At 70.7% G+C, this 110,882-nt stretch carries 105 protein-coding genes, 1 rRNA gene and 3 pseudogenes; 39 read left to right on the top strand and 70 right to left on the bottom strand.

Features of this window, described 5'->3' with window-relative positions:
• Window positions 1-132 precede the first annotated feature (132 nt).
• Window positions 133-516, bottom strand: coding sequence for a winged helix-turn-helix transcriptional regulator (locus ACX6XY_RS09845; RefSeq protein ID WP_460328258.1), 384 nt, complete (start codon window positions 514-516; stop codon window positions 133-135).
• Between the two features lie 103 nt (window positions 517-619).
• Between ACX6XY_RS09845 and ACX6XY_RS09840 the strand changes: the two genes are divergently transcribed.
• Both ACX6XY_RS09840 and rarD read left to right on the top strand, forming a co-directional pair.
• Window positions 620-1,480 (top strand): SDR family oxidoreductase, encoded by an 861-nt coding sequence (locus ACX6XY_RS09840; RefSeq protein WP_460328257.1) that lies wholly within the window; start codon window positions 620-622, stop codon window positions 1,478-1,480.
• 167 nt (window positions 1,481-1,647) lie between these two features.
• Window positions 1,648-2,595: an EamA family transporter RarD gene (gene rarD, locus ACX6XY_RS09835; protein WP_460328267.1), complete on the top strand. Its 948-nt coding sequence runs from the start codon at window positions 1,648-1,650 to the stop codon at window positions 2,593-2,595.
• Between the two features lie 13 nt (window positions 2,596-2,608).
• On the opposite strand, the gene ACX6XY_RS09830 is transcribed toward rarD, so the two are convergent.
• Window positions 2,609-3,979 (bottom strand): condensation domain-containing protein, encoded by a 1,371-nt coding sequence (locus tag ACX6XY_RS09830; protein WP_460328256.1) that lies wholly within the window; start codon window positions 3,977-3,979, stop codon window positions 2,609-2,611.
• 322 nt (window positions 3,980-4,301) lie between these two features.
• Here ACX6XY_RS09830 and ACX6XY_RS09825 point away from each other — a divergent pair, with 322 nt between their 5' ends.
• Entirely contained in the window at window positions 4,302-5,630 is a 1,329-nt protein-coding gene (locus ACX6XY_RS09825; protein WP_460328255.1) for a M28 family metallopeptidase, read from the top strand.
• A gap of 20 nt (window positions 5,631-5,650) precedes the next feature.
• Here ACX6XY_RS09825 and ACX6XY_RS09820 read toward each other — a convergent pair whose 3' ends face one another.
• The 5 genes from ACX6XY_RS09820 to ACX6XY_RS09800 all read right to left on the bottom strand — a co-directional run bounded on the left by ACX6XY_RS09820 (window position 5,651) and on the right by ACX6XY_RS09800 (window position 11,318).
• Window positions 5,651-6,610 (bottom strand): ABC transporter permease, encoded by a 960-nt coding sequence (locus ACX6XY_RS09820; protein ID WP_460328254.1) that lies wholly within the window; start codon window positions 6,608-6,610, stop codon window positions 5,651-5,653.
• Window positions 6,597-7,541: an ABC transporter ATP-binding protein gene (locus tag ACX6XY_RS09815; RefSeq protein ID WP_460328253.1), complete on the bottom strand. Its 945-nt coding sequence runs from the start codon at window positions 7,539-7,541 to the stop codon at window positions 6,597-6,599. The genes ACX6XY_RS09820 and ACX6XY_RS09815 overlap by 14 nt, the downstream gene beginning before the upstream one ends.
• A gap of 134 nt (window positions 7,542-7,675) precedes the next feature.
• Complete coding sequence (locus ACX6XY_RS09810; RefSeq protein ID WP_460328252.1) at window positions 7,676-8,962, bottom strand: LolA family protein; 1,287 nt, start codon at window positions 8,960-8,962, stop codon at window positions 7,676-7,678.
• A gap of 262 nt (window positions 8,963-9,224) precedes the next feature.
• On the bottom strand, window positions 9,225-10,235 hold the full coding sequence (locus ACX6XY_RS09805) for a polyprenyl synthetase family protein (protein WP_460328251.1): 1,011 nt from the start codon (window positions 10,233-10,235) through the stop codon (window positions 9,225-9,227).
• A 276-nt stretch (window positions 10,236-10,511) separates the two neighbouring features.
• Window positions 10,512-11,318, bottom strand: a complete 807-nt coding sequence (locus ACX6XY_RS09800; RefSeq protein WP_460328250.1) for an HAD family hydrolase — start codon at window positions 11,316-11,318, stop codon at window positions 10,512-10,514.
• 199 nt (window positions 11,319-11,517) lie between these two features.
• Between ACX6XY_RS09800 and fahA the strand changes: the two genes are divergently transcribed.
• Window positions 11,518-12,759, top strand: coding sequence for a fumarylacetoacetase (gene fahA, locus ACX6XY_RS09795; RefSeq protein WP_460328249.1), 1,242 nt, complete (start codon window positions 11,518-11,520; stop codon window positions 12,757-12,759).
• Window positions 12,760-12,868: 109 nt separating this feature from the next.
• Here fahA and recQ read toward each other — a convergent pair whose 3' ends face one another.
• The 15 genes from recQ to ACX6XY_RS09720 form a co-directional block, all read right to left on the bottom strand.
• Window positions 12,869-14,842 (bottom strand): DNA helicase RecQ, encoded by a 1,974-nt coding sequence (gene recQ, locus ACX6XY_RS09790; protein ID WP_460328248.1) that lies wholly within the window; start codon window positions 14,840-14,842, stop codon window positions 12,869-12,871.
• Between the two features lie 178 nt (window positions 14,843-15,020).
• Window positions 15,021-16,670 carry an NADH-quinone oxidoreductase subunit NuoN gene (gene nuoN, locus ACX6XY_RS09785; protein ID WP_460328247.1) on the bottom strand — a complete coding sequence of 550 codons (1,650 nt, stop codon included), beginning with the start codon at window positions 16,668-16,670 and terminating at the stop codon, window positions 15,021-15,023.
• A complete protein-coding gene (locus ACX6XY_RS09780; protein ID WP_460328246.1) occupies window positions 16,667-18,238 on the bottom strand; it encodes an NADH-quinone oxidoreductase subunit M in 1,572 nt (523 codons plus the stop codon). Before ACX6XY_RS09780 ends, nuoN begins: the two co-directional genes overlap by 4 nt.
• Before the next feature lie 4 nt (window positions 18,239-18,242).
• Window positions 18,243-20,129 (bottom strand): NADH-quinone oxidoreductase subunit L, encoded by a 1,887-nt coding sequence (gene nuoL / locus ACX6XY_RS09775; RefSeq protein ID WP_460328245.1) that lies wholly within the window; start codon window positions 20,127-20,129, stop codon window positions 18,243-18,245.
• Window positions 20,130-20,158: 29 nt separating this feature from the next.
• A complete protein-coding gene (gene nuoK, locus ACX6XY_RS09770; RefSeq protein ID WP_460328244.1) occupies window positions 20,159-20,458 on the bottom strand; it encodes an NADH-quinone oxidoreductase subunit NuoK in 300 nt (99 codons plus the stop codon).
• Complete coding sequence (locus ACX6XY_RS09765; protein ID WP_460328242.1) at window positions 20,455-21,270, bottom strand: NADH-quinone oxidoreductase subunit J; 816 nt, start codon at window positions 21,268-21,270, stop codon at window positions 20,455-20,457. The genes nuoK and ACX6XY_RS09765 overlap by 4 nt, the downstream gene beginning before the upstream one ends.
• Window positions 21,267-21,935 (bottom strand): NADH-quinone oxidoreductase subunit NuoI, encoded by a 669-nt coding sequence (gene nuoI, locus ACX6XY_RS09760; RefSeq protein WP_460328240.1) that lies wholly within the window; start codon window positions 21,933-21,935, stop codon window positions 21,267-21,269. Before nuoI ends, ACX6XY_RS09765 begins: the two co-directional genes overlap by 4 nt.
• On the bottom strand, window positions 21,928-23,280 hold the full coding sequence (gene nuoH, locus ACX6XY_RS09755; RefSeq protein WP_460328239.1) for an NADH-quinone oxidoreductase subunit NuoH: 1,353 nt from the start codon (window positions 23,278-23,280) through the stop codon (window positions 21,928-21,930). The genes nuoI and nuoH overlap by 8 nt, the downstream gene beginning before the upstream one ends.
• On the bottom strand, window positions 23,277-25,790 hold the full coding sequence (locus ACX6XY_RS09750; protein ID WP_460328238.1) for an NADH-quinone oxidoreductase subunit G: 2,514 nt from the start codon (window positions 25,788-25,790) through the stop codon (window positions 23,277-23,279). The genes nuoH and ACX6XY_RS09750 overlap by 4 nt, the downstream gene beginning before the upstream one ends.
• Window positions 25,787-27,184, bottom strand: a complete 1,398-nt coding sequence (nuoF, locus tag ACX6XY_RS09745; RefSeq protein WP_460328237.1) for an NADH-quinone oxidoreductase subunit NuoF — start codon at window positions 27,182-27,184, stop codon at window positions 25,787-25,789. Before nuoF ends, ACX6XY_RS09750 begins: the two co-directional genes overlap by 4 nt.
• A complete protein-coding gene (gene nuoE / locus ACX6XY_RS09740; protein ID WP_460328236.1) occupies window positions 27,181-27,915 on the bottom strand; it encodes an NADH-quinone oxidoreductase subunit NuoE in 735 nt (244 codons plus the stop codon). The genes nuoF and nuoE overlap by 4 nt, the downstream gene beginning before the upstream one ends.
• A 17-nt stretch (window positions 27,916-27,932) precedes the next feature.
• Window positions 27,933-29,264, bottom strand: coding sequence for an NADH-quinone oxidoreductase subunit D (locus ACX6XY_RS09735; RefSeq protein ID WP_460328234.1), 1,332 nt, complete (start codon window positions 29,262-29,264; stop codon window positions 27,933-27,935).
• Window positions 29,261-30,022: an NADH-quinone oxidoreductase subunit C gene (locus ACX6XY_RS09730; protein WP_460328233.1), complete on the bottom strand. Its 762-nt coding sequence runs from the start codon at window positions 30,020-30,022 to the stop codon at window positions 29,261-29,263. The genes ACX6XY_RS09735 and ACX6XY_RS09730 overlap by 4 nt, the downstream gene beginning before the upstream one ends.
• Complete coding sequence (locus ACX6XY_RS09725; RefSeq protein ID WP_460328232.1) at window positions 30,019-30,573, bottom strand: NuoB/complex I 20 kDa subunit family protein; 555 nt, start codon at window positions 30,571-30,573, stop codon at window positions 30,019-30,021. Before ACX6XY_RS09725 ends, ACX6XY_RS09730 begins: the two co-directional genes overlap by 4 nt.
• Window positions 30,574-30,591: 18 nt before the next feature.
• Window positions 30,592-30,951 (bottom strand): NADH-quinone oxidoreductase subunit A, encoded by a 360-nt coding sequence (locus ACX6XY_RS09720; RefSeq protein ID WP_411056787.1) that lies wholly within the window; start codon window positions 30,949-30,951, stop codon window positions 30,592-30,594.
• A 766-nt stretch (window positions 30,952-31,717) separates the two neighbouring features.
• Between ACX6XY_RS09720 and ACX6XY_RS09715 the strand changes: the two genes are divergently transcribed.
• Window positions 31,718-32,623: a C40 family peptidase gene (locus tag ACX6XY_RS09715; protein ID WP_460328231.1), complete on the top strand. Its 906-nt coding sequence runs from the start codon at window positions 31,718-31,720 to the stop codon at window positions 32,621-32,623.
• A gap of 90 nt (window positions 32,624-32,713) precedes the next feature.
• On the opposite strand, the gene ACX6XY_RS09710 is transcribed toward ACX6XY_RS09715, so the two are convergent.
• Window positions 32,714-33,997, bottom strand: coding sequence for a geranylgeranyl reductase family protein (locus tag ACX6XY_RS09710; protein ID WP_460328229.1), 1,284 nt, complete (start codon window positions 33,995-33,997; stop codon window positions 32,714-32,716).
• Window positions 33,998-34,095: 98 nt separating this feature from the next.
• Here ACX6XY_RS09710 and ACX6XY_RS09705 point away from each other — a divergent pair, with 98 nt between their 5' ends.
• Window positions 34,096-34,608: a GNAT family N-acetyltransferase gene (locus ACX6XY_RS09705; RefSeq protein WP_460328228.1), complete on the top strand. Its 513-nt coding sequence runs from the start codon at window positions 34,096-34,098 to the stop codon at window positions 34,606-34,608.
• A gap of 121 nt (window positions 34,609-34,729) precedes the next feature.
• Window positions 34,730-35,116: a PASTA domain-containing protein gene (locus tag ACX6XY_RS09700; RefSeq protein ID WP_460328227.1), complete on the top strand. Its 387-nt coding sequence runs from the start codon at window positions 34,730-34,732 to the stop codon at window positions 35,114-35,116.
• Here ACX6XY_RS09700 and ACX6XY_RS09695 read toward each other — a convergent pair.
• The 5 genes from ACX6XY_RS09695 to ACX6XY_RS09675 all read right to left on the bottom strand — a co-directional run bounded on the left by ACX6XY_RS09695 (window position 35,094) and on the right by ACX6XY_RS09675 (window position 39,659).
• A complete protein-coding gene (locus ACX6XY_RS09695; RefSeq protein WP_460328226.1) occupies window positions 35,094-36,005 on the bottom strand; it encodes a glutaminase in 912 nt (303 codons plus the stop codon). The two genes, ACX6XY_RS09700 and ACX6XY_RS09695, sit on opposite strands and share 23 nt — an antisense overlap.
• A gap of 9 nt (window positions 36,006-36,014) precedes the next feature.
• A complete protein-coding gene (locus ACX6XY_RS09690) occupies window positions 36,015-36,707 on the bottom strand; it encodes a demethylmenaquinone methyltransferase (RefSeq protein WP_460328225.1) in 693 nt (230 codons plus the stop codon).
• Between the two features lie 47 nt (window positions 36,708-36,754).
• Window positions 36,755-37,411 (bottom strand): imidazolonepropionase-like domain-containing protein, encoded by a 657-nt coding sequence (locus ACX6XY_RS09685; protein ID WP_460328224.1) that lies wholly within the window; start codon window positions 37,409-37,411, stop codon window positions 36,755-36,757.
• A 7-nt stretch (window positions 37,412-37,418) separates the two neighbouring features.
• The gene (gene mqnC / locus ACX6XY_RS09680) at window positions 37,419-38,618 is read right to left on the bottom strand and encodes a cyclic dehypoxanthinyl futalosine synthase (RefSeq protein WP_460328266.1); all 1,200 of its coding nucleotides are present in this window, start codon (window positions 38,616-38,618) and stop codon (window positions 37,419-37,421) included.
• 174 nt (window positions 38,619-38,792) lie between these two features.
• Window positions 38,793-39,659 carry a menaquinone biosynthetic enzyme MqnA/MqnD family protein gene (locus ACX6XY_RS09675; protein WP_460328222.1) on the bottom strand — a complete coding sequence of 289 codons (867 nt, stop codon included), beginning with the start codon at window positions 39,657-39,659 and terminating at the stop codon, window positions 38,793-38,795.
• A 322-nt stretch (window positions 39,660-39,981) separates the two neighbouring features.
• Here ACX6XY_RS09675 and ACX6XY_RS09670 point away from each other — a divergent pair, with 322 nt between their 5' ends.
• Window positions 39,982-40,185 carry a cold-shock protein gene (locus ACX6XY_RS09670; protein ID WP_460328221.1) on the top strand — a complete coding sequence of 68 codons (204 nt, stop codon included), beginning with the start codon at window positions 39,982-39,984 and terminating at the stop codon, window positions 40,183-40,185.
• Window positions 40,186-40,304: 119 nt separating this feature from the next.
• On the opposite strand, the gene ACX6XY_RS09665 is transcribed toward ACX6XY_RS09670, so the two are convergent.
• Entirely contained in the window at window positions 40,305-42,128 is a 1,824-nt protein-coding gene (locus tag ACX6XY_RS09665; protein ID WP_460328220.1) for an AMP-dependent synthetase/ligase, read from the bottom strand.
• 94 nt (window positions 42,129-42,222) lie between these two features.
• Between ACX6XY_RS09665 and ACX6XY_RS09660 the strand changes: the two genes are divergently transcribed.
• Window positions 42,223-43,266: an AraC family transcriptional regulator gene (locus ACX6XY_RS09660; RefSeq protein WP_460328219.1), complete on the top strand. Its 1,044-nt coding sequence runs from the start codon at window positions 42,223-42,225 to the stop codon at window positions 43,264-43,266.
• Between the two features lie 133 nt (window positions 43,267-43,399).
• Complete coding sequence (locus ACX6XY_RS09655) at window positions 43,400-44,617, top strand: lipase family protein (RefSeq protein ID WP_460328265.1); 1,218 nt, start codon at window positions 43,400-43,402, stop codon at window positions 44,615-44,617.
• Window positions 44,618-44,670: 53 nt separating this feature from the next.
• Here ACX6XY_RS09655 and ACX6XY_RS09650 read toward each other — a convergent pair whose 3' ends face one another.
• Window positions 44,671-45,288, bottom strand: coding sequence for a TetR/AcrR family transcriptional regulator (locus tag ACX6XY_RS09650; protein WP_460328218.1), 618 nt, complete (start codon window positions 45,286-45,288; stop codon window positions 44,671-44,673).
• Window positions 45,289-45,435: 147 nt separating this feature from the next.
• Window positions 45,436-45,918 (bottom strand): PLD nuclease N-terminal domain-containing protein, encoded by a 483-nt coding sequence (locus ACX6XY_RS09645; RefSeq protein ID WP_460328217.1) that lies wholly within the window; start codon window positions 45,916-45,918, stop codon window positions 45,436-45,438.
• 88 nt (window positions 45,919-46,006) lie between these two features.
• On the opposite strand from ACX6XY_RS09645, the gene ACX6XY_RS09640 reads away from it, so the two are divergent.
• Together ACX6XY_RS09640 and mqnP are read left to right on the top strand one after the other, a co-directional pair.
• Window positions 46,007-47,464 (top strand): menaquinone biosynthesis decarboxylase, encoded by a 1,458-nt coding sequence (locus ACX6XY_RS09640; RefSeq protein ID WP_460328216.1) that lies wholly within the window; start codon window positions 46,007-46,009, stop codon window positions 47,462-47,464.
• Window positions 47,461-48,363, top strand: coding sequence for a menaquinone biosynthesis prenyltransferase MqnP (gene mqnP, locus ACX6XY_RS09635; RefSeq protein WP_460328214.1), 903 nt, complete (start codon window positions 47,461-47,463; stop codon window positions 48,361-48,363). The genes ACX6XY_RS09640 and mqnP overlap by 4 nt, the downstream gene beginning before the upstream one ends.
• An 82-nt stretch (window positions 48,364-48,445) precedes the next feature.
• On the opposite strand, the gene ACX6XY_RS09630 is transcribed toward mqnP, so the two are convergent.
• Window positions 48,446-48,967, bottom strand: coding sequence for a rhomboid family intramembrane serine protease (locus ACX6XY_RS09630; protein ID WP_460328264.1), 522 nt, complete (start codon window positions 48,965-48,967; stop codon window positions 48,446-48,448).
• A gap of 290 nt (window positions 48,968-49,257) precedes the next feature.
• Between ACX6XY_RS09630 and ACX6XY_RS09625 the strand changes: the two genes are divergently transcribed.
• The 7 genes from ACX6XY_RS09625 to ACX6XY_RS09595 all read left to right on the top strand — a co-directional run bounded on the left by ACX6XY_RS09625 (window position 49,258) and on the right by ACX6XY_RS09595 (window position 55,171).
• Window positions 49,258-49,947 carry a UbiX family flavin prenyltransferase gene (locus ACX6XY_RS09625; RefSeq protein WP_460328213.1) on the top strand — a complete coding sequence of 230 codons (690 nt, stop codon included), beginning with the start codon at window positions 49,258-49,260 and terminating at the stop codon, window positions 49,945-49,947.
• A gap of 168 nt (window positions 49,948-50,115) precedes the next feature.
• Window positions 50,116-50,571 (top strand): Lrp/AsnC family transcriptional regulator, encoded by a 456-nt coding sequence (locus tag ACX6XY_RS09620; RefSeq protein ID WP_460328212.1) that lies wholly within the window; start codon window positions 50,116-50,118, stop codon window positions 50,569-50,571.
• A 78-nt stretch (window positions 50,572-50,649) separates the two neighbouring features.
• Window positions 50,650-51,813, top strand: coding sequence for an aminofutalosine synthase MqnE (gene mqnE / locus ACX6XY_RS09615; protein ID WP_460328210.1), 1,164 nt, complete (start codon window positions 50,650-50,652; stop codon window positions 51,811-51,813).
• Window positions 51,814-51,828: 15 nt separating this feature from the next.
• On the top strand, window positions 51,829-52,383 hold the full coding sequence (locus ACX6XY_RS09610) for a GNAT family N-acetyltransferase (protein WP_460328209.1): 555 nt from the start codon (window positions 51,829-51,831) through the stop codon (window positions 52,381-52,383).
• Between the two features lie 134 nt (window positions 52,384-52,517).
• On the top strand, window positions 52,518-52,847 hold the full coding sequence (locus ACX6XY_RS09605) for a DUF4229 domain-containing protein (RefSeq protein WP_460328208.1): 330 nt from the start codon (window positions 52,518-52,520) through the stop codon (window positions 52,845-52,847).
• Window positions 52,848-53,189: 342 nt separating this feature from the next.
• Window positions 53,190-54,593: a dicarboxylate/amino acid:cation symporter gene (locus ACX6XY_RS09600; RefSeq protein WP_460328206.1), complete on the top strand. Its 1,404-nt coding sequence runs from the start codon at window positions 53,190-53,192 to the stop codon at window positions 54,591-54,593.
• Window positions 54,594-54,682: 89 nt separating this feature from the next.
• A complete protein-coding gene (locus tag ACX6XY_RS09595) occupies window positions 54,683-55,171 on the top strand; it encodes a nucleoside deaminase (RefSeq protein ID WP_460328205.1) in 489 nt (162 codons plus the stop codon).
• Window position 55,172: 1 nt separating this feature from the next.
• Here the strand turns inward: ACX6XY_RS09595 and ACX6XY_RS09590 are convergent, their stop codons facing one another.
• The 8 genes from ACX6XY_RS09590 to hemL all read right to left on the bottom strand — a co-directional run bounded on the left by ACX6XY_RS09590 (window position 55,173) and on the right by hemL (window position 63,730).
• On the bottom strand, window positions 55,173-55,700 hold the full coding sequence (locus ACX6XY_RS09590) for an SRPBCC domain-containing protein (RefSeq protein ID WP_460328204.1): 528 nt from the start codon (window positions 55,698-55,700) through the stop codon (window positions 55,173-55,175).
• Window positions 55,701-55,748: 48 nt separating this feature from the next.
• Entirely contained in the window at window positions 55,749-56,855 is a 1,107-nt protein-coding gene (gene ccsB, locus ACX6XY_RS09585) for a c-type cytochrome biogenesis protein CcsB (RefSeq protein WP_460328203.1), read from the bottom strand.
• Window positions 56,852-58,642, bottom strand: a complete 1,791-nt coding sequence (gene resB / locus ACX6XY_RS09580; protein WP_460328202.1) for a cytochrome c biogenesis protein ResB — start codon at window positions 58,640-58,642, stop codon at window positions 56,852-56,854. Before resB ends, ccsB begins: the two co-directional genes overlap by 4 nt.
• Window positions 58,643-58,688: 46 nt before the next feature.
• Entirely contained in the window at window positions 58,689-59,450 is a 762-nt protein-coding gene (locus tag ACX6XY_RS09575; protein WP_460328201.1) for a cytochrome c biogenesis CcdA family protein, read from the bottom strand.
• 19 nt (window positions 59,451-59,469) lie between these two features.
• Window positions 59,470-60,075, bottom strand: a complete 606-nt coding sequence (locus ACX6XY_RS09570; RefSeq protein ID WP_460328200.1) for a TlpA family protein disulfide reductase — start codon at window positions 60,073-60,075, stop codon at window positions 59,470-59,472.
• An 86-nt stretch (window positions 60,076-60,161) separates the two neighbouring features.
• Entirely contained in the window at window positions 60,162-61,421 is a 1,260-nt protein-coding gene (locus ACX6XY_RS09565; RefSeq protein WP_460328199.1) for a polysaccharide deacetylase family protein, read from the bottom strand.
• Between the two features lie 261 nt (window positions 61,422-61,682).
• The gene (locus ACX6XY_RS09560; RefSeq protein ID WP_460328263.1) at window positions 61,683-62,375 is read right to left on the bottom strand and encodes a histidine phosphatase family protein; all 693 of its coding nucleotides are present in this window, start codon (window positions 62,373-62,375) and stop codon (window positions 61,683-61,685) included.
• A gap of 32 nt (window positions 62,376-62,407) precedes the next feature.
• Entirely contained in the window at window positions 62,408-63,730 is a 1,323-nt protein-coding gene (gene hemL, locus ACX6XY_RS09555; RefSeq protein WP_460328198.1) for a glutamate-1-semialdehyde 2,1-aminomutase, read from the bottom strand.
• A 449-nt stretch (window positions 63,731-64,179) separates the two neighbouring features.
• Between hemL and ACX6XY_RS09550 the strand changes: the two genes are divergently transcribed.
• Window positions 64,180-64,617: a hypothetical protein gene (locus tag ACX6XY_RS09550; protein ID WP_460328262.1), complete on the top strand. Its 438-nt coding sequence runs from the start codon at window positions 64,180-64,182 to the stop codon at window positions 64,615-64,617.
• Between the two features lie 67 nt (window positions 64,618-64,684).
• On the opposite strand, the pseudogene ACX6XY_RS09545 reads toward ACX6XY_RS09550, so the two are convergent.
• Window positions 64,685-65,059, bottom strand: a pseudogene (locus ACX6XY_RS09545) (tyrosine-type recombinase/integrase); the annotation flags it as partial.
• 36 nt (window positions 65,060-65,095) lie between these two features.
• Here ACX6XY_RS09545 and ACX6XY_RS09540 point away from each other — a divergent pair.
• The 3 genes from ACX6XY_RS09540 to ACX6XY_RS09530 all read left to right on the top strand — a co-directional run bounded on the left by ACX6XY_RS09540 (window position 65,096) and on the right by ACX6XY_RS09530 (window position 67,082).
• On the top strand, window positions 65,096-65,749 hold the full coding sequence (locus tag ACX6XY_RS09540) for a helix-turn-helix domain-containing protein (RefSeq protein WP_460328196.1): 654 nt from the start codon (window positions 65,096-65,098) through the stop codon (window positions 65,747-65,749).
• A 60-nt stretch (window positions 65,750-65,809) separates the two neighbouring features.
• A complete protein-coding gene (locus tag ACX6XY_RS09535) occupies window positions 65,810-66,367 on the top strand; it encodes a peptide deformylase (protein ID WP_460328195.1) in 558 nt (185 codons plus the stop codon).
• Between the two features lie 340 nt (window positions 66,368-66,707).
• Window positions 66,708-67,082 carry a YybH family protein gene (locus ACX6XY_RS09530; protein WP_460328194.1) on the top strand — a complete coding sequence of 125 codons (375 nt, stop codon included), beginning with the start codon at window positions 66,708-66,710 and terminating at the stop codon, window positions 67,080-67,082.
• Between the two features lie 137 nt (window positions 67,083-67,219).
• Here ACX6XY_RS09530 and ACX6XY_RS09525 read toward each other — a convergent pair whose 3' ends face one another.
• The 3 genes from ACX6XY_RS09525 to ACX6XY_RS09515 all read right to left on the bottom strand — a co-directional run bounded on the left by ACX6XY_RS09525 (window position 67,220) and on the right by ACX6XY_RS09515 (window position 69,820).
• Window positions 67,220-67,813 carry a hypothetical protein gene (locus tag ACX6XY_RS09525; RefSeq protein WP_460328193.1) on the bottom strand — a complete coding sequence of 198 codons (594 nt, stop codon included), beginning with the start codon at window positions 67,811-67,813 and terminating at the stop codon, window positions 67,220-67,222.
• 577 nt (window positions 67,814-68,390) lie between these two features.
• A complete protein-coding gene (locus ACX6XY_RS09520; protein WP_460328192.1) occupies window positions 68,391-68,645 on the bottom strand; it encodes a hypothetical protein in 255 nt (84 codons plus the stop codon).
• 293 nt (window positions 68,646-68,938) lie between these two features.
• Window positions 68,939-69,820: a LysR family transcriptional regulator gene (locus ACX6XY_RS09515; protein WP_460328191.1), complete on the bottom strand. Its 882-nt coding sequence runs from the start codon at window positions 69,818-69,820 to the stop codon at window positions 68,939-68,941.
• Between the two features lie 60 nt (window positions 69,821-69,880).
• On the opposite strand from ACX6XY_RS09515, the gene ACX6XY_RS09510 reads away from it, so the two are divergent.
• Window positions 69,881-70,246 (top strand): DoxX family protein, encoded by a 366-nt coding sequence (locus tag ACX6XY_RS09510; protein ID WP_460328190.1) that lies wholly within the window; start codon window positions 69,881-69,883, stop codon window positions 70,244-70,246.
• A 59-nt stretch (window positions 70,247-70,305) separates the two neighbouring features.
• Here ACX6XY_RS09510 and ACX6XY_RS09505 read toward each other — a convergent pair whose 3' ends face one another.
• A complete protein-coding gene (locus ACX6XY_RS09505) occupies window positions 70,306-70,755 on the bottom strand; it encodes a hypothetical protein (RefSeq protein ID WP_460328189.1) in 450 nt (149 codons plus the stop codon).
• Window positions 70,756-70,888: 133 nt separating this feature from the next.
• Window positions 70,889-71,449 (bottom strand): annotated as a pseudogene (locus tag ACX6XY_RS09500) (nitronate monooxygenase); the annotation flags it as partial.
• Window positions 71,450-71,610: 161 nt separating this feature from the next.
• Between ACX6XY_RS09500 and ACX6XY_RS09495 the strand changes: the two are divergent.
• Both ACX6XY_RS09495 and ACX6XY_RS09490 read left to right on the top strand, forming a co-directional pair.
• A complete protein-coding gene (locus ACX6XY_RS09495; RefSeq protein WP_460328188.1) occupies window positions 71,611-71,940 on the top strand; it encodes a hypothetical protein in 330 nt (109 codons plus the stop codon).
• A 228-nt stretch (window positions 71,941-72,168) separates the two neighbouring features.
• Window positions 72,169-72,381, top strand: a pseudogene (locus ACX6XY_RS09490) (DUF4287 domain-containing protein).
• Between the two features lie 28 nt (window positions 72,382-72,409).
• Here the strand turns inward: ACX6XY_RS09490 and ACX6XY_RS09485 are convergent.
• The 7 genes from ACX6XY_RS09485 to ACX6XY_RS09455 all read right to left on the bottom strand — a co-directional run bounded on the left by ACX6XY_RS09485 (window position 72,410) and on the right by ACX6XY_RS09455 (window position 77,809).
• Complete coding sequence (locus ACX6XY_RS09485; protein ID WP_460328187.1) at window positions 72,410-73,183, bottom strand: cytochrome c biogenesis CcdA family protein; 774 nt, start codon at window positions 73,181-73,183, stop codon at window positions 72,410-72,412.
• Window positions 73,184-73,305: 122 nt separating this feature from the next.
• Window positions 73,306-73,956, bottom strand: a complete 651-nt coding sequence (locus ACX6XY_RS09480) for a DUF305 domain-containing protein (RefSeq protein WP_460328186.1) — start codon at window positions 73,954-73,956, stop codon at window positions 73,306-73,308.
• Window positions 73,953-74,585, bottom strand: coding sequence for a DUF3105 domain-containing protein (locus ACX6XY_RS09475; protein ID WP_460328185.1), 633 nt, complete (start codon window positions 74,583-74,585; stop codon window positions 73,953-73,955). Before ACX6XY_RS09475 ends, ACX6XY_RS09480 begins: the two co-directional genes overlap by 4 nt.
• Before the next feature lie 144 nt (window positions 74,586-74,729).
• Entirely contained in the window at window positions 74,730-75,206 is a 477-nt protein-coding gene (locus ACX6XY_RS09470; RefSeq protein WP_460328184.1) for a hypothetical protein, read from the bottom strand.
• An 85-nt stretch (window positions 75,207-75,291) separates the two neighbouring features.
• Window positions 75,292-76,362 carry a M56 family metallopeptidase gene (locus tag ACX6XY_RS09465; RefSeq protein ID WP_460328182.1) on the bottom strand — a complete coding sequence of 357 codons (1,071 nt, stop codon included), beginning with the start codon at window positions 76,360-76,362 and terminating at the stop codon, window positions 75,292-75,294.
• A complete protein-coding gene (locus ACX6XY_RS09460) occupies window positions 76,359-76,808 on the bottom strand; it encodes a BlaI/MecI/CopY family transcriptional regulator (RefSeq protein WP_460328181.1) in 450 nt (149 codons plus the stop codon). Before ACX6XY_RS09460 ends, ACX6XY_RS09465 begins: the two co-directional genes overlap by 4 nt.
• 107 nt (window positions 76,809-76,915) lie before the next feature.
• Window positions 76,916-77,809 carry an NADP-dependent oxidoreductase gene (locus ACX6XY_RS09455; protein WP_460328179.1) on the bottom strand — a complete coding sequence of 298 codons (894 nt, stop codon included), beginning with the start codon at window positions 77,807-77,809 and terminating at the stop codon, window positions 76,916-76,918.
• 134 nt (window positions 77,810-77,943) lie between these two features.
• Between ACX6XY_RS09455 and ACX6XY_RS09450 the strand changes: the two genes are divergently transcribed.
• The gene (locus ACX6XY_RS09450) at window positions 77,944-78,345 is read left to right on the top strand and encodes a winged helix-turn-helix transcriptional regulator (RefSeq protein WP_460328178.1); all 402 of its coding nucleotides are present in this window, start codon (window positions 77,944-77,946) and stop codon (window positions 78,343-78,345) included.
• A gap of 96 nt (window positions 78,346-78,441) precedes the next feature.
• Here ACX6XY_RS09450 and ACX6XY_RS09445 read toward each other — a convergent pair whose 3' ends face one another.
• Window positions 78,442-79,464: an NADP-dependent oxidoreductase gene (locus ACX6XY_RS09445; RefSeq protein ID WP_460328177.1), complete on the bottom strand. Its 1,023-nt coding sequence runs from the start codon at window positions 79,462-79,464 to the stop codon at window positions 78,442-78,444.
• Window positions 79,465-79,715: 251 nt separating this feature from the next.
• On the opposite strand from ACX6XY_RS09445, the gene ACX6XY_RS09440 reads away from it, so the two are divergent.
• The 8 genes from ACX6XY_RS09440 to ACX6XY_RS09405 all read left to right on the top strand — a co-directional run bounded on the left by ACX6XY_RS09440 (window position 79,716) and on the right by ACX6XY_RS09405 (window position 89,142).
• The gene (locus tag ACX6XY_RS09440; RefSeq protein ID WP_460328175.1) at window positions 79,716-82,910 is read left to right on the top strand and encodes a BTAD domain-containing putative transcriptional regulator; all 3,195 of its coding nucleotides are present in this window, start codon (window positions 79,716-79,718) and stop codon (window positions 82,908-82,910) included.
• A gap of 104 nt (window positions 82,911-83,014) precedes the next feature.
• Window positions 83,015-83,350 (top strand): YnfA family protein, encoded by a 336-nt coding sequence (locus ACX6XY_RS09435; protein ID WP_460328174.1) that lies wholly within the window; start codon window positions 83,015-83,017, stop codon window positions 83,348-83,350.
• A 59-nt stretch (window positions 83,351-83,409) separates the two neighbouring features.
• Window positions 83,410-84,180: an SDR family NAD(P)-dependent oxidoreductase gene (locus ACX6XY_RS09430; protein ID WP_460328173.1), complete on the top strand. Its 771-nt coding sequence runs from the start codon at window positions 83,410-83,412 to the stop codon at window positions 84,178-84,180.
• A 5-nt stretch (window positions 84,181-84,185) separates the two neighbouring features.
• On the top strand, window positions 84,186-84,368 hold the full coding sequence (locus ACX6XY_RS09425; protein ID WP_460328172.1) for a hypothetical protein: 183 nt from the start codon (window positions 84,186-84,188) through the stop codon (window positions 84,366-84,368).
• Window positions 84,369-84,513: 145 nt separating this feature from the next.
• Entirely contained in the window at window positions 84,514-85,398 is an 885-nt protein-coding gene (locus ACX6XY_RS09420) for an LAGLIDADG family homing endonuclease (RefSeq protein WP_460328171.1), read from the top strand.
• 222 nt (window positions 85,399-85,620) lie between these two features.
• Window positions 85,621-86,559, top strand: a complete 939-nt coding sequence (locus ACX6XY_RS09415; protein WP_460328170.1) for a DUF3558 domain-containing protein — start codon at window positions 85,621-85,623, stop codon at window positions 86,557-86,559.
• Window positions 86,560-86,686: 127 nt separating this feature from the next.
• On the top strand, window positions 86,687-87,580 hold the full coding sequence (locus tag ACX6XY_RS09410; protein ID WP_460328169.1) for a DUF3558 domain-containing protein: 894 nt from the start codon (window positions 86,687-86,689) through the stop codon (window positions 87,578-87,580).
• 104 nt (window positions 87,581-87,684) lie between these two features.
• A complete protein-coding gene (locus tag ACX6XY_RS09405) occupies window positions 87,685-89,142 on the top strand; it encodes a DUF2637 domain-containing protein (RefSeq protein ID WP_460328260.1) in 1,458 nt (485 codons plus the stop codon).
• Between the two features lie 60 nt (window positions 89,143-89,202).
• Here the strand turns inward: ACX6XY_RS09405 and lysS are convergent, their stop codons facing one another.
• Entirely contained in the window at window positions 89,203-90,945 is a 1,743-nt protein-coding gene (gene lysS, locus ACX6XY_RS09400; RefSeq protein WP_460328168.1) for a lysine--tRNA ligase, read from the bottom strand.
• 159 nt (window positions 90,946-91,104) lie between these two features.
• Between lysS and argS the strand changes: the two genes are divergently transcribed.
• Window positions 91,105-92,886: an arginine--tRNA ligase gene (argS, locus tag ACX6XY_RS09395; protein ID WP_460328167.1), complete on the top strand. Its 1,782-nt coding sequence runs from the start codon at window positions 91,105-91,107 to the stop codon at window positions 92,884-92,886.
• A gap of 220 nt (window positions 92,887-93,106) precedes the next feature.
• Here argS and hemB read toward each other — a convergent pair whose 3' ends face one another.
• From hemB to ACX6XY_RS09365, 6 genes are all read right to left on the bottom strand, one after another.
• Entirely contained in the window at window positions 93,107-94,105 is a 999-nt protein-coding gene (gene hemB / locus ACX6XY_RS09390) for a porphobilinogen synthase (RefSeq protein ID WP_460328166.1), read from the bottom strand.
• A gap of 124 nt (window positions 94,106-94,229) precedes the next feature.
• Window positions 94,230-95,894 carry a bifunctional uroporphyrinogen-III C-methyltransferase/uroporphyrinogen-III synthase gene (locus ACX6XY_RS09385; RefSeq protein WP_460328165.1) on the bottom strand — a complete coding sequence of 555 codons (1,665 nt, stop codon included), beginning with the start codon at window positions 95,892-95,894 and terminating at the stop codon, window positions 94,230-94,232.
• On the bottom strand, window positions 95,891-96,850 hold the full coding sequence (gene hemC / locus ACX6XY_RS09380) for a hydroxymethylbilane synthase (protein ID WP_460328164.1): 960 nt from the start codon (window positions 96,848-96,850) through the stop codon (window positions 95,891-95,893). Before hemC ends, ACX6XY_RS09385 begins: the two co-directional genes overlap by 4 nt.
• Window positions 96,847-98,592, bottom strand: a complete 1,746-nt coding sequence (locus ACX6XY_RS09375; RefSeq protein ID WP_460328162.1) for a glutamyl-tRNA reductase — start codon at window positions 98,590-98,592, stop codon at window positions 96,847-96,849. Before ACX6XY_RS09375 ends, hemC begins: the two co-directional genes overlap by 4 nt.
• Window positions 98,589-99,383 carry a redox-sensing transcriptional repressor Rex gene (locus ACX6XY_RS09370; RefSeq protein WP_460328161.1) on the bottom strand — a complete coding sequence of 265 codons (795 nt, stop codon included), beginning with the start codon at window positions 99,381-99,383 and terminating at the stop codon, window positions 98,589-98,591. Before ACX6XY_RS09370 ends, ACX6XY_RS09375 begins: the two co-directional genes overlap by 4 nt.
• Window positions 99,384-99,714: 331 nt before the next feature.
• Window positions 99,715-100,005 carry a glutaredoxin family protein gene (locus tag ACX6XY_RS09365; RefSeq protein ID WP_460328160.1) on the bottom strand — a complete coding sequence of 97 codons (291 nt, stop codon included), beginning with the start codon at window positions 100,003-100,005 and terminating at the stop codon, window positions 99,715-99,717.
• Window positions 100,006-100,119: 114 nt separating this feature from the next.
• Here ACX6XY_RS09365 and ACX6XY_RS09360 point away from each other — a divergent pair, with 114 nt between their 5' ends.
• The 3 genes from ACX6XY_RS09360 (at window position 100,120) to ACX6XY_RS09350 (ending at window position 103,685) form a co-directional block, all read left to right on the top strand.
• Window positions 100,120-101,109 carry an HAD family hydrolase gene (locus ACX6XY_RS09360; protein WP_460328159.1) on the top strand — a complete coding sequence of 330 codons (990 nt, stop codon included), beginning with the start codon at window positions 100,120-100,122 and terminating at the stop codon, window positions 101,107-101,109.
• Window positions 101,110-101,376: 267 nt separating this feature from the next.
• The gene (locus ACX6XY_RS09355) at window positions 101,377-102,153 is read left to right on the top strand and encodes an ECF subfamily RNA polymerase sigma factor, BldN family (RefSeq protein WP_460328158.1); all 777 of its coding nucleotides are present in this window, start codon (window positions 101,377-101,379) and stop codon (window positions 102,151-102,153) included.
• 254 nt (window positions 102,154-102,407) lie between these two features.
• Window positions 102,408-103,685 carry a DUF5667 domain-containing protein gene (locus tag ACX6XY_RS09350; protein WP_460328157.1) on the top strand — a complete coding sequence of 426 codons (1,278 nt, stop codon included), beginning with the start codon at window positions 102,408-102,410 and terminating at the stop codon, window positions 103,683-103,685.
• Window positions 103,686-103,751: 66 nt separating this feature from the next.
• Here the strand turns inward: ACX6XY_RS09350 and ACX6XY_RS09345 are convergent, their stop codons facing one another.
• From ACX6XY_RS09345 to rrf, 9 genes are all read right to left on the bottom strand, one after another.
• Window positions 103,752-104,858: a lysophospholipid acyltransferase family protein gene (locus ACX6XY_RS09345; protein ID WP_460328156.1), complete on the bottom strand. Its 1,107-nt coding sequence runs from the start codon at window positions 104,856-104,858 to the stop codon at window positions 103,752-103,754.
• A gap of 30 nt (window positions 104,859-104,888) precedes the next feature.
• Window positions 104,889-105,956 carry an NAD-dependent epimerase/dehydratase family protein gene (locus ACX6XY_RS09340; protein WP_460328154.1) on the bottom strand — a complete coding sequence of 356 codons (1,068 nt, stop codon included), beginning with the start codon at window positions 105,954-105,956 and terminating at the stop codon, window positions 104,889-104,891.
• Between the two features lie 156 nt (window positions 105,957-106,112).
• Window positions 106,113-106,211 (bottom strand): 30S ribosomal protein bS22, encoded by a 99-nt coding sequence (locus ACX6XY_RS09335; RefSeq protein WP_003948845.1) that lies wholly within the window; start codon window positions 106,209-106,211, stop codon window positions 106,113-106,115.
• Window positions 106,212-106,322: 111 nt separating this feature from the next.
• The gene (locus ACX6XY_RS09330; protein WP_460328153.1) at window positions 106,323-106,532 is read right to left on the bottom strand and encodes a helix-turn-helix domain-containing protein; all 210 of its coding nucleotides are present in this window, start codon (window positions 106,530-106,532) and stop codon (window positions 106,323-106,325) included.
• A gap of 128 nt (window positions 106,533-106,660) precedes the next feature.
• On the bottom strand, window positions 106,661-107,476 hold the full coding sequence (locus ACX6XY_RS09325; RefSeq protein ID WP_460328152.1) for a phosphatase: 816 nt from the start codon (window positions 107,474-107,476) through the stop codon (window positions 106,661-106,663).
• Between the two features lie 161 nt (window positions 107,477-107,637).
• Window positions 107,638-108,807 (bottom strand): acetoin utilization protein AcuC, encoded by a 1,170-nt coding sequence (locus tag ACX6XY_RS09320; RefSeq protein WP_460328150.1) that lies wholly within the window; start codon window positions 108,805-108,807, stop codon window positions 107,638-107,640.
• Window positions 108,758-110,011, bottom strand: coding sequence for an MFS transporter (locus ACX6XY_RS09315; RefSeq protein ID WP_460328149.1), 1,254 nt, complete (start codon window positions 110,009-110,011; stop codon window positions 108,758-108,760). Before ACX6XY_RS09315 ends, ACX6XY_RS09320 begins: the two co-directional genes overlap by 50 nt.
• An 82-nt stretch (window positions 110,012-110,093) precedes the next feature.
• Window positions 110,094-110,738 carry an HAD family hydrolase gene (locus tag ACX6XY_RS09310; protein WP_460328148.1) on the bottom strand — a complete coding sequence of 215 codons (645 nt, stop codon included), beginning with the start codon at window positions 110,736-110,738 and terminating at the stop codon, window positions 110,094-110,096.
• 69 nt (window positions 110,739-110,807) lie between these two features.
• Window positions 110,808-110,882 (bottom strand): 5S ribosomal RNA (gene rrf / locus ACX6XY_RS09305); the annotation flags it as partial.

The following is a 110,882-nucleotide window of genomic DNA, read 5'->3' as shown; positions in this document are numbered from 1 at the left end:
AACTGGACGCCGCGATCGAACAGAACGGCAAGGGCGACCTCGCCGCCCTCCTCGCCGGAGGCGACACCTGGACGGTCGTCGGCTGACCTCCGCCCTCCCCCGCCCCCGTACGCGGCCCGGTCCTGGCAGTGCTCAGGACCGGGCTTCGTCGTACGCGCTGCGGGCGTCCAGCACCGTCTCCGTGCGCTCCGCCGTCCACAGGGCCAGCGCCCGGACGTGCCGGGCCGCCTCCTGGCCGAGGTCGGTCAGCGAGTAGTCGACGCGCGGCGGGATCACCGGCTTGGCGTCCCGGTGCACAAAGCCGTCGCGCTCCAGCGTCTGCAGCGTCTGGGCCAGCATCTTCTCGCTGACGCCGCCGACGGCACGGCGCAGCTCGCTGAACCGGTACGCGCGCTCCCGCAGCGCGAGCAGGATCAGCACCCCCCAGCGGCTGGTGACGTGCTCCAGGACTCCTCGTGACGGACACATCGGGTCGGTGACGTCCGCCTTCATTCCCGGCTGCCAGCTAACTTCCATGCCAGTACCTTACTCCAAAGTGGGTACTTCCTTCTGGTTAGTGGCCAGCTTACGGTTGGGTCATCCCCGAGAACAAGACTCTCCACGACCCCGAGGAGCCCTCATGATCGTTGTCACCGGCGCCACCGGACAGCTCGGCCGTCTCGTCGTCAACGGCCTGCTCGACGACGCGAACGTCCCGGCCGACCAGATCGCCGTCGTCGTACGCAGCAAGGAGAAGGCCGCGGACCTCGCCGCGCGCGGCGTCCAGGTGCGGGTCGCCGACTACTCCGCGCCCGAGACCCTGGCCGGGGTCTTCGGAGCGGGCGACCGGGTGCTGCTGATCTCCGGCAGCGAGGTCGGACAGCGGGTGCCGCAGCACCAGGCCGTGATCGACGCGGCGCGCGCGGCGGGCGTCGAGCTGCTCGCGTACACCGGCATCCTGGGCGGCCCCGCTGCCGACTTCCAGCTGGCCGCCGAGCACAAGGTCACCGAGCGGGCGATCCTCGACTCCGGGCTGCCGTACGTCTTCCTGCGCAACGGCTGGTACCACGAGAACTACACCGCGAACCTCGCCCCGGTCCTGGAGCACGGCGCGGTGGTGGCGAGTGCGGGCGAGGGCCGGGTGGCCTCCGCCGCGCGCGCCGACTACGCGGCCGCCGCCGTCGCCGTACTGACCGGAGAAGGCCACGAGAACGCCGCGTACGAGCTGAGCGGCGACGTGGCCTGGAGCTTCGCCGAGTACGCCGCCGAGGTCGCGCGGCAGACCGGCGAGGAGATCGGCTACGCGAACGTCCCCGCCGAGCAGCACCTGACCGTCCTGACCGGCGCCGGAGTGCCCGAGCCGATGGCCGAGATCCTGGTGGACGTGGACGCCGCCGTCGCGCGCGGGCGGCTCGCCGGGACCAGCGGCGAGCTGGCGCGGCTCATCGGACGCCCGACGACGCCGGTCGCGGCGGCGATCACCGCCGCCCTGGAGAACTGACAGGTCCGAAACCGGGTATCGGACATGACACTCGGCCCCTCCCGGCGCTACCTTCGTGCTTCAAGCTTCACGTTTCATGGTTCACGAAGGAATGACGCAGGGAGGGTCCGTTGACGTCTGCCAAGGAGCAGCGAGCCGGTTTGCTGTACGGCGTCGGCGCCTACGGAATGTGGGGCCTGGTCCCTCTCTTCTGGCCCCTGCTGAAACCCTCCGGAGCCATCGAGATCCTCGCCCACCGGATGGTGTGGTCGCTGGCTCTGGTCGGCCTGATCCTGCTGGTGATGCGCCGCTGGGGCTGGGCCCGTGAGCTGCTCCGGCAGCCGCGCAGGCTGGGCCTGATCACCGTGGCCGCGACGGTCATCACCGTCAACTGGGGCCTGTACATCTGGGCGGTCAACACCGGCCATGTCGTCGAGGCCTCGCTCGGCTACTTCATCAACCCGCTGGTCACCATCGCACTCGGCGTCCTGCTCCTGAAGGAGCGGCTGCGCCCGGCGCAGTGGGCGGCGGTCGCGACCGGCTTCGCGGCCGTGGTGGTCCTGACCGTCGGGTACGGCCGCCCGCCGTGGATCTCCCTCGCCCTGGCCTTCTCCTTCGCCGTCTACGGCTTCGCCAAGAAGAAGGTGAACATCGGCGGCCTGGAGTCCCTCGCCGCCGAGACCGCGATCCAGTTCCTGCCCGCCTTCGCCTTCCTGCTCTGGCTCGGCGCACGGGGAGACGCCACCTTCGGCACGGAGGGCGCGGGGCACGCCGCTCTGCTCGCGGCGGCCGGTGTGGTCACCGCGGTCCCGCTGATCTGCTTCGGTGCGGCCGCGATCCGTATCCCGCTGTCCACGATCGGGCTGTTGCAGTACATGACCCCGGTCTTCCAGTTCCTCCTGGGCGTCCTGTACTTCCACGAGGCCATGCCGCCCGAGCGCTGGGCCGGTTTCGCCCTGGTCTGGCTGGCGCTCTCGCTCCTCACCTGGGACGCGCTGCGCACGGCCCGGCGGAACCGGGTCCGGGCCGCGGCCGCGGCCGCGCGTGCGACGGCGGCGAAGGCGGGCACGGATGCGCACGACACCGCGGACGCGCAGCCCGCAGCAGCGCAGGCCCCGGCGACGCACCACCGGTGACCCGCACCCGCGGTCAGCGCCGTACGACGAGGTCCCGCAGCCCCTCGGCGTACCGCCGCATGTTCTTGTACGCGGTGTCCGTGTCCGGATAGCGACAGGCCCACTGCAGCCCCTCGTGGAGCCGGGTGGTCCACGCGCACACCTGGTCGCCGTACGAGACTCTGATCAGCCCGTACGCCTTCAGGTCCCGCCATCGCTCGGAGCCCTCGATACCGCGCGCGTCGACGAACGAGACGATCGAGTACAGGTCGGGAGACGTCGGGTGGAAGTCCGAGCCCAGGAGGTGCAGCACGCGGGCGATGGGCATCCTGGACAGCGGGCGGCTCTCCCGCAGGGCCGCGCGGACCATCGCCAGCGCGCTGTCGAAGTCCGGGGCGCGTGCCACCGGGATCTCGATCGGCGCGCCGCCCACGTACCAGCCCACCGAGTCCGACCAGCGGGACTTCACCCTGGTGTGGAACGGCACGACCGTGCGGTACACCTCGTGGCCGCCGATCTCGCGGGCGAGGAGGGCCGTCGCCGCGAGGATGCCGACCAGGCTGCCCCCGTACGGGCGGCAGTACTCCTCGAAGGCCGCCGCGTCCGCGTCGTCCACGAGCATCTCGCGCATGAACTTCTGTGTGGGCAGCGGCCCTTCGGGGTCGAGGCCGAGATCGACCGGGAAGCCGGGCAGCTTGCCGTCGCACCGGGCGATGAACTCCCGCCACCGGGCGACGGTCGCGTGCGTACCGTCGATCTCGTCGGCGTCCTTGCGCTCGATCGCGCAGAAGTCGACGTAGCTCGCGACCGGCGCGGTCTCCACGGCGCGGCCTTCGAGCCCGGCCTCGTACAGCGCGTGGATCTCGGCCGGGATGCGCTGGATCGAGTACGCGTCGACGTTGCTGTGGTCGAACGCCATATAGACGCTGGCGCCGTCTTCCCTGGCCACCGCGGTGTAGATGAAGTTAGGCCAGGTGAGCGCGTTGGCCGCCGCATCGAAACGATCCTGCAAGTGCTGGATCAGCCGCGCCTCGTCCGAGAAGTCACCGACGTCCTCGCGCCGCAGCACCACGGCGTCGGCGTCCAGCGTGAAGCGCCGCATGTCGTCGCCGAGCCAGCGGAAGCCGCTGCGCAGCGTCTCATGGCGGAGCGTCCAGGAGCGCAACGCGCCCTGGAGGACGTCGAGATCGACCCGCCCCCGCATATCGAACGCCGTACCGAGCCAGGTCGGTACGAACAGCCCGCCTTCGCGCACCGAGCGCGCGGTGCGGACATGCGACTCCTGTACGTAGGCGGGAGGGCGTGAGTCGTCCGGCAGCCCGCTCGCCGCGGCGACGGCCGTCGGATGCAGCGTCCACTCCACGAGCCGTCCGGGCCTGATCTCACAACGCTGAATGTCAGTCATTCGCACAACCGGACCAACGACCCAGAGCCCCAAAGGAAACTGAGCCCGGATCCGTAGTGGACCCGCAGCGGACCCCTAGCGGACCCGTAGCGGACCCGTAGCGGAACGCGTCCCGCCCGGCCTGACCGAAAGCGTCCGGTAAGTGAACGCCGGTGACCGATTCTTGCTCTTGACTGAACATTGAATTCGCACAACATTCATCACGCACAGCACCACGCACAGCACGTCCAGCACCTTGCTCCAGCACCCCGTGGCGGTCCCGCCTCGGGGTGTCCTGCACGTTCCGTCTCTGTCCCCGTACGGAATCTGGGAGCCCCCACACATGAGACCGTCCACCTCCAGACGGGCCGCCGCGGGCATAGCGCTCGCCGTCGCCGGTCTGCTCGCCAGCGCGGTCCCGGCCGCCACCGCGTCCGCCGCGTCGCCCGCCGCATCGGCTGCCGCGGCCGCCGACGCGCCCGACATACCCCTGGCCAACGTCAAGGCCCACCTGTCCCAGTTCCAGTCGATCGCCTCCGCCAACGGCGGCAACCGGGCCCACGGCCGGTCCGGTTACCGGGCCTCGCTCGACTATGTGCAGGGCAAGCTGGACGCGGCCGGGTACACCACCACCGTCCAGTCGTTCACGACCAGCGGCTCGACCGGCTACAACCTGATAGCCGAGTGGCCCGGCGGCGATCCGGACGACGTCCTGATGGCCGGGGCGCACCTCGACTCGGTGTCGTCCGGGGCGGGCATCAACGACAACGGCTCGGGCTCGGCCGCCGTGCTGGAGACCGCGCTCGCCGTGTCCCGCGCCCAGCTGGAGCCCACCAAGAAGCTGCGGTTCGCCTGGTGGGGCGCCGAGGAGCTGGGCCTGGTCGGGTCCCGGTACTACGTCGGCGGCCTGTCGAGCGGCGAGCGCGCCAGGATCTCCGGCTATCTGAACCTCGACATGGTCGGTTCCCCGAACCCCGGCTACTTCGTGTACGACGACGACCCGGTGCTGGAGAAGACCTTCCAGGACTACTTCACCGGGATCGGCGTGCCGACCGAGATCGAGACCGAGGGCGACGGCCGCTCGGACCACGCGTCGTTCAAGAACGCCGGGATACCCGTCGGCGGACTCTTCACCGGGGCCGGCCGTACGAAGACGAGCGCCCAGGCCCGGAAGTGGGGCGGCACGGCCGGACAGGCCTTCGACCGCTGCTACCACTCATCGTGCGACACCACGTCGAACATCCATGACACCGCGCTCGACCGCAACAGCGACGCGCTCGCGCACGCGGTCTGGACGCTCGGCACCGAGGAGCCGCCCCCGCCGGGTGACGTGTACGAGAACACCGACGACGTCTCCATCCCGGACTACGGGTCGGCGGTGACCTCGCCCGTCTCGGTCTCCGGCCGCACCGGCAACGCGCCCGCCGCGCTCCGGGTCGGCGTGGACATCAAGCACACCTGGCGCGGTGACCTGGTCATCGACCTGCTCGCGCCGGACGGGACCGCGTACCGGCTGAAGAACGCCAGCGGCGGCGACTCGGCGGACGACGTCATCACGACGTACACCGTGGACGCGTCGAGCGAGGCGGCCAACGGCACCTGGCGACTGCGGGTCCAGGACGTGGCCCGCTGGGACACCGGCTATATCGACAGCTGGCGGCTCACCTTCTGATTCCGGCCGCGCGACCGCACTCAGGCGGTGATGTCCTTCGTCGTGAAGCGCGCCCAGGCCGCGGCCCCGAACACCGCCGCGTACAGGCCCTGCAACCGCAGGTTGGCGATCAGGTCGTCGAAGTGGACCGGATCCCGCAGCAGATCGGCGAAGGACAGCCAGTGCTGGGAGAAGAGATAGGGGTGTACGGCGTCGAGCTGCGGGATCGAGCCGACGATCTGCACGGTGATCAGCAGCCCCACGGTGGTCGCCATGGCCGCGATGCCGCTGTTCGTCAGCGTCGAGACGAACAGGCCGAGCGCCGCGAAGCCGACCAGTGAGGCCGCCACGACCAGGGCGATCAGCAGCGCGCGCAGCAGCCCTTCGGCGAGGCTGATCCGAGTGCCGGAGATCGTGGTGAGATCGCCCAGCGGGAAGAGCAGCGCGCCGGTGGCGAGCGCGGACGCCGCCACAGTGACCGTCGCGATCACACAGAAGGTCAGCGTGGTGGCGTACTTGGCGAGCAGCAGCCGAGTGCGGCCCGCCGGTGCGACCAGGAGATAGCGGAGGGTTCCGGCGCTCGCCTCGCCCGCGATGCCGTCGCCCGCGATGACGCCGACGGCCATCGGGAGGAAGAAGGGGAGGGTCGCCGCGAGTGCGGCGAAGACCAGGAACAGGCCGTTGTTGGTGATCTGGCTGAAAAACGCCGGTCCTTCGCCGCCACCACCTCCGCCACCTCCGCCTCCGCCACCGCCACCGCCGCCGTCCGGGCCGACCGAACCGCCGTCGCTCGTCTCGATCTTCACGGCGATCCCGATGAGTACGGGCAGGACCGCGAGTACGCCGAGCAGTGCGAGGGTCCGCCAGCGGCGGAGCACGGTGCCGAGCTCGGACCGGAGGAGCCCGAGGGTCCAGAGCCGACGACGCGGGCCGGGACCGGGGCCGGGACCGGGGCTGCGGCCGGGGCCGGGGGTCGTGGTGGCGTGTTCAGCCCGCGACATCGAAGCCCTCCCCGGTCAGGTCCACGAAGGCGTCCTCCAGCGAGGCCCGTTCCAGGGCGAAGCCGCGCACCCGGACCTCCGCACGGACCAGCGCCGCGTTGAGGTCCGCGAGGTCGGTCGCGGGTACGGGCGGATCGCCGGTGACGCGGTCGCCGGTGACGGTCAGATCGGTCACGCCGTGCTCCTTGAGTACCCGAGCCGCGTCGGACGGGTCGGGGGTGGTCACCGCCAGCCGTCCGCGGGTGGTCGCGGCGAGCTCCGCGACCGTGCCCTGAGTGATCAGGCGGCCCCTGGCCATCACCGCGACATGCGAGCAGACCTGCTCGATCTCGTCCAGCAGATGCGAGGACAGGAAGACGGTCGCGCCGTCGTCCGCCAGCTCCCGTACGAGGGTGCGGATCTCCCGCATGCCCTGCGGGTCGAGGCCGTTGGTCGGCTCGTCGAGTACGAGGAGACGGCGCGGCTGGAGCAGCGCCGCGGCCAGGCCGAGCCGCTGCTTCATGCCGAGCGAGTACGCCTTGGCCTTCTTGGCCGCGGCGGAGGTCAGGCCCACCCGGTCGAGGGCGGCCGCGACGCGGGTGCGGCGGGTGCGTGGATCGGCGGTGGGGTCGGCGGCGTCGTACCGCAGAAGGTTGTCCCGGCCGGACAGGAACCCGTACAGCGCGGGGCCCTCGATCAGCGCGCCGACCTGCGGAAGCACGGTGCGCGCCGCGCGGGGCATGCGGTGGCCCAGGACGTGCGCCGCGCCCGAGGTCGGCTCGATCAGGCCCATCAGCATCCGGATCGTCGTGGTCTTCCCGGAGCCGTTCGGACCGAGGAACCCGAAGACGCTGCCGGACGGAACGACCAGGTCCAGCCGGTCCACGGCGACCTGAGCGCCGTAGCGTTTGCTCAGCGCCCGCGTCTGGATCACGAACCCGTCGTCGGTCATGGCTCCCCGGCTCCCCCTGTCGTGTCGCGTACCGGCGCGGCGGGTACGGGGCGATCCGTCGCACCCCGTACCCGCCGCGCCCTGCCCTGCCCTGCCCTGTCCTGTCCTGTGTGTGGCTACTTTTCTGTGTGCGGCTACTTCGCCTCGTTCGCCGCCTTGACCAGCGAGGCCTTGTCGACCGCGCCCACGTAGACCTTGCCGTCGTCCGTGATCAGGGCGTTGACCAGGCGGGTGGAGAAGACCGTGCCGGAGCCGAACTTGCCGGTCACCTTGTCCCCGAGCGCGTCGAGGAACTGCTCCGCCTCCGGCGGGACGTCGCCGTTCTCGGGGACGGCGAAGCCCTGGCCGCCCGGCAGGTCGAAGGCGGCGATGGAGCTCCAGCCCTCGCCGATGACGTTCAGCCCGCCGAGGTCCTCCAGGCCGTCGAAGCCCTCCGGGCCCTCGGAGTCCTCGCCGCCGCCGGGGGCCCGCTCGTCGAGCTCGTCCGCCTCGGTGACCTTCATGCCCTTGGCGGGCTTGAAGTCGAAGGTGGACGCCTTGGGCGCGGAGAAGTCGACCTTGGTGAAGCCCGCGTCGATCGCGGCCTTGCCGCCGCCGCTCGGGGTGAGCGTGAACTTCAGCGGTACGCCGTTGTCCGCGTCCACGGCGATCCGGATCGCGCCGATGGTCGACCTGACCCCGTCGGACTCCTTGGGCTCGATGAGCAGCTGGTAGGCGTCGCGGCCCGCGACCTTCGCGGTGCCGTCGACCGACACGGAGGTCGTGTCGTCGGCCGCCTTGAGCGCCTGCTCGGCGAACTCCTTCGGAGTGGCGGGCGCGGACTCCGGCAGTCCCCCGTCCCCGTCCCCGTCCTCGCCCTTCCCTCGGGGGTGCTTCCCGCCGTCCTCCGTCGTGGCGTGGTAGGCCTCGTTCGACGCGCTGTCGTAGGCCCAGACGTCGTCGCCGTTGCGGATGACGCTGTACTCCGCGGCGTCGTCCAGGATGGAGAGCTTCTGCTTGTCGGGGCCGTCCGCCGCGACGCGCAGCGTGTGGGTGCCGGACGCCAGCTCCAGCAGCTTGTCCTGGGGGGCGACCGACGCACCGCCCTCCGGGGACTCCCCGGCCTCGCCCAGGAGGGACGAGGCGGCGCCGCCGAGACCCGGAATGCCCAGATCCGTACTGATCTTGATGCTGCCGGAGAGCTGCTCCGTGTCCGACGCGGCGATCTTCTCGATGAGTTCCTGCGCGGTGATCTTCGGCAGGTCGGGGTCGCCGCTGCTGGCGAGCGCCGGAACCAGCCCGATGGTCGCCGCCGCGACGCCCGCCACCGCGACGGGGACGATGTACCGCGCCGCCTTGCGGCGGCCCGTCCTGAGGTCGTCGGTCATGTCGTCGGTCACGTCGTCGCCCAGAGGACGCTGATCCGGTCCGTTGGGTGCCATCTGTGCACTACCTCCGTGGTCGGCGGCTGGTGTTTTCATCCGGTCGCTGTCTGATATCCCTATCCGACCAAATCGGCCGCCTGAAAGCGTCAGACCGCGGGATCAACTCCACGTACTGCTGAGGGATGACGTACGACGGCGGCGCTTCCCCCGACCCGTAGGGGGAAGCGCCACCGGAAGTCGCACGGCCGTCAGCTCTCGCACGGCCGTCAGTTCTCGCAGAGCCGTCAGTTCTCGCAGAGCCGTCAGTTCTCGCACGGGGTCAGCCCGCGCGGTGCACCACCGCGTCGCAGAGCTCGGCGAGCGCCGCCTTCGCGCCGCACTCGGGCAGCGGCGCCAGCATGGCCCGCGCCTCCTCGGCGTACCGCACGCTGTCCCGCCTGGCCTGGGCGAGTGCCGGGTGGCCCCGCAGCCCGGCCAGGGCCTTGGCCAGCCGGGCGTCGTCGTTCAGGTCACCGGCCAGCAGCTCGCACAGGGCCAGGTCCTCGGGCCTGCCGTGCGCGGCGGCCTGGGCCCGTACGTGCAGCACCGGCAGCGTGGCGATGCCCTCACGCAGGTCGGTGCCGGGCGTCTTGCCCGACTCGTGGCTGTCGCTGGCGATGTCCAGTACGTCGTCGGCGAGCTGGAAGGCGACGCCGAGCCGCTCGCCGTACTGGGTGAGCACGTCCACGACCGTCTCGTCGGCGCCGGACATCATCGCGCCGAAGCGCCCGGCGACCGCGATCAGCGAGCCGGTCTTGCCGCCGAGCACATCGAGGTAGTGCTCGATCGGGTCGCGGCCGTCGCGCGGGCCCGCGGTCTCCAGGATCTGGCCGGTGACCAGCCGCTCGAAGGCCTCCGACTGGATGCGTACGGCCTCCGGGCCCAGGTCGGCCAGGGTGTGCGAGGCGCGCGCGAAGAGGAAGTCGCCGGTCAGCACCGCGACCGAGTTGTCCCAGCGACTGTTGGCGCTCTCCACGCCGCGGCGCACGTCGGCCTCGTCCATCACGTCGTCGTGGTACAGCGTCGCGAGGTGGGTGAGCTCGACGACCACGGCGGCGGGCACCACACCCGGCGCGTGCGGGTCGCCGAACTGCGCGGCGAGCATCACGAGCAGCGGCCTGAGCCGCTTGCCGCCCGCCCGGACGAGATGCTGCGCGGCCTCGGTGATGAACGGGACCTCGCTCTTGGTGGCCGCGAGCAGGCCCTCCTCGACAGCCGCCAATCCGGCCTGGACATCGGCCTCGAGAGCCTGGTCCCGCACGCTAAGCCCGAACGGCCCGACGACGGTCACGAGGGGTCTCCTGTCTGCTGGCGGTCACGAGCGACGGTGGCGGGCACAACGCCGGGTCATCCGTCCGGGGACCCGGTTTGTCGATGTGTCGCTGCCGTCGTCACTCATGTCAGCGTATCCGGTCGACTTTCGATCACGGCGAGCACCTGCCCGACCGGGCGAGGCAGCATACGGCGACCGCGGAGATACCCGACTTATGGGGTCGGATTATGGGGCCGGACTTATGGGGGCCGGACTTATGGGGGCCGGACTTATGGGGGCCGGTCGCGGGGTGTGTCAGGCGAAGAGTCTTTCCAGGACGACGGCGACGCCCTCACGCTCGTTCGACAGGGTGATCTCGTCCGCGACCGCCTTGAGCTCCTCATGGGCATTGGCCATGGCCACGCCGTACGCCGCCCAGCGGAACATCGGCACATCGTTGGGCATGTCGCCGAACGCGATGGCCGCCGCTGCGGGCTCCCCCAGGCTCCGGGCGGCGAGCGCGAGCCCAGCCGCCTTGTCCACGCCGAGCGGCTGGAGCTCCACGGTTCCGGGGCCCGCCATCGTCACTGTGACCAGACCGTGCGCGGCGCCGCGCGCGACGGCGGCCAGCGCGTCGTCGGTCAGGGACGCGTGGCGCAGCAGCACCTTGTTGATCGGCTCGGACCACAGCTCCGCCCGGCCGCCCACGCGCACCGCGGGGAGCGTCGGGTGCGGCAGCTCATAGCCCGGCTCCATCAGCGTCAGGCCGTCCCGCCCGTCCTGGTTGACCGCCGCGAACACCTCACCGACCTCGGCCTCGATCTTGCCGAGCGCGGTCTCGGCCAGTTCGAGATCCAGGGTCGTAGAGCTGACCATGGCGTCCGCCCCGGCGTCGTAGACCTGCGCGCCCTGGCCGCAGACCGCGAGACCCCGGTAGTCCAGCTCCACCAGCAGATGCCGCACCTGGGGCACGGGGCGCCCGGTGACCACGATGTGCTGCGCGCCCGCCGCCGCGGCCCTGGCGAGCGCGGCTCGGGAGCGCGCCGACACGACGTCGCCGTGCCGCAGCAGCGTCCCGTCCAAGTCCGTGGCGATCAACGAGTACGCAGCTGGGGTGGCCATGTCCACCAGGATACGGAGACCCCAACGAAGGGCCGGGAAGACGGCGTTGGCCACCGTACGAGGCGGCCGCGGGCGGACCGGCGACGCACCGGCCAGCACGGCTTTTCCGGACATCCCGCACTCTTTCCCCCCTGCCGTCCGGCACCGCTCCGACGTAACGTGTGGGCAACCACAAGACGGAAAGCGAGGCAGCGTACCGATGCCCGAGCAGACCCCGCTCGATCTCCCCGAGGGCGACCCCTTCGGTCCGCACAACCTGCCCTATGGCGTGTTCTCCCTCCCGGCCGAGGGCGCCGAGGCCCACCGCAGGGTCGGCGTACGCCTCGGCTCGTACGTCCTGGACGCCGGCGCCGCCGCGCACGCCCTGGGCTCGCCGTACGCGTCCCTGCTCGCGCGGCCCACGCTGAACCCGCTGCTCGCCGCGGGACGGCAGACCTGGAGCGACGTGCGGCGGGCGCTCACCGCCTGGGTGACCGTCCCGGCCCACCGGGACACGGTGCGGCCGCTGTTCCATCACCTGTCGGATGTCACCCTGCACCTCCCCTTCGAGGTAGCCGACTACGTCGACTTCTACGCCAGCGAGAACCACGCGCGGAACGTCGGCCAGATCTTCCGCCCCGACGCCGAGGACTCACTCACGCCCAACTGGAAACACCTGCCTATCGGTTACCACGGCCGATCCGGCACGGTCGTGGTGTCGGGCACGGACGTGGTGCGCCCCTCGGGCCAGCGCAAGGCCCCCGCTGACCCGGCTCCGGTCTTCGGCCCGTCCGTCAAGCTGGACATCGAGGCCGAGGTCGGCTTCGTGGTGGGCGTGCCGTCCGAGCTCGGCGCCCCGGTGGAGCTGTCCGCGTTCCGCGACCACGTCTTCGGCCTCACCCTCCTCAACGACTGGTCGGCACGGGACATCCAGGCCTGGGAGTACGTGCCGCTCGGCCCGTTCCTCGGCAAGTCCTTCGCCACCTCCGTCTCCGCGTGGATCACTCCGCTGGAGGCCCTGGACTCGGCCAGGACCGCGCCGCCCGCCCGCGATGTGCCGCTGCTCCCCTACCTCGACGACACGACCGAGTCCGCCAGCGAGCCCGGCGGCTACGACCTCCGCGTCTCCGTCGCGATCAACGGCCACACGGTCGCCGAGCCGCCGTTCGCCACCATGTACTGGACGGCCGCCCAGCAGCTCGCCCATATGACGGTCAACGGCGCCTCCCTGCGCACCGGCGACCTCTACGGCTCCGGCACGGTCAGCGGGCCCGAGCGCGACCAGCGGGGCTCCCTGCTCGAACTCACCTGGAACGGCCGCGAGGTACTCGACCTGCCCGACGGCAAGCGCACCTTCCTGGAGGACGGCGACGAGGTCACCCTGACAGCCTGGGCTCCGGGCCCGGACGGCACCAGGGTCGGCCTCGGCGAGGTCACGGGCCGGATCGCACCACCCGCCTGACGCACCGGCCCCGGCCTCGATGGGCGGGCGCGCCCAGGGGCGCGTCCGCTCACCCCTCAGCCCTCCCGCTCACTCTCCCCCGCTCAGTCCTCCCGCTCAGTCCTCTCTCTCAATCTTTCCTCTTCACCCCTTCCCCCCCCTCGCCCGGTGCGCTCCCCACGGCGTCCGCCTCGCCGTCGAACGCGTCGACCTCGCCGAAGCCGCCGGGACCGTCGAGCCCGGAGAGCCCGGCGACCGTCGCGAGGATCCCTTCCCCGTACGTCGCCAGCTTCTTCTCGCCGACCCCGCCGATCGTGCCCAGTTCCGCGACCGAACCCGGCCGGGCCACGGCGATCTCCCGCAGCGTCGCGTCATGGAAGACCACATACGCCGGAACGCCCTGCTCCTTGGCCTGGCCCGCGCGCCAGGCCCGCAGCGCCTCGAACAGCGGCACCGCCTCGTCGGGCAGGTCGACGACGGCCTTGGCCTTGCGCTCGGCCTTCGCGGCCCGCGCCACCGCCGGTCTCTTGCGCTCCTTGCGCAGCCGTACCTCGCGCCGCCGTCCAAGCACCTCGCCGCTCTGCTCGGTCAGCACCAGCGTGCCGTACTCGCCCTCGACGGACAGCAGGCCCTGGGCCAGCAGCTGCCGGACCACGCCCCGCCACTCGGCCTCCGCCAGCTCCTCACCGATGCCGAAGACCGACAGTTGATCATGGTCGAACTGGATGACCTTCGCGGTCTTCCGCCCCAGCAGGATGTCCACGATCTGCCCCGCGCCGAACTTCTGCCGCCGCTCCCGGTCCAGCCGCCACACCGTGGACAGCAGCTTCTGCGCGGCCACCGTGCCGTCCCAGGTCTCCGGCGGGAAAAGGCAGGTGTCGCAGTTGCCGCACGCCTCGGCGCCCGGCGCCTGCCCGAAGTAGGCCAGCAGCTGAGCCCGGCGGCACTGGGCCGTCTCGCACAGGGCCAGCATGGCGTCCAGGTGGACCGCGGCACGGCGGCGGAACCCCTCGTCCCCCTCGCCGCTCAGGAGCAGCTTGCGCTGCTGTACGACGTCTTGCAGGCCGTACGCCATCCAGGCCGTGGACGGCAGGCCGTCCCGCCCGGCCCGCCCGGTCTCCTGGTAGTAGCCCTCCACGGACTTGGGCAGGTCGAGGTGGGCGACGAACCGGACGTCCGGCTTGTCGATGCCCATACCGAAGGCGATGGTGGCGACGACCACGAGGCCCTCCTCGCGGAGGAACCGGGACTGGTGGGCGGCGCGCGTCCCGGCGTCCAGACCCGCGTGATACGGCACGGCCTCGACGCCGTTGGCGCAGAGGAACTCGGCCGTCTTCTCCACCGAGTTGCGCGACAGGCAGTAGACGATGCCCGCGTCGCCCTCGTGCTCGTCGCGGAGGAATCGCAGCAGCTGCTTCTTCGGCTCGTCCTTCGGCACGATGCGGTACTGGATGTTGGGGCGGTCGAAGCTCGCCTCGAAGTGCCGGGCGCGCGGCATGCCGAGCCGCTCGGTGATCTCCCGGTGGGTGGTCCGGGTCGCGGTCGCGGTCAGCGCGATCCGGGGGACGTCGGGCCAGCGCTCGCCCAGCAGGGACAGGGCCAGGTAGTCCGGCCGGAAGTCGTGGCCCCACTGCGCCACACAGTGCGCCTCGTCGATCGCGAAGACCGCGATGTCGGCCCGCGAGATCAGATCCAGGGTCGACTCCAGGCGCAGCCGCTCCGGCGCCAGATACAGCAGGTCGAGCTCGCCCGCGAGGAACTCGGCCTCCACCATGCGCCGCTCGTCGAAGTCCTGCGTGGAGTTGATGAACCCGGCCCGCACACCGAGGGCCCGCAGCGCGTCCACCTGGTCCTGCATCAGGGCGATCAGCGGTGAGACCACGATGCCCGTGCCGGGTCTGACCAGCGCCGGGATCTGGTAGCACAGGGACTTGCCGCCGCCGGTCGGCATCAGGACGACCGCGTCCCCGCCCGCGACCAGATGCTCGATCACCGCTTCCTGCTCGCCCCGGAAGCTGTCATAGCCGAAGACTCGGTGCAGCGTACGCAGCGCGTCGCTCTCCGTGCTCTCCGTCACCTCACTCATCACCACGGTCCCGCCCATCGCCTGTCCCCCAGCTGTCGTCCCTCGACCATTACCGCAACGATAGGGGCCCCCGCCGACACCCCGTGAAAGTTATCCACAGGGCCCCCGCCGCACGCCCCTCGCAAACCCCGCTGCCCGGCGCCCCTCACGAGCGGGGCACCGGGCAGCGGCGGCGTACGGGTGGGGCGTGGGCCGGCTAGCGCACGAACACGCTCGCCTGGTTCGCCAGGTCGAGGAAGTACTGCGGCGCCACGCCCAGCACCAGCGTGGCCACGACGCCGACCCCGATCGTCGTCATCGTCAGCGGCGACGGAACGGCGACGGTCGGCCCCTCGGGACGCGGCTCGCTGAAGAACATCAGCACGATGACCCGGATATAGAAGAACGCGGCGATCGCGGACGAGACCACACCGACCACGACCAGCGCCCCGGCGCCGCCCTCGGCCGCCGCCTTGAACACCGCGAACTTCCCGGCGAACCCGGAGGTCAGCGGAATGCCCGCGAAGGCCAGCAGAAACACCGCGAACACCGCGGCCGCCAGCGGCGAACGCCGCCCGAGCCCCGCCCACTTGGACAGGTGCGTCGCCTCACCGCCCGCGTCCCGCACCAGGGTCACCACCGCGAAGGCGCCGATCGTGACGAAGGAGTACGCCAGCAGATAGAAGAGGACCGAGGAGATCCCGGACTCGTTCATGGCGATCACACCGGCCAGGATGAAGCCCGCGTGCGCGATCGAGGAGTACGCCAGGAGCCGCTTGATGTCGGTCTGGGTGATGGCCACGATCGCGCCGAACAGCATGGTGATGATCGCGACGCCCCACATCACCGGCCGCCAGTCCCAGCTGAGGCCCGGCAGCACCACGTACAGCAGCCGCAGCAGCGCGCCGAACGCCGCGACCTTGGTGGCCGCCGCCATGAAGCCGGTGACCGGGGTCGGCGCACCCTGGTAGACGTCCGGGGTCCACATGTGGAACGGCACCGCACCGACCTTGAAGAGCAGGCCCATCAGGACCATCGCGGCGCCGATGAGCAGCAGCGCGTCATTGCCCATGGTGTCCGCGAGCGCCGGGTCGATGGAGGTCACGGTGCCGTTGACGACGTCGGCGATCCCCGCGTACGACAGAGTGCCCGCGTAGCCGTACAGCAGCGCGATGCCGAAGAGCAGGAACGCCGATGAGAAGGCGCCGAGCAGGAAGTACTTCACCGCGGCCTCCTGCGACACCAGCCGCTTGCGGCGGGCGAGCGCGCACAGCAGGTACAGCGGCAGCGAGAAGACCTCCAGCGCGATGAACAGCGTCAGCAGATCGTTGGCGGCGGGGAAGACCAGCATGCCGGCGATCGCGAAGAGGGCCAGCGGGAAGACCTCGGTGGTGGTGAACCCCGCCTTGACCGCGGCCTGTTCGCTCTTGCCGCCGGGGGTCGCCGCGGCCTGCGCGACGAACGAGTCGACGCGGCGGCCGTGGGTCACCGGGTCGAGCCTGCGCTCGGCGAAGGTGAAGACGGCGACCAGGCCCGCCAGCAGGATCGTGCCCTGGAGGAACAGCGCGGGCCCGTCCACCGCGATCGCGCCCATCGCCGCGATGCCCGCCTTGGTCGTGCCGTGCCCGGCGACCGCCAGGCCGACGACCGCGGCGAACGCGGCGGCCAGCGCCACCACACTCAGGAACACCTGGACGTGGTAGCGCGCTTTGCGCGCCACCAACGCCTCGACGAGGATGCCGAGCACAGCCGCGCCGATGACGATGAGCACGGGTGAGAGCTGGCCGTACTCGATACGCGGCGCGTCGATCTTGGTGACCGGCTCGGCCGCCGTTGTCCACAGGCTGTGGACGGCTGATGCGCTCACTTGGCCGCCTCCACCTCGGGCTCGGGGTCTGTCTTCTGTACGTCGGACATGGTGTGCTCCACGGCCGGGTTCACGATGTCGGTGACCGGCTTCGGGTAGACGCCCAGGAAGATCAGGGCGGCGATCAGCGGAGCGACCACGGCCAGCTCGCGCACTCTGAGGTCCGGCATCGCGGACACCTCCGGCTTCACCGGCCCGGTCATCGTCCGCTGGTAGAGGACGAGGGTGTACAGCGCGGCGAGCACGATGCCGAAGGTGGCGATGACACCCGCGACCGGATAGCGCGCGAAGGTGCCGACCAGGACCAGGAACTCACTGACGAACGGCGCCAGGCCCGGCAGCGAGAGCGTCGCCAGACCACCGACCAGGAAGGTGCCGGCGAGCACCGGCGCGACCTTCTGCACTCCGCCGTAGTCGGCGATGAGCCGCGAGCCGCGCCGCGAGATCAGGAACCCGGCCACCAGCATCAGCGCCGCGGTCGAGAGCCCGTGGTTGACCATGTAGAGCGTCGCGCCCGACTGGCCCTGGCTGGTCATCGCGAAGATGCCCAGGATGATGAACCCGAAGTGCGAGATCGAGGCGTACGCCACCAGCCGCTTGATGTCGCGCTGGCCGACCGCGAGCAGCGCGCCGTAGACGATGCTGACCAGGGCGAGCGCCAGGACCACCGGTGTCGCCCAGGCCGAGGCCTCCGGGAAGAGACCGAGGCAGAAGCGGAGCATCGCGAACGTGCCGACCTTGTCGACCACCGCCGTGATGAGGACGGCGACCGGGGCGGTCGACTCGCCCATCGCGTTCGGCAGCCAGGTGTGCAGCGGCCAGAGCGGCGCCTTCACCGCGAAGGCGAAGAAGAATCCGAGGAACAGCAGGCGCTCGGTGTTGGTCGCCATGGTCAGCTCGCCGCTGGCCCGCGCCTCGGCGATCTCGGGCAGCGAGAAGCCGCCCGCGACCACATAGAGGCCGATCACCGCGGCGAGCATGATCAGCCCGCCGACCAGGTTGTACAGCAGGAACTTCACCGCGGCGTACGAGCGTTGCGTCGCCGCGTTCTCGTCGCTGCCTGCGTGGGCCCGGTCGCCGAAGCCGCCGATGAGGAAGTACATCGGGATGAGCATGGCTTCGAACAGGATGTAGAAGAGGAAGACGTCGGTGGCGGCGAAGGACAGCACCACCATCGCCTCGACCATCAGGATCAGCGCGAAGAAGCCCTGCGTGGGCCGCCACCGGGACGACTTTGTCTCAAGGGGGTCGGCGTCGTGCCAGCCCGCCAGGATCACGAACGGGATGAGCAGCGCGGTGAGCCCGATCAGGGCGACGCCGATGCCGTCCGCGCCCAGTTCGTACCGCACCCCGAAGTCCGCGATCCAGGCGTGCGACTCGGTGAGCTGGTAGCGGTCGCCACCGGGGTCGAAGCGGACCAGCACGGCCGCCGCGAGGGCCAGCGTGCCCAGTGAGACCAGCAGCGCGAGCCACTTGGCGGCGGTGCGCCGGGCGGCCGGGACGGCGGCGGTGGCGATCGCGCCGATCGCCGGGAGCGCCGCGGTCGCTGTCAGCAGAGGAAAGGACATGGGATCAGACCGCCCTCATCAGCAGGGTCGCGGCGATGAGGACCGCCGCACCGCCGAACATGGAGGCCGCGTAGGACCGGGCGAAGCCGTTCTGCAGCTTGCGCAGCCGACCGGAGAGCCCGCCGACCGACGCGGCCGTGCCGTTGACGACTCCGTCGACCAGGGTGTGGTCGACGTACACCAGGGAGCGGGTGAGGTGTTCGCCACCGCGCACCAGCACCACATGGTTGAGGTCGTCCTGGAGCAGATCGCGGCGGGCCGCACGGGTGAGCAGCGAGCCGCGCGGAGCGGTGACCGGGACCGGCCGCCGTCCGTACTGCGCGTAGGCGAGACCGATGCCGAGCACCATCACCGTGATCGTGGCCGTCATGATCACACCGGCGCTGATCGGCGGATGCCCGTGCTCGAACGCCGTGACGGGTTCGAGCCAGCCCACGAACGACTCGTTGAGGCTGAACAGTCCGCCGGCGAACACCGACCCGACGGCGAGCAGGATCATCGGGATCGTCATGGAGCCGGGCGACTCGTGCGGGTGCGGTTCATTGCCCTGCGCGTCCGGCTGCCAGCGCTTCTCGCCGAAGAACGTCATCAGCATCACGCGCGTCATGTAGTACGCGGTGAGGGCGGCGCCCAGCAGGGTCACCGCGCCGAGGATCCAGCCCTCCGTGCCGCCCTTGGCGAAGGCCGCCTCGATGATCTTGTCCTTGGACCAGAACCCGGAGAGTCCGGGGAAGCCGATGATCGCCAGATAGCCGAGGCCGAAGGTCACGAACGTGACCGGCATGTACTTCCGCAGGCCGCCGTACCTGCGCATGTCGACCTCGTCGTTCATGCCGTGCATGACCGAGCCCGCGCCGAGGAACAGCCCGGCCTTGAAAAAGCCGTGGGTCACCAGGTGCATGATCGCGAAGGCGTAGCCGATCGGACCGAGGCCCGCCGCCAGGATCATGTAGCCGATCTGCGACATGGTCGAACCGGCCAGCGCCTTCTTGATGTCGTCCTTGGCGCAACCGACGATCGCACCGAAGATCAGCGTCACCGCGCCGACCACCACGACCGCCAGCTGCGCGTCGGGCGCGGCGTTGAAGATCGCGCCCGAGCGGGTGATCAGATACACGCCCGCGGTCACCATGGTCGCCGCGTGGATCAGGGCCGAGACCGGAGTCGGGCCCTCCATGGCGTCCCCGAGCCAGGACTGCAGCGGCACCTGCGCGGACTTGCCGCAGGCCGCGAGCAGCAGCATCAGCCCGATCGCGGTGAGCTTGCCCTCGCTGGTGGCGCCGGTCGCCTCCAGGACCGGCCCGAACGCGAACGTCCCGAAGGTCGTGAACATCAACAGGATCGCGATCGACAGACCCATGTCGCCGACGCGGTTGACCAGGAAGGCCTTCTTCGCGGCGGTGGCCGCGCTCGGCTTGTGCTGCCAGAAGCCGATCAGCAGGTACGAGGCGAGCCCGACGCCCTCCCAGCCGACGTACAGCAGCAGGTAGTTGTCGGCGAGCACCAGCAGCAGCATCGCCGCGAGGAAGAGGTTCAGGTAGCCGAAGAAGCGGCGGCGCCGCTCGTCGTGCTCCATGTACCCGACCGAGTAGAGATGGATCAGGGTGCCGACGCCGGTGATCAGCAGGACGAACGTCATCGACAGCTGGTCCAGCTGGAAGGCCACGTCCGCCTGGAACCCCTCGACCGGGATCCAGCTGAACAGATGCTGGCTCAGGGCCCGCTCCTCGGCGTCACGCCCCAGCATGTCGACGAAGAGCACCACCCCGACGACGAACGAGGCGGCCGCGAGCACGGTCCCGATCCAGTGTCCCGTACGGTCCAACCGGCGGCCGCCGCACAGCAGTACGGCCGCTCCGAGCAAAGGCGCCGCCACCAGCAGCGCAATCATGTTCTCTGTGTCCACGGTTCAGCGATCCCTCACAGCTTCATCAGGCTGGCGTCGTCGGCCGAGGCCGAGTGGCGCGAACGGAACAGCGTCACGATGATCGCCAGCCCGACCACGACCTCCGCGGCGGCGACGACCATCGTGAAGAAGGCGAGGATCTGGCCGTCGAGGTTGCCGTGCATCCGGGAGAAGGCGACGAGCGCGAGGTTGCAGGCGTTGAGCATCAGCTCCACGCACATGAAGACCACCAGCAGGTTCCGTCTGATCAGCACTCCGGAGGCGCCGATCGCGAACAGCAGGGCCGCGAGATAGAGATAGTTGACGGGGTTCACTTGGCGGCCTCCTCATCATTCCTGTCCCTGCCGAGACGCTCCCCGGAGCGCTGCTCCAGCGCCCGCAGGTCGCCCAGCGCCTTGGTCGACACGTCCCGGATCTGACCGCGGGCCCGCAGCGTCCTGTTGACGGTGAGCTCGGACGGTGTGCCGTCCGGCAGCAGGCCCGCGATGTCCACGGCGTTGTGCCGTGCGTAGACGCCGGGGGCGGGCAGCGGGGGCAGCTGGTCGCCGCGTACCCGCTCTTCGGCCAGCTCGCGCTGGGTCCTGGCCCGCTCGGTGCGCTCCCGGTGGGTGAGCACCATGGCGCCGACGGCGGCCGTGATGAGCAGGGCGCCGGTGATCTCGAAGGCGAAGACGTACTTGGTGAAGATGAGGGCCGCGAGGCCCTCCACATTGCCGCCCGCGTTCGCCTGGGCCAGGCCGTTGAACTCCTGGAGCGAGGCGTTGCCGATACCGCCGACCAGCAGGACGGCGAACCCCGCGCAGCACAGGGCGGCCAGCCAGCGCTGGCCCTTGATGGTCTCCTTCAGCGAGTCGGCGGCCGTGACGCCGACCAGCATGACCACGAACAGGAAGAGCATCATGATCGCGCCGGTGTAGACGACGATCTGGACGATGCCGAGGAAGTACGCGCCGTTGGCGAGGTAGAAGACCGCCAGGATGACCATGGTCCCGGCCAGGCACAGCGCGCTGTGTACGGCCTTCTTCATGAAGACGGTGCACAGGGCGCCGAGTACGGCGACGGAGCCGAGCAGCCAGAACTGGACGGCCTCGCCGCTGGACGTGGTGTAGGCGGCGAGCGGGCTCATGCGTCGGCCCCCTCTGGCTCGGCCGTGCCGTGCGCGGCGGTGTCCGTGGACTGGGCGGCCTCGTCCGAGGGCTTCTCCCCCTTGGACACGGCGACCTGACGGACCGTGTCGGGGGCGGCCTCGGTGACCAGGCCCCGGTAGTAGTCCTGCTCGTCCGCGCCGGGGAAGATCGAGTGCGGTGTGTCGACCATGCCCTCCTCGAGTCCGGCGAGCAGCTGCTCCTTGGTGTAGATGAGGTTGGCGCGGCTGTCGTCGGCGAGCTCGAACTCGTTGGTCATCGTGAGCGCGCGGGTCGGGCAGGCCTCGATGCACAGGCCGCAGAGGATGCAGCGGGCGTAGTTGATCTGGTAGACGCGGCCGTACCGCTCGCCCGGCGAGTAGCGCTCCTCCTCCGTGTTGTCCGCGCCCTCCACGTAGATGGCGTCCGCGGGGCAGGCCCAGGCGCACAGCTCGCACCCGATGCACTTCTCCAGTCCGTCCGGATGGCGGTTGAGCTGGTGCCGGCCGTGGAAGCGCGGTGCCGTGGTCTTCGGCTGCTCCGGGTACTGCTCGGTCAGCCGCTTCTTGAACATGGCCTTGAAGGTCACGCCGAACCCGGCGACAGGGTTCTGGAACCCCTGCTGGGTCCCGCTCGACTCGCCGGTCTCCCTGGAATCCTCAGACACCGTCAGCCTCCTTTCCGTCACTTGGAGTATCCACGCCGCCACTGACAATCAGCTCGCGGTCCTGGCGCGAGCGCCGCCGCGGCACGGGCGGCAGGGTCTGCCCCGGCATCGGCGGGACCGGGAATCCCCCGGCCATCGGGTCGAAGGCGGGCGGGGTCTTCTTGATCGCCGCCTCCGCCCGCTCCCTGCGGTCGCGGAAGACGTCCACGACGAAGGAGAGCAGCAGGACCGCCAGCAGTCCGCCGCCGACGTAGAGCAGGATCTGCGTGAAGTCGTAGCCCTCGTTCCGCAGCGCCCGTACCGTCGCGACCAGCATCAGCCAGGCGACCGAGACCGGGATGAGGACCTTCCAGCCCAGCTTCATCAGCTGGTCGTAGCGGACGCGGGGCAGGGTGCCGCGCAGCCAGACGAAGAAGAAGATCAGCAGCTGCAGCTTGACGACGAACCAGAGCATCGGCCACCAGCCGTGGTTCGCGCCCTCCCAGAAAGCGGAGATCGGGTACGGGGCGCGCCAGCCGCCGAGGAACAGCGTCACCGCGATCATCGACACGGTGACCATGTGGATGTACTCGGAGAGCATGAACATCGCGAACTTGATCGAGCTGTACTCGGTGTTGAAGCCGCCGACCAGGTCGCCTTCGGACTCCGGCATGTCGAACGGCGCCCGGCTGGACTCGCCGATCATCGTCACCATGTAGATCAGGAACGAGACCGGGAGCAGGACCATGTACCAGCGGTCCTGCTGCGCCCCGACGATCGCCGAGGTCGACATCGACCCCGAGTAGAGGAACACCGAGGCGAAGGCGGCGCCCATGGCGATCTCGTACGAGATCATCTGGGCACTGGACCGGATGCCGCCGAGCAGCGGATACGTCGACCCGGACGACCAGCCGCCGAGCACGAATCCGTAGACGCCGACCGCGCCGATCGCCAGGACGTACAGCATCGCGACCGGCAGGTCGGTCAGCTGGAGCGCGGTGCGCTGGCCGAAGATCGAGACCTCGTTGCCGGCCGGCCCGAAGGGGACGACGGCGATCGTCATGAACGCCGGGATGGCGGCCATGATCGGCGCCAGGACGTAGACCGCCTTGTCCGCGCGCTTGACGATCACGTCTTCCTTGAGCATCAGCTTCACACCGTCGGCGAGCGACTGCAGCATGCCCCAGGGGCCGTGCCGGTTGGGGCCGATACGGCGCTGCATCCAGCCGATGACCTTGCGTTCCATCACGATGGAGATCAGCACGGTCACCATGAGGAAGGCGAAGCAGAAGACCGCCTTGATGACGATCAGCCACCAGGGGTCGGTGCCGAACATCGAGAGGTCTTCCAGGGCGAGCGGGCTCATGCCTGCACCTCCGAAACGTCCTGGCCGTCCGCCGCCGCGGTCTGAGGGCCGATCCTGACCAGTTCGCCCGGCCGGGCCCCGGTGTCCGACGCCACCCCGCCGCCGGTGGAGTTCAGCGGCAGCCAGACCACCCGGTCCGGCATCTCGGTGACCCGCAGCGGGAGCGTCACCGAGCCGTGCGGCCCGGTGACGGCGAGGGCGTCGCCGTCCTTGACGCCGACCTCGGACGCGGTGGCCGCCGAGAGCCGGACGAACGCCGCGTGCCAGGTGCCCTTGAGCGCCGCGTCGCCCTCCTGGAGGCGTCCCCGGTCGAGCAGCTGCCGATGGCCGGCGAGTACGGCCTCGCCGGCCGCGGGCCGCGGCAGCGCGCCGACGGTCTCCAGCGGCTCGGTGGCGCGGGGGCCGTCCCACGGGCCGAGGCGGTCGAGTTCGTGGTGGACCGACCGGTTGTCGGGCAGGCCCATGTGGACGTCCATCGCGTCGCCGAGCATGTGCAGTACGCGCGCGTCGGTGGGCGGGAGCGGGCGGGTCATCTGGTCCGGTTTCAGCGCCGCCTCGAACGGCCGCGCCCTGCCCTCCCAGTTGAGGAAGGTGCCCGCCTTCTCGGCGACCGCCGCCACCGGCAGGACGACGTCCGCCTGTTCGGTGACCTCGCTGGGCCGCTGTTCCAGGCTGACCAGAAAGCCGATCGCGCGGATCGCCTCACAGGCGCGTGCCGGGTCCGGCAGATCCGCGACCTCGACGCCCGCCACGACCAGGGCCTGGAGCTCGCCGGTGGCCGCGGCCTCGACGATCTGGCCGGTGTCGCGGCCGTAGCGGTGCGGGAGTTCGGCGACGCCCCACAGGGCCGCCACCTCGCTCCGCGCGCGTGGATCGGTGGCCGGGCGGCCGCCGGGCAGCAGCGAGGGCAGCGCGCCGACCTCCAGCGCGCCGCGCTCACCGGCCCGGCGCGGGATCCACACCAGCCGGGCGCCGGTGGCGCTCGCCGCGCGTACCGCCGCGGTCAGCCCGCCGGTCACGGCCGCGAGCCGCTCACCGACGACGAGGACCGCGCCCTCGGCACGCAGCGCCTCGGCCGCCTTGGCCCCGTCGTCGCCCAGGCCGACCCCGGAGGCCAGCGCGTCCAGCCACTCGGGTTCGGTGCCCGGAGCCGCGGGGAGCAGCGTGCCGCCCGCCTTCTCCAGACCGCGTGTCGCGTACGGGGCGAGGGCGAAGGTCCGCTGGCCGTGGCTCCGCCTGGCCTTGCGCAGCCGGAGGAAGACGCCGGGCGCCTCCTCCTCGGACTCGAACCCGGCGAGCAGGACGGCGGGCGCCTTCTCCAGCGAGGTGTACGTGACCCCCATGCCGTCGATGTCCCGTCCGCGCCCGGCGACGCGGGCGGCCAGGAAGTCGGATTCCTCGCCGCTGTGCACGCGCGCGCGGAAGTCGATGTCGTTGCTGCCGAGCGCCACGCGCGCGAACTTGCTGTAGGCGTAGGCGTCCTCGACCGTGAGCCGCCCGCCGGCCAGCACCGCCGCCCGGCCCTTGGCGGCCGCGAGGCCGGCGGCCGCGGCGTCCAGCGCCTCGGGCCAGCTCGCGGGCCGGAGCTCGCCCGACTCGGCGTCACGCACCAGGGGGGTGGTCAGCCGGTCGCGCTGCTGTGCGTAGCGGAAGCCGAAACGCCCCTTGTCGCACATCCACTCCTCGTTGACCTCGGGGTCGTTGGCCGCGAGCCGCCGCATCACCTTGCCGCGCCGGTGGTCGGTCCTGGTCGCGCAGCCGCCCGCGCAGTGCTCGCACACGCTGGGGGACGAGACCAGGTCGAAGGGCCGGGACCGGAAGCGGTACGCGGCCGAGGTCAGCGCGCCGACCGGGCAGATCTGGATGGTGTTCCCGGAGAAGTACGACTCGAAGGGGTCGCCTTCGCCGGTGCCCACCTGCTGGAGCGCGCCCCGTTCCAGGAGTTCGATCATCGGGTCGCCGGCGATCTGGTTCGAGAACCGGGTGCAGCGGGCGCAGAGCACGCACCGCTCACGGTCGAGCAGCACCTGCGTGGAGATCGGCACCGGCTTCTCGTAGGTGCGCTTGTGGCCGTCGAAGCGCGAGTCGGACTGGCCGTGCGACATGGCCTGGTTCTGCAGCGGGCACTCGCCGCCCTTGTCGCAGACCGGGCAGTCCAGCGGGTGGTTGATGAGCAGCAGCTCCATGACGCCCTGCTGGGCCTTCTCGGCGACCGGCGAGGTGAGCTGCGTCTTGACGACCATGCCGTCGGTGCAGGTGATGGTGCAGGAGGCCATCGGCTTGCGCTGGCCCTCGACCTCGACGATGCACTGGCGGCAGGCGCCCGCCGGGTCGAGCAGCGGGTGGTCGCAGAACCGGGGGATCTCGATGCCGAGCTGCTCGGCGGCGCGGATGACCAGGGTGCCCTTGGGCACGCTGAGTTCGACGCCGTCGATCGTCAGCGAGACCAGGTCCTCGGGCGGCACGGCCGCCTCGCCCCCTGAGGAGGCGGCGCTGGTGGTCACGGTCATGCGGTCACCTCCGTGGAGTCGGCGGGCCGGTCGGCCCAGGCGGTCGACCTGGCCGGGTCGAAGGGGCAGCCCTTGCCGGTGATGTGCTGCTCGTACTCCTCACGGAAGTACGTGAGCGAGGAGAAGATCGGCGAGGCGGCGCCGTCGCCGAGCGCGCAGAACGACTTGCCGTTGATGTTGTCGGCGATGTCGTTCAGCTTGTCGAGGTCGGCCATGACGCCCTTGCCCGCCTCGATGTCACGCAGCAACTGGACCAGCCAGTAGGTGCCTTCACGGCAGGGTGTGCACTTGCCGCAGGACTCGTGAGCGTAGAACTCGGTCCAGCGGGTCACCGCCCGGACGACGCAGGTCGTCTCGTCGAAGCACTGGAGCGCCTTGGTGCCGAGCATCGAGCCCGCGGCGCCGACGCCTTCGTAGTCCAGCGGGACGTCGAGGTGTTCGGCGGTGAGCAGCGGGGTCGACGAGCCGCCCGGCGTCCAGAACTTGAGCCGGTGTCCCGGCCGCATGCCGCCGCTCATGTCGAGGAGCTGGCGCAGCGTGATGCCGAGCGGGGCCTCGAACTGGCCCGGATTGGCGACATGGCCGCTGAGCGAGTACAGCGTGAAGCCCGGAGACTTCTCGCTGCCCATCGACTTGAACCAGTCCTTGCCCCGATTCAGGATCGCGGGAACCGACGCGATCGACTCGACGTTGTTCACGACAGTGGGGCAGGCGTAAAGGCCCGCGACAGCCGGGAAGGGGGGACGCAGCCGGGGCTGGCCGCGGCGGCCTTCGAGCGAGTCGAGCAGCGCGGTCTCCTCACCGCAGATGTACGCGCCCGCGCCCGCGTGCACGGTGATCTCGAGATCGAGTCCGCTGCCCAGGATGTTCTCGCCGAGCAGGCCGGCCGCCTTCGCCTCACGCACGGCCTCGTGCAGTCTGCGCAGTACGGGGACGACCTCGCCGCGCAGATAGATGAAGGCATGGCTCGACCGGATCGCGTAGCAGGCGATCACGATCCCCTCGATGAGGGAATGCGGGTTCGCGAAGAGGAGCGGGATGTCTTTGCAGGTTCCGGGCTCCGACTCGTCGGCGTTGACAACTAGATAGTGCGGTTTGCCGTCTCCCTGGGGAATGAACTGCCATTTCATTCCGGTGGGGAAGCCCGCGCCGCCGCGGCCGCGCAGGCCCGCGTCCTTGACGTACGCGATGAGGTCGTCGGGCGCCATGGCGAGGGCCTTGCGCAGGCCCTCGTACCCCTCGTGGCGCCGGTAGGTCTCCAGGGACCACGACCTGTCCTCGTCCCAGAAGGCGGAGAGTACGGGTGCGAGCAGCTTCTCGGGGCTGCTCTCCGCGCTGCCCTCGAATCCGCTGGGCCGGGCGGTGCCTCCCTGTTCGGCGGCCACGGTCATCACTCCCCCTCCTCGGCGCTCGTGCCGGGACGTTCGTCCTGGGCTTCGCCGCGTGGGTGGACCACGCGCGGCGGCGGCTCGCCCTTGGCCAGCCGGAGCCCCGTCAGGGATGCCGGGCCCGCCGTGCCGGACGCCTCGGCGGCGCCGGGGCGCTCGTCGGGGAAGCCGGCCAGGATCCGGGCGGTGTCCTTGAAGGTGCACAGCGGGGCGCCGCGGGTGGGTTCGACGGTGCGCCCCGCGCGCAGGTCGTCGACGAGCCGCTTGGCGGACTCGGGCGTCTGGTTGTCGAAGAACTCCCAGTTCACCATCACGACGGGCGCGAAGTCGCAGGCCGCGTTGCACTCGATGTGTTCGAGGGTGACCTTGCCGTCCTCGGTGGTCTCGTTGTTCCCGACTCCGAGGTGTTCCTTGAGCTCGTCGAAGATGGCGTCACCGCCCATCACCGCGCACAGGGTGTTGGTGCAGACGCCGACCTGGTAGTCCCCGGACGGCTTGCGCCGGTACATGGTGTAGAAGGTGGCCACCGCGGTGACCTCGGCGGAGGTCAGGCCGAGCACCTCGGCGCAGAACGCCATGCCGGTGCGGGTGACATGGCCTTCCTCGGACTGGACCAGGTGCAGCAGCGGGAGCAGCGCGGACCGACTGTCCGGATAGCGGGCGATGATCTCGCGCGCGTCGGCTTCGAGCCGGGCTCGTACATCGGCCGGGTAGTCGGGGGCCGGGAGTCGGGGCATACCCAGCGATACTTCGGTCACCGGTCGACGCCTCCCATCACGGGGTCGATGGACGCCACCGCGACGATGACGTCGGCCACCTGGCCGCCTTCGCACATCGCCGCCATGGTCTGCAGATTGGTGAAGGACGGTTCACGGAAGTGGATCCGGTAGGGGCGGGTGCCGCCGTCGGAGACGGCGTGTACGCCGAGTTCGCCCTTGGGTGATTCCACGGCGGCGTAGGCCTGCCCCGGCGGGACCCGGAATCCCTCGGTGACCAGCTTGAAGTGGTGGATCAGGGCCTCCATCGAGGTGCCCATGATCTTCTTGATGTGGTCGAGCGAGTTGCCGAGTCCGTCCGGGCCCAGTGCGAGCTGCGCGGGCCAGGCGATCTTCTTGTCCTCGACCATCACCGGGCCCGGCTTCAGGCGGTCCAGGCACTGCTCAACGAGCCGCAGCGACTGGCGCATCTCCTCCACGCGGATCAGGTAGCGCCCGTAGGAGTCGCAGGTGTCGGCGGTGGCGACCTCGAAGTCGTAGGTCTCGTAGCCGCAGTACGGGTCGGTCTTGCGCAGGTCCTGCGGGAGTCCGGTGGCGCGCAGGATCGGGCCGGTGGCGCCGAGCGCCATACAGCCGGTCAGGTCGAGGTGGCCGACGTCCTGCAGCCGGGCCTTGAAGATGGGGTTGCCGGTGGCGAGCTTGTCGTACTCCCCGATGTTCTTGGTCATCAGCTTGACGAACTCACGGATCAGGTCGACCGCGCCCGGCGGCAGGTCCTGGGCGAGTCCGCCGGGGCGGATGTACGCGTGGTTCATCCGCAGGCCGGTGATCAGCTCGAAGATGTCGAGAATGTATTCACGATCACGGAATCCGGCGATCATGACGGTGGTCGCGCCGAGCTCCATTCCGCCGGTGGCGATGGCCACCAGGTGCGAGCCGATGCGGTTGAGTTCCATCAGCAGGACCCGGATCACGGTGGCCCGGTCGGGGATCTGGTCCTCGATGCCGAGCAGCTTCTCGACCGCCAGGCAGTACGCCGTCTCGTTGAAGATCGGCATGAGGTAGTCCATGCGCGTGACGAAGGTCGTGCCCTGCGTCCAGTTCCGGAATTCGAGGTTCTTCTCGATGCCGGTGTGCAGATAGCCGATGCCGCAGCGGGCCTCGGTGACCGTCTCGCCGTCGATCTCCAGGATGAGCCGGAGCACTCCGTGTGTGGAGGGGTGCTGCGGGCCCATGTTGACGATGATGCGCTCGTCGTCGGCCTCGGCCGCGGACTGGACGACCTCGTCCCAGTCCCCGCCGGTGACGGTGTAGACGGTGCCCTCGGTGGTTTCACGAGGAGACGCGGAAGAAGCAGAAGGGGTGGTCACGAGTACGACCTCCGCTGGTCCGGAGCCGGGATCTGGGCGCCCTTGTATTCGACGGGGATGCCGCCGAGCGGGTAGTCCTTGCGCTGCGGGAAGCCCTGCCAGTCGTCCGGCATCATGATCCGGGTGAGGGCGGGGTGGCCGTCGAAGACCAGACCGAAGAAGTCGTAGGTCTCGCGCTCGTGCCAGTCGTTGGTCGGATAGACCGGGACCAGCGAGGGCACATGCGGGTCGCTGTCCGGGGCGCTGGTCTCGATACGGATCAGCCGCCCGTGTGTGAGCGAACGCAGGTGGTAGACGGCGTGCAGTTCGCGGCCCTTGTCCTCGGGGTAGTGGACGCCCGAGACGCCCAGGCAGAGCTCGAAGCGCAGGGCGGGGTCGTCGCGCAGGGTCCTGGCGACCCGCACCAGGTGCTCGCGCGCGATGTGGAAGGTGAGTTCGCCCCGGTCGACGACCGTCTTCTCGATGGCGTTCTCGGGCAGCAGGTCCTGCTCTTCCAGGGCGCCTTCCAGTTCGTCCGCCACCTCGTCGAACCAGCCGCCGTAGGGGCGGGTGGCGGGTCCCGGCATCCGTACGGAGCGGACCAGGCCGCCGTAGCCCGAGGTGTCGCCGCCGTTGTTCGCGCCGAACATGCCGCGCTGGACGCGGATCTCCTCGCCGTGGTCGCCGCGCTGGCCCGGCAGGTTGTCGCGGCCCAGGTCCTTCTCCGGGTTGGGTTCGTTCGCCGGGTCGGGCTTGCCGCTGTCGTTCGCGTCGGTCACCGGAGCAGCCCCTTCATCTCGATGGTGGGGAGCGCCTTGAGGGCCGCCTCTTCCGCCTCGCGGGCCGCCTCGTCGGCGTTCACGCCGAGCTTGGAGGTCTGGATCTTCTCGTGGAGCTTGAGGATCGCGTCCAGGAGCATCTCCGGACGTGGCGGGCATCCCGGAAGGTAGATGTCCACCGGGATGACGTGGTCGACTCCCTGCACGATCGCGTAGTTGTTGAACATCCCGCCGGAAGAGGCGCAGACCCCCATGGAGATCACCCACTTGGGGTTGGGCATCTGGTCGTAGACCTGGCGCAGCACCGGCGCCATCTTCTGGCTGACCCGCCCGGCCACGATCATCAGATCGGCCTGGCGCGGCGAGCCGCGGAACACCTCCATGCCGAAGCGGGCCATGTCGTAGCGCCCCGCGCCGGTCGTCATCATCTCGATGGCGCAGCAGGCGAGGCCGAAGGTGGCGGGGAAGACGGATGACTTGCGCGCCCAGCCCGCGGCCTGTTCGACGGTGGTCAGCAGAAAACCGCTCGGCAGTTTCTCTTCGATTCCCATTGGTGGCCCCTCAGCCTCTCAGTCCCATTCCAGGCCGCCGCGCCGCCATACGTACGCGTAGGCGACGAAGACGGTGAGCACGAAGAGCAGCATCTCGACGAGCCCGAAAACGCCCAGCGCGTCGAAGGTGACAGCCCAGGGATAGAGGAAGACGATCTCGATGTCGAAGACGATGAAGAGCATCGCCGTCAGGTAGTACTTGATGGGGAATCGGCCGCCGCCCGCGGCCGTCGGCGTCGGCTCAATCCCGCATTCGTAGGCGTCGAGCCGCGCCCGGTTGTAGCGCTTTGGACCGATAAGCGTGGCCATGACCACGGAGAAGATCGCAAAGCCGGCGGCAAGGGCTCCCAGTACGAGGATGGGGACGTAGGCGTTCACCGCTCCTCGCTCCTCTCAGTCGGCATTGACTGCTTCGGCATACGGACTTCACGGGGGCGGCGCCCCGCCTCACGAAGATCGCGCTTATGTGAGGCAGTTCACAAGCCCAACTGACCCGCATCCTATGCCCGCCGCTCTGTGATCTGCGACACGGGGTACGACAACGGCTTTGTGATCTCTGCCACCTGACGAAGGATCATGAAGTCGGATGAGTGGTGATCTTCATACGCGAAGCTCTGGAGTGATCACCAGAGGTGACATCCGGCCGCGTTACCGCAGGTCGGAGGATCGATGCCATTACCAAGGAGTGGCAGTTGCAAGCAAATTCGCTACGCGAAGACTCTCCTGGTAAGGGCTCGACGGCACGCCGGGGCGAGCCGTGGCGGGCCACAGGGGGAAACCCCGGAGGGGCGTGGGCGGCGGTGATCGCGTGCACGCGTTCACGAGCGCGCGACCCCGGAGGGCCGCACCGCGCGGGCGGCGGCGGGAACCGTGCCCCCGCGGTGACCGTTCCGTGACCTGCGCCACTTCGCCCGACGGCGGAAAGCGGCGGGCTTGGCCAACGATGCGAAGGGATGCTATGTCCGGGGCAAACCGGACGTAACTCGGAAAGCCCATGATCACAGGCTTGATCATCAGTGTCCGGATTGCCCGTTACGGCGTCAATAAGCTGCGACACGCCCGGCATTCGGCCCGCCGTCGCGTAACTGTGGCACAGCACACGTTTCTTGAAGGGAACCCGCATCCCTTGATAGCCGTTGTACTCATGTCTCACACCGCTCACATACCGAGCCACCGGAAGCCCCGCCGCAGTGGCACCAAGCTGCGTGCCGGAGTCGCCGGTGGCGTCCTCAGCACCCTCGCGGTGGCCGGTGCGTCCGGATCGGCGAACGCGGCCGAGCCGGTGACCGAGACCATCGAGCTGCCCGTGCTCACCGAACTCGCGGGCGAGGTGACCGCCGCCGCGGACGCGACCCGGCAGGCCGCCGACACGTACCACCTCCAGGCCGAGCAGGACGCCGCCGCGGCCAAGGCCGCCAAGGAAGCCGAGAAGGCCAAGAAGGAAGCCATCGCCGAGGCGAAGGCCAAGGCTGAGGCGGAAGCCAAGGCGAAGGCCGAGGCGGCCGCCAAGGCGAAGGCCAAGAAGGAAGCCGAGGAGAAGCGCGCCGCCGAAGCGCGCGCCGCCCGCTCCACCGAGCGCACCACGCTCAGCACCGCCAGCGCCTCCGGCTCCGGCTCCACATCCGGCTCGGGGTCCACGTCCGGCTCGGGGTCCTCCTCCGCCAGCGCGTCCACCAGCGCCAGCGCGCCCGCCAGCGGCAGCGTCGCGACGGTCATCTCCTTCCTGAAGGCCCAGCTCGGCGACGCCTACGTCATGGGCGCCACGGGCCCCAACGCCTGGGACTGCTCCAGCCTCGTCCAGGCCGCCTTCCGCCAGGTCGGTGTGGACCTGCCGCGCGTCTCGCAGAACCAGTCGATGGTCGGCACCGAGGTCGGCACGTCCAACCTCCAGGTCGGCGACATCCTTTACTGGGGCGGCAAGGGCTCCGCGTTCCACACCGGTGTCTACATCGGCAACGGCCAGTACCTGGACGCCGCGAACCCCGCCAAGGGCGTCGTCATCCAGAACCTCTCGGGCTACCCGGCGAGCGGCGCGGTCCGCGTGCTGTAAGCAAGCCTCCCGGCACACGAAGGGCCGGTGTTCCCCCGCTCGGGAACACCGGCCCTTCGCCGTACGCGCCGCGCCGTGCCGCGGTCGGGGTCAGGACCGCGGGGCCACCTTGCTCAGACCGTTGATGATCCGGTCCATCGCGTCGCCGCCCGTCGGGTCGGTGAGGTTGGCGAGCATCTTCAGGGTGAACCGCATCAGCATCGGATGGGTGAGGCCGCGCTGCGCGGCGAGCTTCATGACCTTCGGGTTGCCGATGAGCTTCACGAAGGCGCGGCCCAGCGTGTAGTAGCCGCCGTAGGTGTCCTTCAGGACCTTCGGGTAGCGCTGCAGCGCCAACTCCCGCTGTGCGGGCGTCTGCCGGGCGTGCGCCTGCACGATCACATCCGCCGCGATCTGTCCCGATTCCATCGCATAGGCGATGCCCTCGCCGTTGAACGGGTTGACGAGACCGCCCGCGTCGCCCACGAGCAGCAGCCCGCGCGTGTAGTGCGGCTGCCGGTTGAAGGCCATCGGCAGCGCCGCGCCGCGGATCGGCCCCGTCATGTTCTCGGGGACGTACCCCCAGTCCTCGGGCATCGAGGCGCACCAGGCCTTCAGCACCTCACGCCAGTCCAGCTCCTTGAAGGCGGAGGACGAGTTGAGGATGCCGAGGCCGACGTTGGACGTGCCGTCGCCCATGCCGAAGATCCAGCCGTAGCCGGGCAGCAGCCGGTCCTCGGGGCCGCGCCGGTCCCACAGTTCGAGCCAGGACTCCAGGTAGTCGTCCTCGTGGCGCGGCGAGGTGAAGTACGTACGGACCGCGACGCCCATCGGGCGGTCATCGCGGCGGTGCAGCCCCATGCCGAGGGAGAGCCGCGTGGAGTTGCCGTCGGCGGCGACGACCAGGGGGGCGTGGAAGGTGACTTCGCGCTTCTCCTCGCCGAGCTTGGCGCGCACGCCGGTGATCCGCCCGGTGCGGTCGTCGACGACCGGCTCCGCGACGTTGCAGCGCTCGTACAGCCGGGCGCCCGCCTTCTGCGCCTGCCGCGCCAGCTGCTCGTCGAAGTCGTCGCGCTTGCGGACGAGACCGTAGTCCGGGTACGAGGCCAGCTCCGGCCAGTCCAGCTGCAGCCGCACCCCGCCGCCGATGATGCGCAGGCCCTTGTTGCGCAGCCATCCGGCCTCTTCGGAGATGTCGATGCCCATGGCGACGAGCTGCTTGGTGGCGCGCGGGGTGAGGCCGTCGCCGCAGACCTTCTCGCGCGGGAACGCGGTCTTCTCCAGGAGCAGGACGTCGAGTCCGGACTTCGCCAGGTGGTACGCGGTCGCCGAGCCGGCTGGCCCGGCCCCGACGACGATCACATCCGCACTGTGTTCGGAGAGGAGCTCGGTCACGGCGGGATCTCCCCCGGTCTTGGGAATTTGCGTGCCGAAGGCACTGGACATGTGCAGTCTATGGGGGTGCGCTGATCACGGACCTGAAGGGCTGCGCTATGACCACGACACCTCCCGCGATCCGGCTGCGGGTCCCCACCGACGAGGACGCGTACGCCTGGCACCAGGCCTTCGACGACCGCGAGGTCATGGAGTTCCACGGCGGTGAACCGGCCGAGCTGTCCGTGTACCAGGAGCTGACGGCCCGCCAGCGCAAGCACGACGCCGAGCACGGCTTCTGTCTGTGGACGCTGCTCGACGAGGACGACCGGGTGCTGGGGTTCACCGGCGCGCAGTACTGGCCGCACGACTGGGGCCCGGTGGGCGAGATAGAGATCGGCTGGCGGCTCGCGCGCCACGCGTGGGGACGCGGCTACGCGACGGCGGCCGCGCGCGTCACGCTGGAGCGGCTGCGGGCGGCCGGGGCGTCGGAGGTGGTCGCGATGGTCAAGTCGGGCAACGCACGGTCCGTCGCGGTGACGCGGCGTCTTGGCATGCGGCACGCGGAGACCCTCGCGATGCCGGGCCGGGAGACGAAGGCGCACTGCTTCCGGCTGGCGCTGGGCACGTAACCCGCTCGCCGTCACCCTCCGGACTCCGGGCTCCGGGCTCCGGGCTCCGGGCTCCGGGCTCCGGGCTTCGGGGCACTTCCGCGCGGGCCCGTGGCGGCTTACCCTGCCCGTACGGCTGGGGGTGACGGATGTGCGCACAGCACCCGAGGTGAGAGTCCCGAAGTTCGTCGGGCTGATGGCCCTGGACGCCCGAGAGGCGGCTGAGGCCTGCGAGCTGTACCTGGACGCGCCGGACCGGCCGGACTTCCATCTGACCGTCACCGACCATGTCGTACGGCAGTACCCGCCGCCGGGTACCGAAGTGCCGCCGGGCTCGCGCGTGACCCTGTGGTTCGAGTTCGGCACCGGTGAGGGGGACGGTGGCGCGGGTGTGCGGGAGCCGCGCGCGCCCAGAACCCCAGGGGGCGGCCTGCGGCGCGAGCTAGACGAGCCGACGCCGGGCGGCCGCCCGGACAACCCCGCCGCGGGCGGCGGGCTGTCGTTCCTCAGAACACCGACAGGCCCGTGAGAGTGGTGAAGCGGTCGAGCGCCGCGACCCCGGCCACCGAGTTGCCGCGCTCGTCGAGCCCCGGACTCCACACGCACAGCGTGCCCCGGCCCGGCAGCACCGCGAGGATGCCGCCGCCGACCCCGCTCTTGCCCGGCAGCCCGACCCGGTAGGCGAAGTCACCGGCCGCGTCATACGTGCCGCAGGTCATCATCACCGCGTTGACCTGCTTGGCCTCGCTGCGGGTCAGCAGTCTGCTGCCGTCGGCGCGCACCCCGTGCCGGGCCAGGAAGCCCCCGGCCAGGGCGAGATCGGCGCAGTTCATCTCGATCGAGCACTGCCGGAAGTAGTGGTCGAGCAGGGTCGGCACCGGGTGCCGGATGTTCCCGTACGAGGCCATGAAGTGGGCCAGCGCGGCGTTGCGGTCGCCGTGCGCGGACTCGGACGCGGCGACCTCCAGGTCGAACGCGAGATCCGGGTTGCCGCTCTCGGCGCGCAAGAAGTCCAGCAGGTCCTCGCTGGCGTCGCCGGTGAGGGTCTGCAGCCGGTCGGTGACGACCAGCGCGCCCGCGTTGATGAAGGGATTGCGCGGAATCCCGTTCTCGTACTCCAGCTGGACCAGGGAGTTGAACGGGTTGCCGGACGGCTCCCGGCCGACCTGCTCCCACAGGGCCGCGCCCTCGTGGGCCAGGACGAGGGCGAGCGTGAACACCTTGGTGATCGACTGGGTGGAGAACGGCGTACGCCACTCGCCCACGCCGTACACCTCGCCGTCGATGTCCGCGAGCGCTATGCCGAACCGGCTCGGGTCGTGACAGGCGAGCGCGGGGATGTAGTCGGCCGACCGGCCGCGGCCGGGGGTGGCCGCGACGTCTTCGGCGATCTGTTCCAGGATGTGCTGGTAGTCCACGGGGCGGGCTCAGGCCTTGAAGCCCCGGTGCAGCGCGACCACGCCGCCGGTCAGGTTGCGCCAGGCCACCTTCGACCAGCCCGCCTCCTTCAGCAGCTCCGCGAGCGCGGGCTGGTCGGGCCAGGCGCGGATCGACTCGGCGAGATAGACATACGCGTCCGGGTTCGAGGAGACCGCGCGCGCGACCGGCGGCAGCGCGCGCATCAGGTACTCGGTGTAGACCGTGCGGAACGGCGTCCAGACGGGCTGACTGAACTCGCAGATGACGACCCGGCCGCCGGGCTTGGTGACGCGGTACAGCTCGCGCAGCGCGGCGCTGGTCTCCTGCACGTTGCGCAGGCCGAAGGAGATGGTGACGGCGTCGAAGACGTCGTCCTTGAACGGCAGCCTGGTCGCGTCGCCCGCGGTCAGCGGGAGGTGGGGGTGGTTCCGCTTGCCGACCCGGAGCATGCCGAGCGAGAAGTCGCAGGGCACGACGTACGCGCCGGTCCGCGCGAAGGGCAGCGACGAGGTGGCGGTGCCCGCGGCCAGGTCGAGGATCTTCTGCGCGGGCCGGGCGTCCACCGCCTTGGCGACCTCCTTGCGCCAGACCCGGTCCTGCCCGAGGGACAGCACGTCGTTGGTGAGGTCGTACTTCTCGGCCACGTCGTCGAACATCGAGGCGACTTCGTGCGGCTGCTTGTCCAGGGATGCGCGGGTCACCGGGCCATTGTGGCAGGGGTGCCGCGCGCCGTTCACGGGAGCCCGCGTCAGCGGGTGCGGTGCACCAGGCGACCGGCCAGTACCGTCGCTGCGCAGGAGGCCGCGCCGCGCTCGGCCAGGGCCGCCTCGTCGGGGGCGTCGAACGCGGCCAGGTCGGCCCGTCCGCCGACGCGCAGGGGTGTGTGCACACCGCCCGGCAGGTCGTGGCACCCGGCGAACGGGTCGAGGCCGGGGCCGGGGCCGGTCGACGGGATGTCCGGCGCGCCGGCCGCGGGCACCTCGGTCAGCCCGGAGCGGATGACCGCCTGGCGTACCGGCTCGGGGAAGGGACCGGCGACGTGGGTCGTGCCGTGCGCGAGCATGCGCTGGAGGCCGCGGCGTACGCTGCCCGACCAGCGGGACTCGTCCAGCGCCGGGGCCAGCTCCGCCAGCGCATCCCCGGTGACCGGCTCGGTGCCGAGCGCGTCGGCCTCGCGCGGGTCGGGGTGGTAGGCGCGGGTGAGCAGCCAGCACGCGTGCCACTGCCGCAGCCCCGGTGTGAGCACGCCGGGCCAGCGTCGGACCCTGCCCCGCGGGAAGGCCGCGGCCAGTTCGCCGTACGGGCCGATGGCCGCGATCCGGTCGCCGTCGACGGCGACCGCGCCGTCGGGTACCGGTGCCGCGCCGACCGGGAGCACCAGGGGCGCGGCGTGGATCGTCAGCACGACGGCCTCAGTTGGCGGCGAGCAGCTTCAGCTCGGGGTGCGCGGTGCCGCCCGCGATGGCCGTGGAGGAGATGTGCGAGGCCACCCGCTCGTCGACCGGGTCGTTCGCCGGGTCGTCGTGCACGGTGATGTGCTCGTAGGTCGTGGTGCGCTGGGCCGGTACGCGGTCGGCCTTGCGGATCATGTCGATGATCTCCAGCAGGTTGGAGCGGTGCTTGGCTCCGGCCGACGAGACGACGTTCTCCTCCAGCATGATCGAACCGAGGTCGTCCGCGCCGTAGTGCAGCGAGAGCTGGCCGAGTTCCTTGCCGGTGGTCAGCCAGGAGCCCTGGATATGGGCGACGTTGTCGAAGAAGAGCCGGGCGATCGCGATCATCCGCAGGTACTCGAAGATCGTCGCCTGGGTGCGGCCCTTGAGGTGGTTGTTCTCGGGCTGGTACGTGTACGGGATGAAGGCCCGGAAGCCTCCGGTCCTGTCCTGTACGTCGCGGATCATGCGCAGGTGCTCGATGCGCTCGGCGTTGGTCTCGCCGGTGCCCATCAGCATGGTGGACGTCGACTCCACGCCGAGGCCGTGCGCCAGCTCCATGATCTCCAGCCAGCGCTCGCCGGACTCCTTGAGCGGGGCGATCGCCTTGCGCGGCCGTGCCGGGAGCAGCTCGGCCCCCGCGCCCGCGAAGGAGTCCAGGCCCGCGGCGTGGATGCGCTCGATCGCCTCCTTCGCCGAGACGCCGGAGATCCGGGCCATGTGCTCGACCTCGGACGCGCCCAGCGAGTGGATGACCAGCTGCGGGAATTCCTTCTTGATCGCGGAGAAGTGCCGCTCGTAGTACTCCACGCCGAAGTCCGGGTGGTGCCCGCCCTGGAACATGACCTGGGTGCCGCCGAGCTCGACGGTCTCGGCGCAGCGCCGCAGGATGTCGTCGAGGTCGCGGGTCCAGCCCTTGTCCTTGGCCTTCGGCGGGGCGTAGAAGGCGCAGAACTTGCACGCCGTCACGCACACGTTCGTGTAGTTGATGTTGCGCTCGATGATGTACGTGGCGATGTGCTCGGTGCCCGCGTACCGCCGCTTGCGGACCGCGTCGGCGGCCGCGCCAAGCGCGTGCAGCGGTGCGAAGCGGTAGAGGTCGAGCGCCTCCTCGGGCGTGATCCGCCCACCCTCGGCGGCGCGGTCGAGTACGGACTGAAGCTCGGCCTTGTCGGTCACCGGGATGTCCCTTTCAGCAGGGTCTGCCATGGGGTTTCGCCATGGCTGGGCGGACCGATCCAGCGTACGCCAGCCCGCTGACAGGCCCTGGGGCGGGCGGCTCCGCCCCGGCTCGCCCTACGGGGTATGACGGGGTACTGCACGGAGGTACTACGAGGTACGGGGGGCCGCCCCTTACGGGGTGAGCAGCTCTACGCGCGCGTGGGGGTCGAAGCCGGTCGTCGGGCCGACCCGCCGGGCGAACTCGGCGACCCCGGCGAGCTGCGCGGGGCCGAAGCGGAAGTCCAGCGTGGTGAAGTAGCGCTCCAGGACCTCGGCGTCGAAGGCCTCCCAGCGCGCCGCCTGCTCGGCGACCTTGCCGACCTCTTCGAGTGACACGTCACGGGAGGCCAGGAACGCCTCGTGCACCTTGTGGACGACCTGGGGCTCGCGGGCCAGGTAGTCGCGCCGCGCCGCCCACACCGCGAACACGAAGGGCAGCCCGGTCCAGTCCTTCCACATCTGCCCCAGGTCGTGGACCTGGAGGCCGAGCCGTGGGCCGTCGTGCAGATTGGCCCGCAGCGCCGCGTCCCCGATCAGCACGGCCGCCTCCGCCTCCTGCATCATCACGCCGAGGTCGGGCGGGCACGTGTAGTAGTCGGGGCGCACCCCCACCCGCTCGGCGAGCAGCAGCTGGGCGAGTCGTACCGACGTGCGGGACGTGGACCCGAGGGCCACGCGCGCGCCGTCGAGGCGGTCGAGCGGCAGCTGCGACACGATCACGCAGGACATCACCGGTCCGTCGCAGCCGACCGCGATGTCCGGCATGGCGACCAGTTCGTCGGCGTGCTTGAGGAACTCCACGAGGGTGATCGGCGCGATATCCAGATCGCCCTGCACCAGCTGCTCGCTGAGCCGCTCCGGAGTGTCCTTGGAGAGCTCCAGGTCGAGCAGCGCCCCGGTCCTGGCCAGTCCCCAGTAGAGGGGCAGGCAGTTCAGAAACTGAATGTGGCCGACGCGGGGCCGGGTGCGGGGAGATCGACTACGGGGAGAATTGTCCACATCGCGAGACTAGCCGCCGTGCGACAGGGTGCGCCCCCGGCCCCTCCGTCGCCCCGTCATTCGCCTTCTGGCCAGGCACTCGACACGCCCCCGTCAACCCCTGTGCACCGACTTTCAGACATCCGGGTGACGTGATCTTGCCCCCTACCCTTAGCGGCATCCTGCGTGCTAGGCTCGCCGCAAGTTGCAGTTTGGTTTCCCTTGCAGTACAGAGCCTGCGGAGCATGTGACCGCAGGCTCTCGTCGTTTTCAGACTTTTGCAGTAGTGGTCGACACTCGCAGGTTCTGGAGCAGGGCAACCCTTTGGCCCAAGGAGGGCTTTATGGCTACCGGAACCGTGAAGTGGTTCAACGCTGAAAAGGGCTTTGGCTTCATCGCCCAGGAAGGCGGCGGCCCGGATGTCTTCGTCCACTACTCCGCGATCAACGCCACTGGCTTCCGCTCCCTCGAGGAGAACCAGCCGGTGACGTTCGACGTCACGCAGGGCCCGAAGGGCCCGCAGGCCGAGAACGTCACCCCGGCCTGATCCGGTAACGCCGGTTCCTTGATCCGGAACGGATAGCAGTACCCAAGGAGCCCCGCTCCCTCCGCCTCGGCGGTGGAAGCGGGGCTCCTGCCTTGTACGCGCCCCGTGCGCGGGGTCCGTCAGGAATCCGCGGCGGCCGCGTACAGGCGCTCGACACGGTCCGCGAAGCGGGCGATGACCGCCTGGCGGCGGACCTTCATGCTCGGGGTCAGCAGCCCGTTCGCGACGCTGAAGTCCTCGTCCAGGATCTCGAAGGCCCGGATCCGGGCCGGGCGGGACACCTGCGCGTTCGCGGCGTCGACCGCCTCCTGGACCAGCTCCCGCACGCGCGCGTGGCGGCCGGGCCGCTCCCCCGGCTCGATGCCCTCACGCGCCGCCAGGCCCGCCAGTTCCTCCGCGTCGAGCGTGATCAGCGCGACCGGATACGGGCGGTGGTCGCCGACCATCACCGCGCGGGAGACCAGACGAGCCCGCTGGAGGGCGCACTCGACCTGCGCCGGGGCGAGGTTCTTGCCGCCCGATGTGATGATCAGGTCCTTCTTGCGGCCGGTGATGAACAGGAAACCGTCCTCGTCCAGGGTTCCGATGTCGCCCGTGTGCAGCCAGCCGTCGGCGTCCAGGGTCTCGGCGGTGGCCTCCGGGTTGCCGTGGTAGCCGGGGAACACGTTCACGCCGCGGGCCAGCACCTCGCCGTCGTCGGCGATCCTGACCTCGCAGCCGGGCATCGGGCGGCCGACCGAGCCGTAGCGCACCGCCGCGGGGTGGTTGAGCGCGATCACCCCGCCGGACTCGGTCATCCCGTACCCCTCGAAGATCGCTATGCCGCAGGCGCGCAGAAAGTCCAGGGTCTGAGGGGCGATCGGCGCCGCGCCGGTCAGCGCCCACTTCAGCCGCCCGCCGAAGGCCGCCCTGACCAGGCTGAACAGTCGCTCGTCGGCGGCCTCGAAGGTCGCCTTGAGCTCCCCGGTCGGCTCTTCGCCGCGCTCGCGCAGCCCGGCGACCCGGACGCCGACCCGGATCGCCTCGTCGAACCGTTCCCGGCCGCCCTCCTCGGCCTCGGCGAGGCCCAGGACCACCGAGTGGACCTTCTCGAAGAGGCGGGGCACGGACGGCAGATGGGTGGGCGCGACCTCGGCCAGCTCGCCGACGATGCCCTCGATCCGGCCGCCGAAGTATGCCAGCGTGCCGCCCTGGAGCAGTGCCTTGAACTCGATCAGCTGCGCCATGACATGGGCCAGCGGGAGATAGAGGTACGTGCGGTCGCCGGGCCCGCCGGGGATCAGGTTCAGGGTGCCGTCCCGCACCGTGCCGAAGTTGCCGTGCGTGATCAGGCAGCCCTTGGGCAGCCCCGTGGTGCCCGAGGTGTAGACGATGGTGGCCAGATCGTCGGGCGTACGGGCCTCGGCGCGGGCCAGCAGCTCGGGCAGCGGCGCCGGGTCAGGCAGGTCGAGCAGCGGCGGGCCGAGCAGCGGCGGGTCGAGCGGTGACAGGTCCTTCTCCCCCGCCTGCGTCATCCGCACCACGTGCCGGACGCCGGGCAGCTTCGGGCGCAGCCGCTCGACCTTCTCGGCCTGGGCGGCGTTCTCGCAGATCACCACGGAGGCGCCGGAGTCGCCGAGCACCCAGGCCACCTCCTCGTCACCGGCCGTCGGATAGACCGGCACCACCACGGCCCCCGCGGCGAACGCGCCGAAGTGGGCGTACGTCCACTCCGGGCGGGTCTCGGCGAGTATCGCCACCCTGTCGTCGGGGCGTACGCCGAGGCCGATCAGCCCACGGCCGACGGCGCGTACGGCAGAGCGAAGCTCCGCGTAGCTGACCTCGGACCACCCGTCCGCGGCTTCTGGGTCCTTGAAGCGCAGGGCGGGATGCTCGGCGAAACGTTCGGCCACCCATTCCACGAACACGGCCAGGCTCTTGGGCTGTTCCGTCTGCGGCTGCATGCCTACGACGCTACGGACGCGCCGCCACCGGCGGGGATGACCGGAAGCGTCACCACCGCTGACCTACGCGCTCAATCCGGCTACCGTCGTGTGCATGGCAAGGCGGACGGTCACCGTGCACCATGTGCGGGGCGTGCTGCGCGGCGCCGAGCGCGGCGGCGTCGACACCGTCCCGCTGCTCCAGGCCGCCCAGATACCGCCGCTGCTGCTCGGCGACGACCGGGCACGGATCACGTCGGCCCAGTTCGTCCGGCTGTTCCGGGAGGTCTACCGGGCGACCGGGGACGAGTTCCTCGGGCTCGGCTCGGCGGTCAGCAGGCCGGGCACCTTCGCGATGATGTGCCGGGCCTCGTACGGCTGCCGCGACCTGGGCGCCGCAGTGGAGCGCGCGGCCGCCTTCTACGGGCTGTTCCCCGGCGGTCCCGACCTCGCCCTGGAGCGGTCGGGCGAGGAGGCCGTGTTCGCCATCCGCGGGGAACTCGGCGACGACGAGGACCGTTTCCTCAGCGAGTGCGTACTCACCATCTGGCACCGGCTGTGCAGTTGGCTGATCGGCCGCCGTATCCCGCTGCGCTGGGCCGCGTTCGCCTATCCCGCGCCGCCGCACCGGGACGAGTACGGGGAACTCTTCGGCTGCCGGGTGCGGTTCGGCGCGCCGCGTACGGGCGCGGGCTTCGCCCCGCACTGGCTGGACGCGCCCCTGGTACGGGACGAGGACCAGCTGGAGCGGATGCTGCGCCGGGCCCCTTTCGACCTGCTCAGCCGCCGGGAGTACGACACGACCGTGGCCGAGCAGGTGCGGCGGACGCTGGTGCGGGCACTCGCCGACCGGGGGGACGCGCCGCGGCTGCCCGCGCTGGGCGAGGTCGCGGCCCGGCTCGCGGTGAGCCCGGCGACGCTGCGCCGTCGGCTCGCCGCCGAGTCCACCTCGTACCGGCAGCTGAAGGACACGGTGCTGCGGGACGCGGCGATCGCGGGGCTCGCCGAGGGGCGGGAGCCGATCGCGGAGCTCGCGGCGCGGCTCGGGTTCTCCGAGGACACCGCCTTCCACCGGGCGTTCCGGCGGTGGACGGGGACGACGCCGGGGGCGTACCGGATCGGGCACGCGGTCGTCGAGGACTCGCGGGACACCGGGTGAGGCGCCGTGCGACCGGGTGAGACGCAGAGTCAGCAAAGCTGAGCGTCCCGGTCAGCGCGCTCCTTACCCGCCGGTCACTACCTTCCTGGCAACTACCCCTGCCGTGAAGGACAGTTGGGAGAGCCGCATGCACATCCGTATGCCCAGAAGGCTGGGCGGGGTGATCGCCGCGCTGGCGCTGGCGGTCGCGCTGCCCGCGGTCGGCGCGCCCGTCGCGCAGGCCGGTCAAGCCGGTCAAGCCGGTCAAGCCACGCCAGCCGGTCAGGCCGCGCGGGCCGCCGACGGGGAACCCGGCGCCGTGGTCAGCGTGGAGGACTGGGCCTTCCACCCGTTGCCCGGCCAGCCCACCGCTACCAAGTCCTGGAAGATCCACTACCGCTCGACCGACGCGCTGGGCCAGCCCAACACCGTCTCCGGCACCGTGATCGTCCCCCTGGACGGCAGGCGGGGCCCCCGACCGCTGATCACCTACGCCGTCGGCACGGTCGGACTCGGCGACCAGTGCGCCCCGAGCGCGGGCTTCCCTCAGGGCACCACCATGGAGGCCAACCTGATCCAGCAGCTCACCTGGCGCGGCTGGGCCGTCGTCGTCACCGACTACGAGGGCCTGGGCACTCCGGGCGAGCACACGTACACCGCGGGACGCTCCGCCGGGCACGCCATGCTCGACGCGGCGCGCGCCGCCCAGCGCATCCCGGCCGCCGCCGAGTCCGGCCTCACCGCCGACAGCCCGATCGGCATCATGGGCTACTCACAGGGCGGGCAGGCCGCCAGCTGGGCCGCCGAACTGAAGGCGTCCTACGCCCCTGAGCTCAAGGTGAAGGGCACCGCGACCGGCGGCGTCCCGGCCAAGCTGGCCCCGCTCGCCCCGGTGCACGACGGGTCGTACGGCGCGGGGCTGCTGTTCATGGCCGCGGCCGGGCAGGACGCCGCGTACCCCGACCTGAGACTCGACTCGTATCTGAACGAGGAGGGGAAGCGGCTCATCGGCACGCTGCGCAGCGGCTGCGTGGCCGCGAACGCCGTGCTCGGGTCCTTCCGGAAGATCTCCGACCTGACCCACACCAACCCGCTGGACACGCCCGAGTGGCAGCGGCGCCTCGCCGAGTCGGACCTCGGCACGGCGGCCCCCGACCACCCGGTGTACCTGTACCACGCGGTCGCCGACGAGCTGATCCCCTACCGGCTCGGCAAGCAGCTGCGCCGGGACTGGTGCGGCCGGGGCGGCACGGTGACGTGGCGGACGATCCTGCTCGGCGAGCATGTCTCGGGCGTGATCACGGAGTCGGCCGCGGTCCAGAACTGGCTGGCGGCCCGCTTCGCCGACCGGCCGACCAGCGGCAACTGCTGAGCCAGCCGCGCCCGGTGACCGCGCTCGGCGCCTCGAACGGGGCGCGGCTCGTGTCACCGGGGCGGTGACCAGCGGTCCCCCCGCATCAGGTTGCCCAGGCCCGCCCAGGAGAAGTTCATCAGCGTCGCCGCGGCGGCCGTGGCCGAGACGTCGGCCGTGGCGTTCGCCCACACGGCCAACGACTCCGCGGCGCCCACCAGGGCCTCGGCGAACCCGGCGACCTCGCGCTCGGGCAGCGCGGGGTCGTGATGCGCCTCGCGGGCCGCCTCCGCGATCAGCAGCGTCACGAAGGCCACGATCTCCTCGCGCATCACGGCGACCTCGCGGGCGAACGGCTCGCCGTGCGTACGCGCCTGGCTGTGCAGCACCGCCCACCCGTCGGGGTGCTCCGCGGTGTGCGTGAAGAACGCCCGCAGCCCGGCCCAGAGTTGCCGGTCGGCCGGTTCACCGGGAGTGACCGCGCCGCGTACCGCCTCCACCAGCGCGGCCGCCTCCCGGCGGATGCACGCCGTGAAGAGTTCTTCCTTGGAGTTCAGATAGAGGTAGACCAGCGGCTTGGACACCCCCGCCAGCTCGGCGATCTCGTCCATCGACGCCGCGCGGTACCCGCGCTGCCCGAAGGTGCGCACCGCCGCGTCCATCATCTGCTGCTCGCGCACCGCGCGCGGCATACGCTTCTGCCTCGTCTGCCCCGCCTGCCCGGCTTGTCCTGACTGTCTCGACTGGCTGGTCCGCCCAGTCACCGTCTCACCCACCCCGGCCCCTCCCGCCAGCTGTACGGAGCAAGCCTACGGTTCGAGGCGAGCGGCACGTCCGGTTCAGGACGCGGGCGGAGTGTCCTCCGGGCCGCCGTTCTCACGGCGCTTCATCTCCTCCTCGCGGCGGCGCAGATCCGCCTCCCACTCTTTCAGAAGGGCGTCGTCCGGCGCACTCGCGTCCTCCTCACGGCCGCCGCCCTCCTCACGGCCGCCGTCCTCCTTGCGGCCCTCGCCCTCCTTGCGGCCGTCCGCCTTACGGCCGTCGCGCCGCGACACGCCGTCGTCCTCGCGCAGTGACTTGAGGAAGTCGGGGTTGTCGTCGGGCGCGACCCACCCGCCGCGGCCCCCCGCCGCGCTCTGGACGGTGCGGTCCTTGCCGACGATCAGCCAGGAGATGGAGCCGACGAGTGGGAAGAGCAGGATCAGGATGGCCCACAGCGGCTTCGGGACATAGCGGACCTCCTGCTCATCGGTGGTGATGCAGTCGATGAACGCGAAGATGCTGAGTGCCAGCGGCACCAGGATCATCAGCACCCGGAGCATGAGGCGGTCCCCCTGAGCGTGGGCATGGGGGCCGCCGATGCGGCCCCCCGAACAAGTCAAGAGTAGCGAGTAGCCGATACTGGACCCTATGGCTTACGACGATCTTCGCTCCCTGCTCCGCGCACTGGAGCGCGAGGGCGATCTCAAGCGCATCAAGGCCGAGGTCGACCCCCATCTGGAGGTCGGTGAGATCGTCGACCGGGTGCAGAAGTCCGGCGGCCCGGCCCTGCTCTTCGAGAACGTCCGCGGGTCGGCGATGCCGCTCGCGATGAACGTCTTCGGGACCGACCGCCGCCTGCTCAAGGCCCTGGGCCTGAAGTCGTACGAGGAGATCAGCGACTCGATCGGCGGACTGCTCAAGCCCGAGCTGCCGCACGGCTTCGTCGGGGTGCGCGAGGCCTTCGGCAAGCTCGCGAACATGACGCACGTGCCGCCGAAGAAGGTCAAGCCCGGCGCCGCTCCCGTCCAGGAGGTCGTCCTGACGGGTGACGACGTCGACCTGAACCAGCTCCCGGCGCTGTTCACCTGGCCCGAGGACGGCGGCTCCTTCTTCAACCTCGGGCTGACGCACACCAAGCACCCCGAGACCGGCGTACGGAACCTGGGCCTGTACCGGCTCCAGCGGCACGACCAGCGCACCATCGGGATGCACTGGCAGATCCACAAGGACAGCCGCAACCACTACCAGGTCGCCGCCAAGCGGGGCGAGAAGCTGCCGGTCGCGATCGCCTTCGGCGCGCCGCCCGCGGTGACCTACGCCTCCACCGCGCCGCTGCCCGGCGACATCGACGAATATCTGTTCGCCGGGTTCGTGCAGGGCAAGCGGGTCGAGATGGTCGACTGCAAGACCGTGCCGCTCCAGGTGCCCGCCAACGCCGAGGTGGTGCTGGAGGGCTGGCTGGAGCCGGGCGAGATGCTCCCGGAGGGCCCCTTCGGGGACCACACCGGCTTCTACACGCCGCAGGAGGACTTCCCGGCGCTGACCATCGACTGTGTGACCATGCGCAAGCGGCCGCTGCTCCAGTCGATCGTCGTGGGCCGCCCACCGACCGAGGACGGCCCGCTGGGCCGGGCCACCGAACGGTTCTTCCTGCCCCTGTTCAAGATCATCGTGCCGGACGTCGTGGACTACCACCTGCCCGAGGCGGGCGGCTTCCACAACTGCATGATCGTCTCGATCGACAAGAAGTACCCCAAGCACGCGCAGAAGACCATGCACGCCATCTGGGGCGCGCACATGCTCTCGCTGGAGAAGCTGATCGTGGTGGTCGACTCCGACTGCGATGTGCGCGACTACCACGAGGTCGCCTGGCGGGCCTTCGGCAACGTCGACTACGCCCGCGACCTCACCGTGGTCGAAGGCCCGGTCGACCACCTGGACCACGCCTCCTACCAGCAGTTCTGGGGCGGCAAGGCGGGCGTCGACGCCACCAAGAAGCTGCCCGATGAGGGCTACACACGCGACGGCGGCTGGCCGAACATGGTCGAGTCCGACCCGCGCACGGCAGCCCTGGTCGACCGCCGCTGGAAGGAATACGGCCTGTGAGCGCCTCCGCCGCCGCGGTGCCCCAGCCGGGGCGCACCAGGGCCTTTCTGCGACTGGTGATGATCGAGCACTCGGTGTTCGCGCTGCCCTTCGCGTATATCGCGGCGCTGACGGCGATGTTCCGGCTCGACGGCACCATGCACTGGGGGCGGCTGCTCCTGGTCACCCTCGCGATGGTGGGCCTGCGGACCTTCGCGATGGCCTGCAACCGCATCATCGACCGCGAGATCGACGCCCGTAACCCGCGCACGGCGGGCCGCGAGCTGGTCACCGGCGCGGTCTCGGTGCGGTCGGCCTGGACCGGCGCGCTGATCGCCCTCGCGGTGTTCCTGGGCGCGGCGGCGCTGCTGAACCCGCTGTGCCTGATCCTGGCCCCCTTCGCGGTGGTGCCGATGGTGGTCTATCCGTACGGGAAGCGGTTCACCGACTTCCCGCACGCGATCCTGGGGCTCGCCCAGGCGATGGGCCCGGTCGGCGCCTGGATCGCGATCACCGGAGAGTGGTCCTGGCAGGCGGTGATCCTCGGCCTCGCGGTCGGCGTCTGGATCGGCGGCTTCGACCTGATCTTCGCCTGTCAGGACGTGCGGGCCGACCGCGCCGAGGGGGTCAGGTCGGTCCCGGCCCGCTTCGGCGTTCCGGGCGCGCTGTACGGCGCGCGGGCCTGCCATGCGGTGACCATGGCGCTGTTCGTCTGGTACGCCTTCGCCACGGACGCGGGCGGGTTCTTCTGGTTCGGTCTGCTGATCGTCGCGGTGGCCTTCGCCTACGAGCACACGATCGTGCGGCCGCACGACCTGTCCCGGCTGAACCGGGCCTTCTTCACCACCAACGGGTTCATCGGGATCTCGCTGTTCGTGTGCGCGCTGCTCGATCTGCTGGTGCGCGGACTCACCCTCTGACGCCTGCCGCCCCGATGCCCTGCCGCACCGACGCACCGATGCCCTGACGGCACACCGGTCCCCCGGCCCTCGCCTCCCGGCGTCAGTCCGGCGCGCGCCGGAACATGAAGGCCGCGGCTATCCCGCCGAGCAGCCCGAAGAGGTGACCCTGCCAGCTGATTCCGGGCGTGGTGGGCAGCACGCCCCACAGCAGCGAGCCGTACAGCACCCCGATCAGCAGCCCGACCAGGATGTCCCCGATGCGCCGGTCCACGAAGCCGCGCACCACCAGATAGCCGAAGAGCCCGAAGACGACACCGGACGCGCCCCCGGTGACCGAGTGCTCGGGGGCCGTGAGCCATACGCCGAGACCACTGGCCAGGATGATCACCACGGCGACGGCGAAGAACCGGCGGATGCCGGAGAGCGCGGCGATGAAGCCGAGTATCAGCAGCGGCATGCTGTTGGCCGTGAGGTGGTCGAAGCCGAAGTGCACGAACGCGGCGGGCACCACGTCACGCAGCTCGCCGAACTCGCGCGGCGATATCCCGAAGGTGTCCAGCGAGTTGTCCGTCGCCTGGTCGACGGCCTCCAGGAGCCACAGCAGCGCCAGCCAGCCGATCATGACGAAGGCCGCGATCTTGACCCGCTGCCCGCGCGTCTGCGGTCCGGGGCTCGCGCCGCCGCGCGGCCCGAACGGCCCGTACTGCCCCGATGACCCGCGCCATCCCGATCCGTAGGATCCGTGCTGTCCGTATGACATGGGCGTCCCCCTAATGCCTGATACGTGCCCGTGCCTGTACCCGCCGTCGCTTCCTGCCGGTGCCGTCTCCTCTCCCATTCTCCTACCCTCTCAACGCCGAGAGCCCCCGCCTGGTTCCAGCTGGTTCCGGCCCTGCGGATAGGCTCGGAGGCGTGCAGCCAGCAGTCGAGCCAGCTTCCGAACCCGGCGCCGGACGCCGCCCCTGGGTGGTCGGCGTCTCCGGCGCGTCCGGCACCCCGTACGCGGCGGCCGTGCTGCGGGCCCTGCTCGCGGCGGGCGAGAGCGTCGATTTGGTGGTCAGCCGCGCCTCGCGCCTCACGCTCCTGGACGAGACCGGCATCTCCTTCCGGGATGCGCACTGGCGGGACGACCTGCGCGCCTGGCTGGACCGCGGCGCGGACGGCAAGCCCGGCGTCTTCGCCCCGGACGTCGGCGATGTGCGGTACTGGGCGGCCGGTGACCTGGCCGCCGGGCCGTCCTCCGGCTCGTACGCCACCAAGGGCATGCTGATCGTGCCCGCCTCCACGGCCTGTGTGGCGGGCGTGGCGCTCGGGCTCTCCAAGGACCTGCTCCAGCGGGCGGCGAGCGTGACGCTCAAGGAGCGCCGACGCCTGGTGGTGGCGGTGCGCGAGACCCCGCTGAACGGCCAGACGCTCCGCCATCTGGTGGCCCTGGACGAGGCGGGGGCGGTGGTGGCGCCCGCGTCCCCCGCGTTCTACGCCGGAGCGACCCACATCCAGGACCTGGTGGACTTCGTCGCCGGGCGGGTACTGGACGCGGCGGGGGTGCCACACGGGCTGTACCGCCGCTGGGAGGGCGAGCTCGGCGGCGGCTCACCGTAAGGCGGCTCGCTGAGGCGGCTCACCGTAAAGAGGCGGCTCACCGTAAAACTGACGGCTGGCGCTTCTCGGATCGCCTCTGCTACAAGATCCGCAGGGCGCTGGCCGAGCGTGCCTTATTTTCCCTACGTAGACTCGCGGGAACGCTGAACAATGGAAGGCTCCAGGCATATGGACGCGGTGGACAGGCAGCTCATTCAGGCCCTCCGGGAGAACGGCAGGGCCTCGTACGCCGAGCTCGGCCGACTGGTCGGCCTCTCGGGCCCCTCCGTCACGGATCGCATCAACCGCCTCGAGGCCGCGGGAGTCATCACCGGCTACCGCGCCACGGTCGACGCGGCGTCGCTCGGCCTCGGCGTCACCGCCCTGATCGGCATCTCGCTCTCGGACGCCGCCGACCACGAGGACGTGGCGCGCCGCCTCAAGGACCTCAGCGAGATCGAGGACGCCTGGTTCATCGCGGGCGACGACTCGTACATGCTCAAGGTGCGCGTCGGCGACGTGGACGGCCTGGAGAAGACGATCCGGCGCCTCAGCGGCACCAAGGGCGTGTCCCGTACGCGTACCACGATCGTGCTCTCCACGAAGTGGGAGAACCGGGTCGGGGAACTTCCCGAGGAAGCCTGAGCGTACGGTTGGCGGGGGCCCTGAAGGCGAAGGCAAGGGCGGGGCCCCTGGGATCAGACATATGGGAGGCGCCGGGTAATGGACGCTGGACTCAAGCGCGAGCTCGAGGAGAAGGTCCGGGCCGGTGAGCGGCTGACTCGCGAGGACGGCATCGCGCTGTACGCGTCGGACGACCTGGCATGGCTCGGCGGCCTCGCGCACGAGGTACGGACGCGCAAGAACGGCGACGTCGTCGTGTTCAACGTCAACCGCCACCTCAACATGACCAACGTGTGCACCGCGTCCTGCTCCTACTGCTCGTTCCAGCGCAAGCCGGGCGAGAAGGACGCGTACACCATGCGCATCGAAGAGGCCGTCCGCCTGGCCAAGGACATGGAGGGCGAGAACCTCACCGAGCTGCACATCGTCAACGGCCTGCACCCGACGCTCCCCTGGCGCTACTACCCGCGCTCCCTGAAGGCCCTCAAGGAAGCCCTCCCCTCGGTCTCCCTCAAGGCGTTCACGGCGACCGAGATCCACCACTTCGAGACCATCTCGGGCCTGTCCGCGTCCGAGATCCTCGACGAGCTGATCGACGCGGGCCTGGAGTCGCTGACCGGCGGCGGCGCCGAGATCTTCGACTGGGAGGTCCGGCAGCACATCGTCGACCACCGCACCCACTGGGAGGACTGGTCGCGCATCCACCGGCTCGCGCACGAGAAGGGTCTGAAGACCCCGTGCACCATGCTGTACGGCCACATCGAGGAGCCCCGCCACCGCGTCGACCACGTGCTGCGGCTGCGCGAGCTCCAGGACGAGACCGGCGGCTTCCAGGTCTTCATCCCGCTGCGCTACCAGCACGACTTCGTGGACATGCAGGACGGCAAGGTCCGCAACAAGCTCCAGGCGCGTACGCAGATGGCGACCGGCGCCGAGGCGCTGAAGACCTTCGCGGTCTCCCGGCTCCTCTTCGACAACGTCCCGCACGTCAAGGTCTTCTGGGTGATGCACGGCGTGCAGACCGCCCAACTGGCGCTCCAGCACGGCGCGGACGACATGGACGGCTCGGTCGTCGAGTACAAGATCACCCACGACGCGGACGACTACGGCACCCCGAACAAGCTGACCCGCGACGACCTGCTGGACCTGATCCGGGACGCGGGCTTCCGCCCGGCCGAGCGGAACACCCGGTACGAGATCATCCGCGAGTACGAGGGCCCCGACGCGGAGCTCCGCGAGACGCCGCAGCCGATGCGGCTGTGACAGCGAGGCCCATCCATGACTGACACAGACACCGGCATACGCACCGATCCGCTGGCCTTCGAACTCGACCCCCCGGTCGGCCCCGCGCTCGCCGACGGGGTGCTCCGCCTCTGGACGGACGTGACCAACGCCGACGGCTCGGTCGGGTTCGTCCCGCCGGTGACGGCCGAGGACATCCGGCCCGAGTGGGTCAGACACCTGGTCTCCATGGCCGAGGGCGGGACCCGGCTGCTCGTCGGGTACGACACGGAGGGCGAGGTCGCCGCGACCGCGTTCCTCGCCTTCAACACCCACCGGCTGATGCGGCACTGGGTGTGGCTCTACACGGTGATGGTGCACCCGCGCCACCAGGGCAAGGGCTACGGCCGCGACCTCATGCGGGCCGCCGAGGACGCGGCCCGCGGCTTCACGGGGATCGACGCGATACGGCTCACCTGCCGGGGCGGCACCGGGGTCGACCGGTTCTACGCCTCCTGCGGATACAAGGAGGTCGGACGGGCGCCCGGCATGATCCGGGTGGCGCCGGGCGACGACCGGGACGACATCACCATGCTGCTGCCCCTGCGCTGACCGGCCCTCCCGCCAGTGATCAAAACGGACGTGCTTCACTAGTCGGTCAGAGACTCGAACCGCGTCAAGCACCCAGCACCCAGCACCCAGCCATACGAGCCATACGAGCCATACGAGCAGAGAGAAGGTCAGCCGTGGCACCCAAGCCGAGCGCCACCGTCCGCTACACCGCCATGCGCCTGGGCGTCTTCGCGGGCTGCTTCCTGGTGATCTGGGGTCTGGTCTACGTCGGCGTGCTGCCCGCCGGGCTCGGCGACTCCAACCTGCTGTGGGTGCTGCTGCTCTCGATCGCCGTGTCGGCGCCGCTCAGCTTCGTCCTGCTGCGCTCCCAGCGCGAGGAGATGTCCACCCAGATCGTCGGCAAGGTCGACCAGGCCAAGGCCAGGCTGAACGCGAACCGCACCATGGAGGACGCCGCGCTGGACGCGGAGGACGCCTCCCGCGCGCAGGGCTCGGCCTCGTAAGGTCCGTCACACCCTCAAGCCCCAGTACAGCGGCCCACCCGCCCCTGTACTGGGGCTTTGTGCGTTTCGCCCCTCTCGTCACCCAAAGACAAGCTTTGATGTTCTCAAAGTTCAGGTGTTAACGTTCTCGGCGTGAAGACAGCAGCCGCGCACCGCACCACCACGAGCGTCCCGCTCGTGGCGCGCCTGCATGTCGATCTCTGCCGCTGTATGTCCGCGACCTGTTGCCGCGTCTGACAAGCACAAGCGACATCACGCAGCGGCCCCGTCGACCCTTTCGCGGTCCGGCTGTCGCGCGCCCGTCACGTCCCCCGCCCCACGCGCCCTACCCGGAGTGTGTCCGTGTCCGCGAACGTCAAGTCCGCCGCCGATAACCCCGTCGGCGACAACACCACCGGTGGCCAGTCCACCGGCTTCCGCATATCGAAGATCCCCTTCTGGGCCCAGATCCTGGGCGGTCTGGTCCTCGGCGTCCTGCTCGGCTGGCTGGCCCGCAGCCAGGATGTGTCCTGGCTGGTCACCACCCTCGACAAGATCGGCGGCATCTTCGTCCAGCTGCTGAAGCTGGCCGTCGCGCCGCTCGTCTTCTTCGCCATCCTGGTGTCGATCACCAACCTGCGTAAGGTCAACAACGCCGCCAGGCTGGCCGCCCAGACCCTGGTCTGGTTCATGATCACCTCGCTGATCGCGGTGGGCATCGGCCTCGCCATCGGCCTGCTCACCAATCCGGGCGCCGGTACCGGCCTGACCCCGAAGGACGGCGTGGCCCCGGAGAACACCGGGTCCTGGATCGACTTCCTGACCGGGATCGTCCCGACGAACATCATCACGCCGTTCGCCGAGCTCAAGGTCCTGCAGATCGTCTTCATGGCCGCCGTCGTCGGTATCGCCGTACTGAAGATCGGCGAGAAGGCCAAGCCGATCCTCGACCTCAGCGAGTCCGTGCTCGCGCTGCTCCAGAAGGCCCTGTGGTGGGTCATCCGGCTCTCCCCGATCGGCACCGTCGGCCTGATCGGCTACGCCATCGCCGCCTACGGCTGGGACCTGATCGGCAAGTACGCGACCTTCACCGCCGACATCTACATCGGCTGCGCCCTGGTGCTGTTCGGCGTGTACCCGCTGCTGCTCGCCACCGTCGCCCGAGTCAACCCGCTGCAGTTCTTCCGGGGCGCCTGGCCCGCGATCCAGCTGGCGTTCGTCTCCCGCTCCTCGGTCGGCACCATGCCGGTCACCCAGAAGGTCACCGAGCGGCTCGGCGTGCCGAAGGAGTACACCTCCTTCGCGGTGCCGTTCGGCGCCACCACCAAGATGGACGGCTGCGCCGCGATCTACCCGGCGATCGCCGCGATCTTCGTCGCGCAGATCTTCGACGTCCAGCTCGGCGTCAAGGAGTACCTGCTCATCGCCTTCGTCTCGGTGGTCGGCTCGGCCGCGACGGCCGGTCTGACCGGCGCCACGGTGATGCTGACCCTGACCCTGTCGACGCTGGGCCTGCCGATGGAGGGCGTGGGCCTGCTGCTGGCCATCGACCCGGTCCTGGACATGATGCGTACGGCGACGAACGTGGCCGGGCAGGCGCTGGTTCCGGTGATCGTCTCGGCCCGCGAGAACATCCTGGACCGCACGGCGTACGACAACGCGACGAGCTTCGACATCAACGACCTGGACGACGCCGCGCCGCTGGCGGCCGCGGCCCAGGACACGGTCGAGGTCGCGGACGACCGCAAGGTGGCCGTTCCCGCCTGACGCGCCACGCGCGCGTAGCGACGCCTCGCAGCCGGGCCCCTGACCCTCACGGTCGGGGGCCCGGCCCCTTCTCGTGCAGAATTCCCCACATGAACGCGAACGTGGACGAGGCGCGGGCCCGCGCATGGCTCGCGACCGCCGTCGCCGAGGCCGAGCGCGGGCTCGCCGAGGGCGGCATCCCGATCGGGGCCGCGCTCTACGGGGCGGACGGCACGCTGCTGGGGCGCGGCCACAACCGCCGCGTGCAGGACGGCGACCCGTCCCTGCACGCGGAGACCGCGGCGTTCCGGGACGCCGGGCGGCAGCGCTCGTACCGCGGGACCACGATGGTGACGACGCTCTCGCCGTGCTGGTACTGCAGCGGCCTGGTGCGCCAGTTCGGCATCGCGCGCGTGGTCGTCGGCGAGGCGAGGACCTTCCAGGGCGGGCACGACTGGCTCGCCGAGCACGGCGTCGAGATCGTCATCCTGGACGACCCGCGCTGCGCGGCGCTGATGGCGGACTTCGTCGCCGCGCGCCCTGAGCTCTGGTACGAGGACATCGGCGCCAGCGAGGCACAGCGCGCCAGCGAGGCATAGCTCACGGGGCCGCCGCGTACGCGTCCCTCAGCTGCTGCCAGCGTGCGCGGGACCAGGCCGCCCAGGAGGCCGCGTCCATCGGGCGCCCGTCCAGCGCCCGCAGCAGGAACTCGAAGTGCTGGTGCCACCCGGCCAGACAGTCCAGCCGCAGCGCGTCGTCGCCGGGGAACGTGTTGGTGAAGCGGAGCGTGGTCGCGCCGAGCCCGAGCGGCTCCAGGTGGAAGCGCACCCGGCCGTGCGGGGCGTCGAAGGCGTACTCGGCGATCCGCTCCACGTCCCAGGCGGTGATCCGGCCGGAGTGGACCGCCGGGGCGTGCTCGGCGTCGACGTTCAGCCAGCGCAGCGTGACCGCGCCGCCGAGGCGCGGCTGGAGCACGTCGGCGGCGGCGAGCCAGCCGGGCAGCCCCTCTGCCGTGGCGACGGCGTGCCACACCTTGTCCACCGGGTGCGGCAGGTGCAGCTCGTAGTGGAGGTGCTGGGTGTCGCCGTCCGTCGTCTCGCTGGTGCCCTGCCCGATCGTTCCGGTCATGGCACCAGCGTCTCTCCGGCGCGCCGCACGCGCACCCCTGCGGGTCGGTCAGGCGTACGAGTGCAGGCCGCTCAGCACCATGTTCACGCCGTAGTAGTTCCACAGCCAGGTCACGAAGGCGAACAGCCCCAGGTACGCGGCCTTGCGGCCCTTCCAGCCCGCGGTCGCGCGCGCGTGCAGATAGCAGGCGTACACGGCCCAGGTCACGAAGGACCAGACCTCCTTGGGGTCCCAGTTCCAGTAGCGGCCCCAGGCCTCGCCCGCCCAGATCGCGCCCGCGATGATCGTGAACGTCCACAGCGGGAAGACCGCCGCGTTGACGCGGTAGGCGAACTTGTCCAGCGAGGCGGCCGACGGCAGCCGGGACAGCACCGAGTGGGCGAACGAGCCGGGCTCCCCGCCGCGCGCCAGCTTGGCCTCGTACGCGTCGCGGAAGAGGTAGAGCAGCGTGCCGACCGCGCCCAGGTAGAAGACCGCGCCGCAGAAGATCGCGGTGGAGACGTGGATGTACAGCCAGTACGAGTCCAGGGCCGGGACGAGCTGGTCGCTGGCGGTGTAGAGCCAGGTGGTGGCGATGCCCAGGTCCAGCAGGACCGTGGTGACCAGGACCAGGCCGATCCAGCGGACGTTCTTCTTGGCGGCCAGCAGGGCGAGATAGACGCCGACCGCGACCGTCGAGAAGGTGATGGAGAACTCGTACATGTTGCCCCACGGCGCGCGCTGCACCGACAGGGCGCGGGTGAGCACGCCGGACGCCGCGACCAGGAAGCCGAGCGTGGTGAGCGACACCGCGATCCGGCCGTACAGGTCGCCCTTCTCGGTGCCTCCGTGCGCGCCGGGCCCGTCCGCGACGTCGCGGCTGCCGGTGGCCGAGCGGGTGACGACCTTGGGGTGCTCCAGGACCGCGGTGCCCCCGTCCGCCTTCCTGACCCGCACGGCCGGGGCGGCCGACGCGGCGGCCTGGGCGGCCTGGCCGCTCTGGGCGGCGTTCGGGCTGGTGAGGGCGGCCGCGGTGCGGCCGACCTTGCTGCGGCCGCCGAAGGTCCACTCGGCGATATGGGCGAAGAACGCCAGGGTGTAGACGGCCATGGCGGACTTGATCAGCACATCGCTGATCATCGCCAGGTTCTCGTTGGTGGCGGCGGCGAGCGTCACTTCTCAGCCCCTTCGGCAGGGTCGGCGGAAACTTCAGTTTCGGGCGCGGACGCGGACTCGGGCGCGGACTCGAGCGCGGACTCGGGCGCGGTCGGCGCCCGCTCGTGCAGCGCGGCGGCGAGCGAGGCCAGCTCCTCCGGCAGCTTCGCGGACTCGCTGCGCCCCAGGCCCGCCATCTCGACGACGGTCACGCCGTCCGCGCCCCGTACGGCACGGACCCAGACCCGGCGCCGCTGGATGAACAGCGAGCCGACCAGACCGGCGAGCGCGGCGACGGCCCCGAACAGCGCCGCGCCGTTGCCCGGCTGCTGGGAGACCTGGAAGGCGGCCCACTCCTTGAGCTCCTTCTCGTACGTGATGGAGCCCGCGCCGTCGGGGAGTTCCATGGTCTCGCCGGGCAGCAGCCGCTTCTTGAGCAGCTCCCCGTTCTCGTCCTTGAACTCCTCCATCTTCCTGGTGTCCAGCTGGTACACGTTCTGCGGCAGCCCGGAGTCGACGCCCAGGCTGCCGTGGTACGCGGACAGCGCGAGCACCGGGAAGTCAGCGGCCGGGAACTGCGAGAACATCTCGCCCTTGCCGTCGCCCGCGAACGTCGGCACGAAGAAGGCGTTGAAGCCGAGCTGGTCCTTCTCGCCGTTCTTGTCGCGGTAGCCGTCCATCACCTTGATCGCGCCGGTCGAGGTGACGTTGGCGTCGATCGGCAGCAGCGGCACGGCGCTGCTGAAGACGACCTCGCCCTGGCCGTCCCTGACGGTGACGACCGGCGCGTAGCCGTGGCTGAGCAGATAGACCTTCGAGCCGCCCACTTCGAGAGGCTTGTTGACCTTGATGACCTTCTTCTTCTCCGGCCCGTCGACACCGTCGGTGTACCGGACGTGCGCCTCGAAGGTGCGCGGGGTGCCCTTCTGCGGGCCGCTGCGCTCGTAGGTCCCCTCGAAGCGGTCGAGCGTGAAGCTGAACGGCTTGAGGTCGCTGGAGTTGAACAGGGTGCCCGGCCTGAAGTCGTCGTACATCGGGACGGTGTTGGCGAAGCCGTCGCCCTCGACGATCAGCTTGCCGCCCTCGGACTTGAAGAGCGCGCCCGTCGCGAAGGCCACCAGGATCACGATGAGGGCGATGTGGAACAGCAGGTTCCCGGCCTCGCGGAGATAGCCCTTCTCGGCCGCCACCGCGTCCCCGGCCGGGTCGGCGCGGAAGCGGCGCCGCTTGAGCAGCGCGAGCGCGGTCTCCCGTACCTGCTCGGGCTCGGCGTCCGTGCGCCAGGTCGTGTACGCGGGCAGCCGGTCCAGGCGCTTGGGGGCGCCGGGCGGGCGGCCGCGGAGCTGGCCGACGAACTGCCAGGTGCGCGGGACGATACAGCCGATCAGCGAGATGAACAGCAGGATGTAGATCGCCGAGAACCACACCGAGCTGTAGACGTCGAACAGCTGGAACTTCTCGTAGATCTCGGAGAGGCCGGGGTTGGCGTCCTTGAAGTTCTGGGTCTTGAACTCGTCGACGTTGTTCTGCGGGAGCAGCGATCCGGGGATCGCGGCGAGCGAGAGCATGAACAGCAGGATCAGCGCGACCCGCATCGAGGTGAGCTGCCGCCAGAACCAGCGCAGCCAGCCGACGAGGCCCAGGGCGGGGAGCCTGGTCAGCTCCTCGCGCGGCGCCGTGGAGAGCTGAGCCTCTTCCGCGGCTTCTTCCGCGGCACCCTGCTCTTCGACGCGTTCCGCTTCTTCCGCTTCTTCCGCTTCCTCTACTTCTTCCGTGATGTCCCGCTTGCTACTCACCACGTCGCTCATGACTCCTGGTCCTCACACAGAGTTCCGTCCATCGCCGGTTCCACGCTCAGAGCCCGACGGTGAACTGCGCCGACCAGACAGTCAGGTCGTACACAATCCGATTCCAGATCCCCGTCACCAACAGCACTCCGATGCCGACGAGCAGCGCGCCGCCGACCCGCATCACCCACGCGTAGTGCCGCTTGACCCAGCCGAAGGCTCCCAGCGCCTTACGGAAGGCGAGCGCGGCCAGCACGAAGGGCAGGCCGAGCCCCAGGCAGTAGCCCACCATCAGCAGCGCACCGCGCCCGGCGCTCGCCTCGGTGACGGCGAGCGACTGCACGGCCCCGAGCGTGGGTCCGACGCACGGGGTCCAGCCGACCCCGAAGAGGATCCCGAGCATCGGGGCCCCGGCGAGACCGGCCGTCGGCTTCTGGTGGAACCGGAACTCACGCTGGGTCAGTCCGGGGAGCAGCCCCATGAAGGAGAGTCCCAGGAGGATCGTCAGACCGCCCAGGGCCTTGGCTATCACGTCCTTGTGTTCTTCGAGGACGTTGCCGAAGTATCCGAAGAGGGCCCCGGTGGAGACGAAGACCGCGCTGAAGCCGAGCACGAAGAGCAGGGACCCGGCCAGCATTCTGCCGCGCCGGGAATCCACCAGGTCGGCGCCGCCGATGCCGGTGACGTACGAGAGGTAGCCGGGCACCAGCGGCAGCACGCACGGCGAGAAGAACGAGACGAGCCCGGCGACGATCGCGAGCGGGAGCGCGAGCAGCAGCGCGCCGCTCATGATCGTGCCGCTGACGTCGGCGGCGCCGAGCGTCACCATGGCCTGGCCGCCGTCTCGGTCATTTCTCGGCCAGAACAGGTTTGATCATGGAGCGCAGGTCGTCCTCGCTCAGCGGCTTCGGCGCCCGCGCGGCCACCTTTCCCTCGCGGTCCACCACCAGCGTGGAGGGAATGGACTTCAGCGCGAGGTCCCCGTTGAACTTGAGGATGCTCTTGCCCTTGGGGTCGTACAGGCTGGGATAGGTGACCTTGAAATCCTTCTCGAACGCGCGGGCGTTCTTCACGTCCAGGTCGCGGGTGTTGATCCCGAGGAATTCAACGCCCTGATCCTTCAGATCACCGGCGACCTCGACGAAATGCGGAGCCTCGACGCGGCACGGCGCACACCATGATCCCCAGACATTCACGACCACGATCTTGCCCTTGTAGTCGGAAAGCCGGACCTCGCCCCCGTCGACGGTCTCGCCGCCGATGTCCGGAGCCGCGTGACGCTCGCCCTTGGCGACGGTCGCGATGCCGCCGCTGCCCGTAACGAAGTTCGTGTTACCGCCCGAACCGGACACGTCGGAGGAGCATGCCGTCAGGGCGAACGCGGCGCCGACCAGCAGCGCCACCGGGAGCCTGAGGGCCCGACGGCGCGGACGGGACACATGGCTGCTGCTCATGTGAAGAGTTTCGCATGCGGTCGGCGCCCCCTCCGGCCCACCCCCCTCCAAGGGGGGCAGGCCGGGCGAAACGCCTGGTAGCGGGATCAGCTGGCGCCCGACGCGCCCGGACGGAAGGCCTGCCATCCGCCCTCGGGACGCTGTCCCACGCCCAGGCCGCGCAATCCGGCCAGGACCTTCGGGTCCTGGACGTCGAGCCAGTCCACGAACTGCCGGAAGGACACCAGCCGTACGTCTTTCTTGTCCGCCATCGCCTTGAGCGCTTCCTCGACCGCGTCCATGTAGATGCCGCCGTTCCACTCCTCGAAGTGGTTGCCGACGAAGAACGGGGCGCGGTTGCCCTCGTAGACCCGGTTGAATCCGGCGAGATAGGCCTCGGTCGCCTGCTTGCGCCAGGCCGGGTAGTTGGCGGGCGGTCCCTTGGTGCTGTTCTTCGACTGGTTGGCGAGGATGTTGTAGTCCATCGAGAGGACCTCGAAGCCGTGGCCGGGAAAGGGCACGGCCTGGAGCGGCAGGTCCCAGACGCCCTGCTTCTTGGCCGGCCAGACCTGGCGGCCGCCGGGCGACGAGGCGTCGTAGCGCCAGCCCAGCTTGCGGGCGGTGGGCAGCAGCTTGTCCTGGCCGAGCAGGCAGGGCGTACGGCCGCCGACGAGCTCCTTGTCGTAGTCGAAGGGCAGCGCGGGCAGGTCGGACCAGCCGGTGTTCGTGCGCCACTCCTTGACGAAGGCCTTGGCCTGTTCGATCTCGTCGAGCCACTGGGCCGGGGTCCAGTTGCCGACCGAGCCCGAGCCCGCGCAGAAGTGCCCGTTGAAGTGGGTGCCTATCTCATGGCCGTCGAGCCACGCCTGGCGCACGTACTTCAGCGTGGCCTTGATGTTCTCGTCCTTGAGGTAGCCGATGTCGGACGCGCCGACGGCGTTGTTCGGCGGACGGTAGAGCCGCTTCTTGGACTCGGGGAGCAGATACAGACCCGAGAGGAAGAAGGTCATGTGCGCGTCATGCTCAGCGGCGAGCTTCAGGAAGCGCGGGAAGAGTCCGTTGCCGACCTCGCCCGCGCCGTCCCAGGAGAACACCACGAACTGGGGCGGGGTCTCGCCGGGCTGGAGGGGGGTGGGCGCGGGCGGCTGCTTCGGCTGCTTTCCGGTGAACGAGGTGGAGCCGTCGCCTATCGGACGCGCCTCCTTCGCCGCGCCGTCGGCCGGGCCCTCGTCGGCCTGGCCGGTCTGGTCCCCCTGGGGCTTGGGCTTCGGGGCGGCCTCCGAGCCGCCGCCACAGCCGGAGACTCCCACCGCCGCGGCGGCGCCAAGTCCCAGGCCTATGAGTCCCCTTCGGCTGATATCGCGCATTCCGTCCCCATTCTCCGTGCCCGCACCCCTACGAAATGGACACCACTCAAGAGGGCACGGAGAACGGGATGGTTCCAGGAATCAGCACAAACTTCCGGCATTCACCGAGAGTTCGCAAAGGGCAGCAATGTGTGAGTGGCCAGAAATGCCCCTTGCGTACCGATTGTCCGCAGGCGGCGCACTGACCACACACCGACTCTCACGCGTCACGCCCCCGCGTGTCGACCCCTGTACGCGAACTGATGACGCGAACTCCGCTTGCTACGCGCCGAAGGCCTTGTCCTTCCCCTTCACCGGCTTGGCCCCGGCGAGCAGATGCGGCGGGACGAGGTCACGCGCCGGCTCGGTGTACCCGACCGAGACGATCTTGTCGCCGCGGTAGGTGAACGTGGTCAGGGACGCGAGCGTGCACTGCCGCTTGCGCGGGTCATGCCACAGCCGTCGCCGCTCGACGAAGCTGCGCACGATCCAGACCGGCAGCTGGTGCGAGACGCACACCGCCTCATGGCCGCGGGCGGCGTCCTTCGCGGCGTCCAGCGCCCCCATCATCCGTACGACCTGCTCGACGTACGGCTCACCCCAGGACGGCTTGACCGGGTTGACCAGGTACTTCCAGTTCGCCGGGTTCTTCAGGGCGCCGTCTCCGACCCCGAAGGTCTTGCCCTCGAAGACGTTCTCCGCCTCGATCAGGCGACCGTCCGTGGCCAGGTCGAGGCCGTGCGCCTTGGCGATCGGCGTCGCGGTCTCCTGGGCGCGCTCCAGCGGCGAGGCGACCACATGCGTGATGTCGCGCGACGCCAGGTGCTCGGCGACCCGCTCGGCCATCCGCCGCCCCAGCTCGGAGAGGTGATAGCCGGGCAGCCGCCCGTAGAGCACGCCCTCCGGGTTGTGCACCTCGCCGTGCCGCATCAGATGGACGACGGTCAGGTCGTCATCGCTCTTGCCGACGCTCATGCCGCTCATGCCGTTCACGCCGCTCATGTCGCTCATGCCGTGGCCTCCGCGGCGGCTCGGGCGGCGGCCGGGAGGGCGTCCGCGATCCGCTGGACGGCCCGCTCGTCATGGGCCGTCGAGACGAACCAGGACTCGAACGCGGACGGCGGCAGATACACCCCGTCGGCCAGCAGCGAGTGGAAGAAGGCGGTGAAGCGGAAGGACTCCTGCCGCTTGGCGTCGTCGTAGTCCCGCACCTCACGGTCGGTGAAGAAGACCGAGAACATGTTGGACGCGGTCTGCAGCCGGTGCGCCACGCCCTCCTTGCTGAGCGCGGCGGTGACCAGCGACCGGATCTCCTTCGAGACCGCGTCGACCTTCGCGTACGCGGCGTCGTCGAGCAGCCGGAGCTGGGCGAGGCCCGCGGCGGTGGCGATCGGGTTCCCGGAGAGCGTGCCCGCCTGGTAGACCGGCCCGGCCGGGGCGAGATGGGCCATCACATCGGCGCGGCCGCCGAAGGCCGCGGCCGGGAAGCCGCCGCCCATGACCTTGCCGAAGGTCATCAGGTCGGGGCGGACCCCGTCGACGCCGTACCAACCGGCCTTGGAGGTACGGAATCCGGTCATCACCTCGTCCGAGATGTACAGCGCGCCATTGTCCTGGCAGAGCTGCTTCAGCCCGGCGTTGAACCCCTCGCCGGGCGGCACCACGCCCATGTTGCCGGGCGACGCCTCGGTGATCACACAGGCGATCTCGCCGGGGTGCGCGGCGAAGGCCCGCCGGACCGCCTCCAGGTCGTTGTACGGCAGGACGACGGTGTCGCCCGCCTGAGCCCCGGTGACGCCGGGGGTGTCCGGCAGCCCGAAGGTGGCCACCCCCGAGCCCGCGGCGGCCAGCAGCGCGTCCACATGGCCGTGGTAGCACCCGGCGAACTTGACCACCTTGGCGCGGCCGGTGAAGCCGCGGGCCAGGCGGATGGCGGACATCGTCGCCTCGGTGCCGCTGGACACCAGGCGCACCCGCTCGACCGGCTCGATCCGGGCCACGATCTCCTCGGCGAGCGCGACCTCGCCCTCACCGGGCGTGCCGAAGGAGGTGCCGCGCGCGACGGCCTCCTGGACGGCCGCGGTCACCTCGGGGTGGGAGTGGCCGAGGATCATCGGACCCCACGAGCACACGAGGTCGACGTACTCGCGACCGTCGGCGTCCGTGAGGTACGGACCGGTACCGGACACCATGAACCGGGGCGTACCCCCCACGGCGCGGAAGGCGCGCACCGGTGAGTTCACGCCGCCGGGCGTCACGAGGGCCGCGCGGTCGAACAGAGTCTGCGAAACTGGGGCGTCATAGTCATAGGGGAAGCTCACGTAAGCCATGGTGTCAGAGGCTTCCGGCATCCTGCGGACAGGTGTTTCAACACACGTTTGCCCACACGTTTCGACGTGCGGCCGCGGGGGAGGTCACTGACACGATGATCGGGTTGCGCGGCGGGGGCCGCGAGTGGTCGGGTGGAGATATGCATCGCGGTGGCGGACTGGGCGAGGGGACCGACGGCATCGGGCCCCGGCGTGCCCGTCGGGGGAAGCACCGACGCGAGGCGGAGGCGCAGGCACGAGAACAATCCCGCGATCAAGCCAGGGACCAGGCCGGCGACCGGGCCAGCGACCAGACCAGGGACGACGTCTGGGAACAGCCCCGCTCCCGCGCGTCACGGAACCAGCAGGACCAGCGGGATCAGGCGCACACGACGCATGACCAGGACGCGGACCAGAACGCGGACCAGGAACGGGAACAGTCAGGCGGCTCGGGGAGCAGGGGTGGCCGGGTGGGGGTGACCTACAAGTACTTCGGCGCTCCGGACGGTGCCACGGCGGCCCGCGTGCCGATCTCCATGCGCCCGGAGGAGCTCGGCGGCGACGAGCTGGGCATGGGCGGCATGTTCACCAAGATCAAGCCGGAGACGATGGCCGCGATGGTCCTCACCGGCATCGAGGGCATACCCCTGCACAAGGTGCCCCCGCTGGAACTGGTCGTGCTCCACCCCGACTACGCCGTGGTCAAGCTCCCCATGACGGTCGTCGACCCGCTGCGCGGCATCGGCGAGGAGTCCGTCGGCGCGGCCGCGTTCATCTGGTCCACGGTCCCAGACCGCGGCGGCCCACGCGACGCGTTCAACGTCTACCAACTGCTGCACGAGTGGCAGGACTTCAGCCACCGCCTGCATGAGGCGGGGCATCAGCCTTATTGCCTTGTGTGGCCCTGAGCTGGGGTTTCGTGGGATTCGGGCGAGGTCTTCGGGCCTCGCCCTTGTTGGTACCGAGGAGGGGCCGTCAGGCGGCCAGGGCACATTGAGGGCACATTGGTTTTGCTGGGGGTGCTGATGTGCCCTCGGCGGCGGACGGGTCGTCGTCGCCATCCCCCTCGGCCGCCGTTCCCGTGAAGGCGTCGTCGATCGCCTTGCGCGTGCGGGTCTCGCTCGACGGCAGCAGGTGCGTGTACGTCCGCAGCGTGAAGCCCGGGTCCGAGTGCCCGAGGTACTCCGAGAGCGCCTTGATGCTCTCCCCCGCGTCCAGGAGCACGGAGGCGTAGGCGTGCCGGAGGGCGTGCATGCCGTCCTCGGGGGCCGCCTGGAGGTAGCGCGCGCCCCGCTCTCGGGGAGGGATCACGTCAGCGGCGGCCAGGGCGCGCTTCCAGTCGCCCATGTCGCGGCCGAGGTAGCCAGATGGCGGGAAGTACGCGGCATGTCCAAGCGGGCATTAGCGCTGGCCATGGGCTTCGACCCGTCGTACGTCAGCCACGTCGAGTCCGGCCGCCACAAGCCCACCGAGGAGTTCGCCCGGCTCGCCGACGAGCACCTCAACGCCGGGAAGGCGATCTGGCGGCGCTGGTGCGACTACGAGCAGGCCCGCACCAGGACTCGACGCCAGCCCACGGCCCCACCGACCCAGCGCAGGCCCGAGCAGCCGTACGCCACCGGCTCCGCCCTCGTCGTCGAACACGACGCCGCCCGCCTCCAGTACGACGGCCACTCCTACCGCCTCACCATGAGACGGCTGCTGCGGAACACCGGCGCCGAACCGGTGACCCGCTACCTGATCCGCATCTCCGTCGACCGCTACCCCGGCGACCCCGAGCAGTCCAACGCCCACTACCGAGTCCACCCGCTGACCTGGGACGAACTCGATCTCACCGCCACCTGCCGCGGCGAGACGATGCACTGGCAGGCCAAGCACGACCGCGACGCCTTCAAGAAAGTCTGGCTGCTGTTCGACAACGAACACAGCCGCTTCCCGCTCGCTGGAACCAGTTGCCCCATTTGTCGTCGCCGACGGTGTAGGCGTACTCGATCCACACGGACTCGCCGGGGTAGCCCTCCACGCTCGGTACCGTCTTGAGTGGAGGTTCCGGGCACGGCCCGAACACAACACTGAACAAGGGGACTTCAGGTGATTGACGTGCGGCCCAGCCAACAGATGCGCGACCTCGGAGTCGTCCAGCACGGCGCCGGCATCCTGACCGAACCGGCCCGCGCCTTCACCCTGCCCGCCGAGCGCGACGAAGCCGAGCGCATCACCGACGAACTGTTCGCCGCCATGGAACGGATCGGGCAGGTCCACCCCTTCGCCAAGGGCATGGGCATCGCCGCCCCGCAGATCGGCATCGGCCGCACCGCAGCCGTCGTCCAGCCGCCCGGCGACGCATCCGCCGTCATCCTGCTCAACCCGAAGATCACCGACCGCTCCGACGAGCTGGACGAACAGTACGAAGGCTGCCTGAGCTTCTTCGACGTCCGCGGCCTCGTCCCCCGCCCCCTGAAGATCACCGTCGAAACCACGGCCCTGACCGGCGAAACCGTCACCACCGCGTACGAACGCGGCCTCGCCCGCCTCATCCACCACGAGATCGACCACCTCGACGGCCTGCTCTACACCGCCCGCATGCGCACTGGGATCGAGCCGATCCCCGTCGAGGAATACCGGCAGACCGGTCGGGCCTGGGCATACGAGAAATAGCCGGGACAGCACCTTCTTGGACTGACATGGCAGATGTCGACCAGTCCGGGCAGCAGGTCAGCGGGCCCCGACTGACTCCTCAGGCAGCGCGACGGGACGCAGCACGGTCAGGGAATCTTCCTGACGAGCGACCATTGCGAAGGGGAACCTGTCCACCTGCAGGCACAGGTCGACATCGTCGGGGTGAACGCCCTGGTATCCACGTCGAACCTCGTCGTCGAGATCGGTGGCTGCCTGGGAGGTTCTCGCACGGTGGAGATACGGGGCCGCCTCAGCATCGCCTCCGGTGAGACGCTGACCGATGTCTTGTCACGTCCCGAAAGGGAGAGAAGGACCGGTCATGCCTGAACCCACAGCACTGCCCACCGAGTTCATCCGCGCCTACGAGAAGGCGACCAACAGTCACGACATTACCCAGCTCATCCCGCTGATCGCTCCCGAGGCCGTCTACTGGTTCTCCGACGGATCCCACTGCGGCCGCGAAGCCGTCCTCTCCGCCATCGCCGGGACCTTCGCCACCATCCGCGACGAGGTCTACCGGATCGACGATCTGGAGTGGATCGCCCACAGCGATGACCACGCGGTATGCCGCTACCGGTTCACCTGGACCGGAACCATCGACGGCCAGCCGCGATCAGGAAGCGGCCGGGGCACCAACGTGCTCGTCAACAACGCCGGAACCTGGCAGATGCTCCACGAACACCTCAGCGCATAACCAGGCGGCAGCACCAAACCACAGGCATTGGCAATTACTCCCTGTCGGCTTCGCAGGCCGTGGTCTGGTCGCCCAGCATCCCGGCGAGTTCCGCCCGGTCCATCTGTCCTCCTCCCGCCTGCCGTCCCGCTGTCCGCTCAGTCGTCGAAGTGGAGGCCGGGCCGGGTCCAGAGTGTGAGATCACTGCTGGTGGCAACCGCTAAAGTCAGGCCGGAGGGGGAGAACCCGGCTGCTCGGAGTTCTGAGTGCTCGGAGTGGAAGACGTGCCACCACGTCCCTCCCGCCGAGCCTTTGTGGGACCCGCCGTCGGCGGAGAGGATGACGCGGTCGTGGGGCCACTCGGGGCTGACGACGTCCAGGGCCCAGCCGTCCCCCGTGGTGCTGTGCAGGCCGCCACCGAAGAGTCCGGCTATGCGTACCGGGACGCCCGCGATTGGTCCGAGCCCAGGGCAGGTGAGGTCCGGGTGGGCGTCGGGGGTGCTCGTTTCCGGTTCGGGGTCCCGGTCGCGGGCGATCTTCTCGCCGGTGACCGCGTCGAAAAGTCCATGGCCGTCGCTGGACACGACCATGACGAGGTCGTGTCCGCTGCCGGGGTGGATGGCGAATCCAATACCGAGAAGGCCCCCGATGGGAGTCCTGCGGTCCAGCACCGGCCGCCACGGCTCGGGAGCCGGCATGACGGTGGCGGCGAGGTAGCGCTCGCGCAGGTTCTGCTGGTACTCCGTGATCAAGTCGCCTCCTCTGTGCGATCCGCATCGAGGGTCACCCGCGCAGTGGCCCACGTCGATTCGATTCCTGGCGGGTGATCTCGGCAGCGCCGCCTGCTTCCTGCCACCCGTGCAGTGCGCCCTCCGCCAGGACGCCGTACTGCCGCTCGTAGGCGCGGATCCACAGCATCACGGTCACATGATCTCTCGGAGAGGGGAAGGCGCGTTCGGCGAGGCCCACGGGCCGACCGCTTCCCGTTGATGCACCTGCCACGCTGTCCGGCTCGTTAAGCGAACGATCGCAGAGGAAACATCACGCTCAGTCTCGGCAGCTTGCGTGCTGCCTCGTCCTCGCGTCGCACGTCCCACCGCTGACCGAGCGGCCCCGAACTGCCCTCTCCATTGCCCTGATCGGCCTCGACAGCCTCATAAGCAGAATCCGTCATCCGAACACCAGCCACCGAAAATCCGGTCCGCAGTTGCCCACAGATCCCACGTGAACGGTTCGTGCGTCACTGAAAGCGGCCACCAGAAGTTCCCCACGTACGGCCAACTGCGGGCGTAGCCGAGGGTGGCCGCTATCGGCTCGATACCTTGCTGGTCAGTCCGCCCTCCAGACCTGCCAAGCAGCGCTTCGTGCAGCCGGAGCCTGTGACTCACCGGACGCGTCGCCGCTCTTCCCGTCGGGCATCGTTTCCGTGTCGACGCGCGTCCCGGCGGCGTGGTGGTGGGCACGGACGGTCGTGAAGCCCACGTTGACCGGAGACAGGCCCGTCCTCCCCAGGCAGTACGTGCCGACAGGCAGATACTGCTCGATGAACTCGCACTGCTCGTCGGTGAGGTGCCTGCGCGTCACACCCAGGGTCTTACAGGGGGCACCGACGAAACGCGGATCACGACGCCGACGAAAGTCGATACGTTCAGCATTCAAGATCGGAGCTCTCGACAACCGCTGACCTGTCGCAGCGAAGGTTGAGTGCTCCCATCGAACATTGAGTGCCATCGGTCGGCGGGCATGGCCTAAGCGCACTCGACCGAAGAGGGCACCGCAGGTGTCCTCGTGCTGGACAAGCCGTTCAACGCGGCAGCCGCCGCCGGGGGTGCGCCGATCCAGCCGGGCAGCGCGTCGGCGGTCCGTCGGCCCCACCGTCAACTCCGGCTCAGCCGCCGGGCGATGGCCTCCAGCAGCTCATCCAGCGCCGCCTCGGGCATCCGCCCCCGAGGCCGGGCCAGCCCCACCCGGCTCGGTGAGACCCCGCGGACCGGACGGAACACCACGTCCGGGTGGGAGTAGAAACGGGCTGCCGACGCCGGGGCCAGAGCCACGCAGCCGCCCGCCACCGCTCCCAGCCACTCGTCGGGACGGTTGGTGACGGCGCCGACCTCGGCGGGGTGCCCGTCCCGCTCCTCCGCCGCCAGCCAGTGCTCCCTCCAGGCTCCGGTCTCGGCTCCGGCCGCGACGAACGGCTCGTCCCATAGCTCCCAGAACTCCACCGTCTCGCTGTTCGCCAGCGGATGCCGAGCTGGTAGCAGCACCCCGCGCTCCTCAGCGAACAGCTCACGCACTGTCAACCTCTCCTGGCCCGGAAACGGCAAACGCACCACTGCCGCATCCGCCTCACCCTGAGCCAGGCCGGCACTCGGGTCCGACCAGTCGAACTGCCGCAGTTCCACCCGCCACTCCGGCCGCGCATTGCGGAATTCGGCAATGGCCTCGGGTACGGTGCCCACCGCGCCCGCGTCCAGGAAGCCCAGGCGCAGCACCCGCACCGCCCGGCCGGTTGCCTGCACCGCCTCGTCCCAGCCGTCCAGCAATGTGGGCACCCGCGAGGCGAACTCACGGCCAGCCTCGGTCAGCGCCATCCCCGACCGCGAACGCGCGAAGAGTCGTGCCCCGAGATCCTCCTCCAAGCGCCGGATCTGCTTGGTCAACGCAGGCTGCGAGACGAACAGCCGCGCCGCTGCCCCAGTCAGGCTGCCCTCTTCCGCCACCGCGGCGAAGTACCGAAGCAGGCGCGTGTCGACGTCCATGCCGCCAGGTTATAGAAGCAGGTATTGGACGGTGTCAGGGCATCCGCGGACTCTGAAGGCATGACCGGTACCCAGCTCGCACTCCTCCTCGTCACCCTGCTCACCGCCACCGCCAACGTCGGTATCGCCGCCGCCGACCTCGCCGGGGCGCGCTTCGTACTGGCCAACGCGGCGGAGGTGGGTGTCCCTCGATCCTGGCTGCCCCGGCTGGCCGCCCTCAAGCTGGCCGGTGCGGCGGGCCTCCTCCTGGGCCTCCACGACGCCGCACTGCGCCCTCTCGGCACCGCCGCGGCCTGCGGCCTCGTCTTGCTCTACCTGGGCGCGCTCGCCTTCCATCTGCGCGCCCGCGTGTTCTACAACCTCGCGTTTCCCGGTTTCTACTTCGCCACTGCCGTCGCCTCGCTGGCGTTGACCGTGTCCTCCTGATGGCGGCACCGCTCAATGTTCGGTGAGAACGCCCCCCTTCGCTGCGACAGGTCAGTCGGTCACAACCTCGCACAAGCCTTGTGCCGCCGGTGGTACGACCAGGTCACCGCCGCCAGGAGCGGGCCCCACAGCAGGAGTGGGGCGTAGGTGGCAACGAAGAGGGCTTCGCCGGCCGAGATGCCGGGGTCCGGGCTGGGGGAGGTTAGCAGTCCGCCGAAGAAGAGGACCCACCACAGGACGGTGGCCGTGAGGGCTCCCAGCGAAGCGGCGAGGACCGCGAGCCTGCGGTTGACCGGGCGCCCTCCGAGAAACGGAATCCAGCGCGGCACCGCCTCGCCCCAGGGCCGTACCAGGCCCAGAGTGAGGTACGAGACGGCCTCGGCGACGGCGCCGATCAGCAGTACGTAAGCCAGGCCGATCAGCGGGGAGTCGTCAGGGAATGCGGCGAGGAACTCCTCTCGCTCCATCACCCCGACCGGCACACCGAGCACGAGCGCGACCGTCGTCATAGCCCGAACCTCTCGCGACGCCCGGCCCGGCACGTCATGCCGCGTGATGATCCGCCTCCGCCACACGAGGGAGCACGGCCCGCCTCAGCACAGCAGCGGAACAACGAACATCGATCACGACCCCACACAGACCCTAGCCGTGGGATCGTGGCCAATCGTTCGGCCGATGCCTTCCGGCCCAGGTCAATGCATCCTCGGCTTGGGTAATCAACGTGGTCACGAGGTCGGCAGCAGAAGGCAGATCGGTGATGGGGTCGACGCCCTCGCCCGCCCAGACCGGCAGGGGTGGAATCACTCCTCGCGCCACGTCGTCCTGGTAGTCCCGACGGGCCTGGGAATCGCCGGCCAGCTCGGCCTCCCGGCCGCGCCATCGGCCCAGATAGGGGTGGGCAAGAGTACGCGCGGTGTACTTCTCGGTCGGCCAACTCGCGCCGCGGGCGATGTCCAACACGCTGTTGCGTTCAGTGGCCTGTCCGCGTCCTTCGAGGATGGCCTTGCTGACTGAGGCATCGACCAGGGCTTCATCCGTGGCCTGGAAGCGGGTGCCGATGAGAGCTCCGGTGGCACCCAGGGCCAGGGCTGCGGCGACGCCCCGGCCGTCGGCGATCCCGCCGGCCGCCAGGACCGGTACCGGTGCCGCGAGGTCCACCACGAGCGGCACGAACGGCAGTGTGGAGCGGCCGCGGGCGCCGTGGCCGCCGCTCTCGGTTCTTCACGCAGCCACGCGGGCCGTCCGTCCCGGCCCCGTCCCTGACACCGGCACCCCTCGATGAGCTCCCGGAAGGAATCAATGTCCACAGCAGCACCCTGCCAGGCACCTCTGACAACGCATGGTCGACGGACAATGTTCGCGGGGTGGAGAATCCTGAGATCGTCATCAAGCTCTCCGACGGCCGGTTCACCGGACGCGTTGCCCGTCACCTCGACGAGTACGGCAAACGGGACGTCGCGCTGGCACAGGCACGGGACTTGGGCCTGGACCCTCACATGTGCGGCGCCGCCGGTGACAGCAGGTCCGACCTGCCGCTGTTCGCGTCCGTCGGACTTAGCGTGGCGTTCAACGCCTCCGCAGCAGCACAGGCAGCCGCAACGACTGCGGTGGACGACGATGACCTGCGTACGGTGATTCCCGCCCTGGGCCGCCTGCTCTCGGCCCCCGACCCGATGAGCACGGAAAGGCGCTAGGCCGCGAGGGCACACCCAGGGCACATGAGCCTGGGAAACGGCGTTGAACCATGAGAACTCCCGAGAGGAGTTTTCCCAGGTCAGCGCACACTGCTGTGCGAGACCCCAGGTCAGCACCCTCCCGCCCCCAGTCGCTGCACGAGTGGCAGGGCTTCAGCCACCGCCTGTATGAGGCGGGGCATCAGCCGTACTGCCTGGTGTGACCCTGAGGGTGTGACGGGCGTCACTTTGACCGCCGCCGTCAAGGGACCCGCCAGCTACTTCCCCCCTACCTAGAAGAAGTACGGCCGCCCGATCCCGGAGTGGAAGGACCTGATCCGCTCCTCGCCGCTCGCCAAGCACGGTGAGCTCGTCGCCTGGCTCAAGGCCGAGCACGGGCTCGGGCACGGTCACGCCAACGCGCTGGTCGCGCACACGCTCGCTGAGCCGCGCGGGGCGTGACACGCGGGTGCGGGCGTAACGGGCTGATTCACAACGGGAGTTCGTAGCTGCCGGACCAGATCTGGAGTTCGTAGATCATCAGGGCCCACAGGCCGGTGACCTGGGCGAGGCCGACGGCGACCAGGAGTACGCCGCCGATCCGCAGCACCAGGCGGGCGTGGCGGCGGGCGAAGGCGAAGGCGCGCATGCTCTTGCCCAGGGCGAGGGTGAAGAGCAGGAACGGGACTCCGACGCCGACCGCGTACAGGAAGGCGAGGAAGGCGCCGCGCCCGGTGGAGCCGGTGGTGAGGGAGAGGGAGAGGACGGCCGCGAGGGTCGGGCCGACGCAGGGGGTCCAGCCGACGCCGAACATCACGCCGAGCAGCGGCGCTCCGGCGAGCCCGGCGCGCGGCGCGAACTGCGGGCGGAAGGTGCGCGAGAGCAGGGGGACGCGTTCCAGTACGCCCATGAACATCAGGCCGAGCACGATGGTCAGGGCGCCCAGCACCCGGTACACCGTGTCCTCGTGTTCCAGCAGCACCGTGCTGACCGAGCCGAACAGAGCGCCGTACGCGGTGAACACGGCCGCGAAGCCGAGGACGAACAGGGCCGTGCCGAGCAGCGCGCGGCCACGCCGTCCGCCGCCCGCGGCCTGGTTCGCCTGCGCGTCGGCGGCGGTCATGCCGGTGGCGTACGAGAGGTAGCCCGGAACCAGGGGCAGGCAGCAGGGGGAGGCCACCGTGATCGCTCCCGCTGCCAACGCGATGGGCGCGGCGAGCAGGAGCGATCCGGAGCCGACCACCTGGCCGATTTCGAGAGACAAGGCGCCGCCTTCCGGCCGGTTTGACCTTTCGGCCTTCGAACTTCGGCCTTCGGTCTTCGGTCGGTACGGACTCTACCTCCTAAGGAGATTAGGTGATGAGTCGGGTGGCGGCTGACGCCAGGTCATCCGCCGGAGCCCGCGTCGCGCGCCGCGAGCATGTCGGCCATCAGCTTCATCTCGGACTGCTGGCCGCGGACCATGCCCCGAGCCAGCCGGACGGTCAGCGGGTCGTCCGCCAGGTCCACCGCCCCCTGGGCCATGTCCACACCGGCGCGGTGGTGCTCGGTCATCAGCTCCAGGTAGAGCACCTCCGCGCCCCTGCCCTCGGCCGCGCGCAGCCGGTCCAGTTCGGTGTCGGTGGCCATGCCCGGCATCAGGGATCCGTCGCGCGGCTCGTAGACGTCCTCGTCCGCGGCATGACCCATCCAGGCCATCGGCGGTTCCTGCGAGGACTTCGGCAGCCCCCACGCCTCAAGCTGACCGAGCAGCATGCCGCGCTGGTTGGCCTGGGTGTTGATGATGTCGTACGCGAGGCGGCGCACCTCCTCGTCGTCGGTGCGCTCGCGCACGATGAACGACATCTCCACCGCCTGCTGGTGGTGCACGGCCATGTCCCGAGCGAACCCGGCCTCCGCCGAACTCGCCTTCGGGCCCGCGCCGTCGGCGCGCGAGGACGTCAGCGCCACCAGGGCGAGCACGGCCAGGCCGAGCGCGAGCGCGGCCCCGGCGTACGGCATCCAGCGCGCGGGGCCGCGCCCGGCGGCGTCGGTCATGCCATGCTCCCGCCGGTGCAGGCGGCGCCCGGCTCAGGGGTCTGCGGACCCTGCACGTACTTGTCCAGGAACTCCGCCACGCGCGCGTCGTCCGCCTCGTCCACCTTCAGCTGGTGGCCCCAGGCCGTCAGCGCGATCGGCGACGACTGGTCCTTGTACGGGCTGAGGAAGGTGTACGGGGTCTTGGAGACCTTGTCGGTCAGCGACTTGACGTCGGCCTCGGCGGCCTTGTCGTTGTACGTGACCCACACCGCGCCGTGTTCGAGTGAGTGCACGGCGTTCTCCTCGGGCACCTCCTCGGTGTAGACCTCGGCGTCGCAGTTGAGCCAGACCTGGTGGTGCTCGCCGCCGGCGGCCGGGCTCATGGGGTAGTCGACCTGCTTGTCGACATGCTCCTGGCTCAGGTCCGACCAGGTCTGCTCGCCCTTCACCGGGGCGGCCTTGGCCTTCTGCTTCTCGTCAGCGGCGTCGACGAGGTACCAGCCGCCGCCGATCACGCCCGCGATGATCACCGCGGACGCGGTGATCGCCAGGATCCGGTTGCGCCTCTCGCGGGCCTGTTCGGCGCGGCGCAGCTCCTCGATGCGGGCCCTGCGGGCCTCCGCCTGCTTCTTCGTCTTGGAACCCATGGGAATGCCCTTCTCCCACCGCGGCGCCGGGAGTCGCCCGGAGCGCGCGCGGCGGTGCTGTGTTCGTCGCTCATGCGAGGTGTTCGTCGAGGCACGGCGCGGCGAACGGACGGCCCGTACAGGCCGGGTCCGCCGCGGGGCGCTCTACACGCGCAGGAGCTGCAGCAGGTGAAGGTCAGGGGCGCGCGGGGCGGCGTCGGTGAGGCGGGGCGCGCGGGTCTCGGGGGCGCGCGGGGCGACGGCGTACGGTCCGCGGTCGGCCGCCGCGAGCGGCTGCGAGGTGTACGAGGAGCCGCCGAGCACGGCGTGCCCGACGGGGCCGCCGCAGTTCGAGTGGTCCCGTTCGGCGCACTCCACACAGGGCGGCTCGCCCTGCCGTGCGACCTGGGCCGGGCTGTCCGTCAGGCGCACCGGGCCACCCGCCGTGGCCGCCGGGCCGCCCGCCATGGCCGTGTGCGTCACCGTCGCGGGGGAAGCCGCGAAGGGGTCGGCCCGCTGCTGGGGGTCGGTGCCCGCGCCCGTCGCCACCGCGTAGGCGCAGATCGTCACCAGGACGGCCACGGCGGTCAGCGCCCCGGCCAGGAGGCGCGCGAGCGGACGCACGGGTATGGAGGTCAGCACCGCCTCACCTCCGACTGTCCGGCCCATACGGGGGATGACCTAACCCATATAGGTGACTGTGACCGTGGGTGAACCTACCAGACGCCTACCAGCCGCCCGGCGCGGCAGCGGCCGCGGGCACGGCCGTGGCCGCGGGCGGCAGCGGGCAGCTCTCCGCTCCGGCCGATGACGCCGCGGGCCCCACTGCCACCGCCAGCGGCAGCACCAGCAGCGCGCCCGCCGCCAGCGCGCCGCCCCACACGACCGCGCGGTGCAACGGCCGACGCCCGGCGAGCAGCCGCCGCACCCGGCCCGCCACCTGTCCGCCCGACGCGGCCAGCGAAGCCGTCGGCGCACCCCCAGCACCCCCGACTCCGCCAGCACCCCCGACTCCGCCAGCACCCCCCGTACCTCCCTCGCCGCCCGCGCCCGCCGCTCCGGCCAGCTCGACCAGGGCGGCGGCCAGGGTCAGCGAGCTGGTCCGGGCCGTGGCCTCGTCATCGGCGGCGAGCTCCACCAGCCGCCGCGTCTCGGCTCCGGCGCCGCGGAACAGCGGCAGCCACGGGAACGCCCGCTCCAGCGCGTCGACGTAGGCGAGCACCAGGTGGTGGCGCTGGCGTATGTGCGCACGCTCGTGAGCGATCACCGCCTCCAGTTCGCGCGGCTCCAGCGCGGCCAGCGCCCCCGAGGTCAGGACGACCCGATGCCCCTGACCGGGCAGGCAGTACGCGGCCGGGCGGGCGTCCTCCAGCACGGTGACGCCGAGTCCGGCGTGCGCCCGCCCGACGACCGTGAGCAGGGCGGCGTGCCGACGGCGCTCGGCGCGCGCCCGCAGCAGCGCCGCCGCCAGGCACCAGCCGACCCACGCGAGCACCGCGAGGGCCAGCGCGGCGCCGCTGGCGGCCACGGCGCCGCCGCCCGGTGTCGCGTACCGCTGGCTCACGGTGAGCGCGCACGCCCGCAGCAACGCGGCGATGCCGCCGCCGAGCGGCAGCGCGGGCACGGCGAGCGCGAGACCGGCCAGCGCGACGGAGACCACCACCGACGCGGAGAGCGCCTGCCAGACCCAGATGCCGAGCCGTGGCGAGCGCGCCGCCCAGCTCGTACGGGCCAGCAGCGGCCGGGCGAGCACCGCGATCACGACCGCGTACCCGACCAGCAGGACCGCGACCTTCACGACCGCGCCCCGGCGTCCCCCGCGCGCCGGGCCGCGCCCGCGGCGTGCCCCGCGGCCCTCTCGCCCCCCGCGTCCTTCTCGTCCCCCGCGCGCCGCTCCGCGAGCGCCGCCCGCAGCTCGGCGACCTCGTCCTCGTCCATCGTGTCGAACAGCCGCACCAGCGTCGCCGTGCGGTCCGCGCCGGTCGCCCAGACCTGATCGATCAGCGAAGCCGCGTACTCCTCACGGGACCTCGTCGCCCGGTACCGGAAGGCCCGCCCGTCCTTCGTGCGCGACAGCCAGCCCTTACGGTGCAGGATCTCCGCCACCGTCTGCACCGTGTTGTACGCCAGCTCCTGCGGCCGGGACCGGTTCAGCTCCGCCAGCACCTCGCGCACCGTGAGCGCGCCGTCGGCGGCCCACACCGCGTCCATGATCGCCTGCTCAAGCTCTCCGAAGCCCCGCATCCCGGCCGCCTCCCCTCTCCGACCCTCTCCGACCCTCTCCGAACGTCCACGCGCCACAGTACGTGCCGCCACTGACACCCGGCTGGCACCCGTCGGTTCGCGGCGGCTTACGGCACCAGGACGATCCGGCCACGGACGCCGCCCTCCGCCAGGCGGGCGTGCGCCTTGGCCGCCTCGTCCAGCGGAAGCGTCTCGGCGACGCGCGGGGTCAGCGCGCCCTCGCCGGCGAGCCGGACCAGTCCGGCGAGGCGGGCCCCGTCCGGGCGTACGTCGACGAAACCGACCCTGATGCCGCGCACCGCGTCGGGCTGCGCTCCAGGGATGACACCGACGTAGGCTCCCCCGTCCCGTACGAAGCCGAGCGCCGGCTCGCCCAGTACCGCCGCGTCCAGCACACCGTCGACCGCCTCAGGAGCCGATGTCCGCGAGCGCGGTACGAAGTGCCGGGCGCCCAGCGAGCGCACCAGCTCCTCATCGCCCTCACCCGCGAGCGCGGTGACGGTCAGGCCCTGGCGGCGGGCGAGTTGGACGGCGTAACCGCCGACCGCACCGGCCGCACCGGCGATCAGGACATGCTGCCCGGCTTCGAGCGCGAGCAGGTCCAGGGCCTGGGCGGCGGTGAGCGTGTTCAGGGGCAGCGTCGCGGCGTGCACGACGCCGACGGCGCGCGGGGCGGCGGCCACGGCCGACCCGTCCAGCACGACCTGGTCGGCGTGCGTGCCGAGCGCCTTGACGGGCCCGTGGGCGAGACCGACGACCGCGTCGCCCACGGACCACGCGGCGTCGGCGCCGACGGCGTCGACCACTCCGGCGACATCCCAGCCCAGCCCGATCCGGCCCGAGCCGCCGAAGACACCGGACCGCGTGGCCCCGTCGACGGGGTTGAGCGAGGCCGCCGCGACCTTGATCCGCACCTGGCCGGGTCCGGGCTGAGGCAGCGGCACCTCGACGACCTCGACGACCTCGGGCCCTCCGAAGGAGGTAACGACTGCAGCGCGCATGATGAACAGCACTCCCTTTCAGGGTATTTGGCGGGTTTCCGGATGATTCCCGCCCGCTGCCGCAAACCTAGGGGGCGCTACTCTCTCCTGGTAAGTACGCACCGCGAAGTGCGTACGGAACCCGGAGGTGAGCCATGGCGACCATGACGGCGGCACAGCACCGCGCGGCGGCCCGCAGCGCGTACGACGCCTTTCTGCGGGAGTGCCCGACCAACCGGCTGCTCGCCCGCATCAGCGACAAGTGGGTCAGCCTGGTCGTCAGCGCGCTGGGCGAGCAGGGCGCCATGCGGTACAGCGACCTGGGCCGCAAGATTCCGGGCGTGAGCCAGAAGATGCTCACCCAGACGCTGCGCTCGCTGGAACGCGACGGCCTGGTGGAGCGCACGGTCACACCGTCCGTGCCGGTGCGCGTCGACTACGAGCTCACCGGCCTGGGGCGGAGCCTGTGCTGTCTGCTGTCGGCGGTGAAGGACTGGGCGGAGACCCACATCGAGGAGGTCGACCAGGCGCGCGAGCGCTACGACGCGGCCAACTGACCCACAAGCGCCGCGGCGTGGCCACCTGACCCGCGAGCGCCGCGACGCGGCCACCTGGCCCACCCGCGCCCGCCCGCCGTCAGTCACCGCCCGCCGTCAGTCACCCGCCCCCAGGCGGACCAGCATCTTGCCGGTGTTGGCCCCGCGCAGCACGCCCAGGAAGGCCTCGGGCGCCCGCTCGATGCCCTCGACGACGGTCTGCTCCGTGTGCAGCGAGCCGTCGGCGAGCCAGCCCGCGGCCTTGCCGATCCACTCGGGGAACAGGTCGAAGTGGCTGCTGACGAGCATGCCGCGCAGGGTGACCTCCTTGGTGGCGGCCCGGAAGAGGTTGTCCGGTCCCGGCGCCGGTGCGGTGGCGTTGTAGCCGCTGATCGCACCGACCATGGCGATACGGCCTCCGGTGCGCATCGCGCCGATCGCCGCTTGCAGGTGGTCGCCGCCCACGGCGTCCAGGTACACGTCGATCCCGTCGGGAGCCGCCTCGGCGAGCTGCTCGGGCAGGCCGCCCCGCCGGTAGTCGACGGCCGCGTCGAAACCGAAGTCGTCGAGGAGCTTCTTGGTCTTGAGCGGTCCGCCCGCTGAACCGATCACCCGAGCGGCGCCCAGCTTCCTGGCCAGCTGCCCGGCGACGCTGCCGACCGCGCCAGCCGCCGCGGAGACGAACACGACATCGCCTTCGCGCACCGGCGCCGTCCTGGTGAGCGCGGCGTAGGCGGTCAGCCCCGTGGTGCCGAGCGGCCCGAGATAGGCGGCCTCCGGAGCGAGCGAGGTGTCGACGACGGTGGCGGCACCGGCGTCCAGCACCGCGTACTCGCGCCAGCCGAGGAAGTGCGAGACCACCGCGCCCACGGGCACGGACCCGGCACGCGAGGCGACGACTTCACCAACCGCGCTGCCCTCCAGGGCGTCGCCCAGCGCGAACGGAGGGATATAGGACGGAGCGTCGTCCATACGGCCCCGCATATACGGGTCCACGGACATCCAGGTGTTACGGACCACGATCTGCCCTTCGCCCGGCTCGGGCACGGGAACGGTGGCCAACGCGAAGTCTTCCCAGGCCGGTTCGCCGACAGGACGGGCGGCGAGGCGGATTTCACGAGAGTCACGAGAGAGGGTCATGACGGGTCCTTCCAACAGGTTCCAGCAGGAACGAGAGTGAGGTGAGTGGTGCGGAGTGACCGTCGCGATCACGGAAACCACCGTGCGGGAGGCCGCGCATGACCCACGCATGACCCACGCACGACCCACGCACGACCCCACACATGACCCGCGTACGGGCCCCCACGCACGACCCGTGTACGGAGCCCCCCACGCACGGCCCGCGCACGCCCGCCACCAGCCGTGCACAGCCCGCGCGTTAGCGTGGCGGCATGCGTTTCGAGGTGCTCGGCCCCCTGACCGCGCTGACGGACGACGGGACCCCGGTCAGCGTGCCCGAGGCGAAGGTCCGCGCCCTGCTCGCGGCGCTGCTGGTGCACCACGGGCGGCCGGTCCCCGTGGACCGGCTGATCGAGGACCTGTGGGGCGACGCGCTGCCGGGCAACCCGGCCAACACCCTCCAGACCAAGGTCTCCCAGCTGCGCCGAGCCCTGGAGAAGGCCGAACCCGGAGCCCGCGCACTGGTGGCGTACGGACCTGCCGGTTACCGCCTGCGGGCGGCCGACGAGGCGGTGGACGCGGGCCGTTTCGGGGCGCTCACGACACGGGCGCGCGAGACGGCCGACCCGCGGACCCGAGCGTCCCTGCTGGCTCAGGCGCTGAACCTCTGGCAGGGGGACGCCTTCGGCGGATTCCGGGACGCGGAGTTCACCCAGGCCGCGATCGCGCACCTGGAGGAACAGCGACTCACCGCGCAGGAGGAGGCGGCCGAACTCCGCCTGGAACTCGGCGAACACCACGTACTCGCCGACGAGTTGACGACGCTGGTCGCGCACCACCCGCTACGGGAACGACTCCGGGCCGCCCATATGCGGGCCCTGTACCGCGCCGGCCGCCAGAGCGAGGCCCTGGACGCCTACCGCGACCTCAGTCAGCGCCTCGCCGCTGACCTGGGCATCGACCCCAGCGCCGAACTCGACGCCCTGCACCAGGCGATCCTCCGCCACGACCCGGCCCTGACCCCGCCCGCACCGGCCCCCACGCCCGGCCCCGCACCCACACCCGCACCCGAGAACGGCCACGGCCACAGCGACCGCCCACGAGGCAATCTCCCGTCCCAGGTAAGCGAGTTGATCGGACGGGAGGACGCGACCGTACGGATATGCGGGCTGGTCGCAGCGGGACGCCTGGTCACGCTCAGCGGCCCCGGCGGCGTGGGCAAGACCCGGCTCGCGCTAGCGGCCGCGACACGGCTCGCCGCTACCGGCGGCTACCCCGACGGCGTCTGGTTCGTCGAACTCGCCGCCGCCAGAGGCGCCGTGGCCGAGACCATCGCGGCGGCCATCGGAGTGCGCGACAGCACCCCGCCCACGGACACCCCATCCACCGACACCCCACCCGGCGACAGCGCGGAACACCTAGCCGAGGCACTCGCCCCACGACAGACGCTGCTCGTACTCGACAACTGCGAACACGTCATCGACGACGCCGCCGCCCTGGTCGAGCGACTCCTGCGCCGCGCCCCCGACTTGCGCATCCTCACCACCAGCCAGGAACCGCTCGCGCTCTGCGGCGAAGTCCTGGAAGCGGTAGCCCCGCTGCACGAGACCGACGCCATGCGGCTGTTCGCCACCCGCGCGGCGGCCACCGCGCCCGGCTTCGCCCTCGACGTCCAGAACACCGAAGCCGTGGCCCTGATCTGCCGCCGCCTGGACGGCATCCCCCTCGCCATCGAACTGGCCGCGACCCGCGTGCGCGCCCTGGGCGTGCACGCCCTGGCCGACCGGCTGCACGACCGCTTCCGGCTGCTCAACCAGGTACGCCGGGACGCCCCCGCCCGGCAGCGCACCCTCCGCGCGATGATCGACTGGAGCTGGCAGCTGCTGTCGCCACCCGAACAGACCGTGCTGCGACGCCTGGCCGTGTTCCGCGGAGGGTTCACGTTGGAGGCCGCGGAGTCCGTGTGCGCGACCTCTGACGTACTCGACGTCGTCACCCGCCTGGTGGACCTCTCCCTGGTAGCGGCCTCGCACACCACGGAGGGCGCCCGCTACGCGATCCTCGAATCGGTCACCGCGTACGGCCTGGAACGACTCGCCGACGCGGGCGAACTGGCGGACACCCGGCATCGGCACGCACGCCACTACACCGACCTGGCCGAACAGGCCGCCCCGCGGCTGCACGGCCCCGACCAGCACCGCTGGCTGCGCCGACTGGACAGCGAGACACCCAACCTGCGCGCCGCACTCGACCACACGGCAGCCGACCACACGACGACCGACCACACAGCGACCGACCACGCCGCAGACCTCGCGCTGCGCCAGGTCAACGCACTGACCTGGTACTGGTACCTGCGCGGCCGCATCGGCGAAGCGCGCCGCTCGCTCGACCTGGCACTGGACCACACCGAAGCACTCCCAGCGGCCACCGCCTCAGCCCGCGCCCGACGCGCCGCGCTCGCGCTGCTCACCGGCGACGGCTCACGGACCGGCGAGGAGTTCGACGGGGCCGACGCGCGGGCCCGCTGGCTGCTCGCCTTCGCCCGCTGCGGGTTCGACGGCCAGGCGGACCCCGAGGGGCTCGACGCGCTCCTGGACGAGTTCCGCACCCAAGGCGACCGCTGGGGCGCAGCCGCCGTCCTGAGCATCCGCGCCACCCAGGCCGTCTACCGGGGCGACCTCCCGGCCCTGCGCCAGGGCGCCACGGACAGCGCCGCCCTCTTCGCCGAACTGGGCGACCGCTGGGGCCAACTGCGGGCCTCCGAACAACTGGGCATCCTGGCCGAGATCGCCGGTGACTACCCCGAGGCGGCCCGGCTGCACCACGACGGTCTCCAGAGCGCCGAAGAACTCCAGCTCTGGATCGAGGCCTCGTTCCGGCTCGCCCGAATCGGCCGGATCGCCCTGCTCACCGGCGACGACACCCGCGCCGACGAGTACCATCGGCGCGCGGCCCGCCTGGCCGCCGAGCAGTCCCACGCCCCCGCCCAGCAGTTCGCCGAGACCGGCCTGGCCCTCGGCGCCCGCCGCCGCGGCGAGCTCGACACCGCGGAGTCGCTGCTGCGCCCCTGGCTCGACTGGAACCGCCGCCTCGGCGTGGCATCCGGCACCGCGCTGGTACTCGCCCAGCTGGGATACGTGGCCGAGCAGCGCGGCGACCCGGAGGCAGCCGAGGCCCTGCACCGGGAAGCCCTCGTCACCGCACGCGGAACCGGCGACCCGCGGGCGGTCGCCCTGGCACTCGAGGGCCTGGCCGGAGCCTCGGCACTCGCCGACCGCCCCGCCGACGCCGCCGAGCTGCTCGGCGCGGCCCACGCCCTCCGCACCTCGGTCGGCTCGCCCCTGCCGCCCGGCGAGCGCGCGGACGTGCACCGGGCCGAGACACGGGCCCGCGAAGCCCTGGGAGGCGACGCCTACGCGACGGCCCACGCCCGCGGCCAGCAGACCCCGAACCGCCACCTCACCTGACAGGCCACCCACCCCACCGCCCCCAAAACCACACCCGAAACCACACCAGAAACCGCACCCGCCCCAGATCGCCACACCCCGACCGGCCATGCCAAGCTCGTGCCATGCTGGTCGCCCGCTCCGTCGCGCTCTTCGCCCTCGCCGGACTCCTGGAGATCGGCGGCGCCTGGCTCGTCTGGCAGGGCATACGGGAACACCGCGGCTGGCTCTGGATCGGCACAGGCGTCCTGGCGCTCGGCGCGTACGGCCTGGTGGTCACCCTCCAGCCGGACGCCGAGTTCGGCCGCGTCCTCGCCGCGTACGGCGGCCTCTTCGTGGCCGGGTCGATCGCCTGGGGCATGATCGCGGACGGGTACCGCCCAGACCGCTGGGACGTCGCCGGAGCACTGATCTGCCTGACCGGAATGGCGGTCATCATGTACGCGCCACGCGTCCGCTGAGCCCGCCGCTCTATCCTGGCCAGGACCAACAGGCTCGTACGCACGCACGAGGAGCACCCATGACCGCCGCCGCCAGCGCCTCCCGCATCGCCGTAGTCACCGGTGCGAGCAGCGGCATCGGCGCCGCCACCGCACGGCAGCTGGCGGCCGCCGGATACCGGGTCGTCCTCACCGCGCGCCGCAAGGACCGCATCGAGGCGCTCGCCGAGGAGATCAACGCGGCGGGCCACCAGGCCACCGCCTACGCCCTCGACGTCACCGACCGCGCCGCCGTCGACGAGTTCGCCACCGCCTTCCGCACCATCGGCGTCCTGGTGAACAACGCGGGCGGCGCGCTCGGCGCCGACCCCGTCGCCACCGGCGACCCGGCCGACTGGCGGCAGATGTACGAGGTGAACGTCATCGGCACGCTCAACCTCACCCAGGCCCTGCTCCCCGCCCTCACCGCCAGCGGCGACGGCACGGTCGTCGTCCTCTCCTCCACCGCGGGCCACGCCACGTACGAGGGCGGCGCCGGGTATGTGGCCGCCAAGAACGGCGCCCGCGTCCTGGCCGAGACCCTCCGCCTGGAGATCGTCGGCCAGCCGGTCCGGGTCATCGAGATCGCCCCCGGCATGGTCAAGACCGAGGAGTTCGCCACGACCCGCTTCCGCGGCGACACGGAGAAGGCCGCGAAGGTCTACGCGGGCGTCGCCGACCCCCTGACCGCGGACGACGTCGCCGAGACCGTGACCTGGGCCGTCACCCGCCCCAGCCACGTCAACATCGACCTGCTGGTGGTACGCCCCCGCGCCCAGGCCTCCAACGCCAAGGTCCACCGGGAGCCCTGACCCCCATGCCCGAGCGCGACCCCGCTCCCGAAGACCAGGACCATGAACACCAGGACCGCGAACAGCGCCACCTGGCCCAGGAGAAGAAGAACGAACGCATGGTCTGGTGGTACCTGGCCTACTTCCTCTTCGGCATCCACATCATGGCGTTCATCATGATCTACGCCGTCACCCACGCCGACCGCTGATCACCCACAAGGATGAAGGCCTAGCAACACCCGCTCGACAGGCAAACCTCCAGCCTAGGCTCGCTCCACAACCACACAGAACGACCCCCGGCAGGGATTGCCGTCCCGGCCGAGGGTCTGACCACCAAGGAATCGGAGCTTCCTCGTGGCCACACGTGAGCCTAGTGCGCACCAACCCAGCCTGGACGACGCCCTCCGCGTCGATACGGCAGTGCCTTTCATGGACCTCGAAGACCCCGCCTACGCCTACATGTTCGGCTTCTTGCAGATGGACGGGCACCTGGCGCAGGGAACAGGGCGGAAGGGTCGCCTGACGGTCGAGATCAACGCACGGGACGTTGACATTCTCCGCGAGTTCCAGCGCCTGACCCCGTACAACAGCACCATCACAGAACGCACCCGGTCCACGAACTTCGCCGAGGTCCACCACTCCGCGACCTGGACACTGTGCACCCTCGAGGCACGGACCACGATCAACCGGCTCGGCCTGCCCTACGGCCGGAAGTCGGCGACGATCTCGCCCCCGTCCGGGCCTTTCTCGGACCGTGACTACCTGCGCGGCGTCATCGACGCCGACGGCTCCGTGGGCTACACCCGCCAGGGCCTCCCGTTCATCTCACTCACCACGGCCAGCTCCGCCCTCGCCGCCTACATGTGCCACTACGCGCAGCAGGTCACCAGCGCCGAACGGCACGTCAAGCGCAACGCCCGCGACGGCATCTTCAACATCCTCTACATGAAGGAACCGGCCATGGAACTAGCCGAGCACCTCTACTACCCGGACTGCCTCGCACTGGCCCGCAAGCGACTGTCCGCTGCTTCACTCGCCGCATGGGTCAGACCGACCGGCATGAAGCGAGTAACGCACCGACGCTGGAAATCAGCCGAAGACATGCTCCTGCTGGAACTGAACGACCCCGCAGCCGCCGCGATCCGACTGAACCGCACGGAGAACAGCTGCTCGCTCAGACTCTGGAGGCTGAGGTCCGGACGCGTCCCCATGCCCACCCAGGCTCCGCCTGAGCTGTGACGGGCCGCCGGGGTGCCGCAACCGAGGCACCCCGGCCCACCCGGCTCAGCCCTGCAACCAAAACACCCCTACCCCTCCAAAAGCCAGAAAGCGCAAAAACCGGAGCCAAGGTCACCGAAACAGACAGCAGACCGGCATCCACGGCAGCGCGTGCGATACACATTGTCTCCATCGACCGCTATCAGGCGGCAACTGACTTTCCGAACCGAAGGGAGCCGGAGCGTGCGGCGTAGGGGGTACGTACCGGGCGCGACGGCGCTCCTCACGGCGCTGCTCGTCAGCTGCACCGGCGGTTCGGAAGGCGACGCGTCGAGCGGCGACGCCAAGGGCGGCGGCTCCGGCACGGCGACGTCGACCGCCTCCTCCGGCAAGCACCAGACGCTGCCCGACCCCTGCCGGGCCGTCGACAGGAGCACCCTGGAGAAGCTGCTGCCCGGCCTCAAGGAGCTGCCCGACACGCGGCGGAAGACCGTGTACACCGGTACGCCCACCGTCACGTACGACACCGACCGCCGGGGCGGCTGCCGCTGGAAGCTCGAGTCATCGGACGCCGTACGGCATCTCCATATCGACTTCGAACGGGTCGTGTCGTACGACTCCCAGGTGAGCGACGACGAGCGGGCCGAGCGCGTGTACGGGAAGAAGAGCGCGGCGGCGGACATCCCCGCACCCGACACGACGGACGGCGGCGGCAACCCGAGCGACGGGGCCGACACCAAGGACGACGAGGCGACGAAGGCCGCCGACGGCGAGGCGAGCCCCACCCCGACCGACGCCACCCCCTCGCCCGACGCCGACGCGTCCCCCGACCCCAGCGACACCCCGGACACCGGCACCGGCACCGGCACCGGCACCGACGAGGCCGACGCCACCCCCAGCTCCGACACCGACACCGACACCGACGACACGCCCAGCCCGACCGGCCTCGAACCCCGCACCCTGGACGACCTGGCCGACCAGGCCTTCCTGGACGACCAGCTCACCGTGGCCGGTTCGGCGGCCCGGCTCCGTACCGTCACTGTGGTGTTCCGCACGTCGAACGTCCTGGTGACCATCGCGTACGACGAACAGCCGACCCGCGGCGGCGTCGAGCCGGACAGCGAGGAACTGCAGGACAGAGCGCGAAAACTGGCCGACAGCCTGGCCGAGACGTTCGGCTGAAACCCTCCGCGACACCCGCTGCCGCCCCCGCCCGGCACCCTCGCGGGCCCCTCACGGCGTCCCCGCCTTGCGCGTACCGTGGCGCTGGGCGCACCCGCGAACCGGACGACCGATGAGTGAAGGAACCATGCACCGATCAGCACCACGCATCACCCGCATACTCGCCGCCTGCGCAGCCGTACCGGTGATTCTGGCCGCGGCGGGCTGCTCCTCGGACTCCGGCGACGGCGGCAAGGGCGGCGACGAGGGCAAGAAGGACACGAGCGCGCAGTCCTCCGCCGCGCCGGACTCCGGCGCGAGCGAGGAGGCCGCGACCGTGAAGGCGGCGGCGTACGCCAAGCTGCCCGAGGCGTGCGAGGCGCTGTCCGGCAAGACGATCGACGCGCTGGTGCCCAAGGCCGAGAAGAAGTCGGGCAAGGCCGGACGGTCGGACAACATCGACAACCGCGCCAGCTGCAGCTGGAACGGCGTGGAGCACAAGGGCACCAAGGGCTCGCAGTACCGCTGGCTCGCGGTCTCGCTGCACCGCTTCGACTCCAACGAGACGGTCGGCAGCGGCGACGACCAGGCGAAGGACCAGCTGACGAAGAAGGCCGCCGAGCCCGAGGACGACGGCGAGGCGAAGAACCTCAAGTCCGAGCCACTGAAGGGCGTGGGCGACGAGGCCGTCCTGGTCACCTTCGAGACGAAGAAGAAGGAAGGCGACTTCAAGGACCGGCGGATCGTCGCCCGAGTCGAGAACGCCCTCGTGGTGGTCGACTACAGCGGCGCCGGTCTCGCCGGAGACAAGGCCCCGGACGCCGGCAAGCTGACGAAGGACGCGACGACCGCGGCCAAGGAGGCGGTCACCGCCGTCACCGCCGCGAACGACCCCGAGGCCGAAGCCTCCGCCGAAGCCGAGGCCAGCAAGGGCGAGAAGGACGAAAGCGCCCAGCCCGATGACAAGGCCAAGGACAAGGCCAAGGACGAGGCCAAGGACGAGAAGGACGCCGCGGACAGCGACGAGAAGAACGCCGAGTAGGGTCGGCCCGCACAGCTGATCGACAGAACAGCTGAACACCGGACAGCCGAACCAGAGGGGGATCAGGGGTGGCCACGCCACTGCGCCTGACACGCACGCACCGGATGTTGATCGGGGTGGTGGTCGCGGGAGCGGTCGTCATCGCGGGGATCGGTTTCGCCGGTTCGTACGCGGCGGTGCGCGACCTCGCCGAGAAGAAGGGCTTCGGCGACTTCGCCCTGGTCTTCCCGATAGGCATCGACGCGGGCATCTGCGTCCTGCTCGCCCTCGACCTCCTCCTGACCTGGATACGCATCCCGTTCCCGCTGCTCAGGCAGACCGCCTGGCTGCTGACGGCGGCCACCATCGCCTTCAACGGCGCGGCGGCCTGGCCCGACCCGCTCGGCGTCGGCATGCACTCCGTCATCCCCGTCCTGTTCGTGGTCTGCGTCGAAGCCGCCCGCCACGCCGTGGGCCGGATCGCCGACATCACCGCCGACAAGCACATGGAGGGCGTCCGCTTCACCCGCTGGCTGCTCTCCCCGTTGCCCACCTTCCTCCTCTGGCGCCGCATGAAGCTCTGGGAGCTGCGCTCCTACGACGAGGTCATCAAGCTGGAGCAGGAACGCCTCGTCTACCAGGCCCGGCTGCGCTCCCGCTACGGCCGCTTCTGGCGTCGTAAGGCCCCCGTCGACGCGCTGATGCCGCTGCGCCTGGCCCGCTTCGGGGTACCGCTGTCGGAGACGGTCCCCGACGGCCTGGCCGCGGCCGGAATAGACCCGCCCGTACTCCCGGCCGCCGCGCGCCCCGTAGCGCGAGCGCAGGAGCCCGCACACCCCGAGCTGGCCCCCGTACCGAACACCCCACAGCCCGGCACAGCCCCCGAGCCCACTCCCGCACAGCAGCAGCCCGCACCGCAGGAGCACGAGCACAAGAAGCAGTCGAACGAGGAGCAGCCGAACGAGGAGGAGCAGCAGCCCCCGCTGCCCGCCACCCACGAGAGCCCTTGGTTCGTGGCCCCCCAGCCCACTCCCACCACCGCGGCCGCCCACCAGCGAGGCTACGACCACGGCACGTACGTCCCCGAGCCCCCGCACAACGAGCGGCCCGAACAGCACCACCAGCCCCAGAACCCCCCACACCCACAGATCCAAGACCAGCCCCAGGACCAGCCCCACCCCACTGACAACACCCCCGAATTCCCCATCCCCGCGGGCCCGAACCGCACCCGCCCACTCGCCGTCCCCGACCAGCGCGCCGAGGCCCCCCACCCCGCCCCGGAGACACCCCAAGAACAGGAGCAGGGGCAGGGGCAGGAGCAGGACCACACCCCCAAGGAGCCCACGAGCCCCGCACTCCCCGAAGACGTCCCCCGCAAGGAGGCGTACTTCGGCGCGTTCCGCAGGTACGTCACCGAGCACGGCGACTTCCCGAACGCCCGCCAGTTCGGCATCTACCTCCAGGACCTCTACGGCGTGACCGGCCAGACCGGCGGCCCCCTGACGGAGAACTCGCTCCGCGGCTACCTGCGCGACTTCCGCGGCCGCTACCAGCAGGAACTGGACTCCGAGCCGGTCGCGTAGCAAGCGAAAGGAAGGGCCCGTCTCCCCAGAGACAAGCCCTCCCCGACCACTTCAGACCGGCTACGCGGCGAGCAGCTTCCGCACCCGATCCGCCCCCACCGCGAGCAGCAGCGTGGGCAGCCGCGGCCCGGTGTCCCGGCTGACCAGCAGCTGGTAGAGCAGCGCGAAGAACGACCGCTGCGCGCCCTTGATCTCCGGCGGCAGCTCCTTGGGGGTGGCGTCCGCCGAGAACCCGGCCTGTACCTTCGGCACGCCGTAGACCAGGTGGGTCAGGCCGTCCAGCGACCAGTGCTCGTCGAGCCCGTCGAGCAGCAGCCGCAGGGACTCACGGGCCTGCTCGTCCAGCGAACCCAGCAGCTCGGTGTCCGGCTCGTCGCGCACCACGGTCCGCGACTCGGCGGGCACCTGGGTGGAGATCCACGCCTCGGCGCGGTCGAGCCGGGGCCGCACCTCCTCCAGCGAGTCCAGCGGCTGGCTGGGGTCGAGCTCGGACAGAATCCGCAGCGTCTGGTCCTCGGCCCCGGCCGTGATGTCCGCGACGGAGGCCAGCGTGCGGTACGGCAGGGGTCGCGGCGTGCGCGGCAGCTCGCCCGCCGCCGTCCCGACCGCCCGCAGGTACGCGGCCCCGTCGGCAGGCAGCACGGAACCATCCGCGACCTTGGCGGTCAGCTTGTCCCACTCGTCGTACAGCCGCTGGATCTCCTGGTCGAAGGCGATCTTGAACGACTGGTTCGGCCGCCGCCGCGCGTACAGCCAGCGCAGCAGCTGCGGCTCCATGATCTGCAACGCGTCAGCAGGCGTAGGCACCCCGCCCTTGCTGGACGACATCTTCGCCATCCCACTGATGCCCACGAAGGCGTACATCGGGCCGATCGGCTGCTTGCCGCCGAAGATCCCGACGATCTGCCCGCCGACCTGGAACGACGACCCCGGAGACGAGTGGTCGACGCCGCTCGGCTCGAAGATCACGCCCTCGTAGGCCCAGCGCATCGGCCAGTCGACCTTCCAGACCAGCTTGCCGCCGTCGAACTCGCTCAGCCGCACGGTCTCGGCGTGCCCGCACTGGCAGGTGTATGCCAGCTCAGTACTCCCGTCGTCATAAGAGACGACGGTCGTCAGATCCTTCTCACACACCTGGCAGTAAGGCTTGTACGGGAAATACCCAGCCGAGCCGCCACTGCCGTCGTCCTCACTCGCCGCACCCGACCCTTCAGCGGCTTCCAGCTCAGCCTCGTCAACGGGCTTCTGCGACTTCTTAGCCTTCGCCGGGGCCTTCTTGGTCCGGTACTGCTCCAGCACCGCGTCGATATCCCCGCGGTGCTTCATCGCGAACAGAATCTGCTCGCGATACGCACCCGAGGTGTACTGCTCGGTCTGGCTGATGCCGTCGTATTCGACGCCCATCTCGTCGAGGGCGCGGGTCATGGCGGCCTTGAAGTGCTCGGCCCAGTTCGGGTACGCGGATCCGGCCGGGGCCGGGACCGAGGTCAGCGGCTTGCCGATGTGCTCGGCCCACGACTGATCGACCCCAGGCACCCCAGCCGGAACCTTGCGGTACCGGTCGTAGTCGTCCCAGGAGATCAGATGCCTGACCTGGTAGCCGCGCCGCCGGATCTCGTCGGCGACCAGGTGCGGGGTCATCACCTCGCGCAGGTTGCCCAGGTGGATCGGGCCCGACGGGGAGAGCCCGGACGCGACGACCACCGGTTTCCCAGGCGCACGACGCTCCGACTCCTCGATGACCTCGTCCGCGTAGCGGGAGACCCAGTCGGTTGTCTCTGTGCTCTGAGCCACGATCGGCACGTCCTCTGCTTCCTGAAGGATTCACGACTACTGGCGTAGCCATTGTCCCAGATGGAGCGACCTGCTCCGGGGCCGCCCGCTTCCCCGGAGAATCCGCTGGCGCGCCCATGGGAGAATCCCTACGATCCACAACCCCACCACCGACAGGAACGGCACCCCATGGCCTCGGTCCCTTCCCTTGCTTCGACGGTCCACCAGCGCCTCGCGGACGCCCTCACGGCAGCCCTGCCGGAGGCCGGTTCCGCGGACCCGCTGCTGCGCCGAAGCGACCGGGCCGACTTCCAGGCCAACGGCATCCTGGCGCTCGCCAAGAAGCTCAAGGGCAACCCGCGCGAACTGGCGGCGAAGGTCACCGACACCCTCCCGCAGGGCGGCGAGACGGACCTGCTCAAGGAGATCGAGGTCTCCGGTCCGGGCTTCCTGAACATCACCGTCGCCGACCGCGCGATCACCGAGACCCTGGCCGCCCGCGCCGCCGACACCGACCGCCTGGGCGTCCCGTATTCCACCGATGCGGGCACCACGGTGATCGACTACGCCCAGCCGAACGTCGCCAAGGAGATGCACGTCGGCCACCTCCGGTCCGCCGTGATCGGCGCGGCGATGACGGAGATCCTGGAGTTCACCGGCGAGCAGGTGGTCAGGCGGCACCACATCGGCGACTGGGGCACCCAGTTCGGCATGCTCATCCAGTACCTGATCGAGCACCCGCACGAACTGGACCACAAGACCACCGCCGCCGAGGCCTCCGGCGAAGAGGCCATGTCCAACCTGAACCGCCTCTACAAGGCCGCCCGCGCCCTCTTCGACGCGGACGAGGACTTCAAGGACCGGTCCAGGCGCAGGGTCGTGGACCTCCAGGCGGGCGACGAGGAGACGCTCGCCCTCTGGAACAAGTTCGTCGACGAGTCGAAGGTCTACTTCTACTCGGTCTTCAACAAGCTGGACATGGAGATCCGGGACCCCGACATCGTCGGCGAGTCCGGCTACAACGCCATGCTGGAGGAGACCTGCCGCCTCCTTGAGGAGTCCGGCGTCGCGGTCCGCTCCGACGGCGCGCTCTGCGTCTTCTTCGACGAGTACAAGGGCCCGGACGGCAAGCCGACCCCCCTCATCGTCCAGAAGTCCGACGGCGGCTACGGCTACGCCGCCACCGACCTCTCCGCGATCCGTGACCGCGTCGTCAACCTGAAGGCGAGCACCCTCCTCTACGTGGTGGACGCCCGCCAGTCCCTCCACTTCAAGATGATCTTCGAGACGGCCCGCCGCGCGGGCTGGCTGAACGACGACGTCCACGCCGCCCAGCTGGCCTTCGGCACGGTCCTGGGCAAGGACGGCAAGCCGTTCAAGACCCGCGAGGGCGAGACGGTCCGCCTGGTGGACCTCCTGGACGAGGCAATCGCCCGCGCGACAACGGTCGTACGCGAAAAAGACACCCGCAACGAGCTCACGCCCACCGAGATCGCCGAGCGGGGCGCGCAGGTGGGCATCGGCGCGGTCAAGTACGCCGACCTGTCCACGTCCGCGGCCCGCGACTACAAGTTCGACCTGGACCAGATGGTGTCCCTGAACGGCGACACCTCGGTCTACCTCCAGTATGCGTACGCCCGCATCCAGTCCATCCTCCGCAAGGCAGGCGAGGCCCGCCCGGCCGCCCACCCCGAGCTGCCCCTGGCCCCGGCCGAACGCGCCCTGGGTCTGCACCTGGACCAGTTCGCGGAGGCCGTCGCGGACGCCGCCGCCGACCACGCCCCGCACAAGCTGGCCGCGTACCTCTACCAACTGGCCTCGCACTACACGACGTTCTACGCCGAGTGCCCGGTCCTGAAGGCCGAGACCCCGGCCCAGGTGGAGAACCGCCTCTTCCTCTGCGACCTGACCGCCCGCACCCTCCACCAGGGCATGGCCCTCCTGGGCATCCGCACCCCCGAGCGCCTCTGACACCCACCACGGGGGGGGCAGGGCGTCCGGCGGGCAGCCGCACGACGACGGGAGGGGGCGCGTCGGGGGGTGCGAGCGGAGCGCTGATTGTCACCATGGCCGTACGCGTTTCCCGACGCCGGGCCCCCAATCGGCGTGAGCACGTACCCCCCGACGCGCCCCCGCCCCACCCACCGGGCAGCGGCGCACCCACCGGAGCGACCTCACGCCAAGCGGGATCTCACGCCAAACGGAGCCAGCGCGCCGCCTCCGTGGCCCAGTACGTCAGGATCATGCCCGCGCCCGCGCGCCTGATCCCGGTCAGCGACTCCAGGATCGCCTTGTCCCGCTCGATCCAGCCCTTCTCGGCCGCCGCCTCGACCATCGCGTACTCGCCGGAGATCTGGTACGCCGCCACCGGCACGTCCACCGACTCCGCGACCTTCGCCAGCACATCCAGATAGGGCCCCGCGGGCTTGACCATCACCATGTCCGCGCCCTCCTCAAGGTCGAGCGCCAACTCCCTGAGCGACTCACGCGCGTTGGCCGGGTCCTGCTGATACGTCTTGCGGTCGCCCTTCAGCGAGGACCCGACCGCCTCCCGGAACGGCCCGTAGAACGCGGACGAGTACTTCACCGCGTACGCGAGGATCGACACGTCCTCGTGCCCGACCTGGTCCAACGCGTCCCGCACCACCCCGACCTGACCGTCCATCATGCCGCTCGGGCCCACCACGTGCGCCCCCGCGTCGGCCTGGACCTGCGCCATCTCCGCGTACCGTTCCAGGGTCGCGTCATTGTCGACACGCCCATCCGCCGCCAGCACGCCACAATGGCCATGATCGGTGTACTCGTCCAGGCACAGGTCGGACATCACGACCAGCTCATCCCCGACCTCCCCCCGCACATCCCGCAGCGCGGCCTGCAAGATCCCGTCCGGGTCGGTGCCCGCCGTACCCACAGCGTCCTTCTTCGCATCGTCCGGCACCCCGAACAGCATGATCCCCGACACCCCCGCCTCGACCGCCTCGACGGCGGCCTTCCGCAGCGTGTCCCGCGTGTGCTGCACGACGCCCGGCATCGCGCTGATCGGCACCGGCTCGCTCACGCCCTCCCGCACGAACGCGGGCAGGATCAGATCGGCCGGGCTCAGCCGCGTCTCGGCGACCATGCGCCGCATGGCGGGAGTGGTACGCAGCCGCCGGGGCCGCGCGCCGGGAAAGGAACCGTACGTCGTCACTGACTTCTCACCTCGTGGGGTAAAGACGGTAAAGACCTCGTGCCAAAACCGCGCCGGACGGGCTGAATTATCAGCCCGTCCGGCGTTTGAGGACAATTTGAGGACAAAACGAAGGCTACGAAGGCTACGTAGTAGCGGCCCTGCGCCGCCGCGCCCCCGGCCGCCGCTCACTCGGCCGCGTCACCGCCTCGCCCGCCTCCAGCGCCGCGTCCCGGCGCGCCGCGCCGAACTCCGCCAGCGCCTCGGCCAGCTTGAGCACCGACGGCTCGGGGGCCATCACGTCCACCCGCAGCCCGTGCTCCTCGGCGGTCTTCGCCGTGGCCGGACCGATGCAGGCGATCACCGTCACGTTGTGCGGCTTACCCGCGATCCCCACCAGATTCCGCACCGTCGAGGACGACGTGAACAGTACGGCGTCGAAGCCACCGCCCTTGATCGCCTCACGCGTCTCCGCCGGCGGCGGCGAGGCCCGCACGGTCCGGTACGCGGTGACGTCGTCGACCTCCCAACCCAGCTCGATCAGCCCCGCGACCAGCGTCTCCGTGGCGATATCGGCACGCGGCAGGAACACCCGGTCGATCGGATCGAACACGGCGTCGTAAGGCGGCCAGTCCTCCAACAACCCCGCGGCCGACTGCTCACCACTGGGCACCAGATCCGGCTTCACGCCAAAGGCGACCAGCGCGTTCGCGGTCTGCTCGCCGACCGCCGCGACCTTTATCCCCGCGAAGGCGCGCGCGTCGAGCCCGTACTCCTCGAACTTCTCGCGCACCGCCTTCACGGCGTTCACGCTCGTAAAAGCGATCCACTCATACCGGCCCGTGACCAGGCCCTTGACCGCGCGCTCCATCTGCTGCGGCGTACGCGGCGGCTCGACGGCGATCGTGGGGACCTCGTGCGGCACAGCGCCGTACGAGACGAGCTGGTCGGAGAGCGAGGCCGCCTGCTCCTTGGTCCGCGGCACGAGCACGTTCCAGCCGAACAGCGGCTTGGACTCGAACCAGGACAGCTGATCGCGCCGGGCGGCGGCGGAACGCTCGCCGACCACGGCTATGACGGGCTGGTGCCCCTGCGGCGAGGGCAGCACCTTGGCCTGCTTGAGCACCTGCGCGACCGAGCCGAGCGTCGCGTTCCACGTACGCTGCCGGGTGGTCGTGCCCGCGACGGTGACGGTCATCGGGGTGTCCGGCTTACGGCCCGCGGCCACCAGCTCACCCGCGGCCGCCACGACCCCGTCCAGCGGCACCGACACCACGACCGTGCCGTCGCTCGCGCCGACCTCGGTCCAGCAGCGGTCGGACGCCGTACGGGCGTCCACGAAGCGCACATCGGCGCCGCCCTGCCCGTCCCGCAGCGGCACACCCGCGTACGCGGGCACGCCGACCGCCGCCGCGACGCCCGGCACCACCTCGAAGGTGACGCCTTCCGCGGCGCAGGCGAGCATCTCGTCGCCCGCGCCGGTGTCGAGGCCGGGGTCGCCGCTCACCGCACGGACGACCCGCTTGCCGACGCGCGCGGCCGCCATGACAAGATTGGCCGCATCCGCGGGTGTTGATGACGCGTCACCCTCCGGTTGCTCCGGCATGCTGGGGATCTCCGCGCCGGCGCGCGCATGGGCGCGGACGACGTCGAGAACATCCGGATCGGCGACCAGGACGTCCGCTCCGGCGAGTGCCTCGACCGCCCGCAGAGTGAGCAGTCCCGGATCTCCGGGTCCGGCACCAAGGAAGGTGACGTGCCCTGGCCCCGTGGAAGCCGAAGGTGAAGGTACAGAGGCGGTGGGGCTCAAAGTGCTCGCTCCCCCATCAGACCGGCCGCACCCTTCGCCAGCATCTCGGCCGCGAGCTCGCGGCCCAGCGCCTCCGCTTGGTCGTGCGTGTGGGGTACGGAACCGGTGGTGGACAACTGCACCAGCGTCGAGCCGTCGGTCGAGCCGACGACGCCGCGCAGGCGCATTTCCTTGACAACCTGGTCGTCGCCCAGCAGGTCGGCCAGCGCACCCACAGGTGCGGAGCAGCCGGCCTCCAGGGCGGCGAGCAGGGAACGCTCGGCGGTCACGGCGGCCCGCGTGTGCGGGTCGTCGAGCTCGGCGAGAGCGGCGGCGAGTTCCGCGTCAGCGGCGGCGCACTCGACTGCCAGTGCCCCCTGGCCGGGGGCGGGCAGGACCACGTCGACCGACAGGAAGTCGGTCACCTCGTCGATCCTGCCGACGCGGTGGAGCCCGGCCGCGGCGAGAACCACCGCGTCCAGCTCACCACTGTGTACGAAACCGATCCGGGTGTCGATGTTGCCGCGGATCGGCACGGTCTCGATACGCAGACCATGGCTGCGGGCGTACGCGTTGAGCTGGGCCATCCGCCGCGGCGAACCGGTGCCCACGCGGGCCCCGTCCGGGAGCGTGGCGAAGGTCAGCCCGTCGCGTGCGATGAGCACGTCACGAGGGTCCTCGCGCTTCGGGACCGCGGCCAGCGCCAGCTCGTCCGGCTGGGCGGTCGGCAGGTCCTTCAGCGAGTGCACGGCGAAGTCCACCTCGCCGCGCAGCAGCGCGTCGCGCAGCGCGGTGACGAAGACGCCGGTACCGCCGATCTGCGCGAGCTGCTCGCGCGAGACGTCGCCGTACGTCGTGATCTCGACCAGTTCGACGGCCCGCCCGGTCGCCTTCCGTACGGCCTGGGCCACCTGCTCGGACTGGGTCATGGCGAGCTTGCTGCGCCGGGTCCCCAGCCGGAGTGCCTTCGGGTTCATGACCGCCCTCTATTCGGGTCGTCCGTGTCGGCCCGTGAGACGGCGGCCACCGTCTCCGGGTCCAGGTCGAAGAGTGTCCGCAGCGCGTCGGCGTACCCGGCGCCGCCGGGCTCGCTGGCGAGCTGCTTGACCCGCACGGTCGGGGCGTGCAGGAGTTTGTCGACGACGCGGCGCACGGTCTGTGTCATCTCGGCGTGCTGCCGTTCGTCCAGGTCCGGGAGGCGGCCGCGCAGGCGGGTGATCTCGCTCTCCACGACATCGGCGGCCATGGTGCGCAGGGCGACCACGGTCGGGGTGATCTGCGCGGCGCGCTGGGCGGCGCCGAAGGCGCTGACCTCGGCGGCGACGATCTCGCGCACCTGGTCGACGTCGGCGGCCATGGGAGCGTCGGCGGACGCCTCGGCAAGCGATTCGATATCGACGAGCCGCACCCCGTCGAGCCGGTGCACGGCGGCGTCAATGTCCCGAGGCATAGCGAGATCAAGCAGAGCGAGCCGCACGGGTTGCACCCCTGGTGGGCAGTCGTTCCGCTCTGCGGAACGGGTGGGCACTACCCGCAACACAGGGTCACCCTGGGCGGAGTCCGCGCCCGACCCGGCGGGCCGGTCAAGCGTCGACCCGTTGTCGACCCAGGTCCCGTGCAGGCCGAGGGCCTCAGCGTCGACCGGGGTGCCGTCAGCACCGACGGGACATCCGGCGGCGGACCCCGCACCCACACCCGTACCGGCGCTCACACCCGCGTCCACAGCCGCGGCGTCGGCGATCCGCCCGTCCCGCGCGGCCGCCGCCGCGAGCCGCGCCACCAGGCTGCCGTCAGGGGCCCGCAGCCCGGAGGGCCGCCCCGTGCCGGACCCCGTGCCGGACCCGGTGTCGGGCCGCGGGGCGGGCACTACGGCGGGGGTCGGCCGCCCGGCCAGCGCGGTGGCCACCACGTCGCCCGTGAGGACGAGCCCGGTCGCGCCCGTGCAGGAGACCGCCACGTCGACTCGGGTCAGTTCGTCCGGTACGGACTCGATGGGCACGGCACGGGCGGCGACGCCCTGGCCGCCGTCGCCGAGGTTCTGTGCCAGCCGCTCGGCCCGCTCGCGGGTCCGGTTGGCGACGATCACCTCGGCGACCCCGACCCGCGCCAGCGTCGCCGCCGCGAGCGAGGACATCGAGCCCGCGCCGATCACCAGGACCCGCTTGCCGTCCGCCCAGCTCTCGACGGGGGCACCCGACGCGAGCTGCTCCAGGCCGAAGGTGACGAGCGACTGCCCGGCCCGGTCGATGCCGGTCTCGGAGTGCGCGCGCTTGCCGACCCGCAGCGCCTGCTGGAAGAGGTCGTTCAGCAGGCGGCCCGCGGTGTGCTGGTCCTGCGCGCGGGCCAGCGAGTCCTTGATCTGGCCGAGGATCTGCCCCTCGCCGACGACCATGGAGTCGAGCCCGCAGGCCACCGAGAAGAGGTGGTGGACGGCGCGGTCCTCGTAGTGCACATAGAGATAGGGAGTGAGCTCTTCAAGACCGACGCCGCTGTGCTGCGAGAGCAGGGTGGAGAGCTCGGCGACGCCCGCGTGGAACTTGTCCACGTCGGCGTACAGCTCGATGCGGTTGCAGGTGGCGAGCAGCGTGGCTTCGGCGGTCGGCTCGGCGGCGACCGCGTCGTGCAGCAGCTTGACCTGCGCGTCCGGCGGGAGCGCGGCCCGCTCCAGGACGCTGACCGGTGCGCTGCGGTGGCTCAGTCCGACGACGAGGAGGCTCATGCGGGCATCACGGCGGGAACGTCCCCGTCGGGTCCCTTCCGGTCGTCGGCGTCAGCGGCGTCCACGTCACCGCGCACAGCGGGCGGAACAACAGGCCCCGGACCAGAACCGGGACCGGAACCGGGCTCCTCCCCGGCCTTGCGCTGCTCGTGGAAGGCCAGGATCTGAAGCTCGATGGAGAGGTCGACCTTGCGTACGTCGACGCCGTCCGGCACCGACAACACGGTCGGCGCGAAGTTCAGGATGGAGGTCACACCGGCCGCGACCAGCCGGTCGCACACCTGCTGGGCCGCACCGGCCGGGGTGGCGATCACGCCGATGGAGACACCGTTGCTCTGGATGATCTTCTCCAGGTCGTCGGTGTGCTGCACCGGCATTCCGGCCACCGGCTTCCCGGCCATCGCCGAGTCGGCGTCGATCAGCGCGGCGACCCGGAAGCCGCGGGAGGCGAAGCCGCCGTAGTTGGCCAGCGCGGCGCCGAGGTTACCGATACCGACGATGACTACCGGCCAGTCCTGGGTCAGGCCCAGTTCACGGGAGATCTGGTACACGAGGTACTCGACGTCGTACCCGACACCGCGCGTCCCGTAGGAGCCGAGGTAGGAGAAGTCCTTGCGCAGCTTCGCGGAGTTGACCCCCGCCGCGGTCGCGAGTTCCTCGGAGGAGACCGTGGGTACCGAGCGCTCCGACAGCGCGGTCAGGGCGCGGAGGTACAGCGGAAGCCGGGCGACCGTGGCCTCGGGAATGCCTCGGCTGCGGGTCGCCGGTCGGTGAGTTCGGCCAGTTGCCACGGTGCTCCTGCGGGTAGAGCGGGGCTGCGGGCGGCCGCTGATCCGATGACCGCCCCGTCGGATGCAGGCTATGTCTTTGTGAACGCGTGCACAAAGATTGTGTCCGCTTTGTCCGGCCAAAGTGACCGGGGTCACGCGCCACTTATGCGCCAACACGGAACCACCGCGCGGGCAGCCACGTTGGACACCCAAAGGGGACAAGACCGCCCACACTCCTCACGATTTCCCTGCCCCCAGACCAAAAACCGCCTTCGATCGTAACCCGCCTTCACTCCCCGCCCAGAACTTCTCGCGTGCCCTCTACCGCTCCACTACCGCCCGCTACCGCCCGCTACGCGGACAGAGCCCGCCGAAGGCGGTTCTCGTCGACCCGCCAGAAGTCGTGCTGATCGCCGTCGACCAGCACCACGGGGATCTGCTCCCAGTACTTCCGATACAACTCCTCGTCGCGCGTGATGTCCTTCACCTCCCAGGCGGCGCCCGTCTCACCGCAGACTTTCTCGATCACGCCCTGCGCCGTCTCGCACAGATGACAGTCGGGCTTACCGATCAACGTGACGAGCCGGTCCTCGGGTTTCTTGCTGCCCGCGCTCTTGCCCGCGCGGCGGAAAATGGGTCTCATACCGCCTATTCTCGCGCGCCCGGCGCCCTCGTAACGGCCCGGTAGCGGAGTGTTCACGGGTTCCGAATCCGTTCGACTCCGGATCCGCCGAACAGACTGGCTATGCTCACGGACATGGCCGCTCTCGGATGGCTCACCCCCCGCAGGCGCTCCGCCACCGCGCGAAGCGTGCTGGCAGGCGAGGCCTCGGCAGAGGCAGCGCGCAAGACGTCGCAGGAACAGCAGGAACAGCAGGACCAGCGGAAACAGCAGGACCAGCGAGACCAGAGAGACCAGCGAGACCGGCGGGAAGCACGAGAGGCGGAGCAGGAACCGGAGTTCCCGGTCGTCGGAGACGACCGGGCCGCCGCGTTCTTCGACCTCGACAACACCGTCATGCAGGGCGCCGCGATCTTCCACTTCGGCCGCGGCCTCTACAAGCGGAAGTTCTTCCAGCGCCGCGACCTCACCCGGTTCGCCTGGCAGCAGGCCTGGTTCCGGCTGGCCGGGGTCGAGGACCCCGAACACATGCAGGACGCCCGCGACAGCGCGCTGTCCATCGTCAAGGGCCACCGCGTCTCCGAGTTGATGTCCATCGGCGAGGAGATCTACGACGAGTACATGGCCGAGCGCATCTGGCCCGGCACCCGTGCCCTGGCCCAGGCCCACCTCGACGCGGGCCAGCGGGTCTGGTTGGTCACCGCGGCCCCGGTGGAGACCGCGACGATCATCGCCCGCCGCCTCGGGCTGACCGGGGCCCTCGGCACGGTCGCCGAGTCCGTGGACGGCGTCTACACCGGCAGGCTCGTGGGCGAGCCGCTGCACGGCCCCGCGAAGGCCGAGGCGGTGCGCGCGCTGGCCGCGGCCGAGGAACTCGACCTGGCCCGCTGCGCCGCGTACAGCGACTCGCACAACGACATCCCGATGCTGTCCCTCGTCGGACACCCGTACGCGATCAACCCGGACGGCAAACTGCGCAAGCACGCGCGCGAACACGACTGGCGGCTGCGCGACTACCGCACCGGCCGCAAGGCGGCCAAGGTCGGCATCCCCGCGGCGGCCGGGGTCGGCGCGCTCGCCGGCGGCACCGCGGCCGCGATCGCCGCACACCGCCGCCGCCGCTGACTCGCCGTACTCGGCCACAAAATGCCCTGCACCCAGACAGATCACGATCTCATCCGATCAACAACCGCTCACTCTCCGGTACTTAAAGCGGCTTGGATTGGTAACAGAAGAGACGGAATCGACGATTTGAGCAACCGGGTGTAGCACTGCCTGTACGAAGCGTTATTCTCCTCAGACGCACACAGGACCCCACACGTTGCCACGACGCGTGTCCGGTCCCGCACTGAACGTACTGAACGTGATGGAAGCTCTGCCTCTGGGAGTCCCGTGTACCCACACGTCGGGGTTGACGCCTCGGGCCTGGCTACGCTGCGCGCGACGGTCATCGACCGCCTGCGCGGTTTCGTCCCCACCGCGTACGCCGTCCCCGTTTTTGCCGTCCCTGCACCTGTCGGCCCCTGCTACGCACTGGCTGAGAACACCGCCGCCGTCGGCAGACGCACCCGCTCCAGCGCGGGCACGTCCACCGCCGCCCGCCGCCCCGCCGCGGACAGCGACAGCGCCCGCATGATGGAGCTGGTCGAGCGCGCCCAGGCGGGCGAGACCGACGCCTTCGGGCGGCTGTACGACCAGTACAGCGACACCGTGTACCGCTACATCTACTACCGCGTCGGCGGCAAGGCCACCGCCGAGGACCTGACCAGCGAGACCTTCCTGCGCGCCCTGCGCAGGATCGGCACCTTCACCTGGCAGGGACGCGACTTCGGCGCCTGGCTGGTCACCATCGCCCGCAATCTGGTCGCCGACCACTTCAAGTCCAGCCGCTTCCGGCTGGAGGTGACCACCGGCGAGATGCTCGACGCCAACGAGGTCGAACGCAGCCCCGAGGACTCCGTACTGGAGTCGCTCTCCAACGCCGCGCTCCTGGACGCCGTACGGCGGCTCAACCCGCAGCAGCAGGAGTGCGTGACCCTGCGGTTCCTCCAGGGCCTCTCGGTCGCCGAGACCGCCCGCGTGATGGGCAAGAACGAAGGCGCCATCAAGACCCTCCAGTACCGCGCCGTCCGCACCCTGGCCCGACTGCTCCCGGAGGACGCCCGGTAGCCCGCCCTCCCATGGACGCAACGCAACGCAACGCGACCGCCAACTCACCCGGCGTCGCCCGGCGATGAGGCGAGCGGTCCGATCATCTTCCGTCCGTAACCCAAGTGCCGTGACGGTCGTTGTGTGAGATGCAGGCTCCCTGTGGTCGCACACTGTCCGCAGTCGCTCACTCGATCGTGTGACTGTGAGCCGGAGTGCGCAACCCTCAGGACCCCCTGGGGAGTCGGACGTCATGACGAGAGGAGGTGCCGCCAGTGATCGCGAATGTTTCGGCACACCGGCGGGCGAACGCCTTCGCCCAGGCCCTGGAGGAGCAGTCCGACCAGGGCGCGGCGGCCGAGCAGTCAGCAGTCCCCCGCTCCCCGGAAGAGGCCGAGCGGAACAGACTGTTGGCCCTGGCGGCCGATATCGGCGAGCGACCGAAACCAGAGCTGGACCCCGAGGTCAAGGTGGTCCAGCGGGCGCAGCTGGTGGCCGCCATGGAGGCCATGCTGCAGGACGGCGCGGTGCCGGGCGGCGAGGCCACGGTCCCCGAGCAGCGGTCCCGCAAGGGCGCACACCGGGCGGGCCCGCTGAGCAAACTGCGGCCCCGCTCCCGCCTGTCGAAGGGCCTCGCGGCGGGCGGACTCACCGTCGGCGTGGCCGCCGGAGCCTTCGGCGGCGTGGCCGCCGCCAGCTCCGACGCCTTGCCGGGCGACTCGCTGTACGGCCTCAAGCGCGGCATGGAGGACTTCAAGCTCGGCCTGGCCGGCAGTGACTCCTCGCGCGGCGAGCTCCACCTCGACCAGGCCTCCACCCGACTGTCCGAGGCCCGCCGCCTGATGGAGCGCGACCGCTCGGGCTCCCTCGACCACGAGTCCGTAGGCGAGATCCGGCGCGCCCTGTCCGGCATGCGGCACAACGCCGCCGAGGGCCACCGACTGCTGCACGAGGCACACGAACGGGACGGATCCCTGGGCCCGATCCAGTCCCTGGAGTCCTTCTCCCGTTCACACCGCGAGAGTTGGGGCGCCCTGCGCGAGCGGCTGCCCATCCAGCTGACCGACGTCAGCGAGGAAGTCAGCTCGGTCTTCGCCGCCATAGACGCGGAGGTCGCGCCGCTGCAGTCCCGGCTCCCGCTGTCCCCGGACGGCAAGACCCGCGACTCCGAGCGCCCGAGCCAGCAGAGCCCCGGCGCCTCCGAGTCCGCGCGGGACGACAGCCCCAGGCCCAGCGCCACAGGCCCGGACGGCGCCTCCGAGTCCGCGCAGGACGGCGCGGCCGCCGGAGCCGCCAGCGGCCAGCCCGACAGCGACGCGCCACGGCCCGAGAGCTCCGGCTCCCAGCGGGAGGACGGCCTGCTGGGCGGCAGCGCCGGCGATCTGCTCAACCCGCCCAAGGACGAGGCCAGCCCCACCCCGTCCGACGGCGACGGCAGCGGCAACAGCAGCGGCCAGGACACATCGGGGCCCCCCGCCCCCGACGTCACCATCCCGCCCCTGCTCCCGGACCTCATGCCGGGCCTGGGCCTGGACGTCGAAGACCAGGGCTAGCCGTCCCCCACACGGGCAGGGGCGGGCACTCTCAAAGAGAGTGCCCGCCCCTGCCCGTGCGCAGACTCAGAAGAACACCGAACGCCGCTGCACCAGCAGCTTGTACAACGTGTGCTGTATCTGCTCCCGCACCTGATCCGTCAGGTTGAACATCAGCATCGGGTCCTCGGCCGCCTCCGCCGGATACCCGTCCGTCGCGATCGGCTCGCCGAACTGGATCGTCCACTTCGTCGGCAGCGGCACCGCGCCCAGCGGCCCGAGCCACGGGAACGTCGGCGTGATCGGGAAGTACGGGAAGCCCAGCAGCCGCGCCACCGTCTTCGCGTTGCCGATCATCGGATAGATCTCCTCCGCGCCCACGATCGAGCACGGCACGATCGGCGTACCCGCCCGCAGCGCCGTGGAGACGAAGCCGCCACGGCCGAAGCGCTGCAGCTTGTACCGCTCGCTGAACGGCTTGCCGATGCCCTTGAAGCCCTCCGGCATCACGCCGACCAGCTCACCGGACTCCAGCAACCGCTGCGCGTCCTCGGCACAGGCGAGCGTGTGCCCGGCCTTCCGGGCCAGCTCGTTCACGACCGGCAGCACAAAGACCAGATCGGCGGCCAGCAGCCGCAGATGACGGTGGTCCGGGTGGTTGTCGTGGACGGCGACCTGAAGCATCAGCCCGTCCAGGGGCAGCGTCCCGGAGTGGTTGGCGACGATCAGCGCCCCGCCGTCGGACGGGATGTTCTCGATGCCCTTCACCTCGACGCGGAAGTACTTCTCGTACAGCGGCCGCACCATCGACAGCAGGACCTGCTCGGTGAGCTCCCGGTCATACCCGAACGCGTCGACCTCGTAGTCACCCGTGAGACGCCGCCGCAGGAAGGCCAGACCGCCCGCCACGCGCCGCTCCCAGCCACCCGCCCCGCCCTGCGGTGCCGAGTCCTGCGACGCCGGGTCCTGCGGCGGCACCGAGGCCGCAGCGGGTCGCTCGCCCGACGCGGCCGCACCCGCCTCCGGCGCCTCGCGCGCCTTGCGCGCCTCGCGCCCGCCGGGCACCTCCCGTACGGCCGCGGGCTCGCCCCTCCTGCGTCCGGCGGCCCGGCGTCGCGCGGCCGGGCGCGGGGCGCCGCCACGCGACCGGTCAGCTGCCCCTTCGTCGAATGGAATGACCTTGGCGTCCGCCATTGTTGCCGCGCTCCTCAGTCGGTGCTCTGCTCAGTCGGTGCTCTGCGTCGGATGCGTAGCCCGCCCGCCGCCCGCGTGGGACAGTACGGCGAGCCGGTCGACGGCCCTCGCCAAGACCTGCGGCGGCAGCAGTCCGGGGCCCTTGCCGCGGACGAAATCCGTGAAGGCCCCGGCGGTGGTGTGTTTCGGCGTGAACCCCAGCGTCTCGCGCATCTGCGCCGTGGACACCACCCTGCCGTGCGTGAGCAGCCGCAGCTGCTCCCGTGAGAAGTCCGTGAGCCCGACCGTACGCAGCGCGGCCCCGGCCCAGCTGACGGCGGGCAGCAGCATCGGCGCCGTAGGACGGCCGAGGCGTCGCGCGCACTGCGAGAGCAACAGGACGCCGTCCCCGGCGATGTTGAAGGTTCCGCTGTTGAGCGTCCCGCGGCCGGGCTCGTGCGAGGCCAGGCGCAGCACCTCGATCACGTCGTCCTCATGCGCGAACTGCAACCGCGGGTCGTAGCCGAACACGGTCGGCAGCACCGGCAGCGAGAAGTACTCGGCGAGCGGGGTGTCGGCCGTCGGGCCGAGGATGTTGGCGAAGCGCAGGACGCACACGGCCACATCGGGCCGACGCCGGGCGAAGCCGCGCACATACCCCTCGACCTCGACCGTGTCCTTCGCGAAGCCGCCGCTGGGCAGCGACTTGGGCGGGGTGGTCTCGGTGAAGACCGCGGGGTCGCGGGGCGCGGAGCCGTACACCTGCGTGGAGGACTTGACCACCAGGCGCTTGACGGCGGGCGACTTCTGGCAGGCGCCGAGCAGCTGCATGGTGCCGATGACGTTGGTCTCCTTGACCGTGGCCCGGCTGCCGCTGCCCAGCGGGGTGCCCGTGACGTCCATGTGCACGACGGTGTCGACGCCGTGCTCGGCCAGGAGGCGGGCGATGGCGGGCTGGCGGATGTCGGCCCGCAGGAAGTCCGCGCCGCCCAGATGGTGTTCGGGCGGGACCGCGTCCACGCCGATCACCCGGTCGACCTCGGGGTCACGCTGGATGCGACGCACGAAGCGTCCCCCGAGCTGCCGAGCCACTCCCGTCACGAGCACGACCTTGCCCAAGATCAGCGCCTTCCCTCCGACGGATCGAACCCTAGTCGTAACCGTAGCGGGTCGGTGTTGCGCTGTGATGACCGCGTGCTGCGCCAAGTGACGGGAACCACCGAAGCCCCCCGCCTGACGGCGGGGGGCTTCGGTGCGCGCTGTCTCAGCGGCCGCTTACTTCTTGTTGCGACGCTGAACGCGGGTGCGCTTCAGCAGCTTGCGGTGCTTCTTCTTGGCCATCCGCTTGCGCCGCTTCTTGATAACAGAGCCCACGACTACCCTCGCTCACTTCTCATCACTTGGTGCGGGGCAGACTGGGCCCACACGACCTACGTCGGCCTAGCCTACCCGCCCAAGCTCTGAGCCCGTAATCGAGGTGGCCGATCAGGCCGACTCCACCCCCACGAAGGAATCGCGAAGGTACTCGTGGACCGCGTTCTCCGGGACTCGGAAGGACCTCCCCACCCGGATCGCGGGCAGATGACCGCTGTGCACCAGGCGGTACACGGTCATCTTGGATACTCGCATCACCGAGGCGACTTCCGCCACGGTCAGGAACCGAACCTCACTGAGAGGCCTCTCGCCAGCAGCCATGACACACCTGAACCTTCCGCACGCGACCGACACCGGCTTCCCCTTCCGGTGACGCTTCGTCGCTGTGCGCTCACTCCCAGAGTAGGGGCGGGTGGTACGAGTGGGGAAGAGGAGCTACGGCCGACCCCCTACCGGGGCAGACACGCTCGATTGAGTACATAGCGAGTCAGCGGCAGGTAGTAATCAGACCGCACAGCGTCATCAAGGGGAACGGCGACGGACACCCGCCCCTCGGCCTCTCCGACGAACAGCGCGGGATCATCCGTATCCGCCGGGCCGATCGCCTCGATACCGAGCTGACCTGCACCGCAGACCCATCCGTGATCTCCGATCACCAGCTCGGGGAGCGGCCCGCCCGCCTCCGCCGCGGCGGCCAGAACGGTACGAACCGGGAGCGGTGAGTGGGTATGCGCGCCGGTCGCACAACCCGGACGCCAGCCACCCGCTTCGCACACCAACGCGACTCCTCGCGCGTAGGCGAGGCGGTACGTGCGTAGCCCGAACCGGGTCGCTATGTCGACAGAGCTACCCTGCGCAGGGGTGAGGACGGCACATCCCGCCGTCGACATCGCGTCTGCCAGCGCGGCGTAGAAGCCCAGGAGCCGGTGCGGATGGCCGGTCCCGAACAGCACCGGGGCCCGGCGCGCCGCCGCCGCGCCCAGCCGCTCCGCGAACGCGTCGAGCCGCGCCAGGGTCCGCTCGGGGTCGATCAGATCCGGCCCCGTGGTGTACGCGGGATCGGCCGACACCCCGCATTTGTCGGCCATCAGCGCGATCAGCTCGCGGGGCCCCCAGAGCCGCTCCGGATCGAGCCCGAGCAGCACCCGCGGATCCCTGGCCGCGAAGAGACGATAGCTCCGCAGGCTGGTCTCCCGCGAAGTGGCCACGGGCCCGGCCAGCCGGGCCGCCAGCAGATGCGCGCGCAGGGCGCCGGTGCTCAACACCCTGCGATGCTGTCGCACCGATCCCGCACCGGCCCCCGATACCCGAAAACACCGCACAGTCGGCGTAACCCCGCGTACGCTCCACACCCCGCGCCCCCCCACACACCGCCCCCGCCAGCCCGCACAGCGGTACGCACCCGTACTCCAGCCGGGCCCCCGCCCTACGGCAGCAGCCCCCGCAGCGGAAACACCGCGCGCCGGGTCGCCAGCACCGCCTGGTCGAGCCGGTCGGCCGGGTCGTACCCCGCCTCCCAGTCCTTCCACTCGGGCGTCCGGCCGTCCGTCATCCGCCGCGGCGCGGGCTGCCGGGTCCGCGCGTACACCTCCGCCCGCCAGTCCTCGGGCACCTCGGCCGTCGCCGGGATCGGCCGCCCCGCGGCGATCGCCGTCAGATGCGCCCAGGACCGCGGCACCACGTCCACCACCGCGTACCCGCCGCCGCCCAGCGCGACCCAGCACCCGTCCGCGTACGCGTGCGCCAGGTCATGGCACGCCTCCTGCACCATCCGCTGCGCGTCCAGCGACACCGCCAGGTGCGCCAGCGGGTCCTCGAAGTGCGTGTCGGCCCCGTGCTGGGTCACCAGCACCTGCGGCCGGAACTCCGCGAGCAGCTCGGGCACCACACCGTGGAACGCCCGCAGCCACCCCGCGTCCCCGGTCCCCGCGGGCAGCGCCACATTGACCGCGCCGCCCTCGCCCTCGGCCGCGCCGGTCTCCTGCGGCCAGCCGGTCTGCGGGAACAGCGTCCGCGGATGCTCGTGCAGCGAGATCGTCAGAACCCTCGGGTCCTCCCAGAACGCCGCCTGCACCCCGTCCCCGTGGTGCACGTCCACATCCACGTACGCGACCCGCTCCGCGCCCAGCTCCAGCAGCCGGGCGATCGCCAGCGCCGCGTCGTTGTAGACGCAGAACCCGGCCGCCCCGCCGGGCATCGCGTGGTGCAGCCCCCCGGCGAAGTTCACCGCGTGCGCCGCATCGCCACGCCACACCGCCTCGGCCGCGCCCACCGACTGCCCGGCGATCAGCGCCGACACCTCGTGCATCCCGGCGAAGGCCGGGTCGTCCGGGGTCCCGATCCCGTACGACCCGTCGGCCGACCCTGGATCGGCCGACGCCGCCTTGACCGCGTCCAGGTAGTCCTCGCGGTGCACCAGACGCAGCGTCGAGTCCCCCGCGGGCTTGGCCGAGACGACCTCCAGGCGCCGCTCCAGACCGAACGCCCCGACCAGACTCCTGGTCAGCGTGAGACGCACCGGGTCCATTGGATGGCCGGGCCCGAAGTCATAGCCCGTTACTGCCTCGTCCCACATCAGCTGTGCGCGGCCGCTCATGCCCGTCACCGTATCGGTCCGGCTCCGCGGCGAAGGAACGGGCGTAGAACAGGGTGACCAGCACCAGAACCATCGGCACCAGCATCGCGCCCCGATAGCTCCACATGTCCCCGACCACCCCCACCAGCGGCGAACCGACCAGGAACCCGACGTAGTTGAAGACGTTGAGCCGCGCGACCGCCGCGTCCGACGCTCCGGGCCCGTGCCGCTCCTCCGCGAGCCGCCCCGCCGCGGCGAACGTCTGCGGCACGATCACACACAGCCCGAGCCCCAGCAGCGTGAAACCGAGCATCCCCACCCAGGGCCCCGGCGCTCCGGCCACGACCGCGAACCCGAGCGCCGCCAGGACCGTACCGACCCGCACCACGGCCACCGCCCCGAACCGCCGCACTCCCAGATCCCCGACGGCCCGCCCCACCAGCGTCGTCACCATGTAGATGTTGTACGGAACCGTCGCCAACTGCTCCGAGCCCCCGAGCACGTCGTCCAGGTACTTCGCGCTCCAGTTGGAAACCGTCGAGTCCCCGATGTACGCGAAGGTCATCACCATGCAGAGCGGCAGCAGCAGACCGAACGACACCGTCGCCGACCCCCGCCGCGCCCCCACGACATCCCGCTCAGCCCGCTCAGCCGTCTTGGACCGCTCCCCGTCCACATACCAGCGGCTCGCCACCAGCGCCCCCGGCACCAGCACCGCCACCACCGGCAGATAGGACACGAACAGCGGCAGATCACCGCGCGCCCCCACCCACGCCAGCGAGGCCCCCACGATCCCGCCCAGGCTGTACGCGGCATGGAAGCCGAGCATGATGCTGCGCCCGTACGCCCGCTGCAAGCTCACCCCGAGCATGTTCATGGACGCGTCCAGCGCACCCACCGCCAGGCCGAACACCCCCAGCGCGACGGCGACCTGCCACAGCTCGCGTCCGGCGCCGACAGCCAGCAACGACAGCAGCACCACCGGCTGGGACCACCGCAGTACGCGGCTGGGCCTGACCCTGCGCACCACACGCTCGGTGGCGACGCTGCCGACCCCCGCGAGAATCGGCACGGCGGCGAGGAAGGCGGGCAGCAACCCGTCGGATATCCCGTAGCGGTCCTGGATCGCGGGGATCCGCGTCACCAGAAGCGCGAAGGTCACCCCCTGAACGAGGAAGCTGGCCGCCAGGGACGCCCTGCCGTACCGCAACCGTGCAGTTGTCATGGCCGCACAGCGTACGGCCGATGCCTACCAGCTGGTAGGCATCGACGTGAGCGAGGTGGGCGAGATCAGCGGCGGCCGGGCGTCAGCTCAGCAGCTCCATCAGCCGCCCCATGTCGGAGAAGTACGCGTTGGCCCCCTCCAGCCGCTCCGACGGCATCATCGCCGTGTACCCGTACACCGCCATGCCCGCGGCGAGCGCGGCCTGCACGCCGAGAGGACTGTCCTCGACGACGACGCACTGTTCAGGCGGGACGCCCATCTGCTGAGCCGCGTGCAGGAAGAGATCGGGCGCTGGTTTCCCGCGCCCCACGTCCTGTGCGCTGAAGATCCACTCGTCCTCGAACCACTCATCGATGCCGGTCGCCTCGTGCCCCGCCCGGATGCGCTCATGCGTCCCGGAGGACGCCACGCAGTACGGGACGCCCTCCACGGTCAGTTTCTCCAGCACGTCGCTCACCCCGGCCACCGGACGAAGCTCCCGCTGGAACGCGGCGAACACGCGGGCGTGGAACTTCTCGTCGAAGTCCTCGGGCAGCGACTGCCCGGTCCGCTCTCTGACGAGGTCATGCACACGGTGCATGGCGGAGCCCATGTAGTCACGGATCGAGTCCTCGTACGTGGTCGGGTACCCCAGTTCGGTGAGGCACTCGGCGAGGATCGTGTTGGAGAGCGGCTCGCTGTCCACGAGGACGCCGTCGTTGTCGAAGATCACCAGGTCGTAGCGCATACCCCGACCCTAAACGCAAAATAGCCCCGGCCCCCGAGTGCAAAACTCGGGAGCCGGGGCTCAAAACTAGTTCGGCGGCGTCCTACTCTCCCACAGGGTCCCCCCTGCAGTACCATCGGCGCTGTAAGGCTTAGCTTCCGGGTT

The sequence above is a fragment of the Streptomyces sp. O3 genome, from assembly GCF_054788135.1.
The sequence above is the reverse complement of the archived record's forward strand: the minus strand, read 5'-3'. Positions and strand labels throughout refer to the sequence as shown.

Coding starts and splice junctions, on each gene's coding strand:
- ACX6XY_RS09460 (WP_460328181.1), bottom strand. CDS start 76,808: ATGCGGGGCTTCGGAGAGCTTGAGCAGGCGATCATGGACGCGGTGTGG.
- ACX6XY_RS09630 (WP_460328264.1), bottom strand. CDS start 48,967: ATGATCGGCTGGCTGGCGCTGCTGTGGCTCCTGGAGGCCGTCGACCAG.
- ACX6XY_RS09510 (WP_460328190.1), top strand. CDS start 69,881: ATGACCGGTACCCAGCTCGCACTCCTCCTCGTCACCCTGCTCACCGCC.
- ACX6XY_RS09410 (WP_460328169.1), top strand. CDS start 86,687: ATGCACCGATCAGCACCACGCATCACCCGCATACTCGCCGCCTGCGCA.
- ACX6XY_RS09450 (WP_460328178.1), top strand. CDS start 77,944: ATGGCGACCATGACGGCGGCACAGCACCGCGCGGCGGCCCGCAGCGCG.
- ACX6XY_RS09620 (WP_460328212.1), top strand. CDS start 50,116: ATGGACGCGGTGGACAGGCAGCTCATTCAGGCCCTCCGGGAGAACGGC.
- ACX6XY_RS09310 (WP_460328148.1), bottom strand. CDS start 110,738: ATGCGCTACGACCTGGTGATCTTCGACAACGACGGCGTCCTCGTGGAC.
- ACX6XY_RS09425 (WP_460328172.1), top strand. CDS start 84,186: ATGCCCGAGCGCGACCCCGCTCCCGAAGACCAGGACCATGAACACCAG.
- resB (WP_460328202.1), bottom strand. CDS start 58,642: ATGAGCGACGTGGTGAGTAGCAAGCGGGACATCACGGAAGAAGTAGAG.
- rarD (WP_460328267.1), top strand. CDS start 1,648: ATGTGGGGCCTGGTCCCTCTCTTCTGGCCCCTGCTGAAACCCTCCGGA.
- ACX6XY_RS09725 (WP_460328232.1), bottom strand. CDS start 30,573: ATGGGAATCGAAGAGAAACTGCCGAGCGGTTTTCTGCTGACCACCGTC.
- ACX6XY_RS09455 (WP_460328179.1), bottom strand. CDS start 77,809: ATGCGCGCTGCAGTCGTTACCTCCTTCGGAGGGCCCGAGGTCGTCGAG.
- ACX6XY_RS09570 (WP_460328200.1), bottom strand. CDS start 60,075: ATGAGCAGCAGCCATGTGTCCCGTCCGCGCCGTCGGGCCCTCAGGCTC.
- ACX6XY_RS09540 (WP_460328196.1), top strand. CDS start 65,096: ATGTCCAAGCGGGCATTAGCGCTGGCCATGGGCTTCGACCCGTCGTAC.
- ACX6XY_RS09715 (WP_460328231.1), top strand. CDS start 31,718: ATGTCTCACACCGCTCACATACCGAGCCACCGGAAGCCCCGCCGCAGT.
- ACX6XY_RS09575 (WP_460328201.1), bottom strand. CDS start 59,450: ATGGTGACGCTCGGCGCCGCCGACGTCAGCGGCACGATCATGAGCGGC.
- ACX6XY_RS09405 (WP_460328260.1), top strand. CDS start 87,685: ATGTTGATCGGGGTGGTGGTCGCGGGAGCGGTCGTCATCGCGGGGATC.
- ACX6XY_RS09610 (WP_460328209.1), top strand. CDS start 51,829: ATGACTGACACAGACACCGGCATACGCACCGATCCGCTGGCCTTCGAA.
- ACX6XY_RS09360 (WP_460328159.1), top strand. CDS start 100,120: ATGGCCGCTCTCGGATGGCTCACCCCCCGCAGGCGCTCCGCCACCGCG.
- ACX6XY_RS09800 (WP_460328250.1), bottom strand. CDS start 11,318: ATGGCCACCCCAGCTGCGTACTCGTTGATCGCCACGGACTTGGACGGG.
- ACX6XY_RS09820 (WP_460328254.1), bottom strand. CDS start 6,610: ATGTCGCGGGCTGAACACGCCACCACGACCCCCGGCCCCGGCCGCAGC.
- hemC (WP_460328164.1), bottom strand. CDS start 96,850: ATGAACCCGAAGGCACTCCGGCTGGGGACCCGGCGCAGCAAGCTCGCC.
- ACX6XY_RS09315 (WP_460328149.1), bottom strand. CDS start 110,011: ATGACAACTGCACGGTTGCGGTACGGCAGGGCGTCCCTGGCGGCCAGC.
- nuoE (WP_460328236.1), bottom strand. CDS start 27,915: ATGCCCCGACTCCCGGCCCCCGACTACCCGGCCGATGTACGAGCCCGG.
- ACX6XY_RS09365 (WP_460328160.1), bottom strand. CDS start 100,005: ATGAGACCCATTTTCCGCCGCGCGGGCAAGAGCGCGGGCAGCAAGAAA.
- ACX6XY_RS09445 (WP_460328177.1), bottom strand. CDS start 79,464: ATGACCCTCTCTCGTGACTCTCGTGAAATCCGCCTCGCCGCCCGTCCT.
- mqnE (WP_460328210.1), top strand. CDS start 50,650: ATGGACGCTGGACTCAAGCGCGAGCTCGAGGAGAAGGTCCGGGCCGGT.
- fahA (WP_460328249.1), top strand. CDS start 11,518: ATGCCCGAGCAGACCCCGCTCGATCTCCCCGAGGGCGACCCCTTCGGT.
- ACX6XY_RS09705 (WP_460328228.1), top strand. CDS start 34,096: ATGACCACGACACCTCCCGCGATCCGGCTGCGGGTCCCCACCGACGAG.
- hemL (WP_460328198.1), bottom strand. CDS start 63,730: ATGGCTTACGTGAGCTTCCCCTATGACTATGACGCCCCAGTTTCGCAG.
- ACX6XY_RS09480 (WP_460328186.1), bottom strand. CDS start 73,956: ATGACCGACGCCGCCGGGCGCGGCCCCGCGCGCTGGATGCCGTACGCC.
- recQ (WP_460328248.1), bottom strand. CDS start 14,842: ATGGGCGGGACCGTGGTGATGAGTGAGGTGACGGAGAGCACGGAGAGC.
- ACX6XY_RS09815 (WP_460328253.1), bottom strand. CDS start 7,541: ATGACCGACGACGGGTTCGTGATCCAGACGCGGGCGCTGAGCAAACGC.
- ACX6XY_RS09825 (WP_460328255.1), top strand. CDS start 4,302: ATGAGACCGTCCACCTCCAGACGGGCCGCCGCGGGCATAGCGCTCGCC.
- ACX6XY_RS09845 (WP_460328258.1), bottom strand. CDS start 516: ATGGAAGTTAGCTGGCAGCCGGGAATGAAGGCGGACGTCACCGACCCG.
- ACX6XY_RS09330 (WP_460328153.1), bottom strand. CDS start 106,532: ATGGCTGCTGGCGAGAGGCCTCTCAGTGAGGTTCGGTTCCTGACCGTG.
- ACX6XY_RS09660 (WP_460328219.1), top strand. CDS start 42,223: ATGGCAAGGCGGACGGTCACCGTGCACCATGTGCGGGGCGTGCTGCGC.
- ACX6XY_RS09440 (WP_460328175.1), top strand. CDS start 79,716: ATGCGTTTCGAGGTGCTCGGCCCCCTGACCGCGCTGACGGACGACGGG.
- ACX6XY_RS09830 (WP_460328256.1), bottom strand. CDS start 3,979: ATGACTGACATTCAGCGTTGTGAGATCAGGCCCGGACGGCTCGTGGAG.
- ACX6XY_RS09505 (WP_460328189.1), bottom strand. CDS start 70,755: ATGACGACGGTCGCGCTCGTGCTCGGTGTGCCGGTCGGGGTGATGGAG.
- ACX6XY_RS09515 (WP_460328191.1), bottom strand. CDS start 69,820: ATGGACGTCGACACGCGCCTGCTTCGGTACTTCGCCGCGGTGGCGGAA.
- ACX6XY_RS09650 (WP_460328218.1), bottom strand. CDS start 45,288: ATGCCGCGCGCGGTGCGCGAGCAGCAGATGATGGACGCGGCGGTGCGC.
- ACX6XY_RS09320 (WP_460328150.1), bottom strand. CDS start 108,807: ATGAGCGGCCGCGCACAGCTGATGTGGGACGAGGCAGTAACGGGCTAT.
- ACX6XY_RS09590 (WP_460328204.1), bottom strand. CDS start 55,700: ATGACCGGAACGATCGGGCAGGGCACCAGCGAGACGACGGACGGCGAC.
- ACX6XY_RS09645 (WP_460328217.1), bottom strand. CDS start 45,918: ATGCTCCGGGTGCTGATGATCCTGGTGCCGCTGGCACTCAGCATCTTC.
- ACX6XY_RS09435 (WP_460328174.1), top strand. CDS start 83,015: ATGCTGGTCGCCCGCTCCGTCGCGCTCTTCGCCCTCGCCGGACTCCTG.
- ACX6XY_RS09530 (WP_460328194.1), top strand. CDS start 66,708: ATGCCTGAACCCACAGCACTGCCCACCGAGTTCATCCGCGCCTACGAG.
- ACX6XY_RS09375 (WP_460328162.1), bottom strand. CDS start 98,592: ATGAGCCTCCTCGTCGTCGGACTGAGCCACCGCAGCGCACCGGTCAGC.
- ACX6XY_RS09595 (WP_460328205.1), top strand. CDS start 54,683: ATGAACGCGAACGTGGACGAGGCGCGGGCCCGCGCATGGCTCGCGACC.
- ACX6XY_RS09840 (WP_460328257.1), top strand. CDS start 620: ATGATCGTTGTCACCGGCGCCACCGGACAGCTCGGCCGTCTCGTCGTC.
- ACX6XY_RS09670 (WP_460328221.1), top strand. CDS start 39,982: ATGGCTACCGGAACCGTGAAGTGGTTCAACGCTGAAAAGGGCTTTGGC.
- nuoH (WP_460328239.1), bottom strand. CDS start 23,280: ATGAGCCCGCTCGCCCTGGAAGACCTCTCGATGTTCGGCACCGACCCC.
- ACX6XY_RS09640 (WP_460328216.1), top strand. CDS start 46,007: ATGGCTTACGACGATCTTCGCTCCCTGCTCCGCGCACTGGAGCGCGAG.
- argS (WP_460328167.1), top strand. CDS start 91,105: ATGGCCTCGGTCCCTTCCCTTGCTTCGACGGTCCACCAGCGCCTCGCG.
- ACX6XY_RS09565 (WP_460328199.1), bottom strand. CDS start 61,421: ATGCGCGATATCAGCCGAAGGGGACTCATAGGCCTGGGACTTGGCGCC.
- ACX6XY_RS09560 (WP_460328263.1), bottom strand. CDS start 62,375: ATGAGCGTCGGCAAGAGCGATGACGACCTGACCGTCGTCCATCTGATG.
- ACX6XY_RS09345 (WP_460328156.1), bottom strand. CDS start 104,858: ATGGCGGACGCCAAGGTCATTCCATTCGACGAAGGGGCAGCTGACCGG.
- ACX6XY_RS09780 (WP_460328246.1), bottom strand. CDS start 18,238: ATGTCCTTTCCTCTGCTGACAGCGACCGCGGCGCTCCCGGCGATCGGC.
- ACX6XY_RS09665 (WP_460328220.1), bottom strand. CDS start 42,128: ATGCAGCCGCAGACGGAACAGCCCAAGAGCCTGGCCGTGTTCGTGGAA.
- ACX6XY_RS09750 (WP_460328238.1), bottom strand. CDS start 25,790: ATGACCGTGACCACCAGCGCCGCCTCCTCAGGGGGCGAGGCGGCCGTG.
- nuoL (WP_460328245.1), bottom strand. CDS start 20,129: ATGATTGCGCTGCTGGTGGCGGCGCCTTTGCTCGGAGCGGCCGTACTG.
- ACX6XY_RS09475 (WP_460328185.1), bottom strand. CDS start 74,585: ATGGGTTCCAAGACGAAGAAGCAGGCGGAGGCCCGCAGGGCCCGCATC.
- ACX6XY_RS09430 (WP_460328173.1), top strand. CDS start 83,410: ATGACCGCCGCCGCCAGCGCCTCCCGCATCGCCGTAGTCACCGGTGCG.
- ACX6XY_RS09810 (WP_460328252.1), bottom strand. CDS start 8,962: ATGGCACCCAACGGACCGGATCAGCGTCCTCTGGGCGACGACGTGACC.
- ACX6XY_RS09765 (WP_460328242.1), bottom strand. CDS start 21,270: ATGAGCCCGCTCGCCGCCTACACCACGTCCAGCGGCGAGGCCGTCCAG.